This is a genomic window from Pseudenhygromyxa sp. WMMC2535, assembly GCF_011083025.2.
This window is the reverse complement of record NZ_JABJWV010000001.1, coordinates 8,406,065-8,521,407: the sequence shown is the minus strand read 5'-3', so window position 1 is coordinate 8,521,407 and position 115,343 is coordinate 8,406,065. Positions and strand designations below refer to the sequence as shown.

At 70.8% G+C, this 115,343-nt stretch carries 80 protein-coding genes, 1 other RNA gene and 1 pseudogene (1 of these 82 cut by a window edge); 49 read left to right on the top strand and 33 right to left on the bottom strand.

Annotation, left to right across the window (positions count from 1 at the left end; translation table 11 throughout):
- Window positions 1-51: 51 nt before the first annotated feature.
- On the top strand, window positions 52-513 hold the full coding sequence (locus tag G6O69_RS32895; RefSeq protein ID WP_172307426.1) for a peroxiredoxin: 462 nt from the start codon (window positions 52-54) through the stop codon (window positions 511-513).
- A 40-nt stretch (window positions 514-553) separates the two neighbouring features.
- On the opposite strand, the gene G6O69_RS32890 is transcribed toward G6O69_RS32895, so the two are convergent.
- On the bottom strand, window positions 554-1,543 hold the full coding sequence (locus G6O69_RS32890; RefSeq protein WP_172307425.1) for a hypothetical protein: 990 nt from the start codon (window positions 1,541-1,543) through the stop codon (window positions 554-556).
- 130 nt (window positions 1,544-1,673) lie between these two features.
- Here G6O69_RS32890 and G6O69_RS32885 point away from each other — a divergent pair, with 130 nt between their 5' ends.
- Window positions 1,674-1,934: a hypothetical protein gene (locus tag G6O69_RS32885; protein WP_172307424.1), complete on the top strand. Its 261-nt coding sequence runs from the start codon at window positions 1,674-1,676 to the stop codon at window positions 1,932-1,934.
- A 146-nt stretch (window positions 1,935-2,080) separates the two neighbouring features.
- Here G6O69_RS32885 and G6O69_RS32880 read toward each other — a convergent pair whose 3' ends face one another.
- On the bottom strand, window positions 2,081-4,402 hold the full coding sequence (locus tag G6O69_RS32880; RefSeq protein ID WP_172307423.1) for a hypothetical protein: 2,322 nt from the start codon (window positions 4,400-4,402) through the stop codon (window positions 2,081-2,083).
- 191 nt (window positions 4,403-4,593) lie between these two features.
- Here G6O69_RS32880 and G6O69_RS32875 point away from each other — a divergent pair, with 191 nt between their 5' ends.
- From G6O69_RS32875 to ssrS, 9 genes are all read left to right on the top strand, one after another.
- Window positions 4,594-6,510 carry a phospho-sugar mutase gene (locus G6O69_RS32875; RefSeq protein ID WP_172307422.1) on the top strand — a complete coding sequence of 639 codons (1,917 nt, stop codon included), beginning with the start codon at window positions 4,594-4,596 and terminating at the stop codon, window positions 6,508-6,510.
- On the top strand, window positions 6,503-7,828 hold the full coding sequence (locus G6O69_RS32870; protein WP_176397228.1) for a carboxypeptidase-like regulatory domain-containing protein: 1,326 nt from the start codon (window positions 6,503-6,505) through the stop codon (window positions 7,826-7,828). Before G6O69_RS32875 ends, G6O69_RS32870 begins: the two co-directional genes overlap by 8 nt.
- A gap of 91 nt (window positions 7,829-7,919) precedes the next feature.
- On the top strand, window positions 7,920-11,093 hold the full coding sequence (locus G6O69_RS32865) for a serine/threonine-protein kinase (RefSeq protein ID WP_176397227.1): 3,174 nt from the start codon (window positions 7,920-7,922) through the stop codon (window positions 11,091-11,093).
- Window positions 11,094-11,160: 67 nt separating this feature from the next.
- Window positions 11,161-12,039 (top strand): radical SAM protein, encoded by an 879-nt coding sequence (locus tag G6O69_RS32860; RefSeq protein ID WP_172307419.1) that lies wholly within the window; start codon window positions 11,161-11,163, stop codon window positions 12,037-12,039.
- Entirely contained in the window at window positions 11,975-12,517 is a 543-nt protein-coding gene (locus G6O69_RS32855) for a GNAT family N-acetyltransferase (protein WP_172307418.1), read from the top strand. Before G6O69_RS32860 ends, G6O69_RS32855 begins: the two co-directional genes overlap by 65 nt.
- Before the next feature lie 18 nt (window positions 12,518-12,535).
- Window positions 12,536-13,315, top strand: coding sequence for an enoyl-CoA hydratase (locus G6O69_RS32850; RefSeq protein WP_172307417.1), 780 nt, complete (start codon window positions 12,536-12,538; stop codon window positions 13,313-13,315).
- Window positions 13,312-14,742 (top strand): amino acid permease, encoded by a 1,431-nt coding sequence (locus G6O69_RS32845; protein ID WP_172307416.1) that lies wholly within the window; start codon window positions 13,312-13,314, stop codon window positions 14,740-14,742. The genes G6O69_RS32850 and G6O69_RS32845 overlap by 4 nt, the downstream gene beginning before the upstream one ends.
- Window positions 14,743-14,858: 116 nt before the next feature.
- Window positions 14,859-16,391, top strand: a complete 1,533-nt coding sequence (locus tag G6O69_RS32840) for a serine hydrolase domain-containing protein (RefSeq protein WP_172307415.1) — start codon at window positions 14,859-14,861, stop codon at window positions 16,389-16,391.
- A gap of 136 nt (window positions 16,392-16,527) precedes the next feature.
- Window positions 16,528-16,700: non-coding RNA, 6S RNA (gene ssrS, locus G6O69_RS32835), on the top strand.
- A 16-nt stretch (window positions 16,701-16,716) separates the two neighbouring features.
- On the opposite strand, the gene gltX is transcribed toward ssrS, so the two are convergent.
- Complete coding sequence (gene gltX / locus G6O69_RS32830; protein ID WP_172307414.1) at window positions 16,717-18,222, bottom strand: glutamate--tRNA ligase; 1,506 nt, start codon at window positions 18,220-18,222, stop codon at window positions 16,717-16,719.
- 50 nt (window positions 18,223-18,272) lie between these two features.
- On the opposite strand from gltX, the gene G6O69_RS42510 reads away from it, so the two are divergent.
- Window positions 18,273-19,178 carry a methyl-accepting chemotaxis protein gene (locus G6O69_RS42510; protein WP_172307413.1) on the top strand — a complete coding sequence of 302 codons (906 nt, stop codon included), beginning with the start codon at window positions 18,273-18,275 and terminating at the stop codon, window positions 19,176-19,178.
- A gap of 314 nt (window positions 19,179-19,492) precedes the next feature.
- Complete coding sequence (locus G6O69_RS32820; protein WP_176397226.1) at window positions 19,493-21,349, top strand: hypothetical protein; 1,857 nt, start codon at window positions 19,493-19,495, stop codon at window positions 21,347-21,349.
- A gap of 252 nt (window positions 21,350-21,601) precedes the next feature.
- Here G6O69_RS32820 and G6O69_RS32815 read toward each other — a convergent pair whose 3' ends face one another.
- Entirely contained in the window at window positions 21,602-22,015 is a 414-nt protein-coding gene (locus tag G6O69_RS32815; protein ID WP_172307412.1) for a CrcB family protein, read from the bottom strand.
- Window positions 22,016-22,113: 98 nt separating this feature from the next.
- On the opposite strand from G6O69_RS32815, the gene G6O69_RS32810 reads away from it, so the two are divergent.
- On the top strand, window positions 22,114-22,908 hold the full coding sequence (locus G6O69_RS32810) for a CPBP family intramembrane glutamic endopeptidase (protein ID WP_172307411.1): 795 nt from the start codon (window positions 22,114-22,116) through the stop codon (window positions 22,906-22,908).
- A 63-nt stretch (window positions 22,909-22,971) separates the two neighbouring features.
- Here G6O69_RS32810 and G6O69_RS32805 read toward each other — a convergent pair whose 3' ends face one another.
- The gene (locus tag G6O69_RS32805) at window positions 22,972-25,665 is read right to left on the bottom strand and encodes a pitrilysin family protein (protein ID WP_172307410.1); all 2,694 of its coding nucleotides are present in this window, start codon (window positions 25,663-25,665) and stop codon (window positions 22,972-22,974) included.
- A gap of 174 nt (window positions 25,666-25,839) precedes the next feature.
- Between G6O69_RS32805 and G6O69_RS32800 the strand changes: the two genes are divergently transcribed.
- The gene (locus G6O69_RS32800) at window positions 25,840-36,252 is read left to right on the top strand and encodes a tetratricopeptide repeat protein (RefSeq protein WP_176397225.1); all 10,413 of its coding nucleotides are present in this window, start codon (window positions 25,840-25,842) and stop codon (window positions 36,250-36,252) included.
- 166 nt (window positions 36,253-36,418) lie between these two features.
- Entirely contained in the window at window positions 36,419-37,996 is a 1,578-nt protein-coding gene (locus G6O69_RS32795) for a hypothetical protein (protein WP_172307408.1), read from the top strand.
- Between the two features lie 90 nt (window positions 37,997-38,086).
- Here the strand turns inward: G6O69_RS32795 and G6O69_RS32790 are convergent, their stop codons facing one another.
- The 6 genes from G6O69_RS32790 to nadB all read right to left on the bottom strand — a co-directional run bounded on the left by G6O69_RS32790 (window position 38,087) and on the right by nadB (window position 44,310).
- Window positions 38,087-39,529 carry a hypothetical protein gene (locus G6O69_RS32790; protein ID WP_172307407.1) on the bottom strand — a complete coding sequence of 481 codons (1,443 nt, stop codon included), beginning with the start codon at window positions 39,527-39,529 and terminating at the stop codon, window positions 38,087-38,089.
- Entirely contained in the window at window positions 39,526-40,770 is a 1,245-nt protein-coding gene (locus tag G6O69_RS32785) for a hypothetical protein (RefSeq protein WP_172301283.1), read from the bottom strand. Before G6O69_RS32785 ends, G6O69_RS32790 begins: the two co-directional genes overlap by 4 nt.
- Before the next feature lie 66 nt (window positions 40,771-40,836).
- The gene (locus G6O69_RS32780; protein WP_172307406.1) at window positions 40,837-41,388 is read right to left on the bottom strand and encodes a macro domain-containing protein; all 552 of its coding nucleotides are present in this window, start codon (window positions 41,386-41,388) and stop codon (window positions 40,837-40,839) included.
- Window positions 41,354-41,848 carry a CarD family transcriptional regulator gene (locus G6O69_RS32775; protein ID WP_172307405.1) on the bottom strand — a complete coding sequence of 165 codons (495 nt, stop codon included), beginning with the start codon at window positions 41,846-41,848 and terminating at the stop codon, window positions 41,354-41,356. Before G6O69_RS32775 ends, G6O69_RS32780 begins: the two co-directional genes overlap by 35 nt.
- 198 nt (window positions 41,849-42,046) lie before the next feature.
- On the bottom strand, window positions 42,047-42,703 hold the full coding sequence (locus G6O69_RS32770) for a nuclear transport factor 2 family protein (RefSeq protein ID WP_172307404.1): 657 nt from the start codon (window positions 42,701-42,703) through the stop codon (window positions 42,047-42,049).
- Entirely contained in the window at window positions 42,700-44,310 is a 1,611-nt protein-coding gene (gene nadB / locus G6O69_RS32765) for an L-aspartate oxidase (RefSeq protein WP_172307403.1), read from the bottom strand. Before nadB ends, G6O69_RS32770 begins: the two co-directional genes overlap by 4 nt.
- A 61-nt stretch (window positions 44,311-44,371) precedes the next feature.
- On the opposite strand from nadB, the gene G6O69_RS32760 reads away from it, so the two are divergent.
- The 5 genes from G6O69_RS32760 (at window position 44,372) to G6O69_RS32740 (ending at window position 48,727) form a co-directional block, all read left to right on the top strand.
- Complete coding sequence (locus G6O69_RS32760) at window positions 44,372-45,133, top strand: lytic transglycosylase domain-containing protein (RefSeq protein ID WP_172307402.1); 762 nt, start codon at window positions 44,372-44,374, stop codon at window positions 45,131-45,133.
- A 142-nt stretch (window positions 45,134-45,275) separates the two neighbouring features.
- On the top strand, window positions 45,276-46,751 hold the full coding sequence (locus tag G6O69_RS32755) for a monooxygenase (RefSeq protein WP_172307401.1): 1,476 nt from the start codon (window positions 45,276-45,278) through the stop codon (window positions 46,749-46,751).
- Window positions 46,752-46,867: 116 nt separating this feature from the next.
- Window positions 46,868-47,605, top strand: coding sequence for a hypothetical protein (locus tag G6O69_RS32750; protein ID WP_172307400.1), 738 nt, complete (start codon window positions 46,868-46,870; stop codon window positions 47,603-47,605).
- Between the two features lie 6 nt (window positions 47,606-47,611).
- Window positions 47,612-48,304, top strand: coding sequence for a CDP-diacylglycerol--glycerol-3-phosphate 3-phosphatidyltransferase (gene pgsA, locus G6O69_RS32745; protein WP_172307399.1), 693 nt, complete (start codon window positions 47,612-47,614; stop codon window positions 48,302-48,304).
- Window positions 48,305-48,403: 99 nt separating this feature from the next.
- Window positions 48,404-48,727: a polyhydroxyalkanoic acid system family protein gene (locus tag G6O69_RS32740; RefSeq protein WP_172307398.1), complete on the top strand. Its 324-nt coding sequence runs from the start codon at window positions 48,404-48,406 to the stop codon at window positions 48,725-48,727.
- A 58-nt stretch (window positions 48,728-48,785) separates the two neighbouring features.
- Here the strand turns inward: G6O69_RS32740 and G6O69_RS32735 are convergent, their stop codons facing one another.
- Window positions 48,786-50,798 carry a thioredoxin domain-containing protein gene (locus tag G6O69_RS32735; protein ID WP_172307397.1) on the bottom strand — a complete coding sequence of 671 codons (2,013 nt, stop codon included), beginning with the start codon at window positions 50,796-50,798 and terminating at the stop codon, window positions 48,786-48,788.
- 284 nt (window positions 50,799-51,082) lie between these two features.
- On the opposite strand from G6O69_RS32735, the gene G6O69_RS32730 reads away from it, so the two are divergent.
- From G6O69_RS32730 to G6O69_RS32715, 4 genes are all read left to right on the top strand, one after another.
- The gene (locus G6O69_RS32730; protein ID WP_172307396.1) at window positions 51,083-52,027 is read left to right on the top strand and encodes a dienelactone hydrolase family protein; all 945 of its coding nucleotides are present in this window, start codon (window positions 51,083-51,085) and stop codon (window positions 52,025-52,027) included.
- Window positions 52,028-52,298: 271 nt separating this feature from the next.
- Window positions 52,299-53,729 (top strand): DUF1585 domain-containing protein, encoded by a 1,431-nt coding sequence (locus tag G6O69_RS42505; protein ID WP_172307395.1) that lies wholly within the window; start codon window positions 52,299-52,301, stop codon window positions 53,727-53,729.
- Window positions 53,729-54,379, top strand: coding sequence for a hypothetical protein (locus G6O69_RS32720; protein ID WP_217909958.1), 651 nt, complete (start codon window positions 53,729-53,731; stop codon window positions 54,377-54,379). The genes G6O69_RS42505 and G6O69_RS32720 overlap by 1 nt, the downstream gene beginning before the upstream one ends.
- Window positions 54,380-54,388: 9 nt before the next feature.
- Window positions 54,389-55,873 carry a hypothetical protein gene (locus G6O69_RS32715; RefSeq protein ID WP_255215938.1) on the top strand — a complete coding sequence of 495 codons (1,485 nt, stop codon included), beginning with the start codon at window positions 54,389-54,391 and terminating at the stop codon, window positions 55,871-55,873.
- 106 nt (window positions 55,874-55,979) lie between these two features.
- Here the strand turns inward: G6O69_RS32715 and bioB are convergent, their stop codons facing one another.
- The gene (bioB, locus tag G6O69_RS32710; protein WP_172307393.1) at window positions 55,980-57,083 is read right to left on the bottom strand and encodes a biotin synthase BioB; all 1,104 of its coding nucleotides are present in this window, start codon (window positions 57,081-57,083) and stop codon (window positions 55,980-55,982) included.
- A gap of 210 nt (window positions 57,084-57,293) precedes the next feature.
- Here bioB and G6O69_RS32705 point away from each other — a divergent pair, with 210 nt between their 5' ends.
- The 4 genes from G6O69_RS32705 to G6O69_RS32690 all read left to right on the top strand — a co-directional run bounded on the left by G6O69_RS32705 (window position 57,294) and on the right by G6O69_RS32690 (window position 61,470).
- The gene (locus G6O69_RS32705) at window positions 57,294-58,313 is read left to right on the top strand and encodes a thiamine pyrophosphate-dependent enzyme (RefSeq protein WP_172307392.1); all 1,020 of its coding nucleotides are present in this window, start codon (window positions 57,294-57,296) and stop codon (window positions 58,311-58,313) included.
- 2 nt (window positions 58,314-58,315) lie between these two features.
- Window positions 58,316-59,299: a pyruvate dehydrogenase complex E1 component subunit beta gene (locus G6O69_RS32700; RefSeq protein ID WP_172307391.1), complete on the top strand. Its 984-nt coding sequence runs from the start codon at window positions 58,316-58,318 to the stop codon at window positions 59,297-59,299.
- Between the two features lie 17 nt (window positions 59,300-59,316).
- Window positions 59,317-60,657, top strand: a complete 1,341-nt coding sequence (locus G6O69_RS32695; protein ID WP_172307390.1) for a dihydrolipoamide acetyltransferase family protein — start codon at window positions 59,317-59,319, stop codon at window positions 60,655-60,657.
- A 237-nt stretch (window positions 60,658-60,894) separates the two neighbouring features.
- A complete protein-coding gene (locus tag G6O69_RS32690; protein ID WP_176397224.1) occupies window positions 60,895-61,470 on the top strand; it encodes a hypothetical protein in 576 nt (191 codons plus the stop codon).
- Between the two features lie 161 nt (window positions 61,471-61,631).
- Here G6O69_RS32690 and G6O69_RS32685 read toward each other — a convergent pair whose 3' ends face one another.
- On the bottom strand, window positions 61,632-61,784 hold the full coding sequence (locus tag G6O69_RS32685; RefSeq protein ID WP_176396845.1) for a hypothetical protein: 153 nt from the start codon (window positions 61,782-61,784) through the stop codon (window positions 61,632-61,634).
- A 95-nt stretch (window positions 61,785-61,879) separates the two neighbouring features.
- On the opposite strand from G6O69_RS32685, the gene G6O69_RS32680 reads away from it, so the two are divergent.
- Both G6O69_RS32680 and G6O69_RS32675 read left to right on the top strand, forming a co-directional pair.
- Window positions 61,880-62,914: a DUF4215 domain-containing protein gene (locus G6O69_RS32680; protein WP_172307388.1), complete on the top strand. Its 1,035-nt coding sequence runs from the start codon at window positions 61,880-61,882 to the stop codon at window positions 62,912-62,914.
- Window positions 62,915-63,191: 277 nt separating this feature from the next.
- Window positions 63,192-64,289, top strand: coding sequence for a sigma-70 family RNA polymerase sigma factor (locus G6O69_RS32675; protein ID WP_172307387.1), 1,098 nt, complete (start codon window positions 63,192-63,194; stop codon window positions 64,287-64,289).
- Here G6O69_RS32675 and G6O69_RS32670 read toward each other — a convergent pair.
- Together G6O69_RS32670 and G6O69_RS32665 are read right to left on the bottom strand one after the other, a co-directional pair.
- Window positions 64,286-66,064 (bottom strand): SLC13 family permease, encoded by a 1,779-nt coding sequence (locus G6O69_RS32670; RefSeq protein ID WP_217909957.1) that lies wholly within the window; start codon window positions 66,062-66,064, stop codon window positions 64,286-64,288. The genes G6O69_RS32675 and G6O69_RS32670 overlap by 4 nt on opposite strands.
- Window positions 66,065-66,273: 209 nt before the next feature.
- Window positions 66,274-67,248 carry an NAD(P)-dependent alcohol dehydrogenase gene (locus tag G6O69_RS32665; protein ID WP_172307385.1) on the bottom strand — a complete coding sequence of 325 codons (975 nt, stop codon included), beginning with the start codon at window positions 67,246-67,248 and terminating at the stop codon, window positions 66,274-66,276.
- Window positions 67,249-67,605: 357 nt separating this feature from the next.
- Between G6O69_RS32665 and G6O69_RS32660 the strand changes: the two genes are divergently transcribed.
- The 9 genes from G6O69_RS32660 (at window position 67,606) to G6O69_RS32620 (ending at window position 78,828) form a co-directional block, all read left to right on the top strand.
- The gene (locus G6O69_RS32660; protein ID WP_172307384.1) at window positions 67,606-68,118 is read left to right on the top strand and encodes a LuxR C-terminal-related transcriptional regulator; all 513 of its coding nucleotides are present in this window, start codon (window positions 67,606-67,608) and stop codon (window positions 68,116-68,118) included.
- A gap of 121 nt (window positions 68,119-68,239) precedes the next feature.
- Window positions 68,240-70,525: a germacradienol/geosmin synthase gene (locus tag G6O69_RS32655; RefSeq protein WP_255215937.1), complete on the top strand. Its 2,286-nt coding sequence runs from the start codon at window positions 68,240-68,242 to the stop codon at window positions 70,523-70,525.
- 30 nt (window positions 70,526-70,555) lie between these two features.
- Complete coding sequence (locus tag G6O69_RS32650; RefSeq protein WP_172307383.1) at window positions 70,556-71,965, top strand: family 2B encapsulin nanocompartment shell protein; 1,410 nt, start codon at window positions 70,556-70,558, stop codon at window positions 71,963-71,965.
- A 20-nt stretch (window positions 71,966-71,985) separates the two neighbouring features.
- Complete coding sequence (locus G6O69_RS32645) at window positions 71,986-73,407, top strand: family 2B encapsulin nanocompartment shell protein (RefSeq protein WP_172307382.1); 1,422 nt, start codon at window positions 71,986-71,988, stop codon at window positions 73,405-73,407.
- 36 nt (window positions 73,408-73,443) lie between these two features.
- Window positions 73,444-75,045: a mechanosensitive ion channel domain-containing protein gene (locus tag G6O69_RS32640; RefSeq protein ID WP_172307381.1), complete on the top strand. Its 1,602-nt coding sequence runs from the start codon at window positions 73,444-73,446 to the stop codon at window positions 75,043-75,045.
- 78 nt (window positions 75,046-75,123) lie between these two features.
- Window positions 75,124-76,272 carry a substrate-binding domain-containing protein gene (locus tag G6O69_RS32635; RefSeq protein ID WP_176397223.1) on the top strand — a complete coding sequence of 383 codons (1,149 nt, stop codon included), beginning with the start codon at window positions 75,124-75,126 and terminating at the stop codon, window positions 76,270-76,272.
- A 7-nt stretch (window positions 76,273-76,279) separates the two neighbouring features.
- Window positions 76,280-77,188: a molybdate ABC transporter substrate-binding protein gene (modA, locus tag G6O69_RS32630; protein ID WP_172307379.1), complete on the top strand. Its 909-nt coding sequence runs from the start codon at window positions 76,280-76,282 to the stop codon at window positions 77,186-77,188.
- Between the two features lie 25 nt (window positions 77,189-77,213).
- Window positions 77,214-78,029: an ABC transporter permease gene (locus G6O69_RS32625; RefSeq protein ID WP_172307378.1), complete on the top strand. Its 816-nt coding sequence runs from the start codon at window positions 77,214-77,216 to the stop codon at window positions 78,027-78,029.
- A 4-nt stretch (window positions 78,030-78,033) separates the two neighbouring features.
- Window positions 78,034-78,828 (top strand): ABC transporter ATP-binding protein, encoded by a 795-nt coding sequence (locus tag G6O69_RS32620; RefSeq protein WP_172307377.1) that lies wholly within the window; start codon window positions 78,034-78,036, stop codon window positions 78,826-78,828.
- 129 nt (window positions 78,829-78,957) lie between these two features.
- Here the strand turns inward: G6O69_RS32620 and G6O69_RS32615 are convergent, their stop codons facing one another.
- Window positions 78,958-79,941: a hypothetical protein gene (locus G6O69_RS32615; protein WP_172307376.1), complete on the bottom strand. Its 984-nt coding sequence runs from the start codon at window positions 79,939-79,941 to the stop codon at window positions 78,958-78,960.
- A gap of 70 nt (window positions 79,942-80,011) precedes the next feature.
- Window positions 80,012-82,306 carry a molybdopterin-dependent oxidoreductase gene (locus G6O69_RS32610; protein ID WP_172307375.1) on the bottom strand — a complete coding sequence of 765 codons (2,295 nt, stop codon included), beginning with the start codon at window positions 82,304-82,306 and terminating at the stop codon, window positions 80,012-80,014.
- Window positions 82,307-82,522: 216 nt separating this feature from the next.
- Between G6O69_RS32610 and G6O69_RS32605 the strand changes: the two genes are divergently transcribed.
- The 3 genes from G6O69_RS32605 to G6O69_RS32595 all read left to right on the top strand — a co-directional run bounded on the left by G6O69_RS32605 (window position 82,523) and on the right by G6O69_RS32595 (window position 86,817).
- Entirely contained in the window at window positions 82,523-83,368 is an 846-nt protein-coding gene (locus tag G6O69_RS32605) for a hypothetical protein (RefSeq protein WP_172307374.1), read from the top strand.
- 5 nt (window positions 83,369-83,373) lie between these two features.
- Entirely contained in the window at window positions 83,374-84,114 is a 741-nt protein-coding gene (locus G6O69_RS32600) for a hypothetical protein (RefSeq protein ID WP_172307373.1), read from the top strand.
- A 381-nt stretch (window positions 84,115-84,495) separates the two neighbouring features.
- The gene (locus G6O69_RS32595) at window positions 84,496-86,817 is read left to right on the top strand and encodes a TonB-dependent receptor (protein ID WP_217909956.1); all 2,322 of its coding nucleotides are present in this window, start codon (window positions 84,496-84,498) and stop codon (window positions 86,815-86,817) included.
- Window positions 86,818-86,820: 3 nt separating this feature from the next.
- Here G6O69_RS32595 and G6O69_RS32590 read toward each other — a convergent pair whose 3' ends face one another.
- The gene (locus G6O69_RS32590) at window positions 86,821-87,486 is read right to left on the bottom strand and encodes a TetR family transcriptional regulator (protein WP_172307371.1); all 666 of its coding nucleotides are present in this window, start codon (window positions 87,484-87,486) and stop codon (window positions 86,821-86,823) included.
- Between the two features lie 219 nt (window positions 87,487-87,705).
- On the opposite strand from G6O69_RS32590, the gene G6O69_RS32585 reads away from it, so the two are divergent.
- From G6O69_RS32585 to G6O69_RS32575, 3 genes are all read left to right on the top strand, one after another.
- Complete coding sequence (locus G6O69_RS32585) at window positions 87,706-90,777, top strand: VIT domain-containing protein (RefSeq protein WP_172307370.1); 3,072 nt, start codon at window positions 87,706-87,708, stop codon at window positions 90,775-90,777.
- Between the two features lie 88 nt (window positions 90,778-90,865).
- The gene (locus G6O69_RS32580) at window positions 90,866-92,242 is read left to right on the top strand and encodes an AI-2E family transporter (protein WP_172307369.1); all 1,377 of its coding nucleotides are present in this window, start codon (window positions 90,866-90,868) and stop codon (window positions 92,240-92,242) included.
- The gene (locus G6O69_RS32575) at window positions 92,239-92,502 is read left to right on the top strand and encodes a GIY-YIG nuclease family protein (RefSeq protein ID WP_172307368.1); all 264 of its coding nucleotides are present in this window, start codon (window positions 92,239-92,241) and stop codon (window positions 92,500-92,502) included. The genes G6O69_RS32580 and G6O69_RS32575 overlap by 4 nt, the downstream gene beginning before the upstream one ends.
- A gap of 72 nt (window positions 92,503-92,574) precedes the next feature.
- On the opposite strand, the gene G6O69_RS32570 is transcribed toward G6O69_RS32575, so the two are convergent.
- The 3 genes from G6O69_RS32570 to G6O69_RS32560 form a co-directional block, all read right to left on the bottom strand.
- Window positions 92,575-95,556, bottom strand: a complete 2,982-nt coding sequence (locus tag G6O69_RS32570; RefSeq protein ID WP_172307367.1) for a carboxypeptidase regulatory-like domain-containing protein — start codon at window positions 95,554-95,556, stop codon at window positions 92,575-92,577.
- Window positions 95,557-95,747: 191 nt separating this feature from the next.
- Window positions 95,748-96,725 (bottom strand): hypothetical protein, encoded by a 978-nt coding sequence (locus tag G6O69_RS32565; protein ID WP_172307366.1) that lies wholly within the window; start codon window positions 96,723-96,725, stop codon window positions 95,748-95,750.
- A 142-nt stretch (window positions 96,726-96,867) separates the two neighbouring features.
- Window positions 96,868-98,289 carry a DUF2252 family protein gene (locus G6O69_RS32560; protein WP_172307365.1) on the bottom strand — a complete coding sequence of 474 codons (1,422 nt, stop codon included), beginning with the start codon at window positions 98,287-98,289 and terminating at the stop codon, window positions 96,868-96,870.
- A 110-nt stretch (window positions 98,290-98,399) separates the two neighbouring features.
- Here G6O69_RS32560 and G6O69_RS32555 point away from each other — a divergent pair, with 110 nt between their 5' ends.
- On the top strand, window positions 98,400-99,260 hold the full coding sequence (locus G6O69_RS32555; RefSeq protein WP_172307364.1) for an oxygenase MpaB family protein: 861 nt from the start codon (window positions 98,400-98,402) through the stop codon (window positions 99,258-99,260).
- A 26-nt stretch (window positions 99,261-99,286) separates the two neighbouring features.
- On the opposite strand, the gene G6O69_RS32550 is transcribed toward G6O69_RS32555, so the two are convergent.
- The gene (locus G6O69_RS32550) at window positions 99,287-100,294 is read right to left on the bottom strand and encodes a phosphotransferase family protein (RefSeq protein ID WP_172307363.1); all 1,008 of its coding nucleotides are present in this window, start codon (window positions 100,292-100,294) and stop codon (window positions 99,287-99,289) included.
- Complete coding sequence (locus G6O69_RS32545) at window positions 100,291-101,487, bottom strand: acyl-CoA dehydrogenase family protein (protein ID WP_172307362.1); 1,197 nt, start codon at window positions 101,485-101,487, stop codon at window positions 100,291-100,293. The genes G6O69_RS32550 and G6O69_RS32545 overlap by 4 nt, the downstream gene beginning before the upstream one ends.
- A gap of 148 nt (window positions 101,488-101,635) precedes the next feature.
- On the opposite strand from G6O69_RS32545, the gene G6O69_RS32540 reads away from it, so the two are divergent.
- Both G6O69_RS32540 and G6O69_RS32535 read left to right on the top strand, forming a co-directional pair.
- On the top strand, window positions 101,636-102,847 hold the full coding sequence (locus G6O69_RS32540) for an acetyl-CoA C-acetyltransferase (protein ID WP_172307361.1): 1,212 nt from the start codon (window positions 101,636-101,638) through the stop codon (window positions 102,845-102,847).
- A gap of 29 nt (window positions 102,848-102,876) precedes the next feature.
- A pseudogene (locus tag G6O69_RS32535) lies at window positions 102,877-105,059 on the top strand (3-hydroxyacyl-CoA dehydrogenase NAD-binding domain-containing protein).
- A 121-nt stretch (window positions 105,060-105,180) separates the two neighbouring features.
- Here G6O69_RS32535 and G6O69_RS32530 read toward each other — a convergent pair.
- The 9 genes from G6O69_RS32530 to G6O69_RS32490 all read right to left on the bottom strand — a co-directional run.
- Entirely contained in the window at window positions 105,181-105,828 is a 648-nt protein-coding gene (locus G6O69_RS32530) for a TetR/AcrR family transcriptional regulator (RefSeq protein ID WP_172307360.1), read from the bottom strand.
- A gap of 93 nt (window positions 105,829-105,921) precedes the next feature.
- Window positions 105,922-107,340 carry a coniferyl aldehyde dehydrogenase gene (locus G6O69_RS32525; protein WP_172308385.1) on the bottom strand — a complete coding sequence of 473 codons (1,419 nt, stop codon included), beginning with the start codon at window positions 107,338-107,340 and terminating at the stop codon, window positions 105,922-105,924.
- Window positions 107,341-107,416: 76 nt separating this feature from the next.
- Complete coding sequence (locus G6O69_RS32520) at window positions 107,417-108,994, bottom strand: hypothetical protein (RefSeq protein ID WP_172307359.1); 1,578 nt, start codon at window positions 108,992-108,994, stop codon at window positions 107,417-107,419.
- A 70-nt stretch (window positions 108,995-109,064) separates the two neighbouring features.
- Window positions 109,065-109,889 (bottom strand): NAD(P)-dependent oxidoreductase, encoded by an 825-nt coding sequence (locus tag G6O69_RS32515; RefSeq protein WP_172307358.1) that lies wholly within the window; start codon window positions 109,887-109,889, stop codon window positions 109,065-109,067.
- Between the two features lie 7 nt (window positions 109,890-109,896).
- Window positions 109,897-111,474, bottom strand: coding sequence for a long-chain-fatty-acid--CoA ligase (locus G6O69_RS32510; RefSeq protein ID WP_255215934.1), 1,578 nt, complete (start codon window positions 111,472-111,474; stop codon window positions 109,897-109,899).
- Window positions 111,475-111,479: 5 nt separating this feature from the next.
- Window positions 111,480-111,950, bottom strand: coding sequence for a DUF4334 domain-containing protein (locus G6O69_RS32505; RefSeq protein ID WP_172307356.1), 471 nt, complete (start codon window positions 111,948-111,950; stop codon window positions 111,480-111,482).
- Window positions 111,947-113,059: an NAD(P)-dependent alcohol dehydrogenase gene (locus G6O69_RS32500; protein ID WP_172307355.1), complete on the bottom strand. Its 1,113-nt coding sequence runs from the start codon at window positions 113,057-113,059 to the stop codon at window positions 111,947-111,949. Before G6O69_RS32500 ends, G6O69_RS32505 begins: the two co-directional genes overlap by 4 nt.
- Window positions 113,056-114,279: an acyl-CoA dehydrogenase family protein gene (locus G6O69_RS32495; RefSeq protein WP_172307354.1), complete on the bottom strand. Its 1,224-nt coding sequence runs from the start codon at window positions 114,277-114,279 to the stop codon at window positions 113,056-113,058. The genes G6O69_RS32500 and G6O69_RS32495 overlap by 4 nt, the downstream gene beginning before the upstream one ends.
- 14 nt (window positions 114,280-114,293) lie before the next feature.
- On the bottom strand, window positions 114,294-115,343 hold the 3' portion of the coding sequence (locus tag G6O69_RS32490) for an acyl-CoA dehydrogenase family protein (protein WP_255215933.1). Its footprint extends 195 nt past the window's final position; 1,050 of the gene's 1,245 nt are visible here — the last part of the coding sequence; its start codon lies off the right edge, out of view — the gene reads right to left on this strand; its stop codon occupies window positions 114,294-114,296.

Here is a 115,343-nt window from a genome sequence, read left to right as displayed (position 1 = left end):
CCACCGCGATCGGTATGTGACATGCGGCCGTGAACGTCGTAAGGCCAGGCCATGACCCTGTCCATCGGCGCGCCCGCCCCGGATTTTTCGACCAAGACCCACGACCGCGAGTCCATCGAGCTGTCGGCGCTCAGCGCCGAGGGTCGCGTCGTGGTGCTCTACTTCTATCCCAAGGACGAGACCCCCGGTTGCACCGCCGAGGCGTGCAGCTTCCGCGACGCCTACGAGGACTTCAGCGAGGCCGGGGCCGTCGTCATCGGCGTCAGTGGTGACAGCGCGAGCAGCCACGAGGCCTTCGCTGCCAACCATCGCCTGCCCTTCAAGTTGATCAGCGACAGCGACGGCGAGCTGCGCAAGCGCTACGACGTGCCCAAGAGCATGTTCGGCCTGCTGCCCGGGCGGGTGACCTACGTGATCGACAAGCAAGGCAAGATCGCCCACGTGTTCAACTCGCAGATCCAGGCCAAGCGCCACGTGGCCGAGGCCCTGAGCGTGGTCGAGCGCCTGCGCTGAGTCGGGGCCCGAGCGGCGCCTCGCTGGGCTCGGAGGACTCTCAGCCCAGGTCCGAGAAGCGAGCGTCGACCACGGCCGTGAGCCGCTCGCGCTCGTCGTCGTCGCGGGCGTCCACCGCCGCGCGCACCCGCTGCTCGAGATCCCCGAGTTCGGCGTAGACGGCCAGGGCCTCGACGGCGTCGCTGGCCGCTCCGAGGACGGCGTCGGCGACCTGCGCGATCAGGTAGGTCCAGGCGTCCTCGCTGCGCAGCATGGCCAGGGCGAGCATGGCGATCCTCCGCCGGTCGCCGAGGCAGTCCTCGGCGAGCTCGCGCAGGGCCTCGAAGGCGCCCTCGGGTCGATCCTGGCCGAGGGTGATCGCCGCCGCCTCGGCCACGCCCGCGTCGGCGTGGCGCAGATACTCGGCCACGAACTCGAAGCTCTCGTCCGCGGCCAGGCTGAGCATGGCGCTGAAGCAGGCGCCCAGGACCTGGGGCTCGGGATCGCCAGCGCGGACGCGGAGCACGAGCAAGGGCAGGCCCGACAGCACGTCCCCGCTGGCCGCGACGGCGTCGGCGGCGGCGATCCGAGCCTCGCGCTGGGGATCGGCGAGCAGGCGGGCCAGCTCGATCATCGCGCCGGGGTGGCGGCGCTCGACCAGGAGCATGGCGCACATGCCCCGCAGCCCGGCGGCCGTGTCCTGAGGGCCGCCCCAGGCCGGCTCGGGCTGGACGCAGCGCACACCTTCGAGCAGCAGCGCCTCATCGATGTCGTGGAGCTGATCGAGGGCCGAGATCGCGGCCATCTTGACCCGGCAGCCGGGGTCGTTGCGCGCGGCCCCGGTCGCGGCGCGCTGGAAGGCCGCGCGGATGCCATCGCCGTAGCCCTCGAGGCCGAGCTCGGCGATGTGCTCGATCGCGGCGGCGGCGACCAGGCTGGTGCGGGCCCCGAGGGCCTTGGTCAGCGCCGCCTTGGCGGTCTTCGACTGTGGATCAGCGAGGTCCGCGGCGAGGCGATCGAGGGCTTCGCGGGTGCGGTCGCGCTTGGCCATGGCGGCTGATCTAACAGCCCAGGGGCGCGGCGACCACCGCGGCCGAGCGCGGGAGCTTTGGACCCAGGACCCCGCGAGAACTCGCTTTTCTTGGCCGCCGCGGCCCCGGGGTGGATAAGCGAAGGCAGCCATGATCGTCTCGGTTCACAGCACTCGCCTCCCGGTCGAAGCGGCCGGCTTCCTGACCCTCGAGCGCCTGGCTTACGCCGGGGAGCACACGCAGCTGGCGTCGCGCCGCGAGAGCTGGCTGGAGGAGCGGCCCGAGGGCGAGGTTGCGACGCGCTTCACGAATTGGCTGATCGACGAGGCGGGCGTCCCCGAGGTGATCGCCGAGGACCGCACTGGCGGGATGTTTGGGCTGACCCTCGAGGCTGCCCAGCCGCTGCGCTGAGCCGGGCCAGCCGCTGCGCTGAGCCGGCCCGAGTTCGTCGTCGCGCTCGTATAGAAGCACACAAAAAACACGCCGAGGGCCCGCGGGCACCTCGGCGTGTTTTTGTTTGCAGCTGGGCCCAACTGAACCCAGCCGAGCTCAGGCTCTCAGTGCAGCAGCCGGCGACCGGGCATGCCGTAGTCGTCGTCGTCTTCGGGCTCGTCGGCCTGCTGGGCAGCCTGCCTGGCGGCCGCGATGCGCTCGTCACGGCGCCGCAGCAGGGCCGTGAAGATCAGCGTGAGCCCGGCGGCCCAGCACAGCACCAGGAAGGCCAGCCAGTAGGGGGTGACCTGGGTGTTGAGCAGCAGGGGCATGGCCGCGGTGTTGCGCAGGGCGACGTGCTCGACCTCGGCGCCGTAGGTGCCGAGCACCGCGACCAGCTGCATGATGACCACGCCGCTGCCCAAGAAGGCGACGCGCAGCTTGCCCTGCTTGCGCCGCGAGGCCCACAGCAGCGTGGCGACGCCGGTCTCGGCGACGAGCAGCAGCTGGGTGAGGGTCGCCCACATGACCTCGGAGTCCTCGGTCTGGAGCCCCGCGCCGGTCATCACCAGGTGGTAGCTGAGGCCGACGAGGGTCGCGGTGACCAGGATGAAGCCCTGGAAGCGCAGGAAGGCCTGGCGAGTCTCGCGGAAGTCGGCCACGGCCCGAGCCCGCGCGGGACGGCGCAAGCTGGCGACCAGCAGCCAGGCGAGGACCGGGAGCAGGAAGGCGCTCGACAGGAAGGTGAGCAGGTTGAGGGCGTCGAAGTCCTCGGACACGTGGTGCTCGGAGATGTCGAGCAAGGTCAGGGCGCTGCAGCCGATGCTGGCCACGGCCAGGGCGATGCCCTGGCTGGGCTTGAACAGCGGCGCCCAGCCCTGCTCGACGCGGCGGCGCCACGACGACAGGCAGATCACGCCCAGCAGGAGCTGGACGGCCACGGCGTAGAAGAGCATCGGCTGGGTGAGGCTGCCCTCGTGCAGGCCGACGCCCTGGACCCCGCTGAGGCTGGTGACGCTGGCCACGAGCGCGGGCAGCGGCCCGAGCAGCAGGCCCGCGGACGCGAACTTGAAGGTGGTCAGCCCCGCGCCGAGCAGGCCCGGGACGAGCACGCCGACGCCGAGCAGGCCGCCGACGACCATGGCGTTGACGCGCTGGCCGAGGGCGTCGCCGAGGCCGATGGCGGTGAGGTGCGTGGCCGCACCGAGCACGAGGATCAGCGTGACGGCCATGGCCAGGCCGCCCAAGCTGCCGCCGGAGATGGCGAGCAGACCGACACCCGCGAGCAGCATGGCGCTGCCGAGGGCGAGGGCGAAGGCGTTGGGGCCGAGGATCATCGCCAGGGCCAGATCGCCGGCGCTCATGCCGGTCATGCGCAGCACCGGCAAGGTGCCGGCCTCGCGCTCGCGGGCGGTGGCCGTGGCGGTGACCACGGGGCCGACGAGGGCGAACACGACGGCCGCCACGAGCAGGAAGAAGCTGCCGATCAACGCGTTGCGCGTGTCGTCGTCGACGGGGGACGCGTAGCGCAGCGTCGCGGGGTGGTGCTCCTCCCAGGTCGGAAGCTGCCAGCCTCCGTCCCAGATCAGCGAGGTCGGGTTGAGCGCGGCCTCGAAGTCGGCGGGGTAGGCGTTTGCCAAGTTGAAGGCCGAGCGGCTCATGCCCTCGGCCTTGCCCTCCTCGAACCAGGTGCGGGCGCGGTCGAAGGCCGCGAAGCGCAGGTGGTCGGTGTCGACCTGAAGATCGATGACGGAGGCGCGGCGATCGAGGAGCGCGGCCGGGACCTGGCCGGCCTCGGGCTCGCGGGCGCGCTGGCGGGCGACGGTCTGCTGGTGGTCGCGCAGCTGCTGGCGCATGTCCGCGATCGCGCCGGTCAGCAGCTTGCGGGTCTGGTCGCCGTCGAGGTCGCGCTGCGGGTCGTAGGTCGCGGCGTCGAGCAGGTCGGAGACCTGGACGTCGTCGACCTCGAGCGGCTGGTAGCGCAGCGGGGAGATGTCGGGCAGCTCGAGCAGCTCGGCCAGGGTCCGGTCGCCGGCCGCTGGGCGGTAGTTGGCGAAGTCGAGCTCCTGGATGTCGAGCAGGGCCTCGGCGCTGTCGAGGTTGTCGAGGCCGAGCTGGAGGCGAAGGTCGAGCTCGTGGAGGATGGACGCGCGGATGCGCAGGTCACGGGTCCAGGCCTCGTCGACCTTGGCCTGGGCGCGGTCGTCGTAGACGCACCCGGGCAAGTTCGGGTAAGCGACCTCATCGTCGGTACAGTCCGAGAGCGGCGACTCGAGGCCGAGCTGGATCCGGGCGCTCTTGGCCTCGCTCGAGTCGAGGTGGGTGAAGGCCGAGATGCCCAACCAGCCGAGGCCGGCGATCACCAGCGCGGCGATTGCCGCGGAGATCAGCCGGCCCCTGAGATCGCGCCGAATGAAGGGTCGAAGACGCTGCCAGAGTGTTCGCACGTTTGACGCGCTGGCACTCACTCCTGCTCGAGGCTTGCTCTCGTTCACGGGTTCCCCACTTTCCGAGTTCTCCGAGTTGTCTGTCACCGACATCGAACCTCCCCAAGTGTTCCACAAATCGTGGCGCGATGCTGGTCACTTCTTGGTGCGGAGGGCTCGCGAACGCGGCGGTCGCAAGGTAGATTCCACGTGTGTCCACGGAACCCGCGTCCACGCTGTCGCTCGAGGACCTCGCCAAGCTGCCCCTGGCGGAGTCGACTCGAGATCAAATTCGCCGCTGGCTGAGCGAGCCCGCTTACGCCGACGTCCGCGCCGAGCTCGAGGCGACGGTCCGCGCGGCCCTCCAGGGGGTCGGGGAGGGAGGGGCTCAGGGCGCCGCGGACGCGAAGCAGGCCCTCGCCGAGCTGGAGGACGCGTTCTCGCAGCCGCTCCCGATCGGGACCGGCGGGCGTCGGGGGCCCTGCGGTGCTGGGCCCAATCGGGTCAACGCGGCGCTGATGCGCGAGACTGCCCGCGGTCTGGTGACGGCGATGAAGCAGGCCGGCGATCCCCTCGCGGCCGTGGTGGTCTATGATAGTCGCGCCAGCAGCCGTCGGTTTGCCCTTGTCGTGTCCGCCGCGCTCCAGGCAGACGGCGTGGGCGTGACGCTGATCGACGCGCCCCGTCCCACGCCGCAGCTGTCCTTCCTGGTCCGTCACCTCGGCTGTGGCGCGGGGGTGGTGATCTCGGCGAGCCACAACCCGCCCACGGACAACGGCATCAAGATCTATGGGCCCGACGGGGCCCAGGTCCTCGGTGAGCGCGACCGCCGGCTGATGGCGGCGATCATCGAGGCAGGCAAGGACTCCGGGGCGCTGCCAGAGATCGACATCGAGGCGCTGGCCGCCGGAGAGATCGATCTCGAGGGGGGCGAGGGGCGGCCGGTGATCACTCGCATCGATCCCGACGCCGAGCCCGAGCGCGCCGACCAGCCCTACCTCGACTACGTGATCGCTCAAGGGGTGGTCCCAGGCAGCCTGATCGATGCGCAGCTCGGGGTGGTCTACACGCCGCTGCACGGGGTCGGGCACAGCTCGGTGATCCCGGCGCTGCGCGGCCGCGGCCTCGAGCCGGTCCTGCTCGCGGCGCAGCTCCCCGACGACGGCCGCTTCGGCACGGTCGAGAGCGCCAACCCCGAGTCGCCGGCGGCCTTCGACATGGCGGTGGCCAAGGCCAAGAAGATCGGCGCCGAGCTGGTCCTGGCTACGGATCCCGACGCCGACCGCGTGGGCGCCATGGCCCGCGACGCGGCGGGCGACTACGTCTTCATCGACGGCAACCGCCTGGGCGTGCTGATGCTCGACCACGTGATGCGTGGCCTGCTCGCCCACGCGTCGCCCAGCCTGGAGACCGGGCGGGTGCTGACCACGCTGGTGACCTCGCCGCTGATCGCCAAGGTCGCCCGGAGCTACGGCGTCGAGGTGATCGATGATCTTCTCGTGGGCTTCAAGTACCACGCGGGCGCCCAGGCCGAGGCCGACGCGCGCCCGCTGATCTTCGCCTGCGAGGAGAGCCACGGCTACCTGCGCGGCAACGACGTTCGCGACAAGGACGGGGCGATCGCGGCCCTGCTGCTCTCCGAGTGCGCGGCGGTCTGCAAGGTCGTCGGGCGCACGCTCTTCGATCGCCTCGACGAGGTCTGGGCCCAGCACGGCTACCACCGCGAGCGGACGGCGAACCTCTACGCCCACGGGGCCGCGGGTCGCCGGGCGATCGCGGCGGTCATGACTCGGCTGCGCGAGGACCCGCCAGAGGGCTTCGCGGGGCTTCGCGTGAGCGCCTTCGAGGACCGCAGCCAGCCGCGCGACACCGGCTCGCCGACCCGGGATCTTCCGGGCAACGTGCTGGTCTACGAACTCGAGGGTGGTGGCCGCGGGTGCCGGCTGGTGTTCCGGCCCAGTGGTACTGAGCCCAAGATCAAGGTCTACGCGCTGGCTTCGGGCCGGGCCGGCCTCGATGGCCAGGCGGCGGCGGCCGAGCGCGAGGGCGTGGACGAATTGATCCAGGCGGTGCTCGACGACGCGGCCAAGCTGGCCGAGTCGATCATGGCGCCGCTGGCTGATGGCTGATCCTCGGCGGCGGGGGAGTGGCCGCGCGTGGGCGGCCGCGGCTCTGGCCGTGGCCGCCGCCTGTGGGGCCTGGTTGGCGCTGCGCGACTCGGAGACTGCGGGGTCTGCGGATCCGAGCGAGGACCGGGCCGAGCCGGCCGCCCGGCCGCCCTCGGGTCCGCGGTCCGGCGGTGGCGGCGGGGAGGTGGCGAGGGGCAGCGCGGCGGCGAGCGTGGGGGTCGAAGACATGCAGGTCGCGGGGGTGCTCATCGACGCCGAGAGCGGGCCCTTGGCCGAGGGGCGGATCGAGCTGTGGTGCGCCGACGGTCGCCTGGGTGCGGTGGCGCGCCTCGACGAGGTCGGGCGCTTCGTCGGCCCGGCCTGTACCGAAGGACAGACCTGCGTGCGCTTGCAACACCCGGTGGCCGTCCAGCCGCGGCCGTGGTCGCTCTCGCATGGCGCGGCCGAGCGGCTCGAGGTCGAGCTGGCGCCGCGCCTCGAGATATCGGTGCGCGCGGACGGCCGGGCCGTCGCCGACGCCCTGGCGCTGGTCCGCAGCGGTGAGGGGGTACGCAGCGCCTCGACGGATCTGGCCGGGGAGCTCGAGGTGGCGCTCCCGCGGCTGCGGCCTTGTGATCCCTGTGACGCCGAGGGGGCCGAGGGCGGGCTGGCGGTCGGGCGCTGTCGGGGCGCCGAGGCGGCCGGGGGCGCGGCCGGGGAGCTGACGATCTTGGTTCAAGCGGACGGCTTCGCGCCCTCGAGCCGCGCGCTGAGCCTCACCCTCGAGGACATCGAGGGATCGCTGGCGCTGGCCTTCGACCTCGAGGCGGCGGCCCCTGCGATCACTGGCGAGGTCGTGGACGCGCGCGGGCGGCCCTTCGACGCGCGCACGCGCATGCTCGCGCGCAGCCTCGACCGCCCGGACGAGGCTCACGCCGCGAAGCTCGACGCGGCGGGTCAATTCGAGCTGAGCTCCCTGGGCCGCGGTCAATACCGCCTGCGGGCGGTCCGAGACGGCCTGGAGATCGCCTCACTGGATGCCGCGGAGGGCGGCGAGGTGCTCCGTCTGGTGTCGGATCGGCCAGCCAGTGGTCCGACGATCACGATCCGCGTCGAGGATGGGTCAGGGCGCCCGCTCCCCGGGGTCAGGGTCGATGGCGGGCCGTTCTCTGGGGCGATCACCGACGAGGCGGGGGCCGTCGAGCGCGAGCGCGTGCTCCCTGGCGACTACGCCCTCCGCCTGCGGGCACATGGCTGCGAGGCTCAGCGGCGCACTTTGGCCGTCTCCGCCTCGGCCGGCGAGGCGCTCGAGGTGGGCTTCGCGCTGCCGGGATGTTAGCCCGGGGCTACATCCGAGCACTCCCTCCCGCCGGCGCGCCGGCGTCGAGGTGAGGGGCGCCGGACTGGAGAATTTAACGTAACATGCGGCGGTGGCATCGTCCGCCGAACCCAGGGAAGCGCCGGCAGGGAGCCATGGCGCGTTTCCACAGGTATTCGGCAAGTACGTGCTGCTGCGCCCCATGGCTCGGGGCGGGATGGGCGAGCTCTTCCTGGCCGCGGCCGGTGAGACCGGCGGGTTCGAAAAGCTCTGCGTGGTCAAGAAGGTCCTGACCGATCTCGAGGACGATGGCGTGCGTCGCCGCTTCCTCGACGAGGCCAAGGTCGTCGTCCGCCTCAACCACGCCAACTTGGTCCAGGTCTTCGACGCCGGCCGGGTGTCCGACGACTACTACCTGGCCATGGAGCTGGTCGAGGGCAAGGACCTGCGCGCGGTCTGGAACCGCTGCGCACAGCTGCACCGACGCATCCCCGTGGACTTCGCCGTGTTCGTGATCCGCGAGCTGTGTCGCGGCCTCGACTACGTCCACGACGCGATGAGCCTCGACCTCGTCCACCGTGACATCTCGCCGCCGAACATCATGGTGAGCTACCACGGGCAGATCAAGATCACCGACTTCGGCCTGGCGACCCACGCGATCAAGCGCGAGCTGACCAACCCCGGCGTGGTGTTCGGGCGCTACAGCTACCTCTCGCCGGAGCAGGCCCGCGGCCTGCCGGCCGATCGCCGCACGGACATCTACGCCTCGGGCATCGTGCTGTGGGAGATGCTCACGGGCCGCCAGCTCTTCCCCGCCGACCGCAGCGCGGCCGGGCCGGTGGCGCTCTCCAAGCTGCGCAACCCGACGATCCGCGCGCCCTCCGACGTCGTCCCGGGCATCCCCGAGGGCCTCGACGAGGTCGTGCTCGCGGCCCTGGCCGTCGAACGCGAGGATCGCTTTCAGACCGCCGGCGAGTTCAAGGTCGCGCTGACCGAGGTCCTCAACCACCACTACTCGAGCTGCGACGTCGACAGCGTGGCCGCGTTCATCCGCGAGATCTTCGCCCGCGAGTTCAAGCTCGAGGCCCAGGACTACGCGAGCTACGCCCGCGAGGACTTCTCGCCGATCCGCGCCCAGGCCAGCGTCGACGAGTCCGACAGCCTGAGCATCAGCGACGGCGTCGACGTGAGCGGCGAGGGCAAGCGCAAGGCCAGCTCGCGCCAGGCCAGCGGCCAGCTGGTCTCGGGTCACGACGACACGGCGAGCATCCGCCTCGACGACGCCGATGTCGACGAGCTCGAGCCCAGCGACCCGCGCAGCTGGGCCGAGGGACCGAGCACCGAGGAGCTGGCGCTCGCGGCCCAAGAGCGCGTCGGCACGGTGATCGAGCGCTACCGCATCGATCGCCTGCTCGGCGTCGGCGGCATGGGGGCGGTCTACGCCGTCACTCACCTGGCCCTGGGCAAGACCTACGCCCTCAAGGTCCTGCACGAGATCTTCAGCCGCGACCCCGACCTCATCGATCGCTTCATGCGCGAGGCTCGGGCGGCGACCCAGACCGGCCACGCGAACATCATCGACGTCGTCGACATCGGCACGGTCCAGGAGACCGGCGACGTCTACTTCGTGATGGAGCTGCTCGAGGGCCTGGACCTCGGCACGGTGATCCGTCAGTCCGGCCCGCTGGCGATCCGCCGGACGGTGCACATCGCCCGGCAGATCTGCAAGGCCCTGGCCGCGGCCCACGACGCCAACATCATCCACCGCGACCTCAAGTCCGAGAACGTGGTGCTCACCGTCAAGGGCGGCGACCCGGACTTCGTGAAGGTCCTCGACTTCGGGATCTGCAAGCAGGTCGACGCGGGCAGCAGCTCGCAGACCACCCCGGGCCTGGTCATGGGCTCGCCGGATTATATGGCGCCCGAGCAGGCCGCGGGCGCCTCCGCGGACGTCAAGTCGGACATCTACGCCCTGGGCACGATCTTGTTCGAGATGCTCACGGGGCGCCTGCCCTTCGTGGGTCGCAACGCCATCGACGTGCTCATGAAAAAGGGGGCCGCCGACGCCCCGGACGTCAAGGCGCTGCGCCCCGAGGTGCCCTCGCCCCTGGCCGAGGTCGTCGCCCGCTGCCTGTCGCGGGACCTCGACCAGCGCCCGGCCTCGATGAAGGCCCTCGAGTACGAGCTGACCCGCGCCCTCGAGGGTCGGCGCTCGGCGGTCGCGACGATCATGGGCCTGCAGATCGACGCCGAGGTCGAGGCCTCGGCCTCGGGCTCGGGGCCCAAGCTGAGCGGAGATCCAGGCGGGCCCGGCGAGAGCAGCGTCGAAGAGCTGCCGGCCAAGCCCTCGGCGAAGATCGTCACGGTGCACGATCAAGCGGCCGCCCACGAGTCGGCAGCCGAGGCCGAGGTGGCCGGCGGCAAGGCCCGCACCTGGCCGTGGGTCTTGCTCGGCGCCGCCGCGGTGATCGTGCTGGTCTTGTTCTTGCGCCCGGATCTCATCCCCGGCCTGGGCGGCGATGACGAGGGGGCGCCCGATGGCGGCCCGGTCCGCGGCGCCGACGGTGGGGGCGAGCAGGGCGACGCGGCCGTGGACGAGGCCGGGGAAGAGCTCGGTGTCGAGGGCGCGGCGCGAGACGAGGCCGCCCGCGAGTCGGCCGAGAGCGGCGGTGAGCAGGGGGCGAGCGAGGGCGAGGTCGCCGAGCTCGGCGACAGCGAGACCACCGGCGCCCTCGACCTCGACCCCGACGCGATCGTGACCCGGGCCGAGAAGGCCCTCGCCGACGAGCACTGGAGCGAGCCCGCGACCGGCAGCCTGGCGATCGAGCTGACCAACCTCGCCATCGTCGACCCTGGGCACGAGGCCATCGCGCGCCTGCGCGGGGCGGCGCAGACCGTGCTCGAGCCCCGGGCCAAGCAGGCCGCCAAGGACGAGGACTGGGCCGCCGCCGTCGCGGCCTACCGCAGCTTGTTGGCGATCTGGCGCGACAACGAGGACTCGCGCGAGGCCCTGGTCGACGCGCTGCTGCGCCTCGCCAAGGAGCAGCGCCAGGAGGCCGACTACGAGGCGCTGCTGAGCACCGCCGACGAGCTGCTCAACCTCGAGCCCAAGATGTTCACGGCCCTCAAGCTGCGCGCCGACGCCTTCGCGGGCCTCGAGCGCTGGGAGGAGGCCGCGCCTGCCTACCGCGCCGCGATGCGCCAGCGCCCCTCGAACAAGGACGCCAAGAAGGGCTACTGGCGCGCGCGTCAGGAGATCAAGGATGCCGGCAAGGACGCCGGCTGAGCCGTGCCGGCTGAGCTGTGCCGGCTGAGCTGCACAGGCATGGGCCAGCGGGGCGGGGGAGACAGTCGTGGCGGTTGAGCTCGAGCGGATCTCTCTCGAGCTCGGCAACCGCTGCGACAAGGCCTGCTGGTTTTGCTACGCGGGCAGCCAGCCCGCGGGCGCGAGCGCGTGGACCGTGGACGCGGCCGTCGAGCTCGCGCGTGACTGCGCCGCCCACGGTGTTCGAGCCGTGTCTTTCGGTGGGGGCGAGCCGCTACAGTGGCCGGGCCTCTTCGAGGTGCTCGCGGCGACCCGCGGCCGGCTGTTTCGCTCGCTGACCAGCAACGGCCTGGAGCTCGAGGCGCGCCTCGACGAGCTCGTCGCGGCGGCGCCGGACAAGGTCCACCTGTCGATCCACTTCCCCGAGGACGCGGCCGAGGTCGAGCGGGTGATCGCCGGGGTCGCCGCCCTGGACGCCGCGGGCCTGCGCGCGGGGGTGAACCTGCTGATCCGCCGCAGCGGCCTGGAGGCGGCGCGGGCGAGCGCCGAGCGCCTGCGGGCGGCGGGCATCGGCCGCGAGCGCGTGGTCTACCTGCCGATGCGCGGCATGGACACGCCGAGCGCCGAGCAGGTCGCCTCGGTGGCCGCGGCTCCGGGCGGGCGCTTCATGTCGATGAGCTGCCTGTCGGCCTGTGCGATCAGCCCGCGCTTTTGTGCGATCAGCTGGGATCGCCGGGTGGGCTGGTGCTCCTACACCACCCAGCGCAGCGCCCTCGAGGCGCCGACCTGGGCGGCCCTCCAGGCGGCGCTGCGCGGCCTCGGCCTGCGCTACTGCGGGGGCAGCCGCGAGCAGCCGCGGCCGCGTTTGGTCGGGCTCCCGCGGCGATCCATACTGAGGAACCATGACGATCGCAGCTCGCCTGAAGATCCGCCCCGCCCAGCCCGAGGACGCGGAGGCTGTGAATAGACTGCTCGAGCGCAGCTACGGGCAGCTGCTCGCCGGCTTCTATGAGCCGCGCCTGCTCGAGCGGGCGCTCCCGGCGATGGTCCGCGCCAACCCCAGCTTGCTGGCCTGCGGCACCTGGTACCTCGCCGAGGACGCGGCCGACGGTCGGCTGCTCGGCTGCGGCGGCTTCACCAGCGAGGCGCCCGGGGGCGGGTCCAGCTCGGGCCGCCATGGCCATGTTCGCCATGTGGCCAGCGACCCCGACGCCCTGCGCCGAGGCGTGGCGCGGGCCGTACTCGAGCGCAGCCTCGCCGAGGCGCGCGCCCGCGGCCTGAGCACCCTCGAGGCCGCGTCCACCCTGGCCGCCGAGCGCTTCCATGCGGCGATGGGCTTCGTGGCTCAACGCCGCTTCGATGTCGAGATCCCCTGGCGCGGCGCGCCCGGGGGCGAGCCCGAGATCCTGCGCTTCCCGGCGGTGCTCATGACCCGCGCGCTCTGAGCCCCTATACTCCCGGCCATGGCCGAAGCAAGCGAGCACGTGGGCGTCGAATTCGAGGCGGGGATCTGCACGATCACCCTGGCGCGCCCGCGCAAGAAGAACGCCCTGACCGTGGCCATGTACGCGGCGATCGTCGCGGCCTTCGCCGAGGCCCGCGCCCGCAAGGACGTCCGCGTGCTGCTGATGCGCGGCAGCGAGGGCGTGTTCACGGCCGGCAACGACCTGATGGACTTCATGAAGGCCGGCGAGCTCGGGCCGCAGAGCCCCGTGGCCCAGCTGCTCAGCCACCTCGCGGCCTGCGAGAAGCCGATCGTCGCCGCGGTCCAGGGTCCGGCCGTGGGCATCGGCGTGACCATGCTGCTGCACTGCGATCTGGCCTACGCCGGGGAGAGCGCCCGCTTCCACATGCCCTTCGTCAACCTCGGCCTGTGCCCCGAGGCCGGCTCGAGCTTCCTGCTCCCGCGGCTGATGGGCTACCAGCGCGCGGCCGAGCTGATCTTGCTGGGTGAGCCCTTCTCGGCCCAGGTCGCCCACGACTACGGCCTGGTCAACCAGGTGCTCGCCGACGAGGCGGTGCTCGACCGCGCCCGCGCGGCCGCGGAAGCGCTCACGCAAAAACCCCCGGCGGCCCTGCGCGCGAGCAAGCGCCTGCTGCGGGCGGGCTACGCCGACCGCGTCGAGGCGGCCATGGCGTCGGAGTACGAGGCCTTCACCGCGGGCCTGCGCTCGCCCGAGGCCACCGAGGCGATGACCGCCTTCTTCGAGAAGCGCGCCCCCGACTTCTCGAAGTTCGAATGAGCGACGCGCCCGAGAGCTCCGCGGGGGCCCCCGATCGCTGGGGCGAGCGCCTGCCTCGCAAGCTGGGCACGCTCAGCGCCATCGCGGTGCTGGTCGGCTCGACCATCGGCAGCGGGATCTTCCGCTCGCCGGCGGTGGTCGCCGCCGACATCGACGCGCTCGTGCCCTTCGTGCTCGCCTGGGTGCTGGGCGGCCTCGTCGCCCTCGCCGGGGCGCTGACCTTCGCCGAACTCGGCGGCATGTTCCCGCGCACGGGCGGCATCTACGTCTACATCCGCGAGGCCTTCGGCAAGCTCCCGGCCTTCTTGTTCGGCTGGGCGGAGCTGCTGATCTTGCGCCCCGCGGCCTACGGGGCCATCGCCGTGACCTCGGCCGAGTACACCTGGCGGGTGCTCGGCCACGACCCTGGTCGCGCGCTGCTGGGCCTCGACTTCCTCGCGGGCCTGGGCCTGGGGGAGGGGCGCAGCGTGAGCCTGGCCCAGGGCCTGGCGGCGCTCTTCATCGTCGTCGTCGGCGTGGTCAACTACCGCGGCATCAGGCTCGGGGCGATCATCCAAAACGTGTCGACGGCCCTGAAGGTCGCGGCGATCCTGGTGATCGTCGGCCTCGGCCTGGCCGTGGCCCCCGACGTCCTCCCGCCTGTCGAGGCCGTGGCCGCGCGCCCCGCCGACGCCCCGGCCCCGGGCAGCCTGGCGGCCTTCGGCCTGGCCATGGTCGCCGTGCTCTGGGCCTACGACGGCTGGTCCGACGTCGGCTTCGTCGGCGGGGAGATCCGCGACCCCGCCAAGAACGTGCCCCGGGCCTTCATCTTCGGCACGGCCGTGGTCGTGGGCCTCTATCTGCTCATCGACTTCGTCTACGTCGACGTCATCCCCCTCGAGCAGATGCCCGGCCGGCCGCTGATCGCCGCCGACGTCGCCGAGGCGCTGATCGGCCCGGTGGGCGCGCTCTTCGTGGCCGGCGCCGTGGCCCTGAGCACCTTCGGCACCCTCAACGGCTCGATGATGACCGGCCCGCGGGTGTTCTTCGCCATGGCCGAGGACAAGCTGTTCTTCCGCGGCCTGTCCAAGGTCCACCCCAAGCACGGCACGCCGAGCGGCGCGATCGTGCTGTCGATGGTCCTCGGGGTGATCTTCGTGTCCGTGCAGGGCTTCGCCGAGCTCGCGGATCAGTTCGTGATCGGGATCTGGCCGTTTTACGCCCTGGCCGTGGCGGCGGTCCTGGTCCTGCGCCGGCGCCGGCCCGAGCTCGAGCGGCCTTACCGGACCTGGGGCTACCCCGTGGTTCCGCTGCTCTTCTTGTCGGCCGCGCTCTACCTGCTCGGCAACTACGCCCTGCGCGAGACCGGGAAGTTCGTGCTCGACGTGCTGATCGTGCTCTCGGGGGTGCCCGTGTACTGGATCTGGCGGCGCCGGGCGGGGCGCTGAGCGGGCGCGCGTCCAGTCTGCTGCATCGCACTGGTGTGCGGTGCAGAGGACTCGAGGGGCTCTCGTCGCGCGCGGCCGCGCTGGGTCTTCGCGCGGGCTGCTGGCATGCTCCCTCCATGCGCGCCGCCAGCTCGAAGCCGCCTCGTGTTTGCGCTCTCGCCCTCGCTGCGGTGCTGTCCGCCTGCGCCACGGCCGACCCTGGCGCGGGCGCAGCTTGCCCGAGCGAGGCGCCGACGCCCGAGACCCTCGAGGTCCAAGTCCCGGTCGCGCCCATCGAGATCGCCCCGCCCGAAGCTTTCGACCTCGAGGCCATCGACACCTACCTGCGCGCGCAGGTCGAGGACATGGGCATGGTCGGCTTCTCGGTCGCGATCATGCGCCGCGGCGAGCTCGTGTTCGCCAGCGGCTACGGCCAGCGCAGCCTCGAGCCGGCGGCCCCCGTGGAGGTCGACACCGAGTTCGCCATGGCCTCGAACACCAAGCAGTTCACCTGCGCGGCGGCGCTGATCATGGCCGAGGAGGGGAGCTTGGCCATGGACGACGCGGTCGCCGAGTACATGCCCGGGCTGACCCGCGCCGACGAGGTTCGGATCCTCGATCTCTTTCAGCACACCTCGGGCTACCCGGACCTCTACCCCCTGGACTTCGTGGTCTCCGAGATGGCCGCGCCCACGTCGACGCGGGCGCTGGTCGAGCGCTTTGGGACCATGCCCTTGGACTTCGAGCCGCGCACGCGCTGGTCCTACAGCAACACCGGCTACCTGATCGCCGGGCTGATCCTCGAGGCGCGCGCCGAGCAGGCCCTGGCCGATCTCATGCGCGCGCGCCTGTTCGAGCCGGCGGGCATGACCCACACGAGCCTCAGCGAGCTGCCGCCCTCGGCGACGGCGGCCCGCGGCTACATCTCCTTTGCGCTGGGCGAGCCCGAGCCGGCGGTGCGCGAGGGCGAGGGCTGGCTCCACGCCGCGGGCGCGCTGTGGTCGACGCCCTCGGACCTGCTGCGATGGGATCGCGCGCTGATGGACGGCGAGCTGCTCTCAGCCGAGTCGTGGGCGCAGATGATCGCCCCGGCCGTGCTCGCCGATGGTCGCAGCCACGGCTACGGCTGCGGCCTCGGCCTGCGCGAGGTCGAGGGCGAGGCCGTGCTCAGTCACAGCGGAGCCATCGACGGCTTCTTGTCGCGCAACACGATGATCCCACGCACGCGCTCGGCCGTGGCGGTGGTCACCAACAGCTACTTCGTCGACCCCACGCCGATCCACGACGACCTGCTCGCGCTGGTGATCCGCGCGGAGCAGGGCGAGGGGCGCGGCGCCCCGCAGGTCGCCGGACCCTCGGCCACGGAGGCGGCCGTCGACCTGCTGCGCCAGATGCAGGCGGGGGAGGTCGATCGCGGCGCGCTCAGTGAGGAGTTCTCTGCCTTCATGACCCCGGCGCGGCTGGAGGACGCGGCCCCTCGCCTGGCGGCGCTGGGTGAGCCGGTCGACGTCTACCTGGCGGGCGCGCGCGAGCGAGGCGGCATGGAGGTGAGCACCGTGGTGTTCGTGTTCGAAGCGCGAGAGGGCGAGCGCGTCGAGATCGCAGCACGGATGTTTCGGGCGCCCGACGGCACGATCCATCAATTCATCTTGCGCCGATCTGCGCCATGAGCGGGCCATGAGCGGGCCATGAGCGAGCCACGAGCTAGCCGTGATCCTGGGCCGAGCATGGGCCCCCATGGTGCGCCTGGATCGCAGTGAGCCTCGACAATTTGGGGCTGGACTCTGGCGTGGACGTGCTATGTTCATTCGGAAGCGCCACCGCCCCACCCAGAAAGTTCACCTACATCGTTCAGCCAGGGAGCCGCCCCTGTTCGTGGGCGTGCAGGCCCGCTCGGCGGGAAGCCCGAAGCGACTAACGTGGCACCCACCTACTTGTTGTAGGGGTTGGACTTCAAGGGAGGGGCGGTGGCTGCCCTTTTGGGGCAGCTCGCGCTCACCAATTCTCGCCGGCCTTGAGGGTCGCGATGGCGTCGCGGACCCGCTGGCGGAAGCGGTCTTTGCCTAGCAAGGAGAGCGTCGCAAACAGGTCCGGTGTCGCCTTTTGCGCTGTGGCGGACAGGCGCAGGAGCGGCCACAGCTCGCGCTTTTTCCAGCCGTGCTGATCGCCGAACTCGAGGGTGAAGGCCTCGAGGCCCTGGGCGCTGAACTCGCGGGCACGATCGTCACGCTCGATCGACTCAAGGAACATCTTGAGGATGCCCATGACCTCGGCGCGGCTGCGCTTCTTGATGCGGAACTTGTCGAGCACCGGGGCGTAGTCGAGCGACCCGCCGAAGAAGTAGTGGGCCCAGGGCACGAGGTCGTCGAGGAGCTCGATGCGGGGCTGCGCGAGGGCGAGCAGGGCGCGGATCCGATCCTCGGAGAACACCCGGGCCTGGACGCGGCTGTAGAGCTCGTCGATGGGCAGGGCCTGGAGGTCGTGCTTGTTGAAGGCCCGCAGCTTGACCGGGTCGAACACCGGCCCGCCCGTGCTCACGCGATCCCAGCTGAAGGCCGCGATCATCTCGTCGAGGGTGAAGCGGTCGCGGTCGCCGGAGATCGAGAAGCCCATGGTGCCCAGGTAGTTGAGCAGGGTCTCGGGCAGGAAGCCGAGCTCGCGGTAGTAGTCGACGGAGACGGGGTTCTTGCGCTTGGAGAGCTTGCTGCCGTCGGGGTTGCGCAGCAGGCCGAGGTGGTAAAAGCGCGGCGCCTCCCAGCCAAAGGCCTCGTAGAGCACCAGGTGCTTGGGCGTGCTCGAGATCCACTCCTCGCCGCGGATCACGTGGGTGATGCCCATGAAGTGATCGTCGATGACGTTGGCCAGGTGGTAGGTGGGGAAGCCGTCGGTCTTGAGCAGGACCTGGTCGTCGCTCTCGCCATAGTCCCGGGTGATGTTGCCGCGCAGGCCGTCGGGGATGGTCACCGTTCCAGTCAGGGGCATCTTCAGGCGGATGACGTGGGGCACGCCCTGATCCGCGCGGGCCTGGGCCTCGGCGGGATCGAGATCGCGGCAGTGCCGGTCGTAGCCGTAGCGCGAGGCCTTGCTGGCCTCTTGCTGCTTGCGCAGGTCATCGAGGCGCTCGCGGGTACAAAAACAGCGGTAGGCGTGGCCGGCGTCGAGCAGCGCTTGGACCTGACGTTTGTACAGGTCGAGGCGCTCCGACTGGCGGTAGGGGCCGTGCGGTCCGCCCACGTCCGGGCCCTCGTCCCAGCCCAGGCCCAGCCAGCGCAGGGCCGCCAGGATCGCCCGCTCGGAGCTCTCGGTAGAGCGCTGACGGTCGGTGTCCTCGATGCGCAAGATGAACTTGCCGCCGTGCTTGCGCGCGAAGACGTAGTTGAACAGGCCGATGTAGGCGGTGCCGACGTGGGGGTCGCCCGTGGGGCTGGGGGCGATGCGGACCCGCGGGGGCATGCGGCCGAGATCGCCGCTTTTGGGGCTCTTTGCGCCTTCGCTGGTCATGGTCGCGAGTGCCTACCACAGCGCGGGCCCGACCAGTACACTCGCGAGGCGTGAGCGACGTCAGCAGCGAGATCTATCAGGCCGTCCGCGAGGTCATCCTTCGGCGCAGTTACGACCGGGCGATGGCGGCGACCTCTTTGTGTGAGCGCATCTTGCAGTCCGAAGGCGCGATCCATCGTCAGGACGACGAGATCCTCGTCGGGGATCACGAGATCAGCAAGGACCGCGAACTCCTGATGCGCATGGCTCAGTCCACGGGCCTGGGCTTTGCGATCTACGCCGGCAACCGGCGCATCGCCGTGGCCACGGTGCTCGACGCCGGGACGCCCCCGGACATCGGGGAGTTCGCCCACGGCGACCTCGTCGATCGGGTGCTGCGCCGGCGCGAGATCTACAAGGGCTCGGTCGAGTATCGCGACCGCGAGTACCTGGTGGTCTGCCGCCCGCTGCACGCCTCCGGTGGCCACGACTTCGCGCCGATCGGCATGATCGAGGCCTTCCAGGACAAGGAGGCCTACTTCGACCTGTTGGCCGCTGCGGCCCGCAGCGGCGTGGAAGATCAGGTCGCCGACGTCGAGGAGCGCGCCGACGGCATGGAGTCGATCATCCACTTCATCGACGACGTCGCCCGCCGCCTCCAGCTGCTCGCGCTCAACGGCAACATCATCGCCGCCCAGGCAGGTGAGCACGGCCGGGCCTTTCGGGTCGTGTGTCGTGAGCTCGGCTCGCTGGCGGATCAGGCCAAGCAGACCGGCTCCGAGGTCCGCAAGCTGATCCAGGCCATGGGTCTCGAGCGGACCGAGGGCAACTTCGTCAGCCAGTACGACACGCCCGAGGGCGCTGGCTCGGGCTCGGGCGCAGGCTCGACTTCCGGCTCGAGCTCGAGCTCCGGTTCCGGCTCGAGTTCGGGTCAGGGCGGGAGCTCGCAAGACAGTCCTCGGCCGCGCGCCGACTGAGCGAGATTTTTTTGGGCCGCCGCGACGCGGCTACAGCACAGGCCGGAGGACACCGACGAGACAAGCCGCGAGAACGCCACGCAGCCGCTTCTCGCCGGTTTTCTGTTCAGATCTGTGGGTGATCTCCCTGTCCCCCAGGCAGGACCGCCATGTTCGGTATTCTCTAGTGTTTTCAAGCGTTTGCAGCCCTAGGTGAACAGCCGACGGGGGGTCTGGCCTGCGGAATTCGCCAACATTTTCAGGCTGTTATTGCTTGTATGGGAGGATCTGGCCGTGATAGGGGACCTTTCGGGCCCTCCGCGGAGTTTTCACGAATGGACCAGATCTTCGAGAGCCACTTCGGTGGGGCGAGCAACAACTCGAACGGTGGTGAGACCGACGGCTACTGTCCCAAGTGCCGGACGGATACATCCCACATCATCCTCGAGAGCTACGGTGACGAAATCCGTCGCGTGCAGTGCGCCGTTTGCGGCGACATTCACGCCTACAAGAAGCCAAGGGGTTCCGCGGAGGACGCGGAGCCCGTCTCGGTCACGCGCCGTCGAAAGCTCGAGAAGCTCGACTGGATGCAGGGGATCGGGAACTACGACCGTGGCTCCGCTGTTCGCTACCACCCCAAAAGCGCGCTGATCCTCCACCAGATCGTCGTTCACCCCAGCTTTGGGGTCGGCTTCGTCTGTGAGGTGCTCGGCGACAACAAGGTCGAGCTCAAATTTCGCAACAACGTCACCCGCGTGGTCGTCCACGGCCGTGGGGTCACTGACGAGGAGTTGCGTGGCGAGCGGGTCGAGGAGGAGGAGCTTCGCAACCTCCTGAAGCTCGAGATGGGCCCGACCCCCGAGGAGATCGCGGCCGAGCGCGAGAAACGCCTCGCCGAGGAGGAGGCCGAGAAGAAGCGCCTCGCCGAGGAGCGGCGCCAGGCCGCCGAGCGAGCGCGCCTCGAGGCCGAGGCCAAGCGCGAGGAAGAGCGCCAGCGCCGCGAGGAAGAGCGCGAGCGCAAGCGCAAGGAGCGTGAGGCCGAGCGCAAGCGCAAGGAAGAAGAGCGCGCTCGCCTGCGCGCCGAAAAGGAGGCCGCCCGCCTCGCCGCCAAGAAGGCGCGCGAGGAGGAGCAACAGCGCAAGCGTGAGGAGCGCGCGCGCATCGCCGCCGAGAAGAAGGCCGAGCGCGAGCGCCTCCGGATCGAGAAACAGAAGAAGCGTGAGGAAGAGCGCAAGAAGCGTGACGCCGAGCGCAAGAAGAAGGACGAGGAGCGCAAGCGCAAGGCGGCCGAGCGCGAGAAGATCAAAAAAGAGCGCGATCGCAAGAAGCGCGAGGCCGACAAGCTCAAGAAGGAGCGCGAGCGTGAGCGTGAGCGCGAGCGCAAGGCCAAAGAGAAGGCCCGCGAGACTGCTCGGCGCGAGAAGGAAAAGCTCAAGAAGCTGCGCGAGGCCGAGAAGGAGAAGGAGCGCAAGCTCCGCGAGAAGGAGCGCGAGCGCAAGCGCAAGCAGGCCGAGGCCGAGCGGGCCAAGAAGAAGAAAGAGGCCGAGCGCAAGAAGAAGGAAGCGGATCGCCTGCGCAAGAAGAAAGAGACCGAGCGCAAGAAGGCCGCTGCCAAGAAGAAGGCCGCCGCCAAGAAGAAGACCGCGTCGAAGAAGGCGGCTGCCAAAAAGAAAGCTGCCGCGAAGAAGAAGGCCGCCGCGAAGAAGAAGGCTGCTTCCAAGAAGAAGCCGGCCAAGAAGAAGGCTGCGAAGAAGAAGACCGCGTCGAAGAAGGCCGCCAAGAAGAAGAGCGCAGCCAAGAAGAAGACCGCGTCGAAGAAGGCCGCGAAGAAGAAGACCGCGTCGAAGAAGGCCGCCAAGAAGAAGACCGCGAAGAAGAAGAGCGCGTCGAAGAAGGCCGCCAAGAAGCCCGCAGCCAAGAAGAAGGCCGCGTCGAAGAAGCCCGCAGCCAAGAAGAAGGCCGCGTCGAAGAAGCCCGCAGCCAAGAAGAAGGCCGCGTCGAAGAAGCCGGCGGCCAAGAAGAAGGCCGCGTCGAAGAAGGCGGCCAAGAAGCCGGCGGCCAAGAAGAAGAGCGCGTCGAAGAAGGCCGCCAAGAAGCCGGCGGCCAAGAAGAAGGCCGCGTCGAAGAAGAAGCCGGCGGCCAAGAAGAAGCCGGCCAAGAAGAAGGCCGCCAAGAAGAAGGCCAAGCGCTAGGAGCCCGTGGTGAAACCCAACACGACACCTCGCTTGGTCTTTTCGCCGAGGGCTTTGTCGCCAAAACTTGCAGTACGCCCGGTACAGCGGCGTTTTGGCTTCGCGCCCTCGACGAAAAGCCCGGCGCCAGGAGCCGCGCTGGGTTCCACCACGGGCTCCTAGCGCAGCTAGCCGAGCGGCCGAGAAGAGCCCGGGTGATTCACCTGGGCTCTTTTCAATTGCGCCCAGGGCAGGGCGGCCGGAGCTCGGGTCTCACGCGCTCGCCGCGAAGCCCAGGGCCCGGGCGATGGCGAAGCCGGCCCACACGCAGAGCACGCCGCCGACGAGGTGGGCGAGGAGCTGGACGCAGAGCACGCCCCAGCGATCGGACTCGATCAAGCTGAGGGAAAACAGGGCGAAGGCGCTGTAGGTGGTGAAGCCGCCGAGGCCTCCGCCAAGCACGATGTTGCGCCAGTCCGGGGAGGTGATCGCCGCGGAGGCCAGGCCGATCAGCAGGCAGCCGGCGAGGTTGACGAGGAGCACGCCGGCGAAGGGCAGCTGCTCGACGAGGGCCTGCTCGATGCGCCCCGAGAGCACCACGCGCAAGCTCGCGCCGAGGCCCCCGGCCAGGAACACGCCGCCGAGCTGGGCGACCATACCCATGCCCTCACTGCTGGGTTCGCTCATGCGCTTCCTCGTGCATTTGTGGCGGTGGTTGGGGGTCCGAGACCCGGCGAGCGCAACTTTTTGGGCGCCCTCGCGAGCTTGGCGCACGATGGTCGTGCATGGCAAGGGCCGAAGAGGAAGCGCCGCCACGCCCGCGCTCGCGACCGCGGCCGGCGACGCAGGGGACGCTGCGCAATCACCTCGCTGGCCGGGTAGATCCGCTGACCAGCGCGATCTTGGTGTTCCCGCTGTTCATCACCTACCAGCTGGGCATCCTGCTCAGCCGCGGGCTCAACGGCGTGGACTTCGTGACGGCCTCGCTGGTCGAGTTCGCCGATCGTGATCTGGGCAACTACCTGATCGCCCTGAGCGTGATGCTCGCGGGCTACGCCGCGATCTTGATCTTGCTGCGGCGCACGGAGAACTTCGCGCCTCAGGCCTTCGTGCCGGTGCTCGCCGAGTCGGCTTTCTACGCCCTGTCGATGGGCTCGATCATCTTGTTCGTGATGCACCGCTTCGTCGACCTGGTCCCCGGGTTGAGCGTGGGCGGCCCGCTCTCGGCGGCGCTGGCCTCGGGCCTGCGCTTCGTCGACGTGCTGGTGATCTCGGCCGGCGCGGGCCTGCACGAGGAGCTGATCTTCAGGCTGCTCGGCGTCGGCGGGCTGTCGTGGCTGCTCGCGGGGGTCACGGGGGAGAAGCGTGCCTGGGTGGCGGCGCTGCTGATCTCGTCGCTGGCCTTCTCTTTGGCCCACCACTTTGGCCCCTCGGGCGAGGCCTTCAGCTTCGCGGCCTTCGTCTACCGCACCCTCGCGGGGGTGTTCTTCGCGCTGATCTACCAGGTCCGCGGCTTCGCCGTGGCGGTGTGGACCCACGCGATCTACGACATCTACGTGCTCGGCGTGCTCGGGGTCTGAGCCGGACCGGCTGCCCCCAGACCAGCTGGACCAGACCAGCTGGCCCGGACCAGCCGCCCTGGATCAGTCGCTGGGGCTGCGCACGATCACGGTGACCTGGCGGCGGGGATCGAGGAGCCGGCGGGCGAGGTCGAGGAGCTGCTCGCGCTCGACGGCGACGACGCGCTCGGGGTAGCGCAGGTAGTAGTTGGTGCCCAGGCCGTAGGCTTCGGCGAAGACCAGGCGCGAGGCGACCCGGCTGCGCCGCTGCATGCCGCTCTCGAACTGGCCGATCAGCCAGCGCTTGGCCCGGTCGAGCTCGCCGGGGCCGACGCCCTCGTCGGTGATCTTGGCGATCTCGGCCAAGGTCGCCGCGCGGGCAGCCGCGAGCTTGTCCTGGCTGGCGGCCGCGTAGAACACGATGTGCCCGCCGTCGATGTGCTCGCCAGCGCTGGCGCCGACCTGGTAGACGAGGCCCTGGCGCTCGCGCAGCGCCTCGAAGAGCCGCCCGGCCTGGCCGCCGAGGACGGCCAGGAGAACGTCGAGGGCCGCGCCCTCGGGGTCGCCCAGGGGGAGGCCGGGGAAGCCGATGACCAGCTGGCCCTGCTCGCGCTCGCGCTCGATCACCCGCTCGATCGGTCGGCGCGGGTGCTTGGGGGCGCCGCCCGGCCAGCGCATCGGCTCGGGGGGCGCGTCGGCGATCGCAGGGCCGAGGCTGTGCTCGAGGACCTGCTCGAGGCCGGCGAGGACGCGCTCGAGATCGATGTCTCCAGCCAGCGCGAGCACGGCGCGACCCATGGGGTAGGTGCGGGCCCAGTTGCGAGCCACGCGATCGTGGTCGATGCGGGCGAGGGACTCGGGAGTGCCACGCAGGTCGCGGCCCAGGGGGTGGCGGCCGTAGAGCGTGGCGAGCAGCTCGCGATAGGCGAGGTGGCCGGGATCGTCGAGGTCGGCCTCGAGGTCGGCGATGGCGATGCGGCGGGCCTCGTCGATCTCGCGCGGATCGAAGCGCGGGGCCGTGGCGCAGTCGATGGCTCGGGCGAGGACCGTGGACAGGTGCTCGCCGAGGCACTCGAGCTGGAGGCCGATGCTGTTGTGGCCCGAGAAGCCGTCGAGGACCGCGGCCATGCCTTCGATCTCGCGGGCCAGGGCGTCGCCGTCTCGGCTCGCGGTCCCGCGGTTGAGGACGGTGGCGGTCAGCGAGGAGATGCCGCCCTCGCGGGCCGACTCGGCCCGCTGGCCGCCGGGCCAGACCAGCCAGCCAGCGGCCACGGGGACGCTGGGGTCGGTCCGCGCGACCACGCGCAAGCCACAGCGGTGGCGTGCGTGCCATGTGCCAAAGGCGTCGCGCTCGGGGGCGGAGAAGTGGCGGTGCGCCGACGCCCCGGCGCCGGGGCGACAGCGCCGGCGCAGGCGATCGGCGAGGCGCCTGGCCGCGCGGGCGTCGACGCGATCGCGGGGGACGAGCACGGTGATCGCCGCGCGCTCGCGGCTGAGGTGGCGGGCGCAGGCCTGGCGGATCTGCTCGGGATCGAGCTGCGCGAGGATGCGGAAGGACTCGGCCTCGGCGCCCAGGTGGCCGCTGGCGGTGGCGTAGTAGCCAAGGGCGTAGGCCTGGCCCTGGACGGTCTCGCGGCGATAGACCAGCGAGCTCTGCAAGAGCGCGCGGGCGCGGGCGAGCTCCTCGGCTTCGAGGGGCGCCTGGGCGAGGGCCTCGACCTCGTCGAGCAAGGCGAGGGTGGCTGCCTCTGCGGTCTCGGCGTCACCCTCGGCCTGCGCGCTGATCAAGAAGGTGCCGCTGGCGAGCTGGCCCATGAAGTGGGCGTAGGCGTCGGAGACCAGGCGGTCGCGCCGGCGGGCCAGGGCCAGGCGAGAGGACTCGCCCTGTCCGAGGGCGACGGAGGCCACGTCGAGGGCGACCCCCTCGGCGTCGAGGGCCGTGCCGCCGATCCAGCCGAGGCGCAGATAGGTCTCCTGGACGTCGGCTCGCTCCACGCGGATCTGCGCGCGCTCGGGCGGTTTGGGCCGCTGGCGTCGCTGCGGACGTCCGGCGCTGGGTAGGGCGCCGAGCTGGGCCTGGGCGAGGGCGACGATCTCATCGGGCTCCACGGGGCCGGTGACCACCAGGAGCACGCGCTCGCCTCGATACTGACGGCGCAGCCACCCACGCAGCGAGGCGCGACTCAGGGCGCGAACTTCTTCGAGCTCACCGAGCACGGGTCGCGCGTAAGGGTGCGCGCCGTAGAGATCGCTCATCATCGCCTGGAGGCTGCGCGAGGCTGGATCGTCCTGGTACTGGTGAATCTCTTCGAAGACGACCTCTCGCTCCCGGGCGAGGATCTCGTCTTCGAAGTCCCTGCCGATCACCGCGGCCAGCATGACGTCGAGGATCTCGACGATGGCGTCTGCCGGAGCCGTGGCGTGAAACACCGTCTCGTCGTGCGAGGTGTAGGCGTTGACGTCTCCACCGAGCTGCTCGATGACGTTGGCGAGATCTCGCGGCTTCGCGTCCGGGCCTGCGTCTGCGGGCACGAAGGGCTTGAAGACCATGTGCTCCAGCAGGTGGGCACAGCCGTGTTCACGGGCGCGCTCCGAGGCCGCGCCGGCGGCCACCCAAAGCTGCGCAGAGGCGACGCCACGGTAGCCTGGCGCAGGGCGGGGGGTCGGGATGGTGAGCACCCAGACGCCATTGGCCAGGCGCTCGGAGAGGACCCCCGGGGCCCCCTCCAGGGCTGCTCGACGACCGTCTTGGGTCTGATGATGGCGGGCTTTGGTCACGCGAACTTCGGCTCAGGCTACTCGGGGTGCGCGCGGATTGGAAATCTGACCGTCGGTGCCCCGCAAAAGCGGGGGACGCGGGCTGCTAGACAGGCCCAGGAGGTGGTACCGTGCCCATCCCGCGATTTCTCCGGCATGTCTAGTCTTCACGCCACGGCAGCCTCCGACTCCATTTTGCCCTGTTCGCTCCCGCGCGAGTCCAAAGACGACGCGGAGCCGCTGCGCGACTATCGGACGAAATTGGGCGATGAACGCGTGTTCGCGCGCGCCCGCCGTAAGCTGCGCGAGCTCGGTGATTGGTCGTCCATGGCCAAGCTCCTCGCCGAGCACGCCGCCGCTCTGGCCGCGGATCCGGCCAAGGTCGACAAGGCCGTGGAGCTCTCGGTCCAGGCCTACGAGCTGTTCTCCGAGCGCGTCCGGGAGCCGGCGGCGGCGGCCCACGCCCTGGCCCGAGCCGTGCTCTTGCAGCCCGAGAACGAGCGCGCCTACGAGCGCCTCTACATCGCCTACCAGGAGCTCGACTGGCGCGGAGAGCTGGCCAAGCTGCTGCGCTGGCGCATGGACTGGGCCAGGCGCAGCCAGCCACAGCTGCTCGCGTCCTTGCACCTCGCCTACGCCGAGCTCCAGCGCGCGCAATTCCACGCCATCCCCGAGGCGGTCGCCCACTACGAGGAGGCCCTGCGCCGCGACCCTGGCATGGCCGAGGCGAGCGAGGCGCTGATCGAACTCCACCTCGCGGCCGGGGCCTGGGAGCGCGCCGCCGAGCTGATGCGCGGGGAGCTGACCAACCTCGAGCGCGACCCGAGCTTCGCCCGGGATCCCCAGGTCGCCGCGCGGATCAGCGAGCTGCACCTTCGCCTCGCGCGGATCGACTCGGAGCAGGGACAGGATCTGGCCAGCGCCGCGCGCCATCTCCAGGCCGCGATCAAGACGACCCCGCAGAGCCTCGAGGCCCTGCGCGCCTTCGGCAACCTCTACCTCGGCTCGGGCAAGGCCAGCGAGGAGGGCATGGCCAAGGCCTCGGGGATCTTCCTCAAGGCCGCACAGATCGCCCGCCAGGAGGGCGACGCCAAGGGGGCGACCAAGCTCCTGCGCCGGACCCTGGCGCTGCGCCCCGATCTCCTCGACGCCGCGGAGCTGCTCGCGGAGCTGCTCGCCGAGCAAGCCCACTGGATGGAGCTCGACGACCACTACCGCCAGATGCTGATGCACATCGAGGGCCCCGCGCGGCTGCCGGTGCTCCTGCGGCGGGCGGAGAACCTCGACCAACGCCTGGCGCGGCGCGAGGAGGCCCGGGTCTGCTACGAGGAGGCGGGGCACTTTCAGGCCGCCGACGGCGACGCCTGGACGGCGCTCGAGCGCATCTATCGCGACAGCGCCGACTGGACGGCGCTCGCCAACTTGCTCGAGTGGAAGGTCGAGCAGCTCGGCGACGCGATGCCCACGGACAGCCTGCTCGAGGCCGCCAAGGTGTTTCATCACCAGCTCGACGATCACGAGCGCGCGGCGCTGTTCTACTTCAAGGTCCTCGAGCGCGAGCCCTTCGACGCCGAGGCCTTCGAGGGCTACAAGGATCACTTCCGGCGCAAGCACGCCTGGGGGGCGCTGCGCGACCTGATCCTGTATCAGATCGATCAGGCCAGCGACGCCGCGCGGGCCGGGCAGACCAGCCCGATCTACGAGCAGAGCTTCGCCGAGGAATTCGTCGAGCTCGCCGAGATCTGCGAGCGCCGCCTGGGCGACGTCGACGGGGCCCTCGACGCCTGGCATCGCATGGCCCAGTCCTACCCCCGGGACCCGCGGCCGCGCGAGCAGCTCGGGCGGATCCAAAAGCGCACGCGCATGTGGGACAACATGGTCCGGGTTCAGGAGGCGGAGCTCGCCCGGACCGTGGAGCCGCGCAAGCGCCTCGAGATCATCAAGCGCCTGGCGCAGATCTACCGCGATCGTCAGGTCAACCCGCAGCGGGCCATCGAGCTCTACAGCGAGATGCTCTACCTCGCGCCCAACGATCTGGGCGCGACCCGGGCGCTGACGGCTCTCTACGACCGCGCCGGCGACCACCACCAGGTCATCGAGCTGCTCCGCGACCAATACCAGCGCGCGCACAACGACAACGAGCGCGTCTCGCTGCTGCGGCGCATGGCCGAGCTGTGGCACCACGAGCTCCAGGCCTACGCCGAGGCGATGTGGGCCTGCGAGGAGATCCTCGCGCTGACCGGCAACGACCTCGAGGCCCTGCACCGCCTCCAGCTCCTGGCCCAGGACGCCAACGATCTCGACTTGCTCGTCGCCGCCCTCGAGCGCGAGCTCAAGGTCACGGGCAAGGCCAGCGGCAAGGCCCACATCCTGCGTCGCCTGGCCCGCGTGGCCGAGAACCGGCTCCACGACCGCGACCGCGCGGCCCACTACTGGTCGCGGCTGCTCGACCTCGAGCCCGACAACCTCGAGGTCGTCGACAAGATGGTCGCGGTCTTCGACGAGAGCCAGCGCGTCGAGGAGCTCGCCGAGCTCCTCGGTCGGGCCGCGGCCTCGAGCAAGACCCCGATCATCCGCCAGCTCGACTACCTGCTGCGCCTGGGCAACCTCGCCCAGAGCTCGCTGGGCGACTCGGAGCTCGCGCGCTCGGCCTTCGAACGAGCGATCCGCATTCGCCCGGATCACCGCGGAGCGCTCGACGCCCTCGCCAACCTCTACCGCCTCGACAGCGACTACGGGAGCCTCTCGGACGTGCTCAGCCAGCTGCGCGAGCGCGCCGACAGCGACGAGGAGGCGTTCATGTTCTCCTGGGAGCAGGCCCAGATCCTGCTCCACGAGATCAACCGCCCGGAGGACGCGGCGCTGGTCCTGGCCTGGGTCGCCGAGGCCCTGCGCCCCGGCGACGTCGACGTCAACCACAGCCTGCTCGAGGCCTACCGGCGCAGCGAGCAGCGCGACAAGCTGATCGCCCAGGCCGAGCTGATGCTCCTGGGGACCCGCGAGCCCGAGGAGCGCCTGCGCCTGTTCGGGCTGATCGTCGACGGCTGGCAGGCCCTCGACGACAAGCGCGCGGCGATGCAGGCGATCCAGCGCCGGCTCGAGGAGATGCCCGACGATCCCAAGGGCCACGCCGAGCTCGCCGAGCTGCAAGAGGAGCTCGGCGAGTACGAGGTCGCGCTGCGCTCCTTGGCTCGCAAGCTCGAGCTCGTCGTCAGCGATCCCGACGAGCAGATCCACACCTTGCGGCGCATGGCCGAGATCGCCGACCTCGGGCTCAGCGACCGCAACCGCGCGCTCGAGCTGCTGCGCCGGGCCAGCGGCATCGACCCCACGGACCCCGAGCTGCGCGAGCACCTGCAGCAGTTCGCCGAGGCCCACGGGACCTGGAAAGAGCTGCTCGAGATCGACGCGCTGCGCATCAACCGGCTCGCCGAGATGGGCGACGTCACCGGCCAGCTCGAGATCTGCACCGAGGCCTCGACGATCGCCGAGGGGCGGATCGGCGACGCGGATCGGGCCTTCGCCTGGGCGCGGCGCGGCTACTTCATCGCGCGTCAGCACCAGCTCGACTTCGACCAGGGCTTTCGTCGCCTGCGCAAGCTCGCCGAGGGTCACGGCCTGTGGAGCGCGCTGCTCGAGGTCAGCGAGCGCGAGCTCGAGCGCAAGACCTTCTCCGACGAGTACGAGCTCGTCGAGCGGATGATCGACGCCGCCGAGATCGCCGAGAACGAGCTCGCAGATCCCCGCCGCGCCGTCCGCTACCTCCAGCGCGGCCTGCAAGAGGCGCCCAACGACGACGAGCTGACCCGGCGGATCCAGGGCATCGCCACCTCCCACGAGCTGTGGGATGCGCTGCTGGCCCTGGGCGAGCACCGCCTCGAGCACGCCGAGAGCGCGCTCGGGCGCTTCGAGGCCTTTTGCGCGATCTCGCGGATCCACGAGCGCAAGCTCGACGATCCGCGCGCGGCCTTCTCGACCCTGCGGCGGGCCTGGAAGGACCTGCGCGAGCGCGATCACTCGCTCGCCGAGGAGGCCCTCGACATGGCCGTCAGCCTGGCGACCACCCAGGGGCTGTGGCGCGAGCTCGCGGATCACCACGCGGCCTGGGCCAAGGAGCTGGCCGAGGCCGGCACGCGCCTCGAGGCCGTCGACGCCCTCGCCGAGGCCGCGCGGATCGTCGACGAGCGCCTCGAAGATCCGCTCTCGGCCATGCGCGTGCTGCTGCGCGGCGTGGCCCTGGATCCCGAGTGCGACGTCGTGCTCCCGGCCCTGCGCGCGCTCGCGTCGCGGGTCGACGCCGACGCCGAGGCGCAGGGCGCCCACGGAGGCGTCCCGGTCGGCGCGCTGGTCGAGCTGCGCGCGCTCGGAGAGCTCGTCGGCCTGGCCGAGCGGCCCGCAGACAAGATCGCCCTGCTCGCCGAGCGGGCGGGGATTCGCGAGCAGCGCCTCGACGACGGGGCCGGAGCCCTGGGCGAGTGGCTGCGCGTGCTGGTCCTCGACCCCAGGCACCCCAGCGCGCGCGACGAGGCCGAGCGCCTCGCCGCGCGCTACGACCTGTGGCACCAGTTCATGCTCTTGCCGGCCTGGGAGCTCGAGCGCGCCGACGCGCGCGAGCGCCAGTCGGCGCTGCTGACCGAACTCGCCGACCTCTACGAGCACAAGCTCGGCCGGGCCGAGTACGCGTTCCGCTCGCGCCTCGAGGCCTGGCGGCGCTCGCCCACGCTGCCGCCCCAGGGCGTCGACGCGGCGCCCCTGGATCCGGTCAACGTCGACCTGTGGCGCCTCGCCGGGGTCGTGGGGACCTACCGCGGCCCGGCGCTGCCCAAGGACCCGGCGCTCACGCCCAGCGTGGCGCTGCCCGAGGATCACGACCGCACGCTGTGGCGTCGCGCTCGCCTCGATCCCCAGCACCTCACGCGTCCGGGGACCATGGACTCGGCCGACGGGGTGCTCGCCCGCGCCGACGACCCCCACGCCGAGGGCGAGCCCGACGAGCTCACGGCCGTGGCGGCGGTCAACGCCGACTCGGTGATCGAGGAGGTGTCGCGGGTCGAGCTGATCGGCGAGAGCGAGATCGTCGATATCGACGGGACCAATTCGATCTCGGTGATCGAGGAGGTGTCGCGGGTCGAGCTGATCGAGGACTCGGTGATCGAGGAGGTGTCGCGGGTCGAGCTGATCGACGACATCGTTGGAGATGCGGGCAGGGGGGCGGTCGGCGAGAACACCGGCTCGATCTCGGTGATCGAGGAGGTGTCGCGGGTCGAGCTGATCGACAATCTCGGGGGGGACATCGCCGATCATTTCGACGACGACTTCGACAACCACCTCGACAAGGACGGGGACGACGAGCGCACCCAGACCAAGGTCCGCGGTGAGGGCGGCGAGGCGATCGACGACGTCACGGACGATCTCGAGTCGGCCGCTGTCAGCGGCGTGATCGGCAGCTTCGCCGACCCCCGCAAGGCCGCACGCGAGGCTCGCAAGGCCGCGCGCGTGCCCGGGGCCAAGGCCAGCGGCTTCGACCCGGCCCTGGATCCGCCCACGGAGCGCCTGGGTAACAAGACCATCCCGCTGCCCAAGCCCGCGCGCACCCCCCCCGGGGTCGACGACGCGCCTCACGACGCGGACTTCGATCTCAGCCGCGGTCTGCCGCAGCCGCCCACGCTCGCCGGCCCGGTGCTGCCTCCGCGGCCCAAGGCCGCGAGCGCCTGGGATGAGCTCGCCGACGCCTACGCCGAGCTGCCGACGGCCAACAAGGACCAGAAGGTCGCGGTCCAGCTGGCCAACGCGCGGCTGTGGGAGGAGGGCGCCGAGAACCTCGAGCGCGCCTTCGTCTGCCACGAGCGCGCGCTGCTGATCATCCCCGAGCGGCCCGAGAGCGTGGCCAGCGTCGAGTCGCTGGCCGAGCGCCACGCGGCGCGCTCGCGGCTGCTGCGGTCGTGGGAGCGGCTGCTCGCCGAGGCCGCGCTGCCCGAGCACGTCGTCGCCCTCAACCTGCGCATGGCCAGGTTCCACGAGTTCGACGAGCAGCTCGAGCAGGCCGTGCACAGCTACCGGGCGGTGCTCGCCATCGACGACAGCCACGTCGGGTCGCTGCGCGCGCTGCTGAAGATCTACGACGAGCTCGAGCGCCAGGCCGAGTACGTCGACACCTACGCCAAGCTGCTCAGCGCCGAGCGCAACGACATCGAGGACGACGAGCGGGTCGAGCGGAGCCTCGAGCTCGCGCGGCTCTACGAGCACAGCGAGCGCGGCGACGAGGCCGTCGAGCTGCTGCGGGCGCTGCGGCGCGACTTCCACCTGCGCGCGGAGGTCCACGCCGCCCTGGTCGAGCTGCTGCTGCGCCGCGAGGAGTGGCCGCAGGCCGTCGACGCGATGCGCACGGCCGGCGAGGACCTCGGCGTGGCCGAGGTCCAGGCTGCCTACCTGCGGCGCATCGCCGAGGTCTACCGCACCAAGCTCGACCTCCCGGAGCGGGCCATCGACGCGTGGAACGACTACCGCGAGCTCGTGCCCGAGGACGACGAGCCGCTGGTCGAGCTCCAGGCGCTCTACAGCGAGACCTCGCGCTGGGAGAAGCTGCTGCCGGTCCTCGAGCTGCGCCTCGAGGCCCTGGAGGCCGACGCCAGCCTCGACGCGGACGTCCGCCAGCGCCAGCGCGTCGAGCTGCTGGTGCTCCAGGCTCAGGCGCTCCTGGAGGGCCTGGGCGACGAGAAGGCGGCGATCGCCACGCTCGAGCGCCTGGCCACCGAGGTGCCCGAGGACGACGAGGTCACGCTCGGGCTCAGCCGCCTCTATCGACGCAGCGATCGCTTCGAAGACGGGGTCGAGCTGCTGCGCGGGCGGATCCAGGAGCTGCGCGCGCGCCTCGAGGGCGACGCGAGCCAAGCGGACGAGGCGTCGACCTGGCGCGCGCGGGCCACGACCCTGGCCAAGCAGCTGATCGAGGCCCTGGCCGGTGAGGGCCGGCGCTACGAAGAGGCCCTCGCCGAGGTCAAGCGCGCCTTCGCGCTGGATCCCGAGGACACCGAGCTGCTGGGGATCCGCACCCGGCTCGCGCGCAGCGTCAACGATCTGCCGCTGCTCGTCGAGGGCCTCGAGCGCCAAGGCGACGCGGACGGCGTGCTCGAGGCCGCCGACCTCCTGCGTCGGCGCCTCGGCGAGCCCGAGCGCGCGCGCGTGGCCTACGAGCGGATCCTCGCCGAGGCCAAGGCGGCCGACGTCGGCGCCGACGCGGGCTGGACCTCGCGCCTGACCCGGGCGATCGAGGGCCTTGTCCGTCTGCGCATCGACGCCGGCGACCTCGACGGCGCGACGGCCTTCATGGACGAGCAGCTCAGCGCGCTCGCGGGCACGGGCGTGCGCGCGGGCCTGCTGACGGAGATCGGGCGGATCACCTACCGGACCACCGGCGACGTCGAGGCCGCGCGGGCGCGCTTCGAGGCCGCCCTGGCCGAGGATCCCGAGCACGCCGAGGCCCGCCTCGGCCTCGGCGAGATCCTGCTCGACTCGGGGGCGCTCGAGGAGGCCGAGAAGCAGCTCGAGTCCGCGGTCGAGGCCCTCGGCCTGGTCCGCGAGCAGACCAAGCTGGTCGAGGGCCTGGTGCTGCTCGCGCGGGTGCTCGAGGCCAGCGATCGCAGCGGCGAGGCCTACCGCCGGCTGACCACGGCCCTGCGCCACGACCCCGACGACCTCTCGATCCGCCTGGCGGTGATCCGCAACCGCGTCAACGCCCGGCGCTGGCGCGACGCGATCACGGCCGTCGAGCAGCTCGACAAGCGGATCGAGGCGCGGATCGACGAGGGCCGACCGCTGCGCGCCGGCGAGGCCGAGCTCGCCGCCGAGATGTACGCCCTCGCCGGTGAGGGCGAGGTCGAGCAAAAGCACCCCAAGAAGGCGCGCGCCCGGCTGCGGCGGGCGCTCGAGCTCGACGCCAGCAACGCCCGCGCCCTGGCGGCGCTGGTCCCCCTGGTCCACGAGGGGGGCGAGCTGCTCGAGGCGGCCCGGCTCGCCGCTCGTCTGGCGGAGGCCACCGAAGATCCCCACGAGCGCGGTCGGGCGTGGGTCGACGCCGGCACCTTCTACCGCGACGCCGCGACCACGCTGCGCGACAGCGAGTCGGCGCTCCCGCCCGAGAAGCTGCGCGCGCGCATCCAGGAGCTCGAGCGCGAGGCCTTCGAGTGCGTACGCGTGGGCGTCGGCCTGGTCGCCGACAGCCCCACGCCGGTGCTCGAGCTCGGCCAGCTCGAGTCGGCCTTCCGGGCCGCGGCGGTCCTCGATCGCGGCCTGGCGCTGCGCTGCCTCGACCGCCTGTTGGTCCGCGACATCGACGACGATCGTCGCCTCGAGCTGCTGCTCGAGGGCGTGCGCGTGGCCCTGCCCGGGCGCGGCGACGGGCAGCAGGGCGATGGCGACGGCGATGGCGATGGCGATGGCGACAAAGCAGCCGAGGGCGTGGCGTCCGAGGCCGGCGGCGCGCCGCAGCCGAGCGTGGCCCTGGCCGCCGACTACGTCGAGCGGGCGGTGAGCCTGGCCCCGCTGTCCTCGGCGGCGGTGCTCGCCAAGGCGCGGGTGCTCGAGGCCGAGGGCCGCCTCGCCGAGCTCCAGCCCCTGGTCTTCGAGTTCATCGAGCGCGTGGAGGCGGCCCGCGAGGAGCGGGGTGAGAGCCTCGAGCCCGACGACGATCTCGCCGCGCGGATCACCTTGTTGCTGCGCCTCGCGGAGATCCAGAGCGAGCAGTCCCCGGCCGACGCCGCGGGCTCCCTCGAGCACGCCGGCCGCCTGCGCGCGCGCATGGCCCAGCCCGAGCTCGCGGACTTCGGCGTCGAGCAGCGCCGGCAGCTGGCCGCGCTCTACGATCGCCTGGCCGCGGCCGGCAAGGTCACCAGCAAGCACAAGGTGCTGACCAACCACCGCGGCCTGCTCGATCTCGATCCCTTCTACGAGCCCTCGCTGCGCGCGCTGGCTCAGGCCCACCGCGGCAAGGGCGAGCTGATGCGCGCGCGCTCGCTCTACGCGGCCCTGGCGATCGCGGCCCCCGAGGACGAGGAGGCCCGGACCTTCCTGGCCGAGCACCCCGAGCAGCTCGAGGGCGAGCCCAAGACGCTGGTGATCGAGTCGATCGTCGGAGAGATGAGCGCGGCCGCGGGCGTGCCCGAGGTCCTGGTTCAGCTCTGGGACGCGGGCCAGGGGCTGATCGCCGAGCTCTTCGACAAGCTCGAGTTCTCGAACGCCGCGCGGGTCTCTCCCGTGGGCGACAGCGCCCTGTCCAAGGCCTGGCGCGAGGTCCTGCGTCGCATGGGCCAGACCAAGGTCGGCCTCGTCGCCGACGAGGCCCTCGACGGACGCGAGCGCATCGACGCGCAGCCGGTGCTCGAGTGGATCGAGCCGCGCTGCCAGGTCCCGCCGGTGCTCGTCGCCGGGGCGCCGGCCCGCGACGCCAGCGAGGACGCTCGCGCGGCGCTGGAGTTCGCCCTGGCCCGCGGGCTGTTTTGTACCCGCAACGAGACCGTGCTGATCGCCGCCATGCATCGGCGCTCGACGGCGGCGGTGCTCTCGGCGGCGATGCAGGCCTTCCACCCGCGCCACGCCGGCCGCAAGCCGCGGGCGCGCAACGCCGAGGACCTCGTCAGCCGGGTGGGCAACGATCTCGGGCGCAAGCTGCCGATCCGCGTGGCCCGGCAGCTCGGGGCGATCTTCAAGGAGCACGGCGACGAGGCCTTCGACTCCCGGACGCTGCGCGCGTGGACGCGCCGGGCGGGGGATCGCGTGGGGCTGGTGGTCTGTGGGGATCTCGAGGCCGCGCTGCGCGTGCTGGCCGGACCCAAGGCCGAGACGCTCGTCGCCGCGACGGGCGAGGACATCGACATGCGCGAGCTGGTCGCCTATGCGGTCAGCGGCGCCTACGCCGATCTGCGTCGGCGGCTGGGCTATCGGATCGCGGGCGAAGTCGGCGGGGACGAGCAGGGCGGGGACGCGCCGCGCCTGCCCGCGATCGGCCTCGAGCTGCGCCTCGAGCCGGTCTGGTCGCGGGTCCCGGTCAAGGCTCCGGTCGAGCCTGCGCCACCCTCGAGCGAGGCGGCGGCGAAGCCCGCGAGCTTGCCCTCGAAGCCGGCGGCGAAGCCCGCGAGCCCGCCCTCGAAGCCGATCGCCAAGCCGGCGAGCCCGCCCGCGAAGCCGATCGCCAAGCCGGCCGCCAAAGCGCCGAGCCCAGCTGCCAAGCCAGCGAGTCCCGTAGCGAAGCCCACCGAGTCTGCGCCACCGGTCGCGGTGACGCCGAGCGCTCCCCTCGACGAGGGCCCCGAGGCGCTCGAGGATGAGGTGGTGGAGGAGGTCGAGGAGATCGTCGAGGCGGTCGAAGAGCTCGAGGAGCTGGAAGAGCTCGAGGAGCTGGAAGAGCTCGAGGAGATCGAGCCCTCGGTGGTCGAGCTGCCGCCTTCGCCCCCCGCCGCGCCCCCTGGTCCGCCGCGCCCCCCGGGATCGGCCACGGCCAGCGCCGACCCGGGCGAGGACGGGGAGGCGCTGCTCGATGTCGACGAGCTCGACGATGTCGATCTCGACGCGGCCCTCGACGGCCTCGAGCTGGACGAGGACGAGAGCGCCTGACCCTCGCGGGGACGCGGGGGAGGGGCTCGGCTCGGGCCGCTCCCCCGGGCTCGCGGAGCCGGCGCGAGCGCGAGGGGCCAAGCACCCCGCTGACGTGTTATCACTGCCCGCGGCTCATGAACTTCATTCGGCAGCATTCATGGCCTTCGCGGCGAGGAGGTGAGAGGTGAGCGCCTGGACCAACGGTAAGCTTCACGTGGTCGCGGGGCCCCGCGGGCTGAGCGTCCACCGAGACGATCGCGTCGATCTGCTGCTCGCGAGCGAGCAGCTCGGCGGCGAGATCGCCCCCAAGAAGGGCAAGAGCGGCTTCGTCCGGCTGCGGCCCGTCGCCGTCGGCGAGGCCGCCAAGATCGCCTACACGACCGGCGTCTCGCGCTCCTTGGTCCGCGTGCCCATCGATGGCCGGGGCAAGGCTGCCCGCTACCCCTTCCAGATCAGCGCGCTGGCGCCGGCCGAGGGGGATCGCGTGTTGGCGGCCTTCGTCACCGGGACCAAGGCCCGCGCCATGACCTCGATCGTGATCGGCACGCCGCCGGCGGATCCCAAGGGCAAGTGGGAGCGCGAGTTCGAGGCCGATCGTCCCAGCAAGGTCGACTGGCCCGAGGAGCTGCTCTGGGACAAGGCGCCGTGGAGCCGCAAGACCCGCTGGACCACGGATCCCGACCTGCTCCACGTCGAGGTCAACCGCTTCGGCTACGCGATCTACGACGACGCGAGCGCGGTGGTCGGGGTGCTGCGCCGGGGCGCGGACGCCTTCGAGTGCGTGCTGCGTACGCCCTACGAGAAGGGCACGAGCCTGGCGGCGACGCCCAGCGAGGGCGGCGTCTTCGTGCTCACCTGCAAAGGCGAGGGCAGCGCGGCGCTGGCCCACTTCGATCCCTCGGGCAAGCTGCTGGCGCACCGCGTCCTCGATGGCCGCAAGGTCGGAGCCTTGACCCTCGCGGGGGATCAGCTGGTCGCCGTGCTCGACGGCGCGCTGGCGCTCTTTCGTGCCTCCGACCTCTCGCCGCTGGGGACTCTGGCGCTGCCGGGGCCGCTGCCGGCCTCGCAGACCTGCCTGCGCCTGGCCGCGGACGCCTCGAGCTTCATGCTCGCCCTCGCCGACAAGGTGCTGCGCGGGGTGGTCGACGGCGAGAGCTGGAAGACCGACGAGGTCGAGCTCGACGAGGTCCCCGAGCCCTCGAGCGCGCACCAGGCCGAGATCCCCGAGGTCGAGGTCGAGGCCGTGCCGGAGCCCGAGCAGTCCCCCGGCGACGGCCGCCCGCGGATCATCACGCAGGCCCCGCGCCTGGGTATGAACCCGCTGCAGCCCAACGACGCGTGGAGCTTCGCCCTCGGGGCCGAGTTCGAGATCGTGATCATGGCGGTCAGCGTCGGCGGCCCCGCCGAGCGCGGGCTCTATGTCGAGCTCTCGGGCGACGCCCTGGAGCAGGGCCTGGTCTCGGCCAGCACGGTCGAGATCGTGGGTACGCGGACGGTCCAGGCCGACTTCGAGGCCCAGGGCGCGAAGAAGCTGCTCGCCAAGCTCGACTACCTCGTCCCCGCGGGCGTCGAGCCGCAAAAGGACAAGAAGATCAAACCCAAGGAGCGCTTCCTCGACAACCCCGAGGACACCTTCTTGACGGTGACCCTGCGCGGCAAGGCGGCCAAGGCTGGAAACGGCGCGCTGCTCTTCGTGCGCGTGGGCTTCGAGGGCGAGCAAGAGGGCTCGCTGATGCGCGGGCGCCCGGTGACCGTGGCCTGAGCGCGCTGCCCTCGAACCCGCTCGCGCCTCGTCGACCGCTGGTCGCCGAGGCGCGCTTTCTTTGCTGGACTGGACTGGGCTGGGCTGGGCTCAGCGGAGCACGAGGCTGGCGACGAGCACCACGAAGACCAGGGGCATGGTCACGCGCAGGTGCAGGCGCAGGCGCAGGGCAGGATCGGGCAGGCGCGCGCTCAGCCAGCGGCGCAGGCGCTCGCCCAGCCACAGCAGCGCGCCCAGCTCGAGGGCGAAGACCACCAGGGTCACGACGAGCTCGGCGCCGTGGAGCAGCAGGGGAGGGCGGCCCGCGAGGCCCGAGCCGAGGTGGGGCAGGCGGCCACCGGCGAGGTAGAGCACCACCAGGGGGGCCGTCCACAGCAGGGCGTCGAGGCGGCGCAGGAGCGCGAAGATGTCGGGGTGCTCGGGGTGCTCGCGGCCCTCGGGGCCGGCGGTGGCGACCAGGAAGAAGGCGAGGGCGAAGCCGAGGGGCTGGGCGATGAGCCCCCAGCGCGGACCCTCGAGGCCGAGCATGGGCGTGGCCCGGGTCTGGGCGACGACCAGCTCGTCGAGGCTGGGCGCGGCCGGGGCGAGGGCGACGAAGAGCGCGGGGAGCAGCAGGCTCAGGCCGAGCAGGCGCAGGCAGGGCAGGGCGAGCTCGGCGAGGGCACCGCGGCGCTGGCCGAGGGCGGCGAGCGTGGTCACGGTCGCGGTGAGCAGGGCGGCCCACAGCCACAGCAGCCCTGGCTCGGCGGCTCCGTGCTCGGCCGCGAGGATCGCCATGGGCCGGCCACCGAGGCCGGCGCGGCACTGGGCGAGCTCCTGCGCGCCGACCATGGCGACGAGGCGATCCGCGCACAGGCCCGGGCCCAGGGGGATCAGCGCGACCAGCAGCGAGAACGCGGCGATGGCCAGGGACAAGGCCGCGCGCTGGCGGCGGGCTGGGCTGGCATCGGGGCTGGCAAGGCGCGGCCACAGCCGGGCCCAGGCGCCGCGGCCTGCGATGGCGATCATCACCGCGAACGCGAGCAGGCCCAGACCAACGCTCAGGCCCGCGCTCGGCAGGCCGCCGCTGGGCCCCGGGGAGTAGACGATCGGGACGTCGTAGTCGTGGTGATCCGAGCGGAAGCGCAAGCTGGCCGCGCCAGCCCTGAGCTGATCCTGGGCGTCGCGCAGTCCTCGGGGGGAGGCGGCGATCGTGATCACGATCGCGTCCTCGCCCGGGATGGTGCGGGGCAGGGACTCGTCGACGAAGCGAAAGCCGTCCCAGTCCTGACCGGCCAGGGTGTAGTCAGCGATCGGGCGCAGCGCGCTGCTGCGGTTGTGGATCACGACCTCGACCTCGCCGCGCGCGGGGCTCATGCGGATGACCCCGGGGTCCGCCCACAGCGGGCCGCTGGACTCGACCGAGGGCGCGCACGCGCTCAGCAGGCAGGTGAGCGCGACCAGGGCGAGGCAGAGCAGGGCGCTCGGGGAGAGGCCGCGGCGCGGGAGCTGCCAGCGTGCGAGGGCGAGGCGTGGCCGCGGGGAGGTGCTCACGGCGAGCTCTCGCCAGCGGCGTCTTTCTCGGGCTCGGAGCTGTCGCCCTCGGCGTCGCTGTCACTGCCCTGGCGCTCGCGCAGGACCTCGATCATCCGGTTGACCAGCCAGACGCGGTTGCGCCGCGAGCTCGCGCTGCCGTCGGTGTCGAGCAGCTCGCCCTCCTTCTCGCCGGGGTTGGTCCCGGGCAGGAGCACCTGGCAGGCCGCGCTCACGTCGTCGTGGGCGTGGGCGATGCAGACCGACTGCAGCTCGGTGAGCCGGCCGAGCACGAACTCGGGGAAGGCGACCCGCGTGTCGAGGAGCATCACCGTCTCGATCAGCGAGCCCGCGAGGTCGAGGGCGAGCTCGCCGGCGTGGCGAGCGTCGGGCCCGGCGATCTCGTCGGCGTCGCTGGGGTTGGGCGTCTCGGCCGAGGGCAGACCCTCGGTCGCGGCGGCCGTGCCCTCGAGCACGTAGCGGTAGGCGTCGAAGGCCTGGGCGAGCTCGTCGAGGGCGAGGTTGGCGTCCTTGCTGGCGCCCTCGCTGTAGACCACGGCCACGCGCTTGCCACCTTGGGAGAGGCGCTCGACCGCGGTGCGGATGGCGACGTCGAGGTCGGCGATGTGATCGTCGACGAAGGCGCGATGGACGGGGCCCTCGAGCTTGCGGTGACCCTCGGGCTTGGCGTCGCTCCCCGCGGGCTCGGCCGCTTCGGGCTCGGCGGCTGCGGGCTCGGTAGCTGCGGGCTCGGTAGCTGCGGGCTCGGCGGCTGCGGGCTCGGTAGCTGCGGGCTCGGTCTTCGCGGCGGCTTCGGGCTCTTCGGCCTCTTTGTCAGGGGACTCGGCCGCGGCAGCCTCGGTCTCGCCCGCCACCTCGCCAAGCGCGGGGGCCGTGGCGCCCTCGGCCTCCTCGGGCTCGAGCCCGGGGAGATCGAAGACGCCCTTGCGCGCCACGTAGGCGAAGGCCGCCCCGATGGCGCAGGCGAAGGCCGACGCGCCAAAGAGCGGACCCTCGCGCACCCCGACGACGCACTCGCTGGCGCGCTCGACCTCGATGGTGCAGGCGGCCTCGGGCAGCGCCAGCAGCCAGGGCATGAGCAGCAGCGAGAGCACCAGCAAGCTGGTGAGGGCGATCGCCAGCTGGATCAGGCGGGTCAGACCCTCGGCGGAGGGGCCGTCCGCCCGGGGAGCCGGAGTCAGCCGCCAGCCGAGGGCCACGCCCAGGGCTGCGATCAGGAAAACGACGAGGTATGCACCCATGCCGACCGGTTCATCCGTGGGCCACGCCGGGCGCCGAGGCGAGGCAGGGCGCCGGGGCGCGGCTGCTCAGCCGAGACCCTCGATGGCCATCTCGAACACGTCGTGCTCGTCGCTGTTGCGCGCGACGAAGAGCACCCGAGAGGGCTTGTCCCCGCGGTGGCTGCGGAACTCGCTGTGGATCGCCCGGGCGGCCTCCTCGGCAGGGATGCCGGTGTCGAAGGCGCCCATCAGCGGCATGGCCACGCTCTGGTAGCCCTTGAGCTCACAGGTGACGATGACCGCCGCCGTGGCGCGAGCGATGTCCTCGACCTGGACCTGCTCGCCGGGCTTGTTGGTGTTGGGGACGTGGATCAGGTTCCTGGCGCGCATGCGCCCCGCCTCGGTCACGAAGGCGGCCCCGATCGCCAGAGGCGTGTGCGGGAGGAGCAGCTGATCGAGAGGGAGGCCGGTCAACTCGCGGAGCTTGGACGCCGGGAAGGTGTCGTAGGTGCCGTTGGAGTTGATGGGGCAGACGAAGGCGTCGACGTCGACCTGTTCCCACGGATCGGTGATGAGTTGGATTTCGATGGCTCGGCCCTCTGGGCTAGTTCTTAAACATGGAATCGAGCTCTTCGGCAACCTCGGACTCACTGGTTTCGCGGGCCACCGCGAGCTCGCCGATGAGCAAGTCGCGGGCGGTGCGCAGCATCTCGCGCTCCCCGTGGGAGAGCGTCTTTTGCGAGCGAAGCAGTGAGAGGTCGCGGTAGACCTCGGCGACCTCGTGGAGGGATCCGGTGCGGATCTTCTCCATGAAGTTGCGGTAGCGGCGGTTCCAGGTCTGGCGGTCCGTTGGCACGTCGTGATCGCGGAGGATCTCGAACATGCGATCGATCTCGTCCGTGTCGGCCAGCGGACGCATACCGTTCTCGCAGGCCTTGTCGATTGGGACGATGATCTTGATGCCGCTGCCGCGGACCTGAAGGTGATAAAAGCGCACCGCTTGCCCGCCGACGCTCTTGGTCTCGAGGCCGATCACGTCGGCCACGCCATGGGCGGGGTAGATGGCGGTGCTTCCCACGTCGAAGTTCTGGCTCTCCATCGCGTTCCTCTGTGCGCCCTGGGTCGGGGCCTGGTCGCGCGAGACGACCGGCGCAAAATGGCTTGCCTGTGAGTTTTGAAACGCCGTTCCAGGCCTCCCCGAAGGCCCGTGTCGGACGCAGATCGGCGTCCAACGAAGGGGGAGAGTAGCCCGCCTCGCGCTAGGGTGTCCAGGAGGGGGGCAGACCTGGGCGCTTGCTCAGCGGATCTCGGCGACGCGCCAGCCCTGGCTGGTCTGCTCGAAGGTCAGCGCTCGGCCGGCGCCGTAGCGCAGCACCGCGCGGGCGTTGTCGCTGGAGTAGCTGATCGATCCGGGCTCGTTGAGCGCGGCCTCGATGGCGTCGGCGCGGGCGTTCCAGTCGTCGCCGAGGCGCTCGAGCATGTCCGTGGACAAGACGAGCTCGAGCTGTACCGAGGAGATCCCGCGCAGCGCGCCAATTAGCGCTCGCGCAGTCGCCGCGGGCGTGGACGTGTCCGGGATCCCGGGCAGGCCGTCGACGACCATGAAGTCCCCGCCCGCGTGGGTCCAGTGGATGACCGCGCCACCGGGGTGCGTGGTGGTCGCGGTGAACACGGCCGCCTGGCGGTCGTCGTCGATGGCGTCGATGGCCGTGAGCGCGGCAGTGTGGTGGGCCGTGTTCTTCTGCCAGCGCTCGCGGAATTCCTCGATGTCGACCCGGGCCTGGACGTCGGGGGCGAGCAGGGCATAGGCGGCGTCGGGATCGTCGGCGCGCAGGGCCGCCGCGTAGGCGTCGCGCAGGCCCTCGGGGCTCCGGCGGGCCCCCGAGGCGCAGCCGGAGGCAAAACCCGCGAGGAAGATCACGGCTAGGAGCCCGTGGTGGAGCGCAGTGCTCATGGTCCGTCCTGCCTGGTGAAGATCGTCTCGGAGGCCTGCGCGGGGTCGGTCTCGGGGTAGTCGAGGGTGAAGTGCAGCCCGCGGCTCTCCTGCCTGCGGGAGGCGCTCTCGACCATGAGGTAGCCGACCAGCGCGAGGCTGCGCAGCTCGAGGACGTCACGGGTGACGCGGTAGTGCCAATAGTACTCGCGGATCTCCTGGTGGAGAATCTCGAGCCGCCGCCGGGCCCGGGCCAGGCGCTTGTCCGAGCGCACGATGCCGACGTAGTTCCACATCAACGCGCGGACCTCTTCCCAGTTGGCGCTGACCATCACGGCCTCGTCGGAGTCGACCGCGTCGCCCTCGTTCCAGGCCTCGATCTTGGCGTCGGCCGGGGGCTCGCGTCCGAACTCGTCGCAGATCTCGGCCGCGCCGCGGGCGAGGACCACGGCCTCGAGCAGGCTGTTGCTGGCCAGGCGACAGGCCCCGTGCATGCCGCTCATCGCGACCTCGCCGATGGCCACGAGGCCGGGGACGGTGCTGCGACCCCAGGGGTCGACGACCACGCCGCCGCAGGTGTAGTGGGCCGCCGGGACCACGGGGATCGGCGTGCGCCGCATGTCGATCCCCAGGGCCATGCAGCGCGCGTGGATGGCCGGGAAGCGATCGACGATGAAGTCGTGATCGAGGTGGGTCATGTCGAGACCCACGCAGGCGTGGCCGCTGCGCTTGAGCTGGGCGTCGATCTCCCGGGCGACCACGTCGCGCGGGGCGAGGCTGCCCATGGGGTGGCGGTCCTTCATCAGGTCGCTGCCGTCGGCCGTGCGCAGGATCCCGCCCTCGCCGCGCAGGGCCTCGGAGATCAGGAAGCTCTTGGCGTCGGGGTGAAACAGGATCGTCGGGTGGAACTGCATGAATTCCAGGTTCCCGACCTGCGCCCCGATGCGATAGGCCATCGCGATGCCGTCGCCGGTGGCCACGTGGGGGTTGGAGGTGAAGCGGTAGACCTTGCCGGCGCCGCCGGTCGCGAGCACGGTGACCGGGGCCACGAAGGCGCGGACCTGATCCGCCTCGATGTCGAGGGCGTAGCAGCCGAAGCAGCCCTCGCTGCCGTCGACCTTGGCCCAGCTGAGCAGGTCGATGACGTCGTGGTGCTCGAGGATCGTGATGTTGGGGTGGCGCTCGACCGCCTCGACGAGGGCGCGCTCGATCTCGGCGCCCGTCATGTCGCGGTGGTGGACGACCCGGCGGCTGGAGTGGCCGCCCTCGCGGCCGAGTTCGAAGGGCGCGTCGTCGGCGTTGCCGACCCGATCGAACTGCACGCCGAAGTCCTGGGCGAGGCCGGCCACGAGCTTGGGCCCGAGCTCGACCGCGCGGCGGACCATGTCCTCGCGGCACAGCCCGGCGCCGACGCGCAAGGTGTCGGCGACGTGGGCGTCGAGGGTGTCGTCGGGATCGAAGACCGCCGAGATCCCGCCTTGCGCCCAGCGGGTGTTCGAAGACTCCCGTCGGTGCTTGGTCAGGATGGTCACCGTGCGTCGATCGGCGACCTGAAGCGCGAAGTAGAGCCCGGCGAGGCCACTCCCGAGCACGAGGGTCTGGGTACGATGGACCGGTGGGTGGGGCACGTTCGGGCGAACATTAACAAGGAATGCGGCTCGCCGCAGGGGTCCTGCTATGATCGCCGCGATGCGAGGAAGCGCAGATCGCCGGCGGCCGACGCTCCCGGGTCTCCTCGGTGCCGTGGGCCTGTTGGGGCTGGCGCTGGTCGCCAGCCCGGCCCCGGTCGAGGCGGGCAAGCCCACGGCCAAGGCGGGCAACAACAACTACTTCAAGTACGTCGACAAGCAGGGCGTAATCCACATTACGAACCGTCCCCGGGGCAAGCAGGGCGACTGGAAGCTCTACAAGAGCATCGCCGCCAACCGCACGGGGGCGGGGGGCGCCGCGGGCGAGTTCAAGGTCGATCGCGGCGCGGGCAAGACCGTGACCCTCGACAGTGAGCGGGCGCATCGCTACGACGGCTACATCCGCGGGGCAGCCCGGCGCTACCAGCTGCCCGAGGCCTTCGTGCGCGCGGTGATTCACACCGAGAGCCGCTTCAACGCCAACGCGGTCAGTCGGGCCGGGGCCATGGGCCTGATGCAGCTGATGCCGAGCACCGCGGAGTTCTTGGGCGTCACCCAGCCCTTCGACCCGCGCCAGAACATCTACGGCGGCTGCAAGCTGCTGCGCCTGCTCGCCAACCGCTTCAACGGCGACATGGTCCTGGTCGCCGCGGGCTACAACGCCGGCCCCGGGGCCGTGCTCAAGTACGAGGGCGTGCCGCCCTACGTCGAGACCCGGGCCTACGTGAAGTCGGTGCTGCGCCGCTACTACGCCTACGAGCGCCAGAGCCAGATCGGCGGCAAGGGCGTGCGTCGCGGGCCGGCGCGGAACATCGCGGGCTGAGGCTCGCGCCCCCCTCGGGGCAGGCGCCAAGTCGGCGGCGCCTCGGGTGCCTGCGCGAAGCCCACGCAGGGCCGCGAGGCACGAAGGGGCGTCGTCGTCATTCACGGCCCGCTCGCGGCGCGCCGGTGGTACACATGCGGACATGGTCATGGATAGGTGTCTGCGTGTCGTCACTGTGCTCGCGTGCTCGGCGGGGCTGCTGGCTTGTGGGTCCGATTCGAGCGCCGAAGACGAGACGGGCTCGTCCAACGACGACGCGCCGAGCGGGGAGGACGAGTCCGGCGCGGGCGAGGACACGGCCGAGTCGGGGGAGTCGGGCGAGGACACGGCCGAGACGGGGGAGAGCACCGGCGAGGACACGGGCGCCTCGGGCCTGACCTACTGGAAGGACACCAAGGCGATCCTCGACAGCCGCTGCGTGGGCTGCCACGCCGAGGGAGAGGTCGCGCCCTTCTCCCTGGAGACCTGGGAGCAGGTCGAGAACTTCGCGCCTTTGCTCGCCGCCTCGATCCTCGACGGCTCCATGCCGCCGTGGCCACCGGTCGCGGGCTGCAACGACTACCTGGACGAGCGCGCGCTGACCGAGGACGAGCGCGAGACCTTGCTGATCTGGCTCGACGACGCCTACCCCGAGGGCGACGTCGCCGACGCGCCCCCGGATCCCGAGCCATCGACGCCCTTCGAGCCGACGATCAGCGTCGCGCTGCCCGAGCCCTACACCCCGAGCGGGACGCTGGACGACTACCGCTGCTTTGCGATCCCCTGGCCCGAGGAGATCACCGAGGAGAGCTTCGTCGTCGCGCAGAACACCTTCCCGGACCGCAGCGAGCTGGTCCACCACGTGATCACCTTCGTCGCCGATCCCGACGAGGCCGCGTTTTATCAGGGCCTCGACGACGCCGAGGACGGCCCCGGCTACACCTGCTTCGGCGGTCCGGGCAAGACCGACTGGTCGGCGCGCTGGCTGGGTGCCTGGGTCCCCGGCGCCCAGGTCATGCACGCGCCCGAGGGCACCGGCCTGCGCGTGGAGCCGGGCTCCTTGCTGATCGTCCAGGTCCACTACAACCTCATCGGCGGCGAGGTCGGCCCGGATCAGACCTCGATCGGCTTCGAACTCGCGGACAGCGTCGAGCGCGAGGGCGCCTACGTGCCGGTGGTCAACTACGGCTGGGTCCTGGGCGCGACGCCGATGTCGATCCCCGCGGGGGCGTCCGAGGTCAGCCACAGCGTCAGCATCGCGCGGGACAGCCCGATCTTCCTCTACCTGACCCAGTCCCTGGGGGTCGGCTCGAGCGTGACCCTCGACCTGTGGGAGGCGGCGCTGCACATGCACCTGCTCGGGGAGCGCGGCCACCTCGAGGTCGCGAAGTCCGGGGACGAGGCGTCCTGTCTGCTCGAGATCGACGAGTGGGACTTCAACTGGCAGGGCAGCTATCAGCTCGAGGAGCCCGTCGAATTTGGGCCGGGGGACTCCCTCGAGCTCGGCTGTGTGTTCGACAACAGCGCCGAGAACCAGCCGATCGTCGACGGCGAGCCCAAGACCCCGGAGGACGTGGGCTGGGGGGACGGGACCTTCGACGAGATGTGCCTGGGCGTGGTCTACGTGGCCGCCCAGTAGCCGCCGGCCAGTCGCGCCCGCAGTCGCGACGGGCAGTAGCGACTGGGCAGTAGCGCCCGCGCTGCGCGGATCCTGGGCTTTCTTGCCCGCCGCGCTCGGGCTAAGCTCGCGCTCGCGTGGCTCCCTCGTCCGAGATCCCAGGCGTCACCAGCTTCGCCTTCAGTCGCCTGCTCACCCCCGAGCCGGGGACGGACTCGCTCTCGCTGACTCACGAGGGCCACCTGCTGGTCAACGTCGTCGGCGAGACGATGACGCGCACCGACGCGCTCTTGCTGTGCAGCGAGAACCTCGAGATCCGTCCGCTCAACCGGCGCATGCAGGGCAGGGCAGTGCCCGAGGTGTTTCGCCGCCTGGCCTCGCTGGAGGGCGAGGGCTACCTGATCATCTCGCGAGAGAACGAGCGCTTCTACCCGCTGCGCCTCGAGCGAGACCTGTGCTTCTTCGTCGAGCCGCTGCTGTGGGCCCTGGACGCGAGCTTGATGTGGGACGTGGGCATGCTCCCGGGCTCGCGGGGCAGCAGCGAGAGCATCGGCCTGGTCCGGGTGGCGGGCGAGGGCATGATCGCCCTGCGCGTCGCCGGCGAGCTCGTCGCCGTCAAGATCTCCCCCGAGCGGCCGCACCGCGTGCACCGCGACGGCTTCGTGGGCTGGGTGGGCAACGTCGTGCCCTCGGCCGAGCGCAACAGCCCCTTCTTGCGCTGCGAAGGAGAGGGCGCGGTGTTCGTCGCGCTCCCCGAGGGCGAGGGCCCGCGCGCCGAGCTCGACGCGGTCGAGGACATCGAGGAGGTCGAGGTCGAGCGGCGGGATGGTCCGCCACCTCCGCCTCCACCCAAGGTCACGCCAGTCGAAGGTTGAGCGGCCGTGAGCGCCAAACCCGACCCACAACAGGGCTCCAAGCAGGGCCCGCGCCGGCGGCCGCGTAAGCGACGGCCGCGCCTCGAGGGCTTCAAGCGCGAGATCCTCAACTTGCCCAACCTGATCACCGTTGGGCGGATCTTCATGATCCCCCCGGTGCTCTTGCTCGTCGACAAGGCCGACCCCTTCGCGGGGATGCTCGCCATGGCGCTCTTCCTCAGCGCCGGCGGCCTCGATCTCCTCGACGGCTGGCTGGCCAGGCGCCGCAACCTCGTCACCTTCTTTGGCAAGTTCGCCGACCCCCTGGCCGACAAGATCATGGTCATGGCGCTGCTGGTCTACCTGACCGCCGAGGGTCGGGTGCCGCCGTGGCTGACCGTGGTCTTGCTCGGGCGCGAATTTTACATCTCGGGCCTGCGCATGCTCGCGCTCAACGAGGGCGTCGAGATCGCCGCCGACGGCGGCGGTAAGGCCAAGACCAGCTTCCAGGTGATCGGCATCTCGATGGTGCTGATCTACTTCCCCTACCGCGCGCCCGCGGGCGGCGTCGTCCACTTCTACGAGCTGGGGATGTTGCTGCTCTACACTTCGGCCGTGCTCTCGGTTTGGAGCGCCGTCAGCTACACGCGCGGCTTCATCTTTGCGTTGAGCAAGGTCAGCGAAGAGGTCGAGCACGAGCACGAGGGCGAAGATCACTGAGGCCGCCCGAGCGCTCTCGCGCAGGGCGCTGCGCAGTGACATTCACGGGTTGCAGCCTGGATCTGGAGCGATAGGATCCCGGTCCACGAGAAGGCTCGCGTGAAGACCCACGACATTCCCCACGACCTCGACATCGACCTCGCCAAGCTCGCCGCCCGCAAGGCTGCGGAGGCCTACGGGGAGCGCTTCGCAGAATACGACTACAAGGCCACCTGGGTCAGCGACACCCGGGTCGAGCTCGGGTTCACCGTGATGGGCAAGCGCCTCGAAGGTGCGATGACCGTCATGCCTCGCAAGCTCGCCCTCGAGCTCGACGTGCCGCTGCTCTTTCGCCCCTTTCAGGGCAAGGCCATCGAGATCATCGAGCGCGAGGCCAGGGGCTGGCTCGACCGTGCCAAGCGCGGCGAGCTGACGGGCTCCTAGCCACCTCGAATGGAAAATCGACCGGGCCCCGCTGGCTCGGTCGATTTTCATTTTGGGGTCACTGCTCCGCGGCGCGCTCGAAGCCGCCGGCGAGCTCCTCATCGAAGATCTCGCCGAAGATCGACTCAGGCAGCGCTCCCCGGGCCAGGCGGCCGTTGATGAAGAAGGTCGGCGTCCCGCTGACCCCATGCTCGGCGCAGAGCTTCTTGCCGTCCTCGATCGCGGCCTGGGTCGCGTCGCGCTGGAGGTCGGCCAAGAAGCGGCTCTCGTCGAGGCCGAGGTCCCTGGCGAGGGCCAGCAGGGCCTCGTCGCCGCGGGCCTTGGGGTTGGCGAAGAGCGCGTCGTACATCGGCCAAAACGCGCCCTGGTTGCCCGCTGCGACGGCGGCCTGGTGAGCCTGAAGCGCAGTTTCGTGCATGGGCAGGGGATAGTGGGCGAAGTAGAGCGAGAGCTCGTCCGCGTAGGCGGCGTCCTCGAATAGCGCGGCCATGGTCGCGGCGCCCCGAGCCGAGTAGGGGCAGTCGAAGTCCATGCAGGCCACGACGGTCAGGGCGCCGCCGGGCTTGCCGATGACGGGGAGACCGGCGAGCTCGAGCTCGCGGCGCTCGTGGTCGGCGACTGGCGGGACCTCGACTTCGGTCTCCCAGCCGCGGCGCATGGTCTCGTAGAGCTGGTCACGCGGGACGCCCTGGTCCTTGGCGAAGCGCGCGGCGATGGCGAGCTCCTCGTCGATCAGCGCCTCGAAGGCGTTCACGAGCAGCGCGCCCGAGAGCGGCCGTCCGTTGATGAAGAAGCTCGGGGTCCCGCGGGCGCCGAAGTGCTCGGCGAGCGCCTGATCCTCGGCGACCAGCGCCTCGAGCTCGGGGTCGGCCATGTCCTTGGCGAGCTGGTGCCCGTCGAGGCCGAGGCGCTCACCGAGGGCCACGAGGTCGGTCTGGGCGAGGCCGGGGTCGGCGGCCGCGGCGAAGAGCGCGTCGTGCATGTCCCAAAAGCGACCCTGACGATCGGCCGCCGCCGCGGCCAGGGCGGCGGCTTTGGCCTGGGGGTGCATGTCCAGGGGGTTGTGACGCAACACGATGCGCAGGTCGTCACCATAGTGCTCGCGCAGCTCGGCGAGGGTGGGCAGGACCCGGCGGCAAAAGGGGCACTGAAAGTCGGTGAAGGTGACGATGGTGACGAGGGCGTCCGCGGGTCCGAGGGTGGGGCGGCCGTCGACGGGGAGGGCGTAGTGAGCCTTTGGGTCCTGCCGCACGGGCTTGTTCTTGCTCTTGCTCGGGGCTGGGGCCTCGCGCTGCGTCGTCGCGTCGGTCATGAGGATCGAGTAGACCTCGTCTCGCCTGGCGCCGGCGGCCAGCAGCCCCTCGATCTGCTCGATCTCGTCACGGACGATGGCGTCGAGCATCTCGAACGACTGGGCGCCGCGGTGCGGGACGCCGTTGACGAAGAAGTTGGGCGTCGAGTTCACGCCCAGCTGCTTGCCGAGGGCGAGGTCGGCCGCGACGCGCTCGCCCGCCTGGTCCTTGGCGGCTTCGAATCCGCGAAGATCGGCGACGCCGGCCTTCGACGCGGCCGCGCGCAGATCGGCGTCGTCGAAGGCGCCCTGGTTGCGCGTCAGCGCGAGGTGCAAGGGCCAGCCCTGACCTTGCTCCTGCGCAGCCAAGACCGCGCGGGCAGCTGGCTCGGCGCTGCGGTGCATCGCCAGCGGGAAGTGCTTGATGACCACGCGCAGATCCTCGGGGTGGGCCGCGAGCAGCTGCTCGAAGGTCTCGCTGAGCCGGGCGCAGTAGGGGCACTGGTAGTCGAGGAAGACCACGATGGTGACCAGCGCGCCCTGCTCGGCGCCGCGCTGGAGGTCGGTCTCGGCGTAGGGCACGAGGTAGCGCTCACCCTCGATGTTCGTTCGGGCCCAGGCTGCGAGGGCCTGGGCTCGCGCGGCCTCCTGAGCGCTGATGTCTCGGCGCAGGGGCTCGGCGTCCGTCGACGCTTCCTTGCCGGCGCAGCCGGGCGCGAGCAAGCTGGCCGTCAACAGGATCGCCGCGGCGGCGCCTCGCGTGCTCGCTGGCCTGTGCATGGGCGGAGGATAATATCTCAGCGGGGCAGCGGCCCGAGATGCCAAGCACGGACATCCGGCGCGTGGGGGACGGCCACCGGGGGGACAATGAAGACAGCCTGCGGGCGAGGGATCCGAGCGGGCTAGGGCCCTCCGCGAACAATGGTGCAATTTTGTAACGCCGCTCAGATGGCTCTGCGAGGCCCTGCGGCCTGATCCGAGCCTGGGCCCGGCCTACGCGAGCGCACGCCGCAGACCCTGCGCACGGCTTGTGCTTCGATTGCGGAGCGTCAACAATCGTGCTCGTGCGCGCTCGTCATGTCCTGGTCGCCTCGCTCTCCCTCGGCGTCGTCGCTTGTGGTCCGCCCGGAGATGGTGCGCAAGCTTGCGGCTCGCTGGAGCCGCGCAACGACGACGAGGTGGCGCTGTGCAACGAGCTCGACCAAGCTGTCATCGCTCGCATTGCGATGCCCGAGGGCAAGCCGCCGGCGGCGGGCTGGCCGGGGGTGGTGGTGCTCCACGGCTCCACGGGCCTGTTCGACGAGAACAAGGACGGCAGCTGCACGCAGCGGACCAACGAGCAGTTCGAGCACTGGGAGAACATGCTCACCGAGGCCGGCTACGCGGTGATCATGCCGGCGAGCTTCTACTCGCGGGGCTTTTGCGACTCCACCCACAGCGTCACGGTCCCGCGGGAGTACGACGACCGCGAGCGCCTCGTCACCCGCACCTTCGACGCCTCGGCCGCGGCCGATTGGCTGTGCGACGACCAGCGCGTCGACTGCTCGCGGCTGGCCGCGGTCGGGTTCTCGAACGGCGCCTCGACCACGCTGATGTTGATGCAGGGGGACATGAGCGTGACCGGGGACGAGCGCCTCCGCGAGCTCGCGCCCATGTCCATGGTCGGCGCCGCGGCCTACTACCCCGGCTGCGGCCTCGAGGACCTGGTGACCAACGACCTCTTCTCGGGGGTCAGCGATCGCTACTACTACCCCCAGGCCCCGGTGTTCGTGCCCCACGGCAGCCGCGACAAGCTGCTCGACGACTGCGAGGGGATCCGTGACCCGCAGGTCGACGCCATGGCCGAGGCCCGCGGCGTCAACACCGACATGTTCGAGCTCGAGGTCTACGACGGGGCCAAGCACGGCTTCGACAACGCCGACCTCGGCGAGGATCGCCAGGCCGACATCGACGCCAGGGACGCGGCACGCGAGGCCGTGTTCTCTCGCCTCGAGCAATGGTTCGACTGAGAGTCTCGCCGCTCGCATGCACGAAAAGCACCCCTTCTCGAGAAGGGGTGCTTTTGTATTGTGATTGAAGTGTTGCGATTTGCGTCTGTGTGACTGCGCCTGTGTGACGCGTGCCTATGTTTCGTATTGTTTCTGAACGGTCCTTGCGGAGGTGGTGTGGCAACCTAGGAGCATCTTTCCTGGATGTGAGGGGATCCTCAAGTTCTCCGGCTCGGAGGACTGAAGGTATTTCCTGTAAACGAGACTATCTGCACGTTAGGCTGTTTCCACCGTGTTACTAAAACCCAAGCTCCTCGTTGGACTCTGCGTTGGGGGAATCCTGTTCGCGCTGCCTGGCAGCGCGCAGGCCCGGCCTTCGGGGCCGGCGCTCTTTTGTGAGACCTACCCCTCGAGCCCTGATTGCGTCGGTCGCTTTGCGACCTGCGACACTTGCCATACTTCGACCGATCCCGTGGCCTGGAACAGCTACGGGGTCGCGCTACTTGGTGCCCTCGACGGCCGTGACTTCGACACCTACCTCTCGGAGGCCCTGACCACGGTCGAGGGCGAGGACACCGACGGCGACGGCGAGGTCAACCTCGACGAGATCCTGATCGGGACCGCGCCGGGCAACGCCGAGTCGCTGTGGGAGCCGCTGCCCGAGCTCTCGGGCGAGCCCAACCCCTGGTACGACCTCGGCGAGTACGACACGGTCCTGGCCTACCGCCGGATGATGGTCCTCTACTGCGGCTACTCGCCGGACTACGAGACGCTGACGAGCTTCCGGGCCCTCGACGAGGCAGCGCAATACACGGAGCTGCACGAGCAGCTGGCGCTGTGTCTGGACGCCGACTACTGGCGGGGCCTCGGCCTGCGCGAGCTCGCGGACAAGCGCATCAAGCCGATCTACTCGGTGGGCGCCGAGACCGAGGTCTACTTCAGCGAGTTTCGCCTGGTGCTCGCCGACTACGACTGGGACTACCGGTTGTGGCGCTACATCCTGTCCGACGACCGCGACATGCGGGAGCTGCTCACGGCGCAGTATCACGTCGAAGAGGACGGCAGCGGCGGGCTGATCCGCATCGAGGGCGAGATCGCCAACCCCAACATCGACAACGGCCTCGCGGGCGGCCAGCCCCTCGAGCCCGAGCATCGGGCGGGGATGCTGACCACGCAGTGGTTCCTGGTTAGCAACACCATGTTCAGCGGCGTGCCGCGGACGACCGCGGCCCAGGCCTACCGCGCCTACCTGGGCATGGACATCTCGAAGAGCGAAGGCATCTTGCCGGTCGAGGGCGAGCCGCTCGACATCGACGACAAGGGCGTGGCCGCGCCGGCCTGCGCCCAATGTCACGCGACCTTGGATCCCCTGTCCTACGCCTTCTCGTACTACTACGGCATCGAGCTACCCGTGAAGAACGGGCTCTACGACGAGGACAGGCCGAGTGATTTGCTCGACACCTGGGACCCCGAGGTTCAGCAAAGCTCGCTGCTCGGTCAGGAGATCGCCAGCGTCGTCGAGTGGGGCCAGGTCGCCTCGGAGTCGCTCTACTTCAGGCGGGCGATGACCAACATGCTGTTCGAGCACGCGCTCGGACGCGAGGCGCTGCCCGGGGAGTTCGAGGAGCTCGGCGAGCTCATCGACTCCATGATCGCGGACGGCTACTCGGCCAACCGCATGATCCACCGCATCGTCGATACCGACGCCTTTGGAGTGCCATGATGGAGCGCAGCAAGCTACGAATGATGATCGCCGGCTTGGCCGTGGTCGCCACGTTGACGGCGACAGCGACGATGACGGGCTGTGGCACTGGCGACGACACCAGTGGTGACGACGAGAGCGACGCTCCCCAGGTCGCCGCCTCGACGCGCAATCACCTGGTCTGGAAGCGCTACCACGCCGTCGAGCAGGACCTGTCCCGGGCCCTCGAGTTGTCCACGGACGAGCTGTGCACCGAGCTCGGCGAGTACAACTGCGTGCAGGAGGTTCACCTCGCTGGCCTCGGGGGAAACAACCCCTTCGTCCAGGCGCTCTACGAGCCGCTGAGCGATCCTCTTGTCACGACCTCGCTGGCCCTCGATCGCATCGCGATGTCGGCTTGCAAAGCTCGGGTCGAGCGCGATCGCAGCGCGCCCGTGGTGTTCACCAAGCTCGACCTCGAGGGCGACGCCCCCGCGGCCGACAGCGAGGCCTTCACCGAGAGCGTCGACGCGCTCTACCGCCGGCTGCTCAGCCGCGACCCGGTCGCGGCCGAGTACGAGGTCCTCGCCCAGCTGCTCGTCGACGACGCGGGCGAGGCCGTCAGCGCGGCGAGCTTCGCCCACGAGGCCTGCTTCGTCGTCGCCACCACCACCGAGTTCTTGTTCCTCTAGGAGACCACGATGCACGACTACGCCAAGCTCACCCGTCGTCGCCTGCTCACCGGACTCGGCGGCGCCCTCGCTGCCGCCGGCGTCACGGCGGCTCGCCTGCCGCGCGGCCACGCCGAGGAGGCGTCCAGCGATCCCGCCGATCGCCGGCTGCTCTTCGTCGTCTGCGCCGCCGGTGGCGGCAGCATCATCGACAGCTTCATGCCCGTGGCGACCACCGAGGTCCCCGAGGACGTCGACGCGTCGATCCTCAACGTCTACTCGGAGTCGCAGCTGTTCACGCCCGAGGGCAGCAACATCCGCTGCGTTCGGCCGCTCGACGACACGCTCTTCTTGACTCCGGGTTACTCGATCCAGCAGTTCCTCACGGACCACTACACCGACATGACGGTGGTGGGCCACGAGGTGACCTCGGTCAACCACAACGTGGCTCAGAAGCGGGCGATGACCGGGGCGGGGATCAACCGCGGCCGGACCATCGCCGAGGCGGTGGCCGAACGCTACGGCCTCGACCTCCCCCTGGCCAACTGCAACATGGGCAACGGCGGCTACGTCGAGCCCGGTGACGACGCCACGCTGCTGGCGCGAGCGCGCGCCGAGATCATCTCGGATCCGCGAACTTACGCTGTGGCCACTCACGGCAGCCGTGGCGTGGCTGGCGGCCTGAGCCTCGAGCAGGTCACCCGGGCGCGCTCGGTTCGCGAGCAGCTCGAGGGGGTCTCGCCCTTCGGGATCACCTACCGCGACGCGCCGCGGCGCAGCCAGTACCTCTATAACCGGACCGAGATCGCGCCGCAGCTCGAGTCCATGGACGCGATCACCAAGCTGATGCTGCTCGATCCCAGCGGGCTCTCGGGGGACTTCGACCTCGAGGCCTCGCCGATGCTCGACGCCCTGCGCCAGGTCTTCCCGCTGCTCGACGGGGACAACTGGCACCAGCAGGGCGCGCTCGCGTTCTTGCTCAGCTACTACGGCATGTCCTGCGCCAACACCTTGGCGCTGAGCTTCAACCCGAGCTTCGACGGCGACGAGATCACCGGCGCGCCGCTGGCCTTCGACTTCTCGCACACGGCCCACCGCCCGGCGCAGAACGTGATGTGGGGCCGCGTGCTCCAGATCGTCTCGGGCCTGGTCAAGCTGCTCAAGGCCTTCGACTACATGGGGGATCCGGCGCTGGGCAAGATGTGGGATCGCAGCTTGATCTACGTGGCCACGGAGTTCGGCCGCGACAAGCTGCGGCCCTCGGGGGGGTCGAGCACCTACGGCACCGGTCACCACCTCAACAACGGCACGGTGCTGCTCTCGCCGATGCTCCAGGGCAACCGGGTGTTCGGCGGGGTCGACCCCTCGACGCTGCTCACCTACGGCTTCGACACGGGCACCGGCGAGCCGCTGCCGGGCACCGTGCTGCGCGAGGGCGAGATCTACAGCGCCATCGCCCAGGCGCTGGGCATCGACTTCACCGGGCGCCGGGACATGTCGGCGCTGATGATCTGAGCGGAGTCGGTCCAAAAAACAAAGGCGCGCTCTCGAGAGCGCGCCTTTGTTTTTTCGGGCGACGTCGGCCGAGCAGAGTCGACCGAGAAGAGTCGACCGAGAAGAGTCAGCCGAGCACGGGCAGGGCGACGCGCCCCGAGCTCTGGTTGTTGCTCGCGCTGGCGTTGGCGGCGGGGGCCAGCTCGGGGCGGGGATCCCCGCACACCTGGGTCTCGAGGCCGAGCTCCTCGATCATGCGCAGGTCGTCCTCGACGCCGCGGTTGGGCGTGGTCAGGAAGTCGCCGACCATCATGCCCGAGGCGCCGGCCGAGAACATCATCGGCAGGGCCTGGCCGAGGTGGGTGCGCCCGGCGGCGATGAAGATGTTCTGACGGGGGAGGGCGAGGCGGTAGCAGGCGATGATCCGCAGCATCTCCATGGGCGCGAGCGGCTCGAAGTGGCGCGCGGACAAGGCGGTGCCCTCGATCGAGATCAGGAAGTTGAGCGGGACCTCGTCGACGTCGAGCTCGCGCAGGGTCATGGCCAGCTCGGCGCGGTGCTCGGGGGCCTCGCCCATGCCGAAGATGCCCCCGCAGCAGGTCCGCAGGCCCATCTGCTTGGCCATGCGCACGGTCTCGACGCGGGCGTCGTAGCTGTGCGAGCTGACGATCTCGGGGAAGTAGCTGCGCCCGGTCTCGAGGTTGTGGTTGAGCTCGGTCAGCCCGGCGTCGACCAGCGCGCGCAGGCCGTCTTCGTCGACGAAGCCGAGGCTGGCGTGGGCCTCGGTGTGGCCGGCCTCGCGCACGGCCTTGACCCCGGCGAGCACGTGCTCGAGGGCCTTGTCACCCTCGTTCATGCCGCGGGTCGCGGTGACCAGGCCGAGGGCCGTGGCGCGCTGGCTCTCGGCCTTGCGGCTCGCGGCCACGATCTCGTCGGGGCGGAGAAATTTCTCGGCCTTGATGCTGGTCTCGAAGTGCTTGCTCTGCGAACAGAACCCGCAGTCCTCGGGGCAGCCGCCCTGCTTGGCGTTGACGATCGAGCACAGGTGGACCTTGTCCCCGAAGCGATCGCGGCGGACTCGGTCGGCGGCGGCCATCAGGTCCCAGACGGAGCCCTCGCCGGCGAGGTAGCGGGTCAGCGTGGCCTCGCCGAGGGCGTCGAGCTCTCCGGCGATGATGCGGTCGGCGATGGTCGAAGGATGGGGCAGCGTGTCGGGGACGCCGGGGGTCATGACCGCGAGGTATAGCAGGGCGAGGACGCGGGTACACGGCCGGCCGACTGGGGGGCGCCGCGAGGCCGTGTTTGGGTACCTGTCTGGGCACCCGATCGGGCGGGGCGGGGGCGAGCTTGCGCAGGGTGCTTCACACTAGGCCCGCCCACGTGCCAGTGTTAACGTTGCCCCGCTCCGCGAGCGAGTTCAGCGAGTTCAGCGAGTTCAGCCATGGACAACCCCGAGACCTCAGCGCCCTTGCCCGAGACCTTGAGCTCGGCGAGCAAGGACGAGACCTTGGCCGCCTTCCGCGAGATGCTGCGGATCCGCCGCTTCGAGGAGACCGCGGCCCGCGCCTACACCCGCGGCAAGATCAGCGGCTTCCTGCACCTCTACATCGGCCAGGAGGCCATCGCCATCGGCACCAACCTGGCGATGAAGCCGGGCGATCGCATCGTGTCGACCTACCGCGACCACGGCTTCGCGCTGGCTCAGGGCTGCGACCCCAACGCGTGCATGGCCGAGCTCTTCGGCAAGCGCGACGGCCTGGTCGGCGGCGTCGGCGGCTCGATGCACTTCTTCGATCGTGAGAAGGGCCTGTGGGGCGGCTACGCCATCGTCGGCAACCACATCCCGGTCGCCGCCGGTCACGCCTTCGCGTCGAAATACCTCGGTGACGGCCAGGTGACGATCTGCTTCTTGGGCGACGGCGCCGTCGGCATCGGGCCGACCCACGAGGGCATGACCCTGGCCGGGCTGTGGGGCCTGCCGGTGGTCTTCGTGGTCGAGAACAACCGCTACTCCATGGGCACGCCGCTGAAGCGCACGCTCCCGGTCGAGGACATCACCTCGCGCGCGCCCGGCTACGGCATGGCCGGCGATCGCTTCGAGGTCAGCGATCCCTTCCAGGTCCGCGCGCGCCTCGGCGAGGCCATCGATCGCGCCCGCAGCGAGTCCAAGCCGACGCTGGTCGAGATCCTGACCTACCGCTTCCGCGGCCACAGCATGTCGGATCCGGCCAAGTACCGCGGCAAGTCCGAGGTCGAGGCCTTCCGCGCTAGCGATCCCATGGAGCTCACGCGCCGGGCGCTGATCGAGGTCCACGCCATGAGCGAGGACGAGCTCGAGGCCCTCGACGACGAGATCATCGAGGAGATGGACGCCGCGGCGAGCTTCGCCGACGAGTCGCCACAGCCCGATCCCGAGCACCGCTTCCGCAACATCATCATCGAGCACGAGGGGCAGGCCTGACCATGGCGATCATGCAGATCCGCGAGGCGATCCGCGAGGCGATGCGCGAGGAGATGACGCGCGACGACCGAGTGTTCTTGATGGGCGAAGAGGTCGGCCACTACGACGGGGCCTACAAGTGCTCCCAGGGCCTGCTGAAGGAGTTCGGCGAGCAGCGCGTCGTGGACACGCCGATCACCGAGACCGGCTTCGCCGGCGTGGGCATCGGCGCCGCGATGGTCGGGCTGCGGCCGATCATCGAGTTCATGACCTTCAACTTCTCGGCCGTCGCCTTCGACCAGATCCTCAACAACGCGGCCAAGATCCACCACATGACCGGCGGCCAGTTCAGCTGCCCGATTGTGTTTCGTGGGCCCAACGCCGCGGCGCACATGCTGGGCTCGACGCACAGCCAGGCCTTCGACGGGATCTACGCGCACATCCCCGGTCTCGAGGTCGTGTCGGTCGCCACGCCCTACGACGCCAAGGGCCTGCTCAAGACGGCGATCCGCTCGCCGAACCCGGTGATCTTCTTCGAGTCCGAGCTGATGTACGCGGTCAAGGGCGAGGTCCCCGAGGAGGAGTACCTGATCCCCATCGGCCAGGCCGACATCAAGCGCGCCGGCGAGCAGGTCACGCTGATCTGCTGGGGACAGTCGGTGCCCACGGCCCTCGAGGCCGCGAAGATAGCCGCCGAGACCAGCCAGCTGGACGTCGAGGTCATCGACCTACGGACCCTGCGGCCGCTCGACACCGCGGCCATCCTGACCAGCGTCAAGAAGACCAACCGAGCCGTGGTCGCCTATCACGGCTGGCCCTACGGCGGCGTGGGAGGCGAGATCGTCGACCTGATCCAGCGCGAGGCCTTCGACTGGCTCGACGCCCCGGTCGCGCGCGTCTGCTATGACGACGTGCCGATGGCCTACGCCGAGAACCTCGAGCATCTGAGCATGCCCACGCCCGAGTCGATTCACGAGGCCCTGCGGGCCGTCGCATACCGCAACTGAGAGCGAGCCGAAGCATCATGGCTACCGTCGTCGAGCTGCCCCGTCTGAGCGACACCATGGAGGAAGGCGTCGTCGCCAAGTGGCGCGTCGCCGTGGGTGACAAGGTCAAGCGTGGCCAGGTCATCGCCGAGATCGAGACCGACAAGGCGACCATGGAGTTCGAGTCCTTCGACTCGGGCACCGTGCTCGTGCTCGTCGCAGAGGAGGGCGAGACCCTGCCCCTGGGCGCGGCGATCGCCGTGCTCGGCAAGCCGGGCGAGGACCCCAGCGAGGCCCTCGCGGCCGCGGGCGCCTCGGCCGGGCAGGCCGGCGCCAGCGAGGCGAAGGCCGAGTCCGCCGCGCCCGAGCCCGAGTCGAAGCCCGCGCAGGCCGAGGCGCCCGCGACCGAGGCGAAGGCCGAGGCGCCCGCGCCCCGCGACGAGCCCGTGTCCATCGATCCCGACGAGCGCCGGATCCCCGCCTCGCCCGTGGCCCGTCGCCTCGCGCGGGAGCACGACCTCGAGCTCTCGGCCATCGAGGGCAGCGGACCGCACGGGCGCGTGATCAAGGCCGACGTCGAGAAGGCGGCGGCCAGCGGCACGGCCAAGAAGGCCGCCGGCGGCGCGACCGCGGGCAGCTACAGCGGCGAGGTCGACGGCTGGGGCCGGCCCTACGTGTCCCGGCCCGACGAGTCGATGCGTCTGAGCCAGATGCGCAAGACCATCGCCAAGCGCATGACGGCGGCCAAGCAGGACGCGCCGCACTACTACCTGACCGTCGACGTCGACATGGGCGAGGCGGCGACCTTCCGCGCGAGCTACAACCGCGCGATCGAGGCGCACGGGCGCAAGATCTCGTTCAACGACCTGATCGTCAAAGCCACGGCTCGGGCGCTGCGTGCCTTCCCGGCGGTCAACGTGAGCTGGAACGGCGGCCAGCCGGTGCGCCGCGGAGACGTCCACGTGGGCGTGGCCGTGGCCGTGGACGATGGCCTGGTCGTGCCGGTGATCCGCTTCGCCGATCAAAAGAGCCTCGAGGCCATCTCGGCCGAGAGCCGCGAGTTCGCCAAGCGGGCCCGGGACAAGCAGCTGCGCCCCGAGGAGATGAGCGGCGGCACCTTCAGCGTCAGCAACCTCGGGATGTTTGGCATCGAGTCGTTCTCGGCGGTCATCAACCCCGGTGAGCCGGGCATCCTCGCGGTCGGGGCGATCGAGGCGCGGCCGGTGGTCGTCGATGGCGAACTGGTGATCCGCCAGCGCATGAAGATGACGATCTCCGCGGATCACCGGGTCACCGACGGGGCCGTGGCCGCGCGCTGGTTGGGCCTGGTCAAGCGCTACCTCGAGAACCCGCTCGAGATGCTGACCGACCCCGGCTGATCCAAAGGTCGAGAGGGTTTCCCCGCGCATTGGCGAGCGGGGCAGGGCAGGCCGGCGGAGCTGTAAGCGACGCCGGCCGCTGCGTTGACACCTCGACCGCGACAGCAGGGACGTGAGCGTGGTGAAATCCAACAGCTACGCGCGCGGACAAGCCATGCTAAGACAAGGTGCATAGAGGCTGTGATGAACCGCAACGCCAAGATCTCGCTCGCTTCGCTCGCTTTTGGACTCTCCGCCGTGATCGGGCTGCCGGCCACCGCCAACGCGGCCGAGGGCCCCGAGGCGGACCCGGCGACCAGCGCTCCGGTCATCGTCGTCACGCCCGCACCCGCACCCGCAACATCGCCCGGCATGGCGCTGATGCCCGCGCCCGCACCGGCGGCCGCGCCGCCGCCTCCCGCCTATCAGCCGGCTGTCCCCGGGACCAACGCGCCCTCGCCAATGCTCGTCGATCCGCGCATCGCCGCCCTCAAGCACCAGCGCGCCGCCGGCCTGGGCATGACCATCTCCGGGTTCACGATGTTCGGGACCAGCTACCTGCTCTCGGCGCTGGTCGGCTCGATCTCCCTGGACTATGCCGCCGACGTCGGCGGCAGCGGCACCTACGGCCGGCGCATGCTGGTCCCCGTGGTCGGCCCCTTCATGGCGATCCCGCGCACGGGCTCGGCCACCGGCGGCCTGTTCACTGGTCTGCTCGGCGTGGTCCAGGTTGGCGGCCTGGTACTGGGTACCTCTGGCGCGATTAAGCTCGGCCGCGCGAACCGGCAACTGGCGCTCTCGGCCGACGCCGGCGGCATTCAGCTGAAGTTCTAGAGCGGCGACCGGTTTGAATTCGGACCGCCAGGCACATCTTGGCGGCCCCGTTGTCGTTGTCGCTCGGCGCTCGCAGTGGGTCCACCACAGCTTCGGCCTCGCTCCTCGCCACGGAGCCGCCCAGACGCACCTGAGGGCGCGCCTTCAAACCGATCGCCGCTCTAGGAGCCCGTGGTGAAACCCAACACGACACCTGGCTTGGTCTTTTCGCCGAAGGCTTTGTCGCCAAAACTTGCAGTACGCCCGGTACAGCGGCGTTTTGGCTTCGCGCCCTCGACAAAAATCCCGGCGCCAGGAGCCGCGCTGGGTTTCACCACGGACTCCTAGTGGCCGGGTAGCTGGGAGGTTGGTCGCAACCCGGCGCTTCAGCTGGCTCCAGATCGCGGAAGAAGCGGTCTAGGATGGGGACATGCTTCGTGTTGCCATTCGCCTGACACCCATCGCGCTGCTGCTGCTCCCGACGGCTTGCTTCAAAGCCGACGACAGCGCGGACGACCTCGCCGAGACGGCAGAGGATGACTCGAGCTCGACGACCGCGACCGACGAGAGCACGTCGGAGACCGACTCGGGGGCCGACGACCCATGCGAGCCCGGGACGCTCGGCTGCGCCTGCGGGAGCGACGAGAGCTGCGAGGCGGGGCTGAGCTGCGTCGCTGGCGTGTGCGAGGAGCCGGCCTGCGGCAACGGGGTGATCGACGACGACGAGGAGTGCGACGACGGCAACGACGTCGACGACGACGCGTGCAGCAACACCTGCGTGGCGCCCGTGTGTGGCGACGGCATCGTCCAGAGCGACGAGGAGTGCGACGACGGCAACGCCAACGACACGGACGCGTGCACGAGCGCGTGCAAGGCCGCGGCCTGCGGCGACGGCATCTTGCAGATCGGCGAGGGCTGCGACGACGGGAACGACGACAACTCCGACGACTGCGGCAACGACTGCTCGCCGGCGTCCTGTGGAGACGGCGTGGTCAACGGCACCGACGAGTGCGACGACGGGAACAACGTCAACACCGACGCGTGCAGCAACAGCTGCAAGCTCCCGGTCTGCGGCGACGGCATCGTCCAAGACGGCGAGGCCTGCGACGACGGCAACGACTTCGCCAAAGATCTCTGCACCAATTCCTGCGAGGCGCGACAGTGCGCAGGCTGGCTGCACGACCCCGGCAATGGCTACCATGGCTGCTGGTACACCTCCGGGGCGGTCAACACGAGCTGTGACCAGGTTTGCCTGACACACGGAGGCTTTGACGCCGAGTCGAGCAAGCACTCCGGTAACCAGGTCGGCCAGCACTTTTGGCCAGCAAAGGGTGACGCCGCCAACTGGGTGACGATCGAATGTTCCTCCACCGACAACAACCTCAACTGGGGCGCCAACGGCACCGAGCCGCTCAGCAGTTGGAAGCATATCGCCTGTTACGTGAACTGCGCGTGCAATCTGTGACTCAGTGCCCGCGCGGCCCACGGGCCGGTGTGCCCTCGGGCCGCGTGGGTTTTTGTTGATTTGGGCGTGGAGGGGCGACTGCTAGCCCGCTGGGCGGTTTTGCGCCTCGGGTGCGCAAAACGCACGGGGGCGGATGGTTGGGTGAGGTTGGTTGCGTGGAACATCATGAAGACAGATGACGATTAGATTTTTTCTAATTTGATACAAGAAATAGAGTTCTTGTTTCTGCCTTCATGGAACGGGATGCTGTCAGTGCATGAAGCCTTTCCCACCAGCAATGAGCGCCAAAGACGAGCTGGCCAGCGCGCAAAAGCTCGTCACCCTGCGCCGCGAGGCGTGGCGTTGTCTTCTCGACTACCCCCCCTTTGCTGGGGCGATCGTCGAGTGGCTACGCGTAACCGACGAAGAGCTCCCCGAAGCCGAGTTCGTGGCCCTGGAGGCGGCTGCCGTCGCCCTGAGGGGGCGCAGCCGCGGCAAGGTGAGGTCGGACTATGACGCGGCTGCGGTCGCCGTGGCCGAGGCCATGAGCCGCCACCGCCACGAGTCGGACCTCCTGCGCGGCCTGGTCGAGTCGATCGAGGCGATCGCGGCCTCCGAGGAGGAGGCGGAGTCCTCGCTCTGCGTCCGTCGCCCGCCCAAGGACAGCCGGGTCTTCGAGGGCTACCTGCGAGCTCTGCGCAGGTCCGTCTCGGAGCTGAGCCGGGCGCGTCAGCGCTTCGTGGCCAACAACCTGCGCCTGGTGGTGAGCATCGCCAAGCGCTACCGCCACCCTTTCTTGACCCACGCCGACCTCATCCAGGAGGGCACCTTGGGGCTGCTGCGGGCCGTGGACGGCTACGACCCGACCCGCGGGACCCGCTTCTCGACCTACGCGGCGTGGTGGATCAAGCACGGCATCACCCGGGCGGTGGCCAACACCGGGCTGACGATCCGCGTGCCCGCCAACGTGCTCGGCCTGCGCTCGCAGCTGAGCCGACTCGAGACGGCCTTCGTGGCCGAGCACGGGCGCACGCCCTCGGATCGCGAGCTCGCGCAGGCCGCAGAGGCGCCGGTCAGGACCGTCCGCAACGCCCGTCGCTCCGTGCTCGCGCGCGGTGAGCTCCCGGCCGAAGGCGCCAACTTGCCCGACGAGACCTCCGTCGACGTCGAGGCCCTGCTCGACAAGCCCGTGGTCGAGCGCGAGATGCTCGACCTGGTCGACGAGCTGCCCGGCATCGAGGGCGCGGTGATCCGCAAGCGCTTCGCCCTCGACGGGGATCCGCCGATGACCTTGGCCGAGATCGGCGAGCTGCACTGCCTCTCGCGCGAGCGCATCCGGCAGATCGAGAAGAAGGCCCTGGTCCGCATGCGCGGGCAGATGCAGGAGATGATCTAAAACGGCCAGACCAGGGGCGTGACGAGGGTCGTCGTCAGCCACAGCACGAGGTTCATGGGCACGCCGATGCGCGCGAAGTCGCCGAAGCGGTAGCCCCCGGCGCCATAGACCATGAGGTTGGTCTGGTAGCCCAGCGGCGTGGCGAAGCTCGCCGACGCTGCGACCATCAGCGCGATCACGAAGGGCGTGGGGCTGACCCCGAGGGTCTCGGCGGTCGCCAGCGCGATGGGGAAAACGATCACCGCGGCGGCGTTGTTCGTGACCAGCTCGGAGAGCGTGGTCGTCACCAGGTAGATGATCGCCAGCGCGAGCCAGGGGTTGGTTCCGGCCTGGGCGAGCAGGGCCCCTGCGATGGCCGCGGCGGCGCCCGAGTCCTCGAGCCCGCGGCCGAGGGCGAAGGAGGCGGCGATCGCCAGGAGCAGCGGCCAGTCGACGCTGCGCAGCGCCCTCTCCTCGGTGCAGCAGCGGGTCACGAGCATCATCCCGGCGGCGAGCAGGGCGGCCTCGAGCATCGAGAGCAGGCCGATGGCGGCGACGCTGACCATGAGCCCGAGGATCGCCAGGGCCGCGGGGGCGCGCTCGTGGACCGGGGGCGGCGGGGCGTCGAGCTCGCTGACCAGGTAGAAGTCCGTGGAGTTGCGGTGGTTGCTGACGAAGGCCGGGGTCGCCTCGAGCAAGAGCGCGTCCCCGGGTCGCAGCCTGATGTCGCCGATGCGCCCGCGCACCCGCGCGCCGTTGCGGTTGACCGCGAGCACGACGGCGCCAAAGCGATCGCGGAACCGGCCCTCGCGGATGCTCTGCCCGACCAGCGGGGAGGTCCGCGACACGACCGCCTCGACGAAGCTGCGCTCGACTCGGTGACCGTCGAGCTCGAACACCTGGCGGGTCGCGGGCTCGAGCCCGGGGATCCGCTGGAGGTCGACGACCGACTCGACCACGCCGACGAACACGAGCTGGTCGCCGGCCTCGAGCAGCTCGTGGGGGCCGACGGTGGGGATCAGGTGGTCGCCGCGATAGATCTCGGACAAGAACAGCCCCGGCAAGCTGCGCAGCCCGGCGTCTTCGACGGTCTTGCCAGCGAGCAGCCCGCCGGGCGCGATCTGCATCTCGACGGTGTACTCGCGGGGGTCGAGCTGGGCCGGGCTCTTGGTCGCGCGATCGGGGAGCAGGTGTCGGCCGAACACGAGCATGAAGAGCACGCCGACCACGGCGCAGGGCAAGCCGACGCGGGCGGGGTCGAAGAACGACAGGGGCGGATGGCCGGCGTCGGTGAGCAGGCCGTTGATGACCAAGTTGGTGCTCGTGCCGATCAGCGTGCACAGGCCGCCGAGGATCGCCGCGTAGCTCAGGGGGATCAGCAGCTTGGAGGCGGCGAAGCCGGTCGTGCGGCTCCAGTCCTTGACCACCGGGGTCAGCATGGCGACGACCGGGGTGTTGTTCAAAAACCCGCTGCCGGCGGCGACGGGGATGACCAGCCGGGCCTGGGCCCGCGACAAGGTCGGCGGGCGACCGAGGAAGCGGTGGACCAGGTAGGCGAGCACGCCGGTCTGGTCGAGGCCGGCGGCGACGACGAAGAGCACCCCGACGGTGATCATCCCCTGGTTGGCGAAGCCCGCGAGCGCCGTGGCTGGGTCGAGGATGCCCAGCGCCAGCATCACCGTCATGCCGCCCAGGAGCACGAGGTAGGGGGCGACGCGGGTGAAGGCCAACAAGCCAAACACGACCGAGACGATCGCGATGGAGAGCCAGGCCGCGACGCTCATGCTGTGCTCCACGTGGCCATTGGCTCGCGCTTGTAGCCCCTCGCCGGGCCCGAGGCCAGCGTGTCGAAGGCGAGGCTCGGCGGTCTTCGCGAGACCACGCCGGCGTGCTCTGCCCGCGCGCGGCTCGGTGTGCGGGCCGCTTTGCTGGAGCATGCGCGAGGCCGTGCGCGGCGCGAGCTGTCCGCGTTCGCGCTGCTCGCTCGCCTCGTTTTCGCGCTCAATCAGTCTAGGCGAATGGCGACCTTGCCCTGGACGTGTCCGTCCAGCACATAGCGCATGGCCGCGGGCAGCTCGGCGAGCGGGTAGCTGCGGTCGATCACGACGCGCAACTGCCCGGCGTCGATCATCCGCGCGAGCTCGCGGAGGTCCGCGCCCTTCTTGGCCTCGTCGATGTCGAGGGTCGTGAAGCGCAGGCCGCCGCGCGAGCGCAGGCCGCCGAAGAGCAGGGCCTCGAAGAGCTGGCGGTTGCCGCCGCCGCACATCACGTAGACGCCCCCGGGCGCGAGGCTGCGCGCGTAGGCCGAGAGCGGGAGGTTGCCGTTGATCGCGATGATCCGATCCCAGACCTCGCCGCGGCGGGTCACGTCTTGCTCGCGGTAGTCGATGACCTCGTCGGCGCCGAGGCTGCGCACGAGCGCGAGGGAGGCGGCGCCACAGGTCGCGGTGACCCGCGCGCCGTAGGCCTTGGCGAGCTGGACCGCGAAGGTCCCCACGCCGCCCCCGGCCCCCTGAATCAGCACGCGCTGGCCGTCGCGCACGCCCGCGAAGTCGCGCACCCCCTGGAGCGCGGTCACCCCCGCGAGGGCGAGGGCGCCGGCCTGCTCGAAGTCGATCGAGGCGGGCATGGGGGCGACCCGGCGCGGCGAGACGCAGGTGTACTCGGCCCAGCCGCCCCAGTGATCGTCGTAGGTGTTCCCGAACACGCGATCGCCCACGGCGTACTCGCTCACCGCTTCGCCGACGGCGTCGACCTCGCCTGCGATGTCGAAGCCCAGGACCTTGCGCTTGGGGGTGAGCAGGCCGTTGTGGAGGCGGGCCAGGAAGGGGGTCGCGGTCAAGATCCGGTAGTCGGCGGCGTTGATCGACGAGCCATGGACCCGCACGCGTATCTCGGTCGACGAAGGCTCGGGCAGCGGGCGCTCGGTGAGCTCGAGGACCTCTGGGCCGCCGTAGCGGTTGTAGATGACTGCACGCATGATGGGGATATAGTTTAGCTCTCACCTGTTTCGTAGTTGACGCGAGGGTTCGGGAAATAGCGTGACATTTTCCGAGGGGTCGGCCGGAAAAAACATGGTCAATTGGAAAGGTTTCGATGTGCGGTGGTGAGGTGGTGAGCGTTTCCTCGTGTGCATATTGATCCGCCGTGGGGGAGGCCGCTGAGCCAGCAGGGACTCATGCGGCAAGTCTCCCGCATGTCATCGAGGGAATCTCACACTAGGCACAAAGACGCTGGCACTCGGGACGACGCGTACACAATATTCCTCGTCGACGACGATCCCGTCACGGCCCAGTCGCGCGCTGACTCGCTGTGTCACGAAGGTTTTTGCGTCCAGGTGTCCACGAGCGTCGAGCTGTTGCTCTCCTCGCTGGTGGGCCGCGAGCGCGGCTGCGTCGTGCTCGCTACGGCCTTGCCCTGGGCGCAGCGACGCGCGCTCCAAGAGTCGCTGCGCGAGCGCGAGCGGGCCCTGCCGCTGGTGATCCTGACGGCCGACCAGCACGTGCTCGATGCCGCCGCGATCCTCTCGCGTGGCCTGGCGGCGCTGATCTCCGCGGCGAGCTCGAGCGCGGACCTGCGCGAGGCGATCGAGCACTCGCGCCTCGAGCTCGATCGTCGGCTCGCCCGCGCCCGCGCCCGCGCGCGCTGGGCATCGCTGACGACGCGCGAGCGCGAGGTCTGTCAGCTGCTCGCGCGGGGGATGATCGACAAGCAAGTCGCCGCGGAGCTCGGGACCACGCGCAGCACCGTGCAGCTCCAGCGCGCGCGGGCCTTCGCCAAGATGGGCGTGTCCTCGGCCGTCGAGATGAGTCGCGCGATACCTGTGGATGGTGACGGCCCGAAACGATAGCGAGGTGGTACTCGGGAGAAGCGGGTGGGCACTCGGTCATAATGTTGCATCGTTGTCAATCGGCATATTGCTGAATGTCCAAACCCCGCGGTCGGGTGCTACCAGCCTCCTGCAGGTCGCCATGGATCCCTTCGTCCTCCCAGAATTCTATGTGCCACATCCCGCGCGGCTGAACCCTCACCTGGAGCAGGCCCGGACGCACTCCAAGGCGTGGGCCTACGAGGTCGGGATCCTCGGTGAGACCGAGCAGGCCACGGGCTCGCCGATCTGGGACGAGCCCACCTTCGACGCCCACGACTACGCGCTGCTGTGCGCTTACACCCACCCGGACGCCTCGGCCGAGGAGCTCGATCTCGTGACCGATTGGTACGTGTGGGTGTTCTTCTTCGACGATCACTTCCTCGAGGTCTACAAGCGCACCCGCGACTTCGAGGGCGCCGAGGCCTACCTCGCGCGCTTGCCCGCCTTCATGCCCCTGAGCGGGAGCAGGGGGGACGTGGGGGAGCGCGCGCCGGAGCCGACCAACGCCGTCGAGCGCGGGCTTGTCGATCTCTGGGCGCGGACCGTGCCGAGCATGTCGCTGGCGTGGCGCAAGCGCTTCGTGGACAGCACGACGGCGCTGCTCGACGAGTCGCTGTGGGAGCTGGCCAACATCCGTCAGGACCGGATCGCCAACCCGATCGAGTACATCGCGATGCGCCGCAAGGTCGGCGGGGCGCCGTGGTCGGCCAACCTCGTCGAGCACGCGGTCGCGGCCGAGGTCCCCGATGAGGTCGCCGCCAGCCGCCCGCTGATCGTGCTCCGCGACACCTTCTCCGACGCGGTCCACCTGCGCAACGACCTGTTCTCCTACCAGCGCGAGGTCCAAGACGAGGGCGAGAACGCCAACTGCGTGCTGGTCTTCGAGCGCTTCTTGGGCGTGGACACGCAGCGCGCGGCCGAGCTGACCAACGATCTGCTGACCTCGCGTCTGCAGCAGTTCGAGAACACCGCGCTGGTCGAACTGCCGCTGCTCTTCGAGGAGCGCGAGCTCGACCCCGCGGGCCGCCTGGCCGTGGCCAAGTATGTCGCGGGCCTGCAAGACTGGCAGTCCGGCGGCCACGCCTGGCACATGCAGTCGAGCCGCTACATGAACGAGGCGGCCGGCAAGGGGGGCGCGGTGCTCGGCGGGCCCACCGGGCTCGGGGTCTCGGCCGCCAACTTGCGGCCCGGTCGCCTGGGCCTGCGGGTGCGCGCGGCCAGCTATCAGAGCGTGCCCTTCGAGCCCGTCGGCCCGGTCGCGCTGCCCGAGTTCTACATGCCCTACACCGCGCGGGTGAACTCGAACCTCGCGCGCTCGCGCCAGCACTGCATCGACTGGGCCCGCGAGATGGGCATGCTCGACGAGCTGCCCGGGCTGCCCGGGGCGGGGATCTGGACCGAGGAGCAGCTCGCAGGCTTCGACTTCGCCAACTGTGCCGCGCGGATCCATCCCGACGCCTCGGGCCCCGAGCTCGACGTCTCGTCGGCGTGGCTGACCTGGGGCACCTACGGCGACGACTACTTCCCGTGGGTGTTTGGCCTGAGCCGCGACCTGACCAGCGCCAAGCTGCAAAACGAGCGGCTCTCGACCTTCATGCCCCTCGACTGCGGCCCGACTCCGCCGGCGCTCAACCCCCTCGAGCGCGGCCTGGCCGAGCTGTGGCAGCGGACCGCCCGGCCCATGGATCTCTTCGCGCGCAAGTGGTTCCGCGCCGGCGTCGAGGCGATGACCGAGAGCTGGCTGTGGGAGCTGCTCGCGGGCATCCAGCGGCGGATCCCCGATCCCATCGACTACATGGAGATGCGCCGCAAGACCTTCGGCTCCGATCTGACCATGAACCTGGCGCGGGTGACCAAGGGCCGGCGGATCCCCTTGGCGGTGTTTCGGACCCGCTCGATGCGCGAGCTCGAGGACTCGGCGGCGGACTACGCCTGCCTGACCAACGACGTGTTCTCCTATCAAAAGGAGATCGAGTTCGAGTCCGAGCTGTGCAACGGGGTGCTGGTCGCCCGGCGCTTCCTGGCCACGGACTCGGCCCAGGCGGTGCTCGTGGTCCGCGATCTGATGACCGCGCGCCTCGAGCAGTTCGAGCACATCATCGCCACGGAGCTGCCGGTCTTGCCCGAGCTCTTCGGCCTCGACGAGGGCGCGCGCGAGGACCTGGCGGCCTACGTGGAGGGTCTGCAGGACTGGGTCGCGGGGATCCTCGACTGGCACCGCGACACCGAGCGCTACGTGGAGTCGGCGCTGCGCGGCGATCCCAAGCGCGCCTTCGTGTTCAATGGACCTTCTGGGCTCGGGACCTCGGCCGTCCGGTTTTGGACGCGCCGCGGACCCGGGCTCGATGCAACTCGACCCCCAACCAAGGACGAGCGGTCGCTCTAGCCAGCGACCGCGATGTGGAGACCGATAGAGATGACAGACGCAGACAAGTCGGCCCTCGAGGCCGCCCAACAACAGATGAGCCTCGCGACCGCGGCGGCGCGCAACCTGGCGACGACGACCAAGTCCCCGCCGCAGATGCAGGGCATCACCTCGCGGTGGCTGCTCAAGCTGCTGCCCTGGGTGGAGGTCTCGGGCGGTGTCTACCGCGTCAACCGCCGGCTGTCCTACGCCGTGGGTGACGGCCGCGTGACCTTCACCAACGTCGGGGCCAAGGTCCAGGTGATCCCCCAGGAGCTCGCCGAGCTGCCGATGCTGCGCGGCTTCGACGACGTCGAGACGCTCGCGGCCCTGGCCGCGCGCTTCGTGCAAAAGGACCTCGCGGCCGGCGTGGTGATCGTCGAGGCGGGCAAGCCCGCCGACTCGATCTGCCTGATCGCCCACGGCAAGGTCGAGCGCATCGGCGAGGGCAAGTACGGGGATCAGAGCGTGCTCGACGTGCTCGCCGACGGCGATCACTTCAGCTACGAGGCGATCCTCGAGGACAACGACCTGTGGGAGTTCACCGCGCGCACGGTCACGCCCTGCACGGTGCTGACCCTCGAGCAGCGCGTGTTCGAGGAGCTCGTCGCGCAGAGCGAGGCGCTCCAGCGCCACCTCGAGCGCTTCAAGGCCCGAGCGAGCAAGCCGCGGGACAAGGACGGCGAGGCCGAGATCCAGCTCTCGGCCGGTCACCACGGCGAGCAGCAGCTGCCGGGGACCTTCGTGGACTACGAGCTCGCGCCGCGGGAGTACGAGCTCAGCGTCGCGCAGACCGTGCTGCGCATCCACACCCGGGTGGCGGATCTCTACAACCAGCCGATGAACCAGACCGAGGAGCAGCTGCGCCTGACGATCGAGGCGCTGCGCGAGCGCCAGGAGCACGAGCTGATCAACAGCCGCGAGATCGGCCTGCTGCACAACGCCGACTTCAGCCAGCGGATCCACACCCGCAGCGGGCCGCCGACCCCCGACGACTTCGACGAGCTGCTCGCGCTGGTCTGGAAGGACCCGGGCTTCTTCCTGGCCCACCCGCGGACGATCGCGGCCTTCGGCCAGGAGTGTAACCGGCGCGGGATCTACCCCGAGGGCGTGGACGTCGGCGGGCACGAGGTCCCGGCGTGGCGCGGGATCCCGATCTTCCCGTGCAGCAAGATCCCGATCAGCGAGCAGCGCACGAGCTCGGTCCTGCTGATGCGCACGGGCGCGGACAAGCAGGGCGTGGTCGGGCTGCACCAGACCGGGATCCCCGACGAGTATCAGCCGAGCCTCTCGGTCCGCTTCATGGGCATCAACGACAAGGCGATCCTCTCGTACCTCGTCAGCGTCTACTACTCGGCCGCCGTGCTCGTCCCCGACGCGCTCGCGGTGCTCGAGAACGCCGAGATCGGTCGCCACAGCTAGCAGTAGCCCGAGGCACAAGCATGACGAACTCGACCATCATTCAATCGGGCGACGGCGAGTCGTCGCGCACGAGCCTCAGCACAGCCGCCGCGCGCAAGCTGTCCAAGACCACCAAGACGCGACCGCAGATGGAGGGGATCACTCCCCGCTGGCTGCTCCGCGTCCTCCCCTGGGAGGAGGTCTCGGCCGGGAGCTTCCGCGTCAACCAGCGGCTGACCTACGCCGTCGGCGACGGCGTGGTGAGCTTCACCAGCGTGGGCGAGCGCCTGCGCGTGGTGCCCCGCGAGCTCGGTGAGCTCGCGCTGCTGCGAGGCTTCGAGGACGAGGCGGTCCTCGAGGCCCTCGCGGGCCTGTTCGAGCAGCGCTCGCTGAAGGCGGGCGAGCGGCTCGTCGAGGCGGGCGCGCCGGCGGACGCGATCCACCTGCTCGCCGAGGGCAAGCTCGAGAAATTTCGCGCGGGCAAGTACGGCGAGCCGACCTCGGTGGGGGTGCTCGGCGAGGGCGACCACCTCGCGCCGGGGCTGGGCGCGCTGCTCGGCGGCGGCGAGGCGGGCGGCGATCGCTGGGGCTTCGACGCCCAGGCGCTCACCCGCGGCGTGGTGCTGAGCATCGATCGCGGGGTGCTCGAGCGCTTCATCGTCGAGCACGCGTCGCTGCGCGAGCATGTCGAGGCCCGGCGCGCGCGCCCGCGGGCGCAGGTCGATCGCTACGGCCAGGCGGCGGTCGAGCTCTCGGCCGGGCACCGCGGCGAGGCGGCGCTGCCCGGGACCTTCGTGGACTACGCGCGGGCCCCCCGGGAGTACGAGCTGAGCGTGGCCCAGACGATCCTCCGCGTGCACACCCGGGTGATGGATCTCTACAGCGAGCCGATGGATCAGCTCGGCGAGCAGCTACGCCTGGTCGCCGAGGCGCTGCGCGAGGCCCAAGAGCACGCGCTGATCAACGACCCCGAGTTTGGGCTGCTGGCCAAGGTCCACCCCAAGCAGCGCCTGCAGACGCGCCTGGGCCCGCCCACGCCCGACGACCTCGACGAGCTGCTGAGCCGCCGCCGCAAGCCGCGGGCGCTGCTGGCTCACCCGCGGGCGATCGCTGCTTTTGGTCGGCAGTGCACGCTGCGCAAGGTTCAGCCGCAGATCGAGGCGCTCGACGGCGCCGCGGTCCAGGCCTGGCGAGGGGTCCCGCTCTTACCTTGTGACAAGCTCCCGATCGACGCGCACGGACGCAGCTCGATCATCGTGATGCGCACCGGGCTGGCGGACCAGGGAGTGATCGGCCTGCACCAGACGGGGATCCCCGACGAGCTCGAGCCCGGCCTCAACGCCCGCTTCATGGGCATCGACGAGCGGGCGATCGCGTCGTACCTGGTCAGCGCCTACTACTCGGTCGCGGTCTTGGTCCCCGACGCCCTCGGCGTGCTCGAGGGCGTCGAGCTCGGCCGCTGAGACGAGGCGCCGAGGGGGAAGCGCTGAGGAGGGGTGATGGGCGCGAGCGCGGACGTCTTCATCAACAACGCGATCGCGCTGGGGGTGACCCTGGCGCTGACCTTCGTGCTCGGCTTCGTGGGCACGCGCGCATGCTCGCGCGTGCTCGTCCCGCTGCTGCGGCGCTTCGACGAGCGCGAGGGCGTGGCCGAGCAGCGCGGGGCCTGGGCCTCCCGGGTGGTCGTGCTGATCAGCCTGCTGGTGGGCCTGAGCCTGGTCATCGCGGCCGGGCTGCTAAGCTGGTACGAGCTCGACGCCTCGCAGATCTTGGTGCATTGGATCCAAGACGGGCTGCTCAGCGATCCCGTGGCGGCGGCTTGGGTCGCGGGCAAGCTGGCGCTGGCGCTGGCGACGGTGCTGGTGCTCAACCGCGTGCTGCGTCGGGCGATCCCCGCGGCGGTGGACAGCCTCGCGGGACTCGAGCTGCTCAGCGGGCGCCGCGAAGCGCTCGACACCTTTCTCGAGCGCACGCAGCTGTTGGTCCGCCTCGGTCTCGGCCTCGGCGCGGTCGTGGCGGTGGTTCATATCGTCAGCGAGTCCACCTTTGTCCGCGATCCGGTCGTCGCCGTGGCCTACGTGGTGATCGGGGGCGCGCTCGCCCGGGCGGTGGTCGTCGCCGCCCACCTGATCGTCGAGGTGCTCTTCGAGCTCTCGGGCTCGCTCGAGGAGCGCCAGACCCCGCTGCGCTTCGTCAGCCGCCTCAGCCAGCTGACCAACGTGACCAAGCGGGTGGTCGAGTACTTCGTCTACGTGGGCTGCGCGACGGTCGTGATCGGCGAGGTCACCCCCGGGACCGCGCTCGCGGAGCTGGGCTCGTCGGTGATCCGGGTGATCGGGATCCTCTACGTCGCCCGGGTGATCATCGAGATCTGTAGCGTCGCGGTCAACGAGTGGCTCGCGGCCTCGCCGGACGCCAGCGAGGCCGAGCAGCAGCAGCGCCAGACCCTCGCGCCGATCACCACCAGCTTGATCCGCTACGCGATCTACATCATGGCGATCTCCATGGCGCTGGGCGAGCTCGGCCTCGACGCCTCGCCGATCCTCGCCGCGGCCGGGCTGATGGGCATCGCCGTGGGCCTGGGCGCTCAGACCATCGTGGGTGATCTGGTCTCGGGCTTCTTCATCCTCTTCGAGGGCATGTTCTTGGTCGGCCACCGCGTGCGCGTGGGCGAGGTGCTCGGCGTGGTCGAGGATATCGGCGTGCGCGTGACCAAGATCCGCGACGAGTACGGGGTCTTGCACGCGATCCCCAACGGCGAGATTCGCGAGGTGGCGAGCCACTCGCAGCGCTACGTCAACGCGGTCGTCGAGGTCGGCGTGCCCTACGAAGAGGACCTCCCGCGGGTGCTGGGGGTGCTCGCGGCTCACCTCGAGGCGACCCGCGAGCGCTACCCCGACATCATCGGCGACAGCGAGCTGCGCATCGAGGCGCTGCGCGAGACCTGCGTGTGGCTGGAGATCCAGACGCCGGTTCGGCCGGGGCAAGACGAGGACATGAGCGAGGCGCTGCGCCTCGAGGTGGTCACGGCCCTCGGCGCCGCCGGCGTCTCGCCCCCGCGGGCGCGCCATGTGGTCGCGCTCGAGAAGAGCGCGGGCTGAGCGCCATTTCTTGTCGCGGATGGGCTTCGCTGTCGTCTCTACTTTACATTTTGAAATCCAGGCCTTACTCGTTTGGCCTTGGAACGGGCCGAAACCACCTCAGCCGTGCGTCAAAAGCGCTCAGGCGCAGGCCTGTCTCAGGCCGATCTGGCGGCGCGGGTGGGGGTGTCGCGGCAGGCCCTGAGCGCGATCGAGGCCGGGCGCCAGACGCCCTCGACGACGCTGGCGCTGAAGCTGGCTCGGGCGCTGCGCTGCACGGTCGACGAGCTCTTTCGTCTGGCGGGGGGCCCGGTCGTCCACGCTCTCCTGGTGAGGCCCTCGGCCGGCGCGAGCGCGGGCCGGGTGGTGCTCGGCCGGGTGGATGGCAGGCTGGTCGCGCACGCGCTCGCCCACGGCTCTGGGGCCGCGGACGGGCTGCTGCTGGACACGGGGGACGCAGGGGTGGGGGACGGACAGGAGCGCAGCGCGGCGGTGGAGATCCTCGGGGATCCGACATTGGTCGCGGCCAACGTGCTCGTGGCAGGCTGCGCCCCGCTCTTGGGCGTGCTCGCGGCGCGCCTGGGCCAGCGCTACCGAGACGGGCGGGCGAGCTGGATCCCCGCTGACAGCGGCCGCGCCCTCGAGCTGCTCCGGCGCGGAGCGGTCCACGTCGCGGGGCTGCACCTGGGCGAGGCCAGCGATCCCGAGGCGCAGGCTCGGGCCGCGCGGGCGGCCGTGGGCGAGCAGCGGGCGGTGCTCGTCAACCTCGCGCGCTGGCGCCAGGGCCTGGTGATCCCGCGGGGCAACCCGCTGGGCATCACCGGGCCCGAAGACTTGCTACGGCCCGGGCTTCGCTGCACGCGGCGCGGGCCGGGCTCTGGGGCCCAGCGCCTGCTCGAGCGGGCGCGCGCGGCCGCTGGCGAGGCGCCGGGCGAGGGCGCGGAGGTCGGCGCTCCGCTGGCTGCGGATCACGCCGAGGTCGCTCGCCTCGTGCGCTGGGGCGTCGCCGATCTCGGCGTGGCGATCGAGGCCGTCGCCCTCGCCGAGGGCCTCGACTTCATCCCTCTGGCCGAGGAGCGCTTCGATCTGGCGATCCCCGAGCATCGCCTGAGCACGCCCGAGGTCGCGCGTTTGATCGACCTGATCGACCGACCTTCGTTTCGCGCCGAGGTGGCGGGGCTGCCCGGCTACGACCTCTCCCTCGCTGGTCACGCCTCGACCATCGCGCCCAGTCGGGGGCAGCCATAGGAGCACCATGTCGTCTTCATCCACGCAGAACCTCGCGCGCGCTCGCCCTGCTCACAGCCGAGAGCGCGGCGGTGGGCCTCGCGTCGCCGCGCTGGTGGCCGTGCTCGGCGCGAGCGCGGGCCTCTTCGCGGGCGCTGGCTGCAAGGCCAAGGATGACGCACGCGCGCGTCCAGCAGTCGAGCTGCGGGTGTTCGCCGCGTCCTCGCTCACCGAGGCCTTCGAGGATCTCGCCGAGGGCTTCGAGGCCGCCAACCCCGAGGTCGACGTGCAGCTGAGCTTCGCCGGCAGCCAGGCCCTGCGCCTGCAGATCGAGCAGGGGGCGACGGCCGAGGTGTTCGCCTCGGCCAACGCGACGCACATGCAGGCGCTGGTCGACGCAGGCCTGGTCGAGGGGGCGGCGACCTTCGCGAGCAACGAGCTCGTGGTCATCGTGCCGATCGAGGCCGCGCCGGGGACCCAGGCGATCACCACCTTCGATGCGCTCGACGACGCCGAGCGGGTGGTGATCGGCGCGCCGGAGGTGCCGGTGGGGGCTTATACCCGGACGCTGCTCGACCGGGCCGAGGCCGCGCTGGGGGAGGACTTCGTGGCGAAGATCCGCAGCCACGTGGTCTCGGAGGAGAGCAACGTCCGCCTGGTCCGGGCCAAGGTCGAGCTCGGGGAGGCGGACGCGGCGGTGGTCTATCGCACCGACGCGGCCGCCTCGGACACCGTGCGCACGATCGCGATCCCCGGGGAGCTCGGCGTCCGCGCGGGCTATGAGATCGGTGTGGTCGCGGGCTCGCCCCAGGCCACGCAGGCGCGGGCCTTTGTCGCCTATGTCCGCTCGACCCGCGGGCGAGCGTTGCTCGAGGCCCGCGGGTTCACCATCGAAGAGGACGCGGGCGTGGGCGGGGAGCGCGAGGCGAGGCCGTGAGGCGGGCGGGGAGCGAGGGGAGGGGATGAGCCCGCTGCGGATCCCCGGCCCGATGCGCCTGGTCGGGGCGAGCCTGGCCGGCCTGCTGCTCGTCTGCTTGGTGCTGCCCCTGGTCGCGCTGGGCTGGTCGAGCTCGATCGACGCGCTGGCGGCGGGGCTGGCTCACCCGCTCTTCGCCCCGGCGCTGTGGCTGAGCCTCCAGACCACGCTGGTCAGCTTGGCGCTCACGCTGCTCATGGGCACGCCGCTGGCCTGGTGGCTGGCGAGCTCGCGCTCGCGCCTGTCCCAGGTCGTCGCGGTGCTCGTCGATCTCCCGATCGTGATCCCGCCGGCGGTGGTCGGCGTCGGCCTGCTGGCGAGCTTTGGCCGCCAGGGGCTGCTCGGTCCGGCCCTCGCCTCGCTCGGGCTGAGCCTGCCCTTCTCGCGGGCTGCCGTGATCTTGGCGCAGCTCGTGGTCGCCTCGCCCTTTTACGTGCAGGCGGCGGCCAACGCCTTTCGCAAGGTCGAGCCCGACACGCTGATCGTCGCGCGCAGCCTCGGGGCCTCGCCGGCCGAGGCGCTGTGGCGGGTCGCGCTGCCCGTGGTCGCGCCGGGGCTGGTCGCCGGGGCCTCGCTGGCGTGGGCGCGGGCCGTGGGCGAGTTCGGGGCGACCTTGCTCTTCGCCGGCAACATGCAGGGCAAGACCCAGACCATGCCGCTGGCGATCTTCCGGGCCCTCGAGACGGACGTGGCGCTCGCGGTGGTGTTCTCGCTGGTGCTGGCGGCCATGGGCGCGGTGCTGCTGGCGGCCATGCGCGCGGGGCCGCGGCTGCGCGCGCTAGCGAGGGGGCAAGGGCGGTGAGTCGGTGAGTGGGTGGCAGGCGGAGCTGAGCGTGCGCCGCGGGGACTTCAGCCTCGCGGTCAACCTCGCGGGCGGGCCCGGGGTGCTCGCGCTGATCGGCCCCAACGGCAGCGGCAAGACCACGATCTTGCGCGCGCTCGTGGGCGCGGTGCCGGTCGAGCGCGCGGAGATCGTCGTCGCCGGCGAGACCCTCGTGAGCAGCGCGCGCGGCCTCTGTCTGCCCATGGAGCGCCGCCGCCTGGGCTACGTGCCCCAGGGCTACGGCCTGTTCTCGCACCAGAGCGCCCTCGACAACGTGGCCTTTGGGCTGTCGACGCGCGCATCGACGGTCCAATCGATGAAGCGGGAGAGCTGGTGGCGAGGCAAGCGACGCAGGCGCGAGCAGGCGCGGGCTCGCGCGCTGAGCATGCTCGAGATCCTGGGTTGCGGCGCCCTGGCCGAGCGCCCGGTGAGCGCCCTCTCTGGTGGCGAGCAGCAGCGCGTCGCCCTCGCTCGCGCGCTGGTCATCGAGCCAGCCATGTTGCTCCTCGACGAGCCGCTCGCGGCCCTCGACGCGATCACCCGCCGGGCGGTCCGGCGCGTGCTCGCCGAGCACCTCGCTAGCTGTGGGCGGCCCTCGCTGCTCGTGACCCACGATCTGCGCGACGTCGAGGCCCTCGACGCGCGGATTTGTGCCCTCGACCATGGGCGGGTCGTGCAAGTGGGGCAGCTCGACGAGCTGCGGGCGGAGCCGGCGACGGACTTCGTGGCGGAGTTTTGTGGCTTGGACTCGGGCTCGAGGAAGGCCGCAAAAACCTGATCCGGGTCAGCTGGGAGCGAGCCGGCGGCGATGCTCGCGTGCATGGATGCGGTCTTGGCCAAGGACGTCTGATCGAGCGCGAGCAGCTGCGCGCGGATGCAGCACAACGACGCCGGCGGGCTGGTTGCCTCAGCCGCCGGCGGGCATGGGCGCGGCCACGGCGTCGATCCACAGTCGGTGCAGCTGCGTGTCGGTGAAGGTCTCGCGGGCGAGCTCGCCCCAGGTCTGGCCTTCGGGCGGCGTGTAGCCGCGGTTGGGATCGAGGGCCACGGGCACCGCGGCGACGCGGCCCTTGGGCGGCTCGAAGCCCACGGTCAGCCCGTAGAGCAGGGTCATGATCTCGTCGCCCTTCTCGCAGCCGCAGCTGACGACGGCCGCGGCGGCGCGCTCGGCCAGGGCCGTGCAGCGCTGCTCGGGGGCGACGGTCGAGAGCTGGGAGAAGGCCTCGGCGAGGGCCGGGCAGGCGTTGGCGTAGCCGCGCACGCCCTGGGCCACGAACACCGCGCGCTCGTTGGCGTCGGTGGGCAGCTTGGCCTTCATGGTCGAGAGCATCTCGGGCTTGCGCGGCGCCGGCGGGGGCTCGGGGTCGGTGACCTGGACGAGGGCGCGGATCTCCATGCGCCCGGCGGCCGAGAGCCCGCGCCACAGCTCGGCGACGGCGGTCACGGGCACGTCGTTGGCGATCGCGATCGCCATGACCCCGGGCTCGGGGATGCGCCGCGGCGGGTTGGCCAGCCAGTCTTGGATCGAGATCGCGGCCCCGCTCTGGGGATCGTGCATGCCGGCGGTGGTCAGCGTGATCACGCTGGTCTGCGTGGGGTGGTAGCTCGGGGCGGTCCACTCGACCACGGGCAGGGCGATGGGGGGGATCCCGAGGTCGTAGTCGCACATGCGCTCGAGCTCGGGCTGGAGCGCGGCGGTCGAGCAGGCCGCAGGGGTGGCCTCGCCGGGAGTGCCGGGTTCGCCGGGAACGCCGGGATCGCCGGCCTCGGCTGCTGCCGGGCCGCCCTGCTCGGCCTGGGCCTGGTCCGTGTCCGCCGACTCCTTGGGGGGCGCCTTGCAGGCGGACAGGGGGAGCAGGGCGAAGCTCAGGAGTAGGGCGAGGCGGCGCACGACGGCGAGGGTAGCGGCCGTCGCCAGCCAAACCAAGCGCGCCGCTCGAAGTCGGCGCGCGGGCGCGTCATCAGTCGATGCGTCGGCGTCGCGGCATCTTGCGCTCGGGCAGGGGCGCCGACTTGCGCACGCGAATGACCACGGACTTGCTCGCGGGCGTGCCCGAGTGGGGATCGCGGCGCTCGAGGGGGACGAGCACGTTGGCCTCGGGGAAGTAGGCCGCGCAGCAGCCCGGGGGCACGTGGTGGGGGACGGCGACCCAGCGCTCGGCGACGCGGCGGCGGCCGTCGTGCTCGCTGATCAGATCGACCTGGTCGTAGGGCTCGAGCCCGAGCTGCTCGAGGTCGCCGAGGTTGATCATGATCAGCCGGCGGTAGCCCTCGATGCCGCGCAGGCGATCCCCGGGGGCATAGATGACGCTGTTGTGCTGGTCGTGGCTGCGCAAGGTGGTCAGCAGCAGCTGATCGTCGTCGAGGGTGGGGGCCTCGGGGAGCGCGAGCTGGAGGCGAGCGGGGGCGAGCGGGAGGGTCTCGGGGAGCGGGGCAGGGTCGCCGACGCAGCGCTCGATGAGCGTGCGAATCTGGCCGTAGTCGCTGGCCAGGGCCGGCCAGTCGACGTGGGGGTCGTCGGGGAAGCAGGCGGCCCCGAGCTCGGCGAGGATCCGCGGCTCCCCGCGCAGCTGCGGGCTGGCCGGGGTCGCGTGGCCGCGGCCGAGCTTGGTGCGGCCGTCGAGGCCCTCGAAGCTCAGCAAGGCGGGGCCGCCCTGCTGGCGCTCGAGCTCGCTGCGCGAGAGGCAAGGCAAGATCAGCGCGGTCTCGCCGGTGATCAGGTGGCCGCGGTTGAGCTTGGTCGAGACGTGGACCGTGAGCGCGCAGCGGCGCAGGGCCTCGGCGGCGCGCTCGGTGTCGGGGGCCGCCGAGAGCAGGTTGCCGCCGAGGCCGAAGAGCACGCGGACCTCTCCGGCGAGCATGGCCGCGAGGGCGCCGCCGACGTCGTGGCCGGGCTCGCGCGGCGGCGCGAAGCCGAGGCCCGCCTCGAGGGCGTCGAGCAGGGTCGCGCTGGGCCGATGGTCGACGCCCACGCGGGTGCTGCCGACGACGTTGCTGTGGCCCATGAGCGGCAGGGCGCCCGCGCCCGGGCGGCCGACGCTGCCGCGCAGGAGCAGGGCGCCGAGCAGGGCGCGCAGCGTGTCCACGCCGTGCTCGTGCTGGGTCAGGCCGGTGCCCCAGCTGGCGATGGTCGCCCGCGAGCCGGCGAACACGGCCGCGGCCGCGCGCAGGTCTTCTTCGGGGCAGCCGCAGCCCGCGGACAGCTGAGCCCACGACAGGTCCTCGATCTTGGTCGCGAGCGCCTCGTAGCCGGTGGTGTGCGCGTCGACGAACTCGCGCGCGACGGCCCCCGCCTCGATCGTCCCCTTGATCAGCGCCGCGATCACGAAGGCGTCGGTGCCCGGGCGGATCTGCAGGTAGAGATCACAAAGCGCCTCGCCGGGCCCGAACCAGTCGCTGCGTCGGCGCAGATCCTTGACCCGGCGCAGGCCGGTCTCGAGCAGCGGGTTGATGGCGATCAGCTTGGCCCCGCGGGCCTTGGCCATGCGCAGCGAGTCGAGCATGCGCGGGTGGTTGCTGCCGGGGTTGTGGCCGAAGCAGAGTACGGCCTCGCAGCGCTCGAAGTCGGCGAGGCCGACGGTCGCCCGCTCGACGCCGAGCTGCTCGCGCAGGGCGATGCGGCTGGCGTCGTGGCAGAGGTTGGCGCAGTGGGCCAAGTTGTTGGTGCCCAGGCGGCGGGCGAGCAGGCCGAGCAAGAACGCGGCCTCGTTGCTCGAGCGCCCCGAGGCGTAGAAGGCCGCCTGGCTCGGGCGCTCGAGGCCGCGCAGGGCCTCGGCGACGCGGGCGATGGCGTCCTCCCAGGAGATCGGGACGTAGCCGGGGGTGCCGGGCAGGTGGATCATCGGCTCGGTCAGCCGGCCCTGACCCGCGAGCCATTGATCGCTGCGCTGACCGAGCTCGCGCAGGGTGTAGGTCGCAAAGAAATTCGCGGTCGCGCGGCGCTGCCCGCCCTCGTCGGCGACGGCTCGCGCGCCGCTCTCACATAGCTCCAGGCGACGCGGGTGATCGGGGGTCGGCCACGCGCAGCCGGGGCAGTCGAAGCCCGTCGCCTGGTTCGCCTGATGAAAGAGTCGAAGGCCGCGAACGGGCCCCAGCTTGCGCAGCGCGTCGTTGGCCGCGACGGCCAGCCCGGGGAAGCCCGCGGCTGCATCGGGCGGGCGCTCGACGGTCATGGGCGCCGTCACCAGCGGGTTTTGGGCGCTGGGGAGTGTGGCAGGGAGGGCCGCGCCTGGTTGGTCGTCGTCTTCGATCGGCATGTGGAGCCGGGGGGCATCGTGCCCAGCCAGGGCGCGGCGATCAAGCTGGTGAGCCGGCTCGTTCGCATGGATCGCCAACTGGGTTCACTGGCTGGGATCGGTAGTCGAGATCACTGGGCGGGCACAGCGTCGAGACCGCGTTTGACTGCCAACTGCGGGCTCGGTGAGACTCTCGTCATGGGAGCGCTCAGCGGAGAAACGAGGCGAGTCAGGGCCATGCTCGCGGTGGCCACGGCGGTCTCGGCGTTCATGGCGACGGCCGGCCTGGGCTGCCAGTCGAGCGAGGCGCCCCGCGTCGAGCTGCCGGTGTCCGTCGACGGCTCGGGCCTCGAGGCGCCGACCAGCGACCTCGGCTGGCGCGTCGAACTCGAGGAGGCGCGGGTGGTGATCGCCGACATCGAGTTCACGACCGCGGGCGAGGTCTCCGAAGAGCGGGCGCCTTCGGCCGGCGCGTGGCTGCTCGGCCGGCTCGAGGGCGCGCTGTGGTCGACGGCCTGGGCGCACCCGGGCCACGAGCAGGGTGGCGAGGTGATCGGCGAGCTCCCGGGGACCTGGGCGGTCGACTTCGTCGGCGACTCTGGCCTCGAGCTCGGCCTGGCCACGCTGCTCGTCGGCAACTACACGGCGATCAACTTCACCTTGGGCTCGGCGAGCAGCGACGAGGTCGACGCGGACGACGAGCTCCTCGGACACAGCGCGATCTTGCGCGGGGTGGCGAGCCTCGACGACGACCCGGAGGCGAGCGTCGCGTTCACGGTGGTCATCGACTCGCCCGAGGATCGCCAGATCGTCGGGGCGCCCTTCGACGCCGACGTCGACGAGAGCTCGCCGGAGGGGATCGCCTTGCGCCTGCTCGATCGCGATCCGATCGAGGACGATCACCTCTTCGATGGCATCGACTTCGCGGCCCTCGACGCCCTCGACGGGGCCGAGGACGGGGTGCTGGTGCTGGTCGATCCCGACGCCGCCGAGGCGGCCGTCGACGAGGCCCTGTCGGAGGCCTACTACCAGATCCGACGCGAATTTCAGAGCCACGACCTCTTCGAGGGGGCCGCGCTGTGACCATCATGACGAACATCGACAACAAAGAACAATCTCGCGCGGGTCGCCGCGTTCGCTCGCTCTTCGCCCTGGCCGCCCTGGTCGCTTCGCCCGGCTGCGCGGCGGGGGAGGGGGAGGTCGAGGTCCGCGCCTGGGGCGAGTCCTTCATCGAAGATGGCATCCCCGCGTCCGAGATGGACGACGGCTGGGCGATCGCGTTCTCGCGCTTCGAGGTCGAGCTGACCGAGGTGTCGATCGCCGGGGTCTCGCTGGACGATCCGGGGGTCCTCGACATCAGCGAGGCGAGCGATGGCCGCGGTCAGCTGGTCGGGCGCGCGAGCGTCCCGGCGGAGGACTACGAGGACGCGTCCTTCACCCTCGCCCAGGTGTCGATCGAGGGCACGGCCAGCAAGGACGGCGAGGTCAAGAGCTTCGCCTGGCGCTTCGAGCCCGCGACGCACTACTCGGACTGTGAGACGGTCACCGAGGTCCCGCGAGACGGGACCGGGGAGCTCCAGATCACGATCCACGCCGATCACCTCTTCTACGACAGCTTGGTCTCCGAGGAGCCGGGGCTGGGCTTCGACGCCGTCGCCGCCGCCGACCTCGACGCGGACGGCGAGGTCACCCAAGAAGAGCTCGCGGCCACGGACATCGGGCCCTACGACCCGGGGAACCTCGACATCGACGACATGTGGAGCTTCCTCGCCGCGCAGGCCCAGACCATGGGTCACGTCGACGGCGAGGGGCACTGCCACTCGGACTGAGCCCCTCGATCGCAGACGCGCACCGGGGGCGCGCGTACGCACGCGCGCCCCCGGTGCGCTAATCTTCGCCGAGCATCGCTCGAGACATGCCGCAGGTGTCGCGAAAACTAGGAGCCCGTGGTGAAACCCAACACGACACCTCGCTTGGGACTTTCGCCGAGGGCTTTGTCGCCAAAACTTGCAGTACGCCCGGTACAGCGGCGTTTTGGCTTCGCGCCCTCGACGAAAATTCCGGCGCCAGGAGCCGCGCTGGGTTCCACCACGGGCTCCTAGTGTGCGCTCCAGAGGACTCGAAGGGTCTCAGGCGCCGGACCGCCGGTTGCTGACGAGGCGCGAGTTTGTCGGGCACAAATGACTGACGAGCAACGAAGTCAGCGGCCGGTGCTCCAAGTCTGGGGCTCTTCGAGTCCTCTGGTGGAGCGCACACCAGGGCTCCCTGGGTCGTCGGCAGCCGTGTGGTGTCGGCGGGGCCGGGCGCTCGTCGTGCTCGCGCTGGGTTGGGCGTGCCCGGAGATGGCGTGGGCGCACCCCGGTGAGGACGAGGCGAAGCGGGCGCACCCCACGGGGGAGGGGGAGGGCGAGGGCGGTGAAGGGGAGAGCGAGGGCGGTGAAGGGGAGAGCGAGGGAGCGGGGGACGAGGAAGCGGGGGACGAGGAAGCGGGGGACGAGGGAGCGGGCGACGTCGTCGAGCTGAGCCCTGACTATGTCACGCGGGAGATCGTCGTGGAGGCGCCCATGGAGACCGCCGGGGCGACGACGATCACCGCCGAAGAGATCGCCGCCATCCCGGTGCGCACGGCCGAGGACAGCCTGCGCCTGGCCCCCGGCCTGGTGCTCGTCCAGCACGGCGCCGAGGGCAAGGGCCAGCAGTTCTTCATGCGGGGCTTCGACGCGGTCCACGGCATCGACTTCGAGGTCGAGGTCGACGGCGTGCCGATCAACGAGTGGTCCAACGTCCACGCCCAGGGCTACCTCGACCTCGGCATGTTCATCCCGGAGCTGATCCGCAGCGTCGAGGTGCTGCCCGGGCCCTTCGTCCTCGACCAGGGCCCCTTCGCCCTCGCCGGCTCCGCGCGCATGGAGCTGGGCGTGGCCGAGGAAGACCGCGGGCTGCGGGCGAGCCTGGGCTTCGGCAGCACCGGCCGCCTGCGCGCGCTGGTGACCTACGCGCCCAAGCTCGAGCCGGGCGAGGAGGACGACGGGCGCTTCGTGGCCGCCGAGGTGATGACCGACCCCGGCTACGGCGAGAGCCGCGACAGCCGACGCGCCGTGGTCATGGTCCGCCAGCCGCTCTACACCCGCGCCGGGGATCGGGTCACGGCCACGCTGATCGGTCAGGCCGCGGCCTTCGGGCTGCCAGGGACGACCTCGCTGGCCGAGTACGAGGCCGGGCGGATCGGCTTTTGGGGCGCCCAGGACAACGGCGAGGGCGACGCCCAGCGCGGTCAGGCCTCCGTCGAGTGGAAGCGATCGCGCGCGCGCTGGCAGCTGCGTGCGCTCGCCTGGGGGGGCTATCGCCGCCTCGAGCTGATGGAGAATTTCACCGGCTTCCTCGAGGAGCCGGTCTACGGAGATCGCAGGGTTCAGCGCCATGAGGACCTGCCCTTTGGGGCGCGCGCCGACGCCCACGTGCACCTCGGCCCGCGCCTCGAGCTGCGCGCGGGGCTGGGCGTGCGCGGCGACAGCTTCGCGCAGAGCGAGGAGCGGGTCGATCTCCAGCGCAGGCCCTTCGAGACCACCCGCGACCTCCGGGCGACCCAGGTCGACGCCTGGTCCTACGTGGGCGTGCGCTGGTGGGCCGTCGACGCGCTCGAGATCAACGCCGGGGCCCGGGTCGACGTGTTCGCCTTCGACGCCCTCGACCAGCTGGGGACGAGCGAGGAGGACGAGGAGGGCGAGGTGGTCGAGTCCGGTGCGGTCCGCGGCGGGGGCGTGCGCGCGGCCGCGAGCCCGCGGCTGAGCTTGCGCTGGTCCCCGCTGCGCCGGCTCGAGGCCTTCGCGGCCTACGGACGGGGCTTTCGCCCGCCCGAGGCGCGGGCCTTCATCACCGAGGAGGTCGACACCCTCGGCGTGTCCAGCGATCGCGTGGACGACGAGGGGCCCTCGACGAGCGCCTCGGACAGCGGCGAGCTCGGCCTGCGCTGGCGTCCGCTGCCGGCGCTGAGCGTGAGCGTGCTCGGCTTCGCCACCTACCTGAAGGGCGAGTCGATCTACGACCACGTCTCGCGCCGCAACCTCGAGCTCGCGGCCACGCGGCGCCTGGGCGTCGAGCTCGATCTCGACGCGCGCCCGCTGCCCTGGCTGGGCGTGGCGGCCTCGCTGACCTGGGTCGACGGCCGCTTCATCGCCTCGGGCAACCCGATCCCGCTCGCGCCGACGCTGGTCGGTAGCGCGCGGGCCTGGCTCGCCCACCGACTGGGCGCGCGGGCGGGGCTGATGGTCTTTGGCTGGGCCCCGCGCCCGCTGCCCTACGGCGCCACCGGCTCGGGCATGGTCCGCGTCGACGCGACCTTGGGCTGGCACCTCGACCGGGTGCGCGTGGATCTGGCCGTGGAGAACCTCCTGGGCATGCGCCTGCGCGAGGGCGAGTACTACTTCGCCAGCAATTTCCAGCCCGGCGAGGCGGCGAGCCAGCTGCCGACCCTCCACTACGTCCCGGGGCCGCCGCTCAACGCCCGAGCGACGCTGACCTTCGTGTTTTGAGGCTCAGGCCCCGGCGTGCTCGAGGCCGACCAGGAGCGCGCCGAGCATGGTCCGCAGCTCGGTGCTGAAGTCCACGCGCAGGGACTCGAGATCGGGCAGGCTCAGGGCCTCGCGCGCGCGCGCGCCGGGCTTGGCGGTGTGGTGGACGCCGACCACCAGGGCGTTGATCTGGAGCATCAGCCGGGCGCCCTGGCCCGGCACCAGGAAGGGCAGGCGGCGCTCGAGCAGCGCTCCGGTGACCGCCACGCGGGCGAGCAGGCGGCGCTTGAACTCGGCGATCTGCTCGACCTCGACGTTTTGCTCGAGGACCCCCGAGAGCAGGCTGAGCAGGCGCGTGAGCGTCGTTCGTGGGTCGAGGGTGTCGGCGACCAGGCGGGCGACGCGGGCCGAGGACCAGGGGCCGCGGCCGCCCTCGAGGGCCTCATCGAAGAGCTCGAGCCAGTCGAGGAGCTGGCGCTCGAGGAGCTCGAGGAAGAGCGCCTCTTTGGTCGGGAAGTAGATGAACACCGTGCCCTTGGCGACGCCCGCGGCCTTGGCGATGTCGCTGATCTTGAGGGCGGTGAAGGGCTGCTCGGCGAAGCGCTCGGCGGCGGCGTCGAGCAGCTGGTCGCGGCGGCGCTGCTTGTCTTCGGCCCGGCGGGCGCGTCGAGGGCGGTCGGAGCTGAGCATTTGATGACTCGAAGTCATTTTCTAGGTGACCTGAGGTCATGGTTCAAGGGGAGAGGAAAAGGGCGTGATATCCGCGTTTTGGGTCACGAAGAGCCGATAGCTGGGATTCCTGCTCTGCCCCGCGACGCCGCGAGAGCGCGCCCACAAACAATCCATGGCGATTCTCGCCGTAATCAGCCACGATTGATCGATATGACGGCCCGTGCTCGAGCGCGCCGGATGGCCTCCATGGTGGCGCTGCTGCTGGTCGCGGTGGGCGTGATCGTGTCGGCCTGTGTGCCGGTCGCCCAGACCAGGACGCCGCCGGACCCGCCCCTGCGCGCGACCATCGACCTCGATCTCGAGGGCGCGCTCGCGGACGATCGACCGATCCGGCTGACGGGTCGGGAGGGCACGGATCTACCCCTGAGCTCCCTGGAGGTCCTGGGGACGGTCGAGGATCCGCTGGCCTTCACCCAGCTGCGCCTGAGCTTCGAGAACCCCGAGCCGGTGACCCTCGACGCCACCTTGAGCGTGCTGCTCCCGCCGGGCGCGACGATCACCCGCTTCGCGGCCTCCATCGAGGGCTCGTGGCGCGAGGCCGAGGTCGTCGGGCGCAAGCCCGGGCAGCTGCGCCCGCCGCTGCATACTCGGGCGAAGCCGGCCCTCGAGGCGCGCGCCGAGCTCGGTGAGCGCTTCGAGGTCGAGCTGCCCAACATCCCCGCGCGGAGCACCCAGCAGCTGATCGTGTCCTACGCCGAGACCTTCGCGCGGGCGGACCAGCCCTACCGCGTGCGCCTGGCCGGGCTCCACGACGTGCCGCGCTTCTCGGCCCGGGTGATCGTCGTGGGTCAGCCGGATCCGCTGCTCGAGGTGTTCGCGGGCAGCCGGATCCCCGAGACCCTGGGCATCGACGAGTCGGGCCGGCGCGTGCTCGAGCTCGACACGCGGGACTGGACGGCGACGGACGACCTCGTCGTGCCGACCTCGGGCAAGCGGCGCACCGGGGTCCGCAGCGGGCGCAAGGTGGCGGTCCGCGTCGACCCCATGACCCACGATCACGCCGCGCCGATCAACGGCCTGGCGGTGCTCTTCGACACCAGCGCGTCCCAGGCCGTGGGCTACCACGAGCGCGTCGAGCAGCTCGCCGGGCTGATCGAGGCGCTGCAGCCGTGGACCGGCGACGAGATCTGGCTGCGCCTGGTCGCCTTCGATCAGGGCTTCGAGACGGTCTACGAGGGGCCCCTGGGCGAGATCGATCGTCGCGCCTTCGAGCGCCTGCACACGCGCCGGGCCCTCGGGGCCTCCAACCTCGTCAGCGTGCTGCGCCACACCGGGGCGCGCCGCGGCCACGAGGTCGATCGCGTGCTGCTGATCTCCGACGCCGTGGCCACGGCGGGGGTCTCGGGGCGGGCGGCGGTGCTCGAGAGCGTGGCCGAGCTCGCCGACAGCGGGGTGCGTCGGATCGACGTGCTCTCGGGCTCGGGTCGCGAGCCGTGGCGGCTGCGCAGCCTGGTCCGCCAGCTGCCCGAGTCGGGCCTGGTCCTCGACAGCGCACAGACGCCGCGGGGCGTGGTCCGTCGGCTGCTGCGCACGGTCCACGACGACGTGCGGATCACGGTCCCCGGGGCGCGCTGGTACTACCCCGAGGTCGTGCATGGGGTGCAGTCCGACGACGAGATCCTGGTCTTCGCCGACGTCGAGCCGGCGGCTGGCGGGCTGCGGGTCACGGTCGAGAGCCACAGCAAGGAGAGCCTGCAGATCCCCCTGGTCGAGGTCGAGGAGCCCCTGGTCGGCTGGGCCCTCGAGCGCGGGCGGGTGCAGCTGCTCGAGGCCGCCCTCGAGGCCAACGCCGACGCGCCCGCGGCTGTACGCAAGCAGGCCTGGCGTCAGCTCGTGACCCGCTCGATCGCCCACCGCATGCTCAACGACTACACGCACCTGGTCATGCTCGGCGACGAGCGCGACTACCTGGAGAGGCGCGTGGATCCTGCGGCCCTGGCCGACGTCCTGGTCGCGGGTCCGGAGGGGGTCGTGCGCCGCCAGCGAGGGGTGCCCAACGTGCTGAAGGAGGCCGAGGTCCCGATCGCGCGCAACCGGCTGCCGCGCTTTCCCAGCGAGGAGCTGGGCGCCGAGCAGCTCGAGCTGCTGGCCTCCTCGCCTGCGGGCGGGCGAGATGAGGGCGAAGCGCCCGAGCCCGATCCCGACGCCGCGGTCGTGGTCGGGGATCTGGCCGAGGCGAGCGCGCGACCGCCAGCGCCGCGGACCCCGGCGGAGGAAAGCGCGGCGGCGGCCCTCGCGGCGATGCGCCGGGCCAAGCCCACCCCCCGCCGCCGACGCGGGGCGCGAGCGCGGGCGCACCCGCCCCGGCGCAGCCTCGAGGACGCCTACCGCGGCAACCTGCTCACGATCATGAACCTGATCGCCTGGGGCCACGTGGCCGAGGCCAAGCAGGTCGCGTGGACCTGGCGCGAGGCGGAGCCCGCCGAGGTCATGGCGGTGGTCGCCCTCGGCGAGGCGCTCGAGGCCAGCGCGGAGGTCGAGGAGGCGGCCCGGGCCTACGGCTCGATCATCGATCTCTTCCCCGAGCGCGCCGACATGCGCCGCTTCGCGGGCACGCGCCTCGAGCATCTGGGCAGCGCCGGCGGACGCCTGGCCATCGACAGCTACCGCCGCGCTCGCGAGCAGCGTCCGGATCAGCCCTCGAGCCACCGCCTGCTGGCCTTCGCGCTGCTCCGCGCGGGCCGCTACGAGCAGGCCTTCGCGGCGCTGTCGAGCGCGCTGAGCCACGACTGGAGCGGGGGCCGCTTCGCCGGGGTCGACCACATCCTGCGCGAGGACCTCGGCCTGGTCGCCGCGGCCTGGCTGGCTCACGAGCCCGCGGCCAGCGAGCGGATCTCTGCTGGCCTGCGCCGCGCCGGGGCCGAGCTCGCCCGCGAGCCCTCGCTGCGCTTCGTGTTGACCTGGGAGACCAGCCACAGCGACGTCGACCTGCACGTCCGCGACGGGCTGGGCAGCCACGCCTACTACGACAACCGCGGCCTGCGCTCCGGCGGCGCGCTCGAGTACGACGTCACCGAGGGCTTCGGCCCCGAGGTGTTCACGATCATCGGTGAGCCGACGGGCTACCCCTACAACCTCCAGGTCTACTACTACGCCCGCGGGCCGAGCGGCTACGGCATGGGCAAGGTCCAGATCCTCGAGCACGACGGCCGCGGCCGGATCGCCTTCGACGAGCGCCCCTTCGTGATCCAAAATGACCGCGCGCAGGTCGACCTCGGCGATCTCGACGGCTCGTTGATCGGCCGTTGAGCGCTCGCTGAGCCGCGCAGCGTGGCGGGAGTCGGGGCGAAGGCGGGAGATTGGGGCAAGCGCGGCTCGGCCGCGTATACTCGCGGCCATGAGCGACAGGCGGGCCATCGGGTTGCGGGTCCTGATCACCGGGGCGTCCATGTGCGTGGTCATTGCTGGCCTGCGCGAGGCCGGACCGATCCTCGTCCCGGTGCTCTTCTCGGCCTTCCTGGCGATCCTGGCGATCCCCCCGGTCAACGCCCTGCAGCGCCACAAGGTCCCCGACTGGCTGGCGGTGACGATCGTCGTGGTCGGCGTGCTCGGGGCCGTCTCGCTGATCTCCTTGCTGATCGGCAGCTCGATCGCCGGGTTCTCGGAGAACCTCGACACCTACGAGGCCCAGCTCAAGACGATGACCGCCGGCGCCCTCGACTGGATCGAGGCGCAGGGCTTCGAGGTCTCGACGGACGCGCTGCTCGAGCTGATCGATCCGGGCGCCGCCGCGGACTTCGCCGGTGGCCTGGTCACGGGCATCGGTTCGGCGCTGTCGAACACGGCCTTCGTGCTGCTGACCACGGCCTTCATCATGGCCGAGGCGGCCGGCCTGCCGCGCAAGCTCCAGGTCGCCATGGGGGCCAACGGCGGCGACCTGTCGCGCTTCACCGGGGTCGTCCAGGACATCCAGGAGTACCTGTGGATCAAGACCAAGATCTCCGTGGTCACCGGCCTGCTCGCCTGGCTGCTGTGCCTGGCCGTGGGCGTGGACTATCCGGTGCTCTGGGGCGTGATCGCCTTCTTCCTCAACTACATCCCCACGCTGGGCTCGATCCTCGCGGCGCTCCCGGCCGTGCTGCTGGGCTTCGTGCAGTTTGGCTGGGAGCGGGCCGCGGTGCTGATGGTCGGCTACCTGCTCATCAACACCGTGATGGGCAACATCGTCGAGCCCAAGGTCATGGGCAAGCGCCTGGGCCTGTCGAGCCTGGTGGTGTTCCTGTCCTTGGTGTTCTGGGGCTGGATCTGGGGCACCTTGGGCATGTTCTTGTCGGTGCCGCTGACGATGGTGGTCAAGATCTTGCTCGAGAACAGCGACGACCTGAAGTGGGTCGCGGTGCTGCTCGGCTCGGGCGCGGAGATGGAGGAGCGCCTCGATCCCACCCGGAGCATGCGCGGGCCGGTGATCGTGGGCGGGACCTTGCTGCGCACCGGTTCGTTCTCCTCCAAGGGTGGGGAGGACGCGAGCTCGAGCGCGCCGGAGGGCGCAGGGGAGTCGGTCGCTGCAAAGCCCGAGGACCCGACTGGCGGCGCGGCGGAGGGCGCCGAGGCACAGACGCCCGAGGACGAGGGTCCAGACGATCTCGACGTCCTCGCCGAGGAGCTCGTGGGCGAGGGCGAAGACGGGGCTGGGGAGGGGGCCGGGGAGGGGGCCGGGGACGGAGAGGACGAGGGCAGCCGTCGGGGATCGAGCGAGGACGGGCGGCCCGAGTGAGCGAGCGCTGGTGGCTCTACCTGCTGCGATCAACCCAGGCCGAGCGCACCTACGTGGGCATCAGTGTCGACGTCGACCGCCGCCTGTGCCAGCACAACGGTGAGCTCCCCGGGGGCGCCCGCAGCACCCGCGCGGGGCGGCCCTGGGCCGTGGCGAGGCGCTGGGGTCCCTTCGAGCACGGCCAGGCCGCTCGCCTGGAGCGGGCTCTCAAGCGCCGCCGGGGCGCGCTGCGGCTCGACTGGGAGCCGCCCGCGGACTGACCGAGACTGAGGGGGGCGAGCGAGGGCACGAGCGCGGCGCGGGGTCGAGCCTGCGCCGTCACTCGTGGGGCCTCACTGGCGAGCCTTGCCCGCCTGGACCACGACCTCGCGGCCGTCGGCGAGGCCCAAGGTCAGCTTCTTCCACGGGCCCACGGCGATCAGCCGCTCGAAGCGGAAGGGGTGCCCGGCGAGCTCGTGGCCGTCGACGGACTCGATCACGTCGCCGACGGCGAGGCCGGCCTTGGCCGCGGGGCTGCGCTCGTCCACGGCGGAGACGTCGTAGCGCAGCTCGGAGACCTCGGTGTCGACGGCGACCGCGGCGATCTCGAAGCCGAGCTCGCCGACCTCGCCCTTCTTGCCGGCTCGGCTGGCGAAGAGCTCGAGCTCACCGAGCTCTTGCTCCTCGCCCTCTCCCGAGAGCTCGAAGCCGACGCGGGACAGGTGGTAGGGGTTCTTGTCGGGGTTCGGATCGGTGGACGTGAGCACGAGGGTGACCCAGCCCGAGGTGACGTCCTCGAGGGCGAAGCGGCCCTCGGCGTCGGTGGTGTCCTGACCGGGCTCGCCGGGGCCCTCACTGGGGGCGGCGAGTCGGGCGGCCTGGGCCTCGTCGAGGGGCTCGCCGTAGGCGTGGACGGCGATCTTCAGGCCAGGGATGGGCGCGCGGGTGTCCGCATCGACGAGCTGGCCGCGGGCGAGGACCCGGGGGTGGGCGGTGGCCACGAGCTCGTCGAGGCTGGCCCCGGGGGCGAGCTCGAGCTGCCAGAGGTTGGCGCTGGCGGTGGGCGTGCGGGCCTCGAGGTCGTAGGTGCCCGGGGGCAGGGCGCCAAAGTGGAAGGCGCCCTCGGAGGGCCGGTAGAGGGCGGCGTGGCGGTGGGTGCCGTCCGCAGCGCGGAGCTCGAGGACGAGGTAGTCGGGGGTGCCGCCCTCGGTGAGGGCGACGCGGCCGGAGAGCTCGCCGGCCGCGGCGATGCGCAGCTCGGCCTCCTCGCCGGTGGCGATCGGCTCGACGACGACCTCGCCGCCGCCGGGGCGCAGCGCCGCGAGCACGTAGCTGCCGCCTTCGCTCAGGCCCTCGAGGGTGAAGCGGCCGTCGGCGTCGCTGCGCACGGGGGCGCTCAGGCGCCAGTCGGAGGCGAAGCGCGCCCGGCCGTGGCCCGCGGGGGCGCCGTCGGGGAGGCGCTGGGCGACGACGAGGGCGTCGGCGAGCGCCGTGCCCTCGGCGTCGAGGACCTGGCCGGAGATGGTCCCGGCCTGGGGCTCGACGAGCAGGTTGGCGTTGGCCTCCTTGCCGGGGGCGAGCCAGGCGAGGCGACCTTGGCGATCGGCGTCGCTGGTCTTGGGCGCGCGGAGGACCGGGGCGTCGGGGCCGTCGCCCGCGTAGGCGATGACCCGGAGGTTGCCAGACTGCACGCCCTCGATGCGGAAGTCACCCTGGGCGTCGGTCACGGCCGTGTAGCCCAGGCGCGCGCCCTCGCGGGTGGCCTCGACGAGGACGCCGGCGAGGGGGCCGTTCTTATCGCGCAAGCTGCCCGCGAGGACGCCGGCCCCCGGGGCGACGACCTGGAGCGCCTCGAGGTCCGCGTCTTGGAGCTCGGTGAGCTGGGGCTTTTGAACGAGGGGCTCACCCGTGCTCGAGACGACCCACAGCTCGTAGCTGCCGGCCGGGAGCCCGGCGAGTTCGAAGCCGCCCTCGGCGTCGCTGGGGGAGGAGGTGCGGGCGAAGTCGGGGTCGTCGACGAGCTGGGCGCGGACGCGCAGCCCGGCCGCCGGCTGCCGGCCCTTGGCCTCGACGAGAGCGCCGCGGATCGCCAGGCCCTCGCTGACCTCCCAGCGCTGGCCGGTGAGGTCCTCCGCGGAGACCTCGAGCTCGGGGTAGCCGTCCTCTGGGGTGGCGTAGCCGGGGCAGGAGAGCTCGACGGCGTGGCGACCGGGGAGCACGGCGAGCAGCTCGACCGCGCCCTCGCGGCCGATCTTGGCGCTGCGGCGCTCGCCCTCGAAGTCGAGGTGGCGCAGGTGGAGCTCGCCGTCGGGGCAGGGATCACCGCCCGTGGTGACGACGGTCCCCTCGACACGCTGCGCCGGGTGGACGGAGACGGTCACGGCGTCGCGGGTCTCGGCGAGGCCGAGGTGGACGGGCTGGGCGCGGCCGTAGAGCGTCGCGCCGTGGGCCACGAGGGCGTGGTCTCCGGGTTGGAGCTGGGTGACGCGAAAGTTGCCCTCGGCGTCGCTGAGGGCCAGCTGGCCGCCAGCCTCGACCACGACCCCGGGCACGGCCTCGCCGCTGTCTGCGAGGACGACTCGACCAGAGATCACGGACTCGGGGACGAGCTCGACGCTCGCCTCGGCGTTGGGGATGGCGGTGCGCTGGCGGTGGGCCGCGTGGCCCTCGGCGGCGGCGCTCAGGTAGACGGCGCCGCTCGGCCCCCACAGCGTGAAGTTGCCCTCGGCGTCGCTGCGCGCGAGGACTCGGGGGCCGGTCTCGCTGGCCTGGACCGTGACCCAGGCGTCGGCGATCGCCTCGCCGGAGACGTCTCGGACGACCCCGACGAGCCCCTGGCCGCCGGGGCTGAGGCTGAGATCGAGGCCGTCGAGGGTCTCGCCAGGCTGGAGGTGAGCGAGGGTGCGTCGGTGGCCGCGGCTGCGCTCGCCCCAGGCCGCGGGCAGGAATTCTCGGGCGCTGGCCTCGATGCGGGTGGACACGGGCCACAGGCCCTCGATGCGGTAGCTCCCGTCATCGCCGGTGGTCACGCAGCTGGGCTCGGCGGCTCGGCCCGCGAGCTCGGCCGCTGACGGCCAGGCGCAGACCTGGGCCTCGGCGAGACCCTGGCCGTCGAGGTCGCTGATCGTGCCGGCGAGGATCGCCTTGGGCTCGTCCTCGAGCGCGGGCGTGGCTGGCGGCTGCGGCTCGTCCTCGATCGGCGTCTGGGGGGTCTGCGGGTCGTTGGCGACCTGCTCGCGCGGGTTCATCTGGAGATCGACGAACCACCAGGTGACGGTCCCGACGACCGCGAAGAAACCAAGGACCGAGAAGGTTTTTTGACTGCGCCCCGCCATCGTGTCGTTTGCTCGCCCCCGCAGGCTGCGGCCGCGAGGATACGAAGTGATCTCACGGACCAGGGGGGTCCAACAACCCGAAATCCAGGTTTTTGCGCCGTGTCGGCGGGCCGCTGTCGCGTGCTGATCCCCGCCTCGAGGTGGGCGGGGATCAGCACGCAGTGTCCCAAACTCGTCGACGGCAGAGAGGTTCAGCGCTCGGGGTCGCTCGCGCGTTCGAACAAGGCCCTCGGGCTGGGAACGTGGCGAGCTCGCTGAGCCCAGGTGCGGAGCGTGTCGATAGCGTCTTCTCCGCGGATGTGCGCCTCGTCCGTGCGACTCGGCGGGAGGCCGCGGACCTCGAGGAGGGCGATGATCATGTCTTTGAGGACGGCGCGGCGCTCCATGATGCGGCCCTCTTCACGGCCCTCCTGGCGGCCCTCTTCACGGCCCTCCTGGCGTCCCTCTTCACGGCCTTCCTCGTGGCCGAGGTGATAGGTCCCGCTGAGGCGTTCGATGGCGAGGAATTCATCCTCTTTTTCGTCGATGTATCGCTCTTCGATGAGCTCCTGCACGAGTTCGCTCCTTTGGTGCTTGAGGATCGCTGACATCAAGATCGCAGTGTAGCGGCGGCGCCTGGGTGCTTCGAGGTGGCGGATCGCTCGCAGCGCGACGTGGGTGGCCCGTATATCGGCCACTTGAGCGTGCAGGGTCGCGGCCAGCACGGCTGCCGTCGGTCGCTCGCGCGCCGCGTTTGGATCGAGGACAGGCGGGACGCTGTCGACGTCGAGGACGAGGGCGTCCACGCGGGGTGGCGGACCTTCGGACCACGACCGCAAGAGCGCGGACATGGCTCTGGAAAAGGAGACGACGATCACCCAGGTGGGCCGTCGATAGCGCGCGGCCATGGCCCCCTGGTAAAAGGGATGGCGCCAGCGCTTTTCGGGATCCGAGCGGCGCTGGGCCTCGATGACCAGCACGGCCCCCGTGTTGTCATTGTCGCTTTCATCGTCGACGAGCACGAGATCGGGGAGCCCCTGGCGAACCGATACGTGGGCGTCTCCTGCGTCGAATTCGGCGATCCCCTGGCGATCCACGGGTCGGCCGCGGCTCGGGCGGGGGAGCGCGAGGAGATCGAAGGCCAGCCAGGGGTCCTCACGAAAGAGGTCGAGGATTCCTTGATGGAGCACGCTCGGCACATCGGTGATATCGGCCGGGGTCGCCGACGCGTGCGTCGAGGGTGAAAAAGGGAGTGTGAGGAGTCGAGGTGGCCGGAATTCGGGCCACCTCGACTCCTCGCAGTCGGACGCGATCTGACGCTCGAGGCGATCCTCAGGGACAGCTCTGGCTCTGCGCGACCTGGGCCGCGAAGGCGGCGTAATCCAGGGCCACCTGATCGGCGTACTCGCTTGCGACCTCGCGGACGAGGGCGCGGAAGGCCGCGTGCTCACCGTCGGTGCGCAGATCGATCTGCTCGTCGATGTCATGGGGGATGACCGTGTCGAGATAGTCCTCGTCGGCCCGGGCGTGGGCGGTGGCGAGGATCGTGCCCCACTGCTCGGCGAGCTTGGTGAAGCGCGTCTCGCTGTCGAGGTCCTCGGTGGGGAAGGTGTCCTTGAAAGGGGAGCGCTCGCGCACGCTGTAGTCGCCGTCGGGGAGGCTCAGCCAGCCGAGATGATCGTCGGCGCCGATGGCCAGGCCGCGCTGGGCGAGGACGACGCGCTGGGCGTTGTCGGTGGTCAGCGCGTCCAGCCACGCGCGCGCCCCCGCGTCGACGAAGGCGTAGGGCGTGGGCTCGCCCTGGCGCTTGAGATCGAGGATGCGGTCGTCGTCCTCGTCGCTGCTCGGGCCGTCGACGAGCACGTAGTAGCGGGGCGTGCCGAGGGAGCCGATCCCGGCGCCGAGGCGCTGGGCCACGTCCTCGATGGTGAAGTAGCCCGAGGTCTGGGCGAGGTCGCCGGCCGTGGTCGTCACGTAGCTCGACCACGCGCTCTCGATGGCCGCGCGCAGGCTCGCGTCGATGGCCGCGAGCTCGTCGTTGCCGAGGTCGAAGACTCGGCCGGCGCTGGTCGTGGTCGTCCACTCGTCGAGCAGATCCTCGCGCGAGCCCTCGTCTTCGACCTCGTCGAGGAAGTCGTCGAGCAGGCCGTAGGTGTTGGCGGCGGTGAAGCGCGTCGAGTTCTCGTCGTCGTTGGCGGCGTAGTCGGCCATGGCGTCGAGGTAGTGCTCGGTGAAGGCGTCGAGGAAGTCGTCGATGTCGGAGGAGGAGAAGCCCCCGTTGTCCTCGGCGACGAGCACCAAGCTGGTGGCCATGCGCCACAGATCCCACTGGTAGTCGGCGATCACCGCCTCGTCGAAGTCGTTGAGGTCGTAGATCACTCGGCCATCGTCATCGTCGAAGGCGCCGTAGTTGAAGGCGTGGAGATCGCCCTGGATCCAGATCCGGGTCTGGGCGTCGTCGCCAAAGTCCGCGAGGCGTTCGTCGTCGGCGAGGTCGGACCAAAACAGGTAGTTGGTGCCGCGGAAGAAGGCGAAGGGGGAGGCCGCCATCTTGCAGTGCTTGGCGCTGCGATCGCTCGTGGACAGGCTCGCGTCGTGGGCCGCGATCGTGGCGAGGAGCTCGGCGTCGCGGGTCGCGGCCGTGAACTCCCGGAGCGCGTCGGCGTCGGCGTCGGCGTCGTCGAGCTCCGCGGATCCGCAGGCGAACAGGAGAGGGAGCAGGATCGTGGGGAGGCGTTGCCGTCGCGCTGACACGGCCCTCCATAGCAATTCCGCGTTTCAGCGGCGTTGCAGATCGGTGGCGGAGAAGACCTGCTCATTTTATCTTGCTGGTTGCCAACAAGTTAAATCGGTATCCTGAAAATGTGCAGCAGCGGTCTCGAAATGGCACACAGCGGCCCGAGTTCGACTTCGCGCGGCCCGCGGGTGCGGCTGCGCTCTACTCGGCCGACTCGATCACCTGGCGAGTCTACAAAAACCCGATCTCGCTGTTCATCGGAGGCATCACGGCGGTGCTGCTCGAGCTCGCCGAGCCGCGGGTGCGCACGGGGGTCTGGGAGCACTCGATCTTCCCGCGCGATCCCCTGGCGAGGATGCGGCGCACGGGGATGGCCGCGCAAGTCACCGTCTACGCGCCAGCGCAGACGGCCGAGCGGGTGATCGCCAGCGTCGTGCGCATGCACGAGCGCGTCGAAGGGAGGACTCCCGAGGGCGTGGGCTACCGGGCCAACGATCAGGTGTTGCTCGATTGGGTGCAGGCGACGGCCAGCTTTGGCTTTCTCGAGGCCTACGCCCGCTTCGCGCGTCCGCTGAGGGATCTCGAGCGCGACCGCTACTACGCCGAGTCGCGGGCCTCGGCGCGGCTCTTCGGCGCCGAGGGGGCGCCGCGCAGCCTCGCAGAGCAGCGTGCATGCTTTGCGAACATGCGGCCCATGCTCGTGGCGCACCCGATCATCGTCGAGTTCCTCGAGCTGGTCGACGCCACGCCGGTGTTCCCCAAGCCGCTGCGCTGGCTGCAAAGCGAGATGATCCGCGCTGGTGTGGATCTGCTCCCGGAGGGGCTCGCGGCCGAGCTGGAGCTCGAGTCGCGCTGGGCCCTGGACGCGCGGGCGCGCAAGCGGCTCGCTCGGATCGGGGCGGCGGCGGATCGCCTGCCGATCCCCAAAACGCCGGCCGTGCAGGCCTGTCGGCGCATGGGCGTGCCGCTGCGTCGGCTCTATCTCTAGGAGCCCGTGGTGAAACCCACGGGCTCCTAGGCTGGAAGCTGCTCGAGGCCGGCCGCGAGCAGCACGGGGACGGCCTCGCCGATGGTCGAGAAGCCGTCTCCGACCGTGTCGCCCGCGAGGTAGCGCTGGTGGATGCCCTCGGCGATGACCGCGAGCTTGAAGCAGCCCAGGGCGACATAGAACCCGAGGCGCTCGATGGCCCGCCCCGAGCGCGCGGCGTAGCGCTGGGCCATGGCGTCGGCGTCGGGGAAGCCGGTCTCGCCGGCGCGGATGTGCGGCACGCCGAGCACGGGCTCGGTCATCGGATCCCAGTAGACCAGGCTCAGACCGAGGTCGGCGAGGGGATCGCCGAGGGTCGACATCTCCCAGTCGACGATCGCCAGCAGGGCGCAGCGATCGTGGGCGAGGAGCACGTTGTCGAGGCGGTAGTCGCCATGGACGATGGCGCGATCCGAGCGCGCGGGGAGCTGGGCCTGGAGCCGGCGGGCGAGCTCCAGGGGCGCCTCGTCGTCGCGGGTGCGCACGCGCTCCCACTGCCCGGACCAGCGCCGGACCTGGCGGGCGAGGTAGCCGTCGGCGCGGGTCGGATCGAGGCCGACGCTGGCCGGGTCGACGGCGTGGAGCTCGGCGAGACGATGGATGAGTTCGAAGGCGCAGTCGCGCTGCTCGGCGGGGGAGAGCGCGGCCGCGTCGGCGGCGGATCGGATCACGCGGCCGTCGACGAAGCCGGTGATCGCGAAGGGCACCCCGAGCACGGCGGGGTCCTCACACAGGAGCAGGGCAGGGGCGACGGGGACCGGGGTGGGGGCGAGGCGCTCGACGACGCGAAATTCCCGGGCCATGTCGTGGGCGCTGGGCGTGAGCGGGCCCAGGGGCGGGCGGCGGAGCACCCACTGCTGCTCGCCGTCGCTGAGCCAGTAGGTGAGGTTGGACTTGCCGCCGGCGATGCGCCGCGCTTCGAGGCGACCGGCGTAGCGCGGCAGGTTCGCGCTCAGGTAGGCGTGGAGGGCGTCGAGATCGAGGCCGGGGATCACTGGCCGCTCCCGAAGCGCTTGACCGTGCGCTTGGCGATGGACCAGCGGTGGGTCTCGCTGGGGCCGTCGTAGATCCGGAAGGGGCGGACCTCCTGCCAGTAGCGGGCGAGCAGGAGATCGGAGCAGGTCCCGACCGCGCCGGCGATCTGCACGCAGCGATCGGTGATCCGACCGACGGCCTCCGCGACGAAGGTCTTGGCCATGGACGAGGCCAAGCTCGCGTCGCCCTCGCCGCTGTCGAGGATCCAGGCCGTCTGGTAGATCAGCGCTCGGCTGGCGGCGATGTCGATCTCGTTGTCGGCGATCTGCTGCTGGACCATGCCGAGCTCGGCGAGGCGGCTGCCGAAGCCGCGGCGTTCGGTCACGTGGGCGAGCGCCAGAGCCTGGGCGCGGCGGGCCAGGCCCAGCCAGCGCATGCAGTGGGTGAGGCGGGCAGGAGCGAGGCGGAGCTGGGCGTACTCGAAGCCGCGATCGACCTCGCCGAGGATCGCATCGTCGGGGACGCGGCAGTCTTCGAAGACGACCTCGCTGTGCCCGGCGAACAGGCCGATGTCGAGGGTCTCGAGGTCACGGACCACGCGCATGCCGGGGTTTTGACCGTCGACCAAGAGCATGGTCGCGCCGCCGCGCTCGCCGGGCGCCCCGGAGGTCCTGGCCATGACGATGGCGACCTGCGCCCCGCGGGCGCCGGTGATGAACCATTTGCGGCCGTCGATGCGCCAGCCTCCCTCGACGCGCTTGGCGGTGGTCGCGAGCGCCCGCGGATCCGAGCCGGCTCCCGGCGGCGGCTCGGTCATGGCGAAGCACGAGCGGATCTCACCTGCGGTCAGCGGGACGAGGTAGCGCTGCTTTTGGTCTTCGCTCGCCGCGTGCTCGAGCAGGTGCATGTTGCCCTCGTCGGGCGCCGAGATGTTGAGGGCGAGCGGCCCGAGCAGCGAATAGCCGGCCTCCTCGAAGATGACCGCCTGGCCGCGGGTGTCGAGGCCGAGACCACCCCAGGCCTCGCCCACGTGGGGCGCGAGCAGGCCCGCGGCGCGAGCCTGGGCCTGGAGGTCGCGGCGCAGGGACTCGGGTGCGTCGTGGACCGAGCCGCCAAGCTCGATCTCCACGGGGATCACGACCTCACTGATGAACTCACGGGTTTTTTGGGCGAGCGCGGCGATCTGCGGCTCGATGTCGAATCGAATGGGCATCTATCTGGGTTCCCCTGAGGGAAATCGTCTGCGTCCACCCCGCGTGAGTCAAGGCGGCGGCGCGATTTTTTAATCGATTGTAAAAAAATTTTGGCCCTCCTATAGTGGTGTCGCTCGGAAAGACCGAAGCCAGGAAATGGTGTCGAACATGCAAAACGGCGCGTTCATCTACGACGCGATGCGGACCCCTCGCGGCAAGAACAAAGGCGGGGCGCTCCACGGAACCAAGCCCCTCGACCTCGTGGTCGGGCTGATCAACGAGCTCGTGCCCCGCAATCCGGGCCTCGCGCTCGACCGCATCGACGACATCGTCCTCGGTGTGGTCTCGCCGGTCGGCGAGCAGGGCGGTGACATCGCGCGCACGGCCGCGCTGGTCGCTGGCTTGCCGGAGACGGTCGCGGGCGTCCAGCTCAACCGCTTTTGCGCCTCGGGCCTCGAGGCGGTCAACACCGCGGCGGCGAAGATCGCCTCGGGCTCCGACGACATCGTCCTCGCGGGCGGCGTCGAGTCGATGTCGCGGGTGCCGATCGGCTCCGACGGCGGGGCCTACGTGCAGGACCCGACCACGGCCTACGACCTCTACTTCGTGCCCCAGGGCATCGGCGCGGACCTGATCGCTACCATCGAGGGGTTCAGTCGCGCGCAGATCGACGGCTTCGCCGTGGACTCGCAGCGCAAGGCCGAGCGAGCCTGGGCCGAGGGCTACTTCGCGCGCTCGATCGTCCCGGTCAAGGATCAAAACGGCGTCACGATCCTCGCCGTCGACGAACATCGTCGGCCCGAGTCGACGGTCGAGAGCTTGGCCAAGCTCAGGCCGTCCTTCGCCAAGATCGGCGAGCTCGGGGGCTTCAACGCCGTCGCGCTACAAAAGTACCATCAGGTCGAGCGCATCGAGCACGTGCACACGGCGGCGAACTCCTCGGGCATCGTCGATGGCGCGGCGCTGATGCTGCTCGGCAGCGAGCGGGCTGGCGCCGAGCTCGGGCTCAAACCTCGCGGGCGGATCGTCTCGATGGCCGTGACCGGCAGCGAGCCGACGATCATGCTCACCGGGCCGACCCCGGCCACGCAAAAGGCCCTCGCGCGCGCGGGCCTGAAGATCGAGGACATCGACCTCTTCGAGCTCAACGAGGCCTTCGCCTCGGTGGTGCTCAAGTGGATGCGCGACCTCGACGTCCCCGCGGACAAGGTCAACGTCAACGGCGGCGCGATCGCCATGGGTCACCCCCTCGGCGCGACCGGGGCGATGATCCTCGGCACCTTGCTCGACGAGCTCGAGCGTCGTCAGCTGCGCTATGGGCTCGCGACCTTGTGCGTCGGAGCCGGGATGGGCATCGCCACGATCATCGAGCGCGTGTGAGCGCCGAACAGGCAGATTGGACAGCAAGCATGTCGAGCGAGTCATTCTCCACACGTTCACCCGCGATCCACTGGACCCGTGACGACGACGGGATCGTGATCCTCACGATCGACGACCCCGACGTCGCGGTCAACACGATGAACGAGGTCTACACCCAGTCCATGGGTGCATGCGTCGATCGTCTCGAGGCCGAGCGCGAGTCGATCACTGGTGTGATCCTGACCTCCGCCAAGAAGAGCTTCTTCGCCGGCGGGAACCTCGAGATTCTGCGTCAGAGCACGGCCGAGAAGGCCGCCGAGCAGACGGCGCACATCGACCACGTCAAGGGACAGCTGCGCCGGCTCGAGACCCTCGGCCGCCCGGTGGTCGCGGCGCTCAACGGCACCGCTCTGGGCGGTGGCCTCGAGGTCGCGCTCGCGGCCCACCACCGGATCGCGGCCGACGTGCGCGGCAGCCAGATCGGCCTGCCCGAGGTCACCCTGGGCCTGCTCCCCGGCGGCGGCGGGATCACTCGGGTCGTGCGCATGCTCGGCCTCCAGGCGGCGCTGACCAAGGTCATCTTGCCGGGGACCAAGTTCAAGCCGCGCGACGCCCTGGCGGCGGGGTTGGTCGACGCGGTCGTCGAGACCGTCGAGGAGCTGGTGCCGCGGGCGAAGGCGTGGATCACCGCGAACCCCGAGGCCGCCAATGCCTGGGACCGCGACGGCTTCAAGATCCCCGGCGGCGCCGCCTCGCACCCCAAGATAGCGATGATGCTACCGGCGATGGCCGCGAACCTGCGCAAGCAGATCAAGGGCGCGCCGATGCCCGCGCCGCGGGCCGCCCTGGCCGCGGCCGTCGAGGGCTCGCTGGTCGACTTCGACACCGCCTCGCTGATCGAGACGCGCTACCTGGTCAGCCTGACCATCGGCCAGGTCTCGAAGAACATGATCAACGCGTTCTTCTTCGACCTGCAGAAGCTGACCGCCGGCGCGAGCCGCCCGGCGGGCTTCCCCAAGTACGCGGCCAAGAAGGTCGGGGTGATCGGCGCGGGGATGATGGGCGCGGGCATCGCCTACGTCGCGGCCAAGGCCGGGATCGAGGTCGTGCTCAAGGACGTCAGCCTCGAGAGCGCCCAGCGTGGCAAGGCCTACGCGGAGAAGATCGAGGCCAAGGCGCTGGCGCGCGGGAAGACGAGCAAGGAGAAGTCCGAGGCCCTGCTCGCGCGCATCCACCCGACCGTCGACCCCGCGGACTTCGCCGGCGTCGACTTCGTGGTCGAGGCGGTGTTCGAGAACGTCGCGCTCAAGCAGAAGGTCTTCCAGGAGATCCAGGGCATCGTCGAGCCCGACGCGGTGCTCGGCTCGAACACCTCGACGCTGCCGATCGCGCTGCTGTCGGAGGGCGTCGAGCGCCCCGCCGACTTCATCGGCATCCACTTCTTCTCGCCGGTGGACAAGATGAAGCTCGTCGAGATCGTCCGCGGCAAGAACACCTCGGACGCGGTCCTGGCCAAGGTCTTCGACTTCGTGCTGCAGATCCGCAAGATGCCGATCGTGGTCAATGATCAGCGCGGCTTCTTCACCTCGCGGGTGATCGGCCAGTTCACCTCCGAGGCGGTCGCGGCCGTCGGCGAGGGCGTCGAGCCGGCGACCATCGAGCAGGCCGCGCTCCAGGCCGGCTACCCCGTCGGGGCGCTCCAGCTCCTCGACGAGCTCACGCTCACGCTCACGCAGAAGATCCAGCGCGAGAGCAAGGCCGCCGTCGAGTCCGAGGGCGGGACCTGGACCGCGCACCCCTGCGAGGCGGTCTTCGATCGGCTGATCGACGAGCTCGATCGCAAGGGTCGATCGACCGGGGGGGCTTTTACGACTACGACGCCGAGGGCAAGCGCGTGGGTCTGTGGCCGGGGCTGCGCGAGGCCTTTGGCTCGGGCAGCAAGTCGATCCCGCTGATTGATCTGCAAGAGCGCATGCTCTTCGCCGAGGCCATCGACACGGTCCGCTGCCTCGACGACGGGGTGCTGACCTCCGTGGCCGACGCCAACATCGGCTCGATCTTCGGGATCGGGTTCCCGGCGTGGACCGGCGGGGTGCTCCAGTACATCAACCAGTACGAGGGCGGTCTGCGCGGCTTCGTGACCCGCGCCCGCGAGCTCGCGGCCGCCTACGGCCCGCAGTTCGAGCCGCCGAATTCGTTGGTCGAGCGAGCCGAGCGCAACGAGACCTACTGAGCGCTCGCGCGAGGACTCACCACTGCACGCCCGCCTTCGGCTCACGCCAGAGGCGGGCGTTTTTGGTGCGAGGGCCCGCCGCGGGCTCGTGTCGGGCTCGTGACGGTCGGCGCCAGCGGGCTCAGCCGTGGGTGGGGTCGTCGAGATCGACCGCGCCCATGCCGTGGCGGACGAAGTCCTGGGTGGCCTTCACCAGATCGTTGAGCGAGCGCATCTTGGGGTTCCACCACTCGGCGGCCCAGTTCATCGAGCCGAGCAGGAGCATGCGCGAGACGTTGATGTCGAGGTCCGGGCGCAGCTGCCCGGCCTTCTTGGCCTGGGCGAAGAGGTCGCGCCAGATCCGGCTGTAGGTGGCCTCCTCGGCGGCGGGGCGCAGGCGGACGTGCTCGGGGACCTGGCCGGCGTTGCGGATCGAGGCCGTGGCGTAGTCGCAGATATGCAGCTCGTAGCGCAGGTGGGCCGCCACGGCCTCGAGGATGCGATCCATGGGGCTGGTGTCCTCGGGCAGGCCGGCGAGGACCTCCTCGACGTGGGCGCGGACCCGGTGCGCGCCCACCCACATGACCTCTTCGATCAGCGCGTCGCGGGACTCGAAGTAGTAGTAGATGGCCGGGGCCTGGACCTCGGCTTGGGCCGCGACGTCGCTCAGGCGCGTGCCAGCGTAGCCCTTGCGGCTGAGCACGAAGGCCGCGGCGTCGAGGATCCGCTCGCGGGTGCGCGTGGACTTGGAGGTGTCCGCGCGCTCGGGTGCTGCCGAGTCGTCCGACATCGCCAGCACTATAGACCGCGGGCACCCCGGGACGAAGCCCGAGGTGTCAAAAATTTAATAACTATTAAATTAAGGTGGGTCAGCCCAGCCGGCTCAGCGCTCGGGCTTGCCGATCTGCATCTCGAGGCTCTTGCGCGACTTGTCGCCATAGGGCGGGACGAGGCCAGCGAGCTTGGCGAGGTCGACGCGCGGCTGGGTGTAGATGCCCTTGGCGTGGCTGAAGGTCCTGAACCCGTCGAAGCCGTGGTACGCGCCCATGCCCGACTCCCCGACGCCGCCAAAGGGCAGGTCATTGGTGACGCCGTGATAGATGACGTCGTTGATCGTGACGCCACCGGCGATGGTCCGCTCGAGCAGCTTGGTTTGCTCGGCTTGATCCTCGCCGAAGTAGTACAGGCCCAGAGGTCGCGGGCGGGCGTTGATGTAGGCGATGGCCTCGTCGATGCGCTCGTAGGTGATCACCGGTAGCACGGGGCCAAAGATCTCCTCCTGCATCACCCGCATGTCCGAGGTGACCTCGCGCAGCAGGTGCAGGGCCATCTTGTTGCTGCCGGGTTGATCGAGGGTCTCGCCGCCGGGGTTGACCACGGTCAGCTCGGCGCCCTTGTCTCGAGCGTCGTCGACCAGCCCGCGCAGGCGCTCACGGTGGCGGGCGTTGATGAGCGAGCAGAAGTCGGGGTTATCGTGGATCGACGGGTACATCGCGGCCGCGGCGGCCTGGAGCCCCTCGATGATCGCGCGCTCGTGGGCCGCGGGGACCAGCAGATAGTCGGGGGCGAGGCAGACCTGGCCGGCGTTGAGCAGCTTGCCGGCGACGAGGCGATCACAGGTGCGCTGAAGGTTCGCGCTGCTCCCGATGATGGCCGGGCTCTTGCCGCCGAGTTCGAGGGTGGTCGGGACCAGGTTGCTGGCCGCGGCGCGCTGGATCTCCCGGCCGAGGGCCGTGCTGCCCGTGAAGATCAGATGATCGAAGGGGAGCTGCGAGAAGGCCTTGCCGACCTCGACGCCGCCGGTGAACACGGCGAGCTCGTCCTCGTCGAAGGCGGCCTCGGCGAGCTCGCGCATCAGCGCCGCGGTCGCGGGGGTGTGCTCCGAGGGCTTGACCATCGCCCGGTTGCCGGCGGCGAAGATCTCGGCGAGCGGGCCGAAGGTCAGGAAGACCGGGAAGTTCCACGGCGAGATCACGCCGACCACGCCCTTGGGCTGATACTCGACCCGGGCCCGCGCGCCGAGCAGCCACAGCGGCAGGTCGACCTTGCGGCGCTCGGGCTTCATCCAGCGCTCGACCTCGGTGAGGGCTTGGCGCAGCGGCTTGACCGTGCCCATGATGTCGGCGAGCTGCGACTGGATCGGCGAGCGGTGGCCGTAGTCTTCGGACAGGGCCTCGACCAGGCGATCCTCGTTCTCGAGGACCAGGTTGAGGCTGCGGCGCAGGCGATCCTTGCGGATCGCGGCGGACACCGGCAGCTCGGCCATACAGGCGGCGCGCTGGCGCTCGAGGGTCGCGCGCATGCGCTGCCCGGGCGAGGGGAGGGGGTCGGGCGAATCGGCGGTGGAGATGAGCTCGAGGGGCTCGGACATGGGGCACCTAGATGGTCTTGAGGTATTCGATCACCGCGTCGCGCTCGTCTGCGCCGAGGTGATCGCCGAAGGTGTGACCGCCCCCGTCGTGGCCGGGGATGGTCGTGTCGTAGATGTACTTTGCCTGGCCGACCGGCGCCGCGTCCTGGCCGTAGTCGAGGGCCTCCCAGGCCCAGCCGAGGGCGTCGTAGTCGTAGTTCGTGCTGTCGTAGTCCTCGCGCCGCCAGTAGGTGGGGCGCTTGCTCGAGTCGAGGACGAGCTCGATGGTCGGGACCGAGCCGTTATGCAAGAAGGGCGCGGTCAGCCAGATCCCGTCGAGGGGCGGGGCGACATAGCCGGGGAAGGGGTCGTCGGCGACCAGCTGCGAGATGCCCCCGTAGTAGGACTCGTTGAACCAATCGAGCATCACGCTGCCCTCGTTCGAGGTGACCTCGGCGACGAGGGGATCGGTGCCGACTACATCGAGGGGGATCAGCAGGTTGGGGTAGCTCTCGTCCGCGGGGTCGTCGGCGTAGCTGCCGTGGCAGCCGGCGCAGTTGCACTCGAAGAGCTCGCGGCCCTGCTCGGCGAGGCCCTGATCGATGGTCCCGGGGTAGGCGGGCGGCTCGAGGCTGGCGAGGTAGGCCCGGATGTCGGCGAAGTAGTCGAGCATCTGGGCGGCCTGGGCGGCCGTGTCCACGCACAGCGAGGACGCGAACATCATGGTCCCGCGGTGGTCGCCCCGCGACATGCCGTTGTAGAAGTGCCCGGACTTCTTGGCCACGCGCCACCACGGCGGGGTGTCGACGGGCAGCAGCGGCGGCTCGACGTCGAGCAGCGCCTCGTCGGACCACTCGAGGGTGTAGGGGTTGCGGTGCGCGGCGAGGATCACCGCGACGTCGTCGGCGGGGTTGGTGCCGACCACGTAGGTCTGAATGTAGGGCCCGAGCACCTCGTAGCGCCCGGCGAATTTGTTGATCTGCGCGGCGGCGTCGGTCCACTCGGGCAGGCTCGGGAGCAGGGCGAGGAGCGAGCCGAAGTCGTCGGTGAAGTCGGCGTCGTGGCGCCCGAGGCCGATGACCAGCTCGCCGTCGAACTCACCGGCGTGGCAGGTCAGGCAGTTCATCGCCGCGAGCTCGGTGCCGGCCTCGGTCTCGACCAGGTTCCAGTTGTAGGGCAAGTTGGCGTTCTTGCCCTCGCGCCAGGCCAGGGCCTCGCCGTCGGCGTAAGTGCCGAGCAGGCCCTTGCCGAGCATGAAGATGTCGTAGGGCACGCCGCAGCTGACATAGTCCTCGTTGAGCACGGCCCACAGGCCAGCCTCGGGGTCGCCCGCGAGGCTCTCCCCGCCGGGGATCGCCCAGCCCTGGGTCCACGGCGTGCCGGGGCTTGTGCAGCTCTCGCTGGAGCTCTCGGCGCCGGAGCCTGCGTCTTCGCTGGACGAGTCGGTGGACGCTTCACCGGTGTCGGTGTCGGTGTCGGTGTCGCCTTCACCGGCCGCCTCGTCTGCCTCGTCCGCCTCGTCCGCCATGGATGGCGACGCCGCCGGATCGTCGGCGCAGGCGACGAGCAGCGCCGCCAGGGGCAGATAACGCGCCAATCCATCCATGCACCCACCATACAGGTGGAGCCTGTCCCCGTCCATTGCTTTGGCGTGTGGGCTCGCGTGCACAGTTGGATCACGGCTCGATGAACAGGTCCTCGGTCAGGGGCAGATCGGGGTCGACCGAGTAGGGCTCGAGGTCCGTCACTCCGTGCGCGTGGAGCAAGTCTTCGTCGATGAAGAAATTCCCGGTGCACTCGTGGGCGGGGCTGGTCAGGATCAGGTGGGCGGCGTCGGCGAGGACCTCGGGCTTGCGCGAGGTCGAGAGCATGCGCTCGCCGCCGAGCATGCGAGTGGCGGCGGTGGCGATCATCGTGCGGGGCCACAGCGCGTTGAAGGCCACCCGCCCGCGGAACTCCTCGGCCATGCCGAGCACGCACATGCTCATGCCGTACTTGCTCATGGTGTAGGCCACGTGCGGGGCGAACCACCGCGGCGACATATGCAGCGGCGGCGAGCAGGTGAGCACGTGCGGGTTTGGGGCCGCGAGCAGGTGCGGGAGGCAGGCTTGGGTGCAGGCGAAGGTCGCCCGGACGTTGACCTGGTGGACCAGGTCGAAGCGCTTCATGGGCGTGTCGAGGGTCCCGGTCATCGCCAGCGCGCTGGCGTTGTTGACGAGGATGTCGATGCCGCCGAAGCGCTCGACGGCGGTAGCCACGGCCTCGGTGATGCGCTGCTCGTCGCGCACGTCGCAGACCACGGGCAGGGCCTTGCCGCCGGCGCGCTCGATGGCCTCGGCCGCGGTGTAGATCGTCCCCGGCAAGCGCGGGTGTGGGGTCTTGGTCTTGGCGAGCAGGACGACGTTGGCCCCGTCGTGGGCGGCGCGCAGGCCGATCGCCAGGCCGATGCCGCGGCTGGCCCCGGTGATCAGCAGGGTCTTGTTCTCGAGGGATTTGGTCATGGTGCTTTCAGCTGACTCCGCGCGCGCGGTCGCTCCAGTAGGGCGCGCGGAGATCCTTCTTGAGCAGTTTCCCGGTCGAGGTGCGCGGCAGGACCTCGCGCAGCTCGACGCGGATCGGGACCTTGTATTTGGCGAGGTGCTCGCGGGCGTGGTCGAGCAGGGCCTCGGGATCGAAGTCGACCCCCGGCTTGGCCACGACGATGGCGATCGGCGACTCGCCCCAGATCTCCGAGGGCACGCCGACGACCGCGACGTCGACGACGCTGGCGTGCTTCATGAGCACGTTCTCGACCTCGGCCGGGTAGACGTTCTCGCCGCCCGAGATGATCATGTCCTTGACGCGGTCGTGGATGTACAAGAAGCCGTCGGCGTCGAAGTAGCCGACGTCGCCGGTCCTGAGCCAGCCGTCCTCGGTCAGGGCCTCGGCGGTGGCCGCCGCGTCGCGCCAGTAGCCGAGCATGTTCTGGCCCGAGCGCGTCCAGATCTCGCCGGGCTCGTCGACGGGCTGCTCCTCGCCGGTGTCCGGCGAGATGATCTTGATCTCGACGCCCGCGTGGGGCTTGCCGGCGGCGCGCAGGCGGTGGCGCTCGGGGCCCTCGAGGACGTGATCCTTCGGAGCCAAGGTCACGATCGCGCCGGTCGTCTCGGTCAGCCCGTAGGCCTGGGCGAAGCCGCACTGCATCAGGCGCAGGGCGCCGGCGAGCACCGCCTCGCTGATCGGCGAGGCGCCGTAGACGATGGTCTCGAGGCTCGAGAAGTCGCCGGCCTCGGCGTTGGGCGCCTGCTGGATGAAGTGCAGCAGGACCGGGACCAAGAAGGCGTGGGTGATGCGGTGCGCGGCGATCAGCTCGATCAGCTTGGCGGCGTCGAAGTCACGCACGATGACCGAGGTGCAGCCCTGGTACATGCCGACCATGGCCCAGCCGCAGCCGCCGACGTGGAACAGGGGCAGGGCGATCATGTTGACCGAGTCGGTGCTGATCTCCCAGCTCAGCGAGGTCGTGGGCAGCAGCGAGAACACGTTGGCGTTGCTCAGCAGCACGCCCTTGGGGTTGCCGGTGGTCCCCGAGGAGTAGACCTGGAAGGCGACGTCGCTGCTCGACTGCTCGACGCCGGGGTCGAGGTCTTCACCGGCGTCGCGCCAGCTGGCGTAGTCGGCGAAGCGCGGGTCGCCGTCAGCGAGGTCACTGCCGCTACCGAAGTCGCCGATGGCCAGGACGTGGGCGACGGACTCCAGCGCCGGGGCGATCTCGGTGACGAGCGCGGCGAACTCGGCCGAGAACGCGAACACCTTGGCCTCGGCGTGGTTGACGATATAGGCGATCTCGCGGGCGGTCAGCCGCCAGTTGATCGCCACGACCACGGCGTTGATCTTGGCCGCGCCGAAGAGCAGCTCGAAGTACTCGACGCTGTTCTTGTCGAGGAAGGCGACGCGGTCGCCCGCGCCGACCCCCGCGGCGAGCAGCGCGTTGGCGACCCGGTTGGAGCGGCGATCGAGCTCGCGATAGCTGACGACCTGATCTCCGCAGATCAGCGCGGGCTTGTCGGGGCGGCGCTGGGCGTGGATCCTGACGACGGAGGCCATGGTCTTCATGGCGTGGCCCCCTGGCTGCGCTTGTTTCGTCGGCGCAGGTAGAAGAAGAGCGGGGGGTTTTGGCCCTTGTGATCCATGACCCCCATGACGAGGTCCTCGCTGATCTTGCGGAAGTAGTCGAAGAGCGGGTGCTTGTCGTAGACCATCGTCGCGCTCACGACCCCGCGAAATTCGATCATCCGCAGGCAGGCGTCGCCGAGCACGGGGTTGACCTCGCGGCCGCCCTGAGCGTTGCGCGAGATGATCGGGTCGACCTCGTCGACGCTGTGGAAGGTCTTGCCGACCCAGCGGATCAGTCGCATGCGCCGCTCGCCCTCGTGGCCGGTGGCGAGCACGCCGCCTTCCCAGGCGCCGAACATGAAGGGCAGGCCGATGGGATCGAGGGTGTCGTAGTACTCGAGCAGCGCCGCGGGCGACTGATCGCCGCCGGCGTCGATGAATGTCTGGAGGCGAATCTCTGCGCTCATGTCGGTAGCTCCTGTTCCATCAGCAAGACCGGCTTGATCGTCCGGCCGGCGCGCATGTCCTCGGCGGCGTCGTCGATGGCCGCGAAGGGGTAAGGGGTGACGAGGCGCTCGACCGCGAGGGCGCCGTCGCGGATCCACGCGATCATCTCGGGGATCAGCTGCTTGGGATCGGCGTCGCCCTCGATCGTGCCTCGTAGGCTGCGGCCATTCATGATCCGGTTGGGGTCGAGGCGCAGCTCGGCGCCGTGCTTGGCGACGCCCGCGAGGGCCATGGTCCCGCCAGCGCGCACGGCCGCGAAGCCGGCCATGATCACCTTGGGGTTGCCGGTGTTGTCGAAGGCCAGGTCGAGGCTCGGGTGGCCACGCAGGACCGCGCTCGGCTGCTCGCGGGTGCAGTCGACGAGCGTGGTCGCGCCCAGGGAGTGGGCGAGCTCGAGGCGGCTGGCGTGGAGGTCGAAGGCGAGGATCTCCGCGCAGCCGGCGAGCTTGGCCGCCATGATCGCCGACAGGCCGACGGTGCCGCAGCCGAACACCGCGATGCGATCTCCGGCTGCGGGGCGGAGCACGTTGACGACGGCGCCGACGCCTGTCTGGACGCCGCAGGCGAGGGGGGCGAGCACGGTCGCGGGCAGGTCGTCGTCGACCTCGACCAAGTTGGTGGCCGCGGCCACGGCGTGGGTCGCAAACGAGGACTGGCCAAAGAAGTGCCCGGTCAGCGGGACGCCGTCGAAGCGCAGCGGCGAGCTCCCGTCGAGGCGGCGGCCGAACACGTTGAAGTCGAGGGCGTGGCGGCAGTAGGCCGGGCGGCTGTCGGCGCAGCTCGGGCAGCTGCCGCAGGCGCCGAAGCTCATGATCACGCGGTCGCCGATGGCCAGGTGATCGACGCCCTCGCCGAGGGCCTCGACGCGGCCGACACCTTCGTGGCCGAGGACCGCGGGCAGCGGCGTGCCGAAGCCGCCGGACTGCGCGGTGAGATCGGTGTGGCACAGCCCGCAGGCCTCGACGGCCACGCGGACCTCGTTGGGGCCGGGGTCGTCGAGCTCGCAGGTCTCGATCACGAAGGGCTCGCCGCGGCGAGCGACGGCGGCGCGGACGCTCAGGCGGCTCAAGCGAGCGCTCCGATCTGGCTGGGGTCGCGCCCGCTCGCGTTGTTGGCGATCGAGTCCTGAGCGATCGGGCCGATGAGCATGTCGGCGAGCTTGGCCCGCTGGTAGCGGCCGTCGCCAAAGAGCGCCTCGCTATGCTTTTGGCGCTTGAAGTAGAGCTGCACGAAGCACTCCCAGGTGAAGCCCACGCCGCCGTGGAGCTGGACCGAGCGACCCGAGCAGAAGGCGGCGGCGTCGCTGGCCGCCGACTTGGCCATGCGCGCGAGGGTCATGGCGCGCGCCGGCTCGCGCTCGACGCTGGCCGCCGCGGCGTAGACCAGCGAGCGAGCCTCGTCGATGGCGACCATCATGTCGACGAGGGGGTGCTTGACGGCTTGAAAGAAGCCCAGCGGGCGATCGAACTGCACGCGGGTGCGCGCGTACTCGGCGGTGGTCTGGAGCTGCCACTCGGCCGCGCCGACCATGTCGGCGGCGAGCAGCACCAAGATCGCAGGCTCGGCGGCGAGCAGCGCAGCCTCGGCGTCGCGGGAGAGCTGCCGGTCAAGTTCGAGCGCAACCCCGCGCAGCTCGAGGCGGGCCTGGTCGCGGGTGAGGTCGTTGATCGCGTCGGGGACGAGGCCCAGGCCGGGGCTGTCGGCGTCGACGATATAGAGGCCGAGGCCCTCGGGCCCGCGCGCCGCGACCACGAAGGCCTCGGCTTTCTGGGCGTCCTGGACGTACCAGAGGTCGCCGTCGAGGGTGACGCGCCCGCCTTCGAGGGTCGCGCGCAGCTCGGTGCTGGCGGGGGACCACGAGCCGCGGCGGTCGCAGACCGCCAGGCTCATCGTCTTGCCCGCGGACAGCTCGGCGAGCGCGGACCCTGCGTTCGCCGGGTCGCAGGCCGCGAGCACGTAGGCGGCGCGGAGCGTGGCGGGCAGGGGAGAGGGGAAGGCCGCGCCGCCGAGCTCTTCGGCCAGGCCCGCCACGGCCGGGAGGCCCATGCCGATGCCCTCGAAGTCCTCGGGCACGGCGATGGCCGGCCACCCGAGCTCGACCATCTTGGCCCACGCGTCGCGGTCCCAGATCGCCTGGCTTGCCCGCGCGTCGCTGGTGTCGGCGGCGATCAGGCGGTGGAGGGCGTCGACGGGACAGAGGTCCTGGAGCAGGCGCCGGGCGCTGGTCTTGAGCAGCTCGGCCTCCTCGTCAAAGCCAAAGTCGGCGCTCGAGTCGTTGGATGCTTCCATGGTGTCTGCGCCCTTCACTTCGACTTTGCGAGGCCGAGCACGCGCTCGCCCAAGATGTTGCGCTGGATCTCGTTGGAGCCGGCGGCGATGGTGAAGCCGTAGGAGTTCATGTAGGCCAGCGGCCAGCGGCCGCCGCCCGGGGCGCTGGGCTCGCTGTGGTGCAAGCTCGCGGCCTGCCCGGCGATGGTGCAGGCCAGGCGGGCGGTGTCTTGCAGCTGCTCCGAGAGCAGCAGCTTGTGCTGCAGGGGCAGGCGCGCCGGGTGATCGCAGAGCGCGGGGACCTTGGCCCGGCGCTGGCTGTGGGCGAAGGCCTCGTGGCGGATCAGCTGGGCGACGATGGCGTCGCGCAGCACCGGGTCGTCGGCCGCGGGCTTGCCCGCGCGATAGCAGGTCTTGGCGAGCGCGATCAGCCCGGCGGCGGTCAGGGTGTCGGGCGAGTCTCCGATCGCGCCCCCGGAGGTCGGCGTGACCAGGCTGCCGGCGCCGCGCTCGTGGGCGAGGGTGGTCATGGCCACGCTCCAGCCGCGCCCGACCTCGTCGAGGCGATAGCGGTCGTCGATCTCGAAGTCCTCGAACAGGACCTCGTTGAAGCCACCCTCGCCGGTCATCTTGATCAGCGGGCGCACGCTGACGCCGCGCTCGAGCGCCGAGGCGATGGGAACCACGAAGTAGGTCATGCCGCCGTACTTGTTGCCGCGATCACTGCGGCACAGCAGGATCATCCACTGGGCGAAGTGGGCGAGGGAAGTCCATATTTTATGACCATTGATAATCCAGCGATCGCCCTTGCGCTCGGCGAAGGTCTGGACATTGGCGAGGTCCGAGCCCGCCCCGGGCTCGGAGAAGCCCTGGCACCATATGTCCTCCCCGGACAGGAGCCGGGGGATCAGCTCGCGCTTGAGCGCCTCGCTGCCATGATGGACGATCGTCGGGCCGGCCATGCCGAGGCCGACGACGTTGGGCAAGAAGGGCGCGCCGGCGGCCTGCATCTCGCGGTTGGCGATGCGCTGGCAGTCGTGGCGACCGCCGCCGCCGTAGGCCTCGGGGTAGTCGCAGCCGACCAG

Coding starts and splice junctions, on each gene's coding strand:
- G6O69_RS32680 (WP_172307388.1), top strand. CDS start 61,880: ATGCTTCGTGTTGCCATTCGCCTGACACCCATCGCGCTGCTGCTGCTC.
- G6O69_RS32520 (WP_172307359.1), bottom strand. CDS start 108,994: ATGGATGGATTGGCGCGTTATCTGCCCCTGGCGGCGCTGCTCGTCGCC.
- G6O69_RS32735 (WP_172307397.1), bottom strand. CDS start 50,798: ATGCACAGGCCAGCGAGCACGCGAGGCGCCGCCGCGGCGATCCTGTTG.
- G6O69_RS32675 (WP_172307387.1), top strand. CDS start 63,192: ATGAGCGCCAAAGACGAGCTGGCCAGCGCGCAAAAGCTCGTCACCCTG.
- G6O69_RS32770 (WP_172307404.1), bottom strand. CDS start 42,703: ATGAGCACTGCGCTCCACCACGGGCTCCTAGCCGTGATCTTCCTCGCG.
- G6O69_RS32525 (WP_172308385.1), bottom strand. CDS start 107,340: ATGCGCGCGACCCTCGAGCGCCAGCGCGCCGCCTGTATGGCCGAGCTG.
- G6O69_RS32515 (WP_172307358.1), bottom strand. CDS start 109,889: ATGACCAAATCCCTCGAGAACAAGACCCTGCTGATCACCGGGGCCAGC.
- G6O69_RS32645 (WP_172307382.1), top strand. CDS start 71,986: ATGACGAACTCGACCATCATTCAATCGGGCGACGGCGAGTCGTCGCGC.
- G6O69_RS32755 (WP_172307401.1), top strand. CDS start 45,276: ATGGTCATGGATAGGTGTCTGCGTGTCGTCACTGTGCTCGCGTGCTCG.
- G6O69_RS32855 (WP_172307418.1), top strand. CDS start 11,975: ATGACGATCGCAGCTCGCCTGAAGATCCGCCCCGCCCAGCCCGAGGAC.
- G6O69_RS32720 (WP_217909958.1), top strand. CDS start 53,729: ATGGAGCGCAGCAAGCTACGAATGATGATCGCCGGCTTGGCCGTGGTC.
- G6O69_RS32700 (WP_172307391.1), top strand. CDS start 58,316: ATGGCGATCATGCAGATCCGCGAGGCGATCCGCGAGGCGATGCGCGAG.
- G6O69_RS32695 (WP_172307390.1), top strand. CDS start 59,317: ATGGCTACCGTCGTCGAGCTGCCCCGTCTGAGCGACACCATGGAGGAA.
- G6O69_RS32540 (WP_172307361.1), top strand. CDS start 101,636: ATGCAAAACGGCGCGTTCATCTACGACGCGATGCGGACCCCTCGCGGC.
- G6O69_RS32610 (WP_172307375.1), bottom strand. CDS start 82,306: ATGCCGATCGAAGACGACGACCAACCAGGCGCGGCCCTCCCTGCCACA.
- G6O69_RS32785 (WP_172301283.1), bottom strand. CDS start 40,770: ATGGGTGCATACCTCGTCGTTTTCCTGATCGCAGCCCTGGGCGTGGCC.
- G6O69_RS32850 (WP_172307417.1), top strand. CDS start 12,536: ATGGCCGAAGCAAGCGAGCACGTGGGCGTCGAATTCGAGGCGGGGATC.
- G6O69_RS32810 (WP_172307411.1), top strand. CDS start 22,114: ATGGCAAGGGCCGAAGAGGAAGCGCCGCCACGCCCGCGCTCGCGACCG.
- gltX (WP_172307414.1), bottom strand. CDS start 18,222: ATGACCAGCGAAGGCGCAAAGAGCCCCAAAAGCGGCGATCTCGGCCGC.
- G6O69_RS32495 (WP_172307354.1), bottom strand. CDS start 114,279: ATGGAAGCATCCAACGACTCGAGCGCCGACTTTGGCTTTGACGAGGAG.
- G6O69_RS32840 (WP_172307415.1), top strand. CDS start 14,859: ATGCGCGCCGCCAGCTCGAAGCCGCCTCGTGTTTGCGCTCTCGCCCTC.
- G6O69_RS32505 (WP_172307356.1), bottom strand. CDS start 111,950: ATGAGCGCAGAGATTCGCCTCCAGACATTCATCGACGCCGGCGGCGAT.
- bioB (WP_172307393.1), bottom strand. CDS start 57,083: ATGACCCCCGGCGTCCCCGACACGCTGCCCCATCCTTCGACCATCGCC.
- G6O69_RS32585 (WP_172307370.1), top strand. CDS start 87,706: ATGGCCTCCATGGTGGCGCTGCTGCTGGTCGCGGTGGGCGTGATCGTG.
- G6O69_RS32650 (WP_172307383.1), top strand. CDS start 70,556: ATGACAGACGCAGACAAGTCGGCCCTCGAGGCCGCCCAACAACAGATG.
- G6O69_RS32775 (WP_172307405.1), bottom strand. CDS start 41,848: ATGGAGAGCCAGAACTTCGACGTGGGAAGCACCGCCATCTACCCCGCC.
- G6O69_RS32605 (WP_172307374.1), top strand. CDS start 82,523: ATGCTCGCGGTGGCCACGGCGGTCTCGGCGTTCATGGCGACGGCCGGC.
- G6O69_RS32815 (WP_172307412.1), bottom strand. CDS start 22,015: ATGAGCGAACCCAGCAGTGAGGGCATGGGTATGGTCGCCCAGCTCGGC.
- G6O69_RS32665 (WP_172307385.1), bottom strand. CDS start 67,248: ATGCGTGCAGTCATCTACAACCGCTACGGCGGCCCAGAGGTCCTCGAG.
- G6O69_RS32530 (WP_172307360.1), bottom strand. CDS start 105,828: ATGTCGGACGACTCGGCAGCACCCGAGCGCGCGGACACCTCCAAGTCC.
- G6O69_RS32890 (WP_172307425.1), bottom strand. CDS start 1,543: ATGGCCAAGCGCGACCGCACCCGCGAAGCCCTCGATCGCCTCGCCGCG.
- G6O69_RS32715 (WP_255215938.1), top strand. CDS start 54,389: ATGCACGACTACGCCAAGCTCACCCGTCGTCGCCTGCTCACCGGACTC.
- G6O69_RS32895 (WP_172307426.1), top strand. CDS start 52: ATGACCCTGTCCATCGGCGCGCCCGCCCCGGATTTTTCGACCAAGACC.
- G6O69_RS32580 (WP_172307369.1), top strand. CDS start 90,866: ATGAGCGACAGGCGGGCCATCGGGTTGCGGGTCCTGATCACCGGGGCG.
- G6O69_RS32570 (WP_172307367.1), bottom strand. CDS start 95,556: ATGGCGGGGCGCAGTCAAAAAACCTTCTCGGTCCTTGGTTTCTTCGCG.
- G6O69_RS32655 (WP_255215937.1), top strand. CDS start 68,240: ATGGATCCCTTCGTCCTCCCAGAATTCTATGTGCCACATCCCGCGCGG.
- G6O69_RS32625 (WP_172307378.1), top strand. CDS start 77,214: ATGAGCCCGCTGCGGATCCCCGGCCCGATGCGCCTGGTCGGGGCGAGC.
- G6O69_RS32760 (WP_172307402.1), top strand. CDS start 44,372: ATGCGAGGAAGCGCAGATCGCCGGCGGCCGACGCTCCCGGGTCTCCTC.
- G6O69_RS32870 (WP_176397228.1), top strand. CDS start 6,503: ATGGCTGATCCTCGGCGGCGGGGGAGTGGCCGCGCGTGGGCGGCCGCG.
- G6O69_RS32845 (WP_172307416.1), top strand. CDS start 13,312: ATGAGCGACGCGCCCGAGAGCTCCGCGGGGGCCCCCGATCGCTGGGGC.
- G6O69_RS32640 (WP_172307381.1), top strand. CDS start 73,444: ATGGGCGCGAGCGCGGACGTCTTCATCAACAACGCGATCGCGCTGGGG.
- modA (WP_172307379.1), top strand. CDS start 76,280: ATGTCGTCTTCATCCACGCAGAACCTCGCGCGCGCTCGCCCTGCTCAC.
- G6O69_RS32590 (WP_172307371.1), bottom strand. CDS start 87,486: ATGCTCAGCTCCGACCGCCCTCGACGCGCCCGCCGGGCCGAAGACAAG.
- G6O69_RS32885 (WP_172307424.1), top strand. CDS start 1,674: ATGATCGTCTCGGTTCACAGCACTCGCCTCCCGGTCGAAGCGGCCGGC.
- G6O69_RS32705 (WP_172307392.1), top strand. CDS start 57,294: ATGGACAACCCCGAGACCTCAGCGCCCTTGCCCGAGACCTTGAGCTCG.
- G6O69_RS32510 (WP_255215934.1), bottom strand. CDS start 111,474: ATGGCCTCCGTCGTCAGGATCCACGCCCAGCGCCGCCCCGACAAGCCC.
- G6O69_RS32600 (WP_172307373.1), top strand. CDS start 83,374: ATGACGAACATCGACAACAAAGAACAATCTCGCGCGGGTCGCCGCGTT.
- G6O69_RS32820 (WP_176397226.1), top strand. CDS start 19,493: ATGGACCAGATCTTCGAGAGCCACTTCGGTGGGGCGAGCAACAACTCG.
- G6O69_RS32545 (WP_172307362.1), bottom strand. CDS start 101,487: ATGCCCATTCGATTCGACATCGAGCCGCAGATCGCCGCGCTCGCCCAA.